The sequence below is a fragment of the Micromonospora sp. NPDC005205 genome (assembly GCF_040608275.1).
Classification (GTDB): domain Bacteria; phylum Actinomycetota; class Actinomycetes; order Mycobacteriales; family Micromonosporaceae; genus Micromonospora.
Map to the genome: position 1 here is coordinate 1 of NZ_JBEXHV010000010.1, position 109,926 is coordinate 109,926.

The following is a 109,926-nucleotide window of genomic DNA, read 5'->3' on the forward strand; positions in this document are numbered from 1 at the left end:
ACGGTGACTTCGTGGCCGGCGGCGGCGAGGGCGACGGAGAGGGCGTGCACGTGTCGGCCGAGGCCGCCGACGAGCACCGGCGGGTACTCCCAGGACAGCATGAGGATGCGACGGGTCTGCGGGGGCACCCCGGGGCCGGGCTGCGCCGGCACGACCGCGCCGGGCTGCGCGGACAGGCCGGACAGCGCGGGAAGACCGGGCTGGGTCGGGAGCTGGGGCCGGGAGGTCAGGGTGGGCCGGTGGGCCCGGTCCTTGGTGGCAGCGAGCTGCTCGTCGACCCGCAGGGTCGTCACATCAATCTCCGTCCGTGCATGGTGGTGCGCGCCGGCGTCGATGGCGGCGGAGCGAGAGGTGTAAGGGGTGGCCGAGGGCCTGGCGGGCACGCGCGAACGCTTGTCCCCGATCAAGGAAAGTCCATCCGGCCCGAGAACGCACCTCGAAAAGGGTCATCGTGACGGAGGACACCTGAGTGGTGTTGCACGCTCAGACGGGTGGTTTCCGGGCAGCGCCTGGAAGGATGGATTGGCGCGCCCGGGCCGGGGGCACTACCTGCTTGCGTGCGGGCGGTCTCGGCCGGTGCGCACATCACCATGGGTTGAAGGAGCGACATGCAGGTCTGGCCGGGCGAGCGGTATCCCCTTGGCGCCACCTACGACGGGATGGGCACCAACTTCGCCATCTTCTCCGAGGTGGCCGAGCGGATCGAGCTGTGCCTCTTCGACGAGTGGGACACCGGCGCGGAGCGCCGCGTCGAGCTGCGCGAGGTGGACGCGTACGTGTGGCACGCGTACCTGCCGGGCATCGAGCCGGGGCAGCGCTACGGCTACCGGGTGCACGGCCCGTACGACCCGGCGAACGGGCTGCGCTGCAACCCGCACAAGCTCCTGATCGACCCGTACGCCAAGGCCATCGACGGTGACGTCCAGTGGGACCCAGCGGTCTACGACTACGACATGGACTCCCCGGAGCGGATGTCGGAGACCGACTCGGCGCCGTTCATGCCGAAGTCGGTGGTGGTCAACCCGTACTTCGACTGGGGCAACGACAAGCCGCCGCGCACCCCTTACCACCACTCGGTGATCTACGAGGCGCACGTTCGCGGGCTGACCATGCGGCACCCGGACATCCCGGAGGAGCTGCGTGGCACGTACGCGGGCATCGCCTCCCCGCCGATGATCGACTACCTGACCCGGCTCGGGGTGACGGCGATCGAGCTGATGCCGGTGCACCAGTTCATCCACGACAACCGCCTCGACGACCTGGGGCTGCGCAACTACTGGGGTTACAACACCATCGGCTTCTTCGCCCCGCACCACGGCTACTCGGCGCTGGGCCGCCTCGGCCAGCAGGTGCAGGAGTTCCGGGGCATGGTCAAGGCGTTGCACGCGGCCGGCATCGAGGTCATCCTCGACGTGGTCTACAACCACACCGCCGAGGGCAACCACCTCGGGCCGACGTTGAGCTTCAAGGGCGTGGACGCGCCGAGCTACTACCGGCTCAGCGAGGAGGACCGGCGCTACTTCGTCGACTACACCGGCACCGGCAATAGCCTCAACGTGCGCAGCCCGCACTCGCTGCAACTGATCATGGATTCACTGCGCTACTGGGTGACCGAGATGCACGTCGACGGCTTCCGCTTCGACCTTGCCGCCACCCTGGCCCGCGAGTTCTACGAGGTGGACCGGCTCTCCACCTTCTTCGAGGTGGTCCAGCAGGACCCGGTGGTCAGCCAGGTGAAGCTCATCGCCGAACCGTGGGACGTCGGCCCCGGCGGCTACCAGGTGGGCAACTTCCCGCCACTGTGGACGGAGTGGAACGGCAAGTACCGCGACACCGTGCGGGACTTCTGGCGCGGTGAGCCGGCCACCCTCGCCGAGTTCGCGTCCCGCATCTCCGGCTCCGCCGACCTCTACCAGGACGACGGCCGCCGACCGTTCCACAGCATCAACTTCGTCACCGTGCACGACGGGTTCACCCTCAACGACCTGGTGTCGTACAACGACAAGCACAACGAGGCCAACGGCGAGGACAACCGGGACGGCGAGAGCCACAACCGTTCCTGGAACTGCGGGGTCGAGGGCGACACCGACGACGAGGCGGTCCTCGCGCTGCGGGCCAAGCAACGGCGCAACTTCCTGGCCACGGTGATGCTGTCGCAGGGCGTGCCCATGATCGGCCACGGTGACGAGTTGGGCCGCACCCAACACGGCAACAACAACGTCTACTGCCAGGACAGCGAGCTTTCCTGGGTCGACTGGGACAACGTCGACGAGCAGCTGCTGGAGTTCGTGCAGACGCTCACCGCGTTCCGGAAACGACACCAGGTGTTCCGGCGTCGCCGCTTCTTCACCGGCCTGCCGGTGAACGGGCGCGGCATCGACGAGCCGCTGCCCGACCTGGCCTGGCACACCCCGGACGGGCGCGAGATGACCGGCGAGGACTGGGGCAACGACTTCGGCCGTTCGGTGGCGCTCTTCGTCAACGGCGAGGGCATCCGCGAGCGCGGCCAGTACGGCCAGAAACACCACGACGCGTCGTTCCTGCTGTGCTTCAACGCCCACGACGCGCCACTGGACTTCACCATGCCCGGCAGTGAGTACGGCCAGAAGTGGGAACGGGTGATCAGCACCGCCGAACCCCAGCCGGACGACGCCACGGTGATCAGCGCGGGCGGCACCATCCGGGTGCCGGACCGGTCCCTCGTCGTGCTGGAGAGGATGATCTGACATGCCGGCCACCCCTCCCAAGGCCACCTACCGGATCCAGGTCCGCCCCGACTTCGACCTCGACGCCACCGCCGCGATCGTCGACTACCTGGACGACCTCGGCGTCAGCCACCTCTACAGCGCCCCGCTGCTGACCGCGACCCCCGGTTCGCAGCACGGCTACGACGTGGTCGACCACCGGGCGGTCAGCCCGGAGTTGGGCGGGGAGGCCGCCCGGCAGCGGCTGCTGGCCGCCCTGCGTGACAGAGGGCTCGGCCTGGTCGTCGACATCGTGCCCAACCACGCCGGGGTCGCCGTCCCGGCCGCCAACCCGGCCTGGTGGGACGTGCTGCGCCGGGGGCGCGACTCGTCGTACGCCGACTGGTTCGACATCGACTGGGACCGGGGCCGGCTGTTGCTGCCGGTGCTCGCCGACGACCCGGCCGCCCTGGACGACCTCAAGCTTGTCGACGGGGAGCTGCGCTACCACGAGCACCGCTTCCCGGTCGCCGACGGAACCGGCGACGGCGCCGCCCGGGAGGTCCACGACCGGCAGCACTACGAGCTGATCTCCTGGCGGCGCGGTGACGCCGAGCTGACGTACCGCCGGTTCTTCGCCATCGCGGGCCTGGCGGGCCTGCGCGTGGAGGACCCGGCGGTCTTCGCCGCCACCCACGAGCTGGTCCTGCGCTGGGCCGCCGCCGGGGAGGTCGACGGCATCCGCGTCGACCACCCCGACGGCCTGCGCGACCCGGCCGGGTACCTGGCCCGCCTGCGGGAGGCCGCGCCGGACGCCTGGCTCGTGGTGGAGAAGATCCTGGAGTACGGCGAGGAGCTGCCGGACTGGCCGGTGGACGGCACCACCGGCTACGACGCCCTGGCCATGGCCGGTGGGCTCTTCATCGACATCGACGCCGAGGGCGACTTCACAGTGCTGGACACTCACGTGACCGGCCGGCACACCTCCTGGGAGGACCTGACCCACGCCACCAAACTGGCCGCCGCCACCCGGCTGCTCGCCGCCGAGCTGACCCGGCTGGCCGCACTCGCCCCCGAGGTGCCGACCGAGCAGGCCCGCGCGGCGCTCGCCGAGCTGGCCGCCGCGTTCGCCGTCTACCGCGGCTACCCGCCGCACGGCGCCCGGCTGCTCGCCGCTGCCCGCTCCGAGGCCGGCCGCCGCCGCCCCGACCTGGCCGGCGCCCTCGACGCGGTCACCCGCCGGCTGCGCAACCCCGACGACGAGCTGGGCATGCGGTTCCCGCAGCTCACCGGGGCGGTGATGGCCAAGGGGGTGGAGGACACCGCCTTCTACCGGTGGACCCGGTTCGTGGCGCTCAACGAGGTCGGTGACAGCCCGGTCCGCTTCGGCGTGCCACCCGCGGAGTTCCACCGCTTCGCCACCGCCCAACAGGTCCGCTGGCCGGCCAGCATGACCACCCTCTCCACCCACGACACCAAACGTGGTGAGGACGTCCGCGCCCGCCTCGCCGTGCTCAGCGAACTGCCGGGCCGCTGGGCGGAGCAGGTCAAGAGCTGGATGGAGTACGCGCCGCTGCCCGACCCGGCGTTCGCCCACCTGCTCTGGCAGACCGCAGTGGGCGCGTGGCCGATCGAACGGGAGCGGCTGCACGCGTACGTCGAGAAGGCCGCCCGGGAGGCCGGGGCCTCGACCAGCTGGGCGGAACCGGACCCGGCCTTCGAGCAGGCGCTGCACGACGTCGTCGACAGGATGTACGACGACCCGAGCCTGCACGACGAGCTGACCGAACTCGCTGCCGCGATCACCCCGGCCGGCTGGTCCAACTCGTTGGGGCAGAAGCTCGTGCAGCTCACCATGCCCGGTGTGCCGGACACCTACCAGGGCACCGAGCTGTGGGACAACTCCCTGGTCGACCCCGACAACCGCCGCCCTGTCGACTTCGACGTACGCCGAGAGATGCTGGCACGCATCGACGGCGGCTGGCGCCCCCCGGTCGACACCGACGGAGCGGCGAAGCTGCTCGTCGTGTCGCGGACCCTGCGGTTGCGCCGCGCGCACCCGGAGCTGTTCACCACCTACCGGCCGCTCCCGGCGCAGGGGCCGGTGAGCCGGCACGCGGTGGCCTTCGACCGGGGCGGTGTGATCGCCGTGGCGACCCGACTGCCGCTCCGGTTGGCACGTGTCGGCGGGTGGTGTGACACAGCCCTGTCACTTCCCGTTCACGAGATGAAGGACCTGTTCACCGGGCGGGTCTACAGTGGCGGAGAGACGCCGCTGGACACCCTCCTGGCCGATTACCCCGTCGCTCTGCTGGCTCCTCCCACCGCTGCCGAGGAGGCCGTTTCATGACCGAATTCTCTGTCTGGGCTCCGGACGCCACCCGGGTGCGGCTGCGCCTGGCCGGCGACACCGACCACGAGATGCACACCGCCGCCGACGGCTGGTGGCAGGTCGACGTGCCCGACGCCGGCCCCGACTACTCCTTTCTGCTGAACGACGACGAAACCCCACTGCCCGACCCCCGGTCCCCGTGGCAACCTGCGGGAGTGCACGGGCCGAGCCGCCGCTACGACCACGCTGCCTACGCGTGGTCCGACAGCGCGTGGACGGGCCGGCAGCTGCCCGGCAGCATCCTCTACGAGCTGCACATCGGCACCTTCACCCCGGACGGCACCTTCGACGCGGCCATCGACCGCCTCGACCACCTCGTCTCCCTGGGCGTCGACCTGATCGAGCTGCTCCCGATCAACGCCTTCAACGGCGAACACAACTGGGGGTACGACGGCGTCTGCTGGTACGCCCCCCACGAGCCCTACGGCGGCCCCGACGGCCTGAAACGGTTCGTCGACGCCGCCCACGCTCGCGGGTTGGGGGTGATCCTCGACGTTGTCTACAACCATTTCGGGCCCTCCGGGGCCTACGCGCCGCAGTTCGGTCCGTACCTTGCCGAGCAGAGCAACAGTTGGGGCCGCTCGGTCAACCTGGACGGCCCGCACTCCGACGAGGTGCGCCGCTACATCATCGACAGCGTGCTCATGTGGCTGCGCGACTACCACGTCGACGGCCTACGCCTGGACGCCGTGCACGCGCTGCCGGACACCCGGGCGATCCCGCTGCTCGAAGAGCTGGCCATCGAGGTCGAGTCGCTGTCGACGCACCTCGGGCGACCGCTGTCGCTGATCGCCGAGTCGGACCTCAACGACCCGCGGCTGATCACGCCCCGGGAGGCGGGTGGGTTCGGCCTGCACGCCCAGTGGAACGACGACGCCCACCACGCGCTGCACACGTTGCTGACGGGGGAGCGGCAGGGCTACTACGGCGATTTTGGCGCTCTGGAGACGCTGTCGGACGTGCTGACGGGTGGGTTCTTTCACGCGGGGACCTGGTCGAGCTTCCGTAACCGGCACCACGGGCGGCCTGTTGATCCTCGGGTGCCTGGGCATCGGTTCGTGGCCTACCTACAGAACCACGACCAGATTGGGAACCGGGCTACCGGGGATCGGATCTCGGCTTCACTGTCGCCGTCGCTGCTGCGCGTTGGGGCTACGTTGCTGCTGACGGCGCCGTTCACCCCCATGTTGTTCATGGGGGAGGAGTGGGCTGCCTCTACGCCCTGGCAGTTCTTCACCTCACACCCGGAGCCGGAGTTGGCCACTGCGGTGCGGAACGGGCGGCGGCGGGAGTTCGCGTCGCACGGGTGGCCGGAAGGGGACGTGCCGGACCCGCAGGACCCGGAGACGTTCGTCCGGTCCCGGTTGGACTGGGCTGAGCTGGACAAGCCTGACCATGCGTCGATGCTGTCGTTCTATCAGCGGTTGATTGCTCTGCGGCGCTCGACTTCGGACCTGTCCGATCCTCGGATGCACGAGGTGTCCGTGCAGCACGGGGACCAGTTCCTGGTGATGCGGCGGGGGGACACGCTTGTGGTGGCGAACTTCGCTGGGCGGGGGCAGGGGGTGTCGCTGCCCGGGGTGGCTCGGCGAGTGCTGCTGGCCACCGGGGAGGGCGTCACGGTTATGCGGGACCGGATCCAGTTGCCGGCGGAGACGGCGGCGATCGTCGCGTTGTAGGCCGGGCGGGGGCGCCGACCGCCGCCGGCCCCGCCTCAGCCGGCCAGGTGCTCGGCGGCCAGGGCGGTTCCCTCGATCCGGGCGCGTACCTTGGCCCACGCCGTGTCCCGCGACGTGGACAGGTCGTCGGCGAACGGCGCGAACCCGCAGTCGTCGCACGTGCCCAGCCGGTCGGGCGAGATGTACTCAGCGGCTCGTAGTACGCGGTCGCGCACCTGGTCAGCGGTCTCCACCGCCGGGTCGACCGGGTCGGTCACGCCGACGAAGATCCGCTGGTGCGGTCGGGCGTGCTCAGCGATCGCCGCGAGCACCCGTTCCGGCTCGGATTCTCCGGCGAGCTGCACGTAGAAGACGCCGGCGTCGATCGCGAAGAGGCTCGGCAGCAGCTCGACGTAATCCACGTCGAGGCTGTGCGTGGAGTCCTGGTCGCCGCCGGGGCACGTGTGCACACCGATGCGCGCCCGCTCCTGCGGAGTGAACCGTTCGAGCACACGGTTGTTCAGGGCCACGAATGTCTCCAGCAGGCCCTTGGAGGGGTCGAGCTTGATCGAGAGACGGCCCTCGGTGAAGTCCAGCTGCACGGTCTGAGCGCCGGCGTCCAGCGCGCCGCGGATGTCGGCCTCCGCCTCGTCGACAAGGTCATCGAGGAACGCCTCTCGGGGGTACCCCTCGATGCCATGCTCGGGGTACAGCAGGCTGAGCGCGGACGGCGCGATGACCGCCTGCTTGACCGGCACTGTCGCGTGCTGTCGCGCGGCAATCAGGTACGCCTGCGATCGCGTCGCATAGCGGAACGGTCCCCTGGTGAGGCGGGGAAGCTGCCGCGTGTGGCCGTCGGCGAACGGGATGACAGCACCGTCGGGCGCCAGTGTGTCCAGACCCGACAGCGGGTACGTCGCGAAGCTCGACTTGCGCTGTTCGCCATCGGTGACCACGGGTGAGCCGAGCCGCTCAAGGGTGGCGATGGTGTCCCGTACAGCGGCGTCGTACTGCTCGTCCAGCGCGGCCTGCCCGACCCGTCCGGCGGCGTGATCGGCGATGGCGGCCAGCAGCGCCGGCGGCCGGGGAAAGCTTCCGATTGGCTCGCTCGGGAGAATCATGGCCGTCAAACTATTGATGGGCAACGGTTTCCGCAACCTCCGCCGTGCGCATTTCTCGCGGGCGTCGATGACTGACCGGACCCGTCGCGATGGTCGTCGAGGCAGTCGCCGCCGTCACGGGAACGCTCCGTCGGTGTACCGTCCGAACGTGCGGAGTGACAACGCGTGGCCGCTGCCATGCTCCTCTACCTGGAGGTTGGCGAAGGCATGGTGACGAAGCCGGAGACCATCGGAGCCAGGATCCGGTACTGGCGGATGCGCCGTGGCGGGATGACCCAGGCCGTCCTCGCGGGGCTCGCCGGCGTCACCCAGTCGTACGTGTCGCAGGTCGAGTCGGGGCGGAAGACCATCGACCGTCGTTCCACCCTGGTCGCACTCGCCGCTGCCCTCCAGGTCACCGTGGCCGACCTGCTCGGCCAGGGCACCGAGTCCGGCGACCCGGCCCGTGAGAGCGCCGCCGAGTGTGTGCCGGCCATCTGGTCAGCCCTGATCGAGATCGAGGACGGCGAACGCCGCCCGTCGACCTACACAGCGGAGCAACTGGCGGCCGAGATCGCCCGCGCCGATCAGCTCCGCAATTCGTGCAACTACCCGGCCATGGCTCGTATGCTGCCCAGTCTTCTACTTGAGGCCGCCGCTGTTGGCGGCACCGTGCTCGTCCAGGTGGCCTACCAAGCCGCCACCTGCCTGCGGAACCTCGGATACCGCCACCTTGCCCTCAACGCTGCCCGGCTCTCCGGGGCGGTCGCCGAACACGCCGAGGATCCAGCGTGGATCGCTGCATCTCGGTTCGCCTACGCGCAGAGCCTGCCGATCGAGTCGGCCGCTGTGGCGGCTCGCGCTGCTGACCGGTCTCTGACCGAACTTCAAGCCGACGCTGCCGACCCACGAGTCCGACAGATGCTCGGTCAGCTCCACCTCTCCGCTGCGTTGACCTCGGCAGTGAGTGGGCGACTGGACGTCACGCACGACCACCTCGCAGAGGCGGCCCGCGAGGCGGCAACCCTCGGAGACCCGACCGACGGCGCTGGCTTCAACGGCTGTGGGTTCGGACCAACGAACGTCGGACTGTGGGAGATGTCCATCGCCGCCGAGCAGGGCGATTCCGGCCGAGTTATCGAGCTGTCGAGGACGGTTCGACCGCAGGTGCTTGCAGCGTCGATCCGCCAGCAGTCCTACTGGCTCGACCTCGGCCGTGCCCTGGCGGACGGCGGTCGCCGTGACGTTGAGGCACTGGCTGCATTCGTGCAAGCCGAGCGGGCTGCGCCGATTCCGTTCGCCATCAACCCCCTCGCGCGAGATGCCGTAGTGACCCTGGCCCAGCGTGCCCAGCGGCGGGCCATCCCCGACGAGCTGCGCCTGCTCGCTGGCCGTATCGGCATCAACCTGGCCGCATAACTGCCAGTAATCATCGCATCACCAATCCACCCTACTGTCCGGTTTGGGACGTGACTACGTCCTGATGGTCCAGCGCGGCAACGGTCGACCCTGAGCTGCTGGGCCTAGACCGGAGGAGGCGGGGATGAGTGGTCGGGACGACAACGCTCCCGAGACCAACAGTGAGGCGGCCGAGCGGGAGGCTGCCAAACAGCGCCTCCTGGCACAGGCCGAGGCGGAGCGCGTACCCGTGGAGGACACGACCCGCGCGGTCGACACGACCCGCGCGGTCCCGGACCGGCGGTGGCGGCGTGACCAACGATGACCTCCCGATCGGTCGTCGGGTGGCCCGGTGGCGGGTGCGGCGGTCGATGACGCAGCAGATGCTCGCGGATCGGCTGCGCAGGTCGAAGAGTTGGGTGGACAAGATCGAGCGGGGTGCCCGCACCCTGGACCGGTACTCGGTGATCCAGGAGTTGGCCCACGTTCTGCGGGTCGACCCGGAGGTGCTGCTCGGCCAGCCGCGGAGCACTCCGGCAGGCACGCCGGACGGGGTGGACGAGATCCGGGCCGCGCTCGCCCGCTACGACATCCCGCAGGCTCCACCGCAGACGGACGAGCTGCGGAGGCAGGTAGGGCATGCCTGGTTGACCTACCAGCACGCGCACTACGGGCAGTTGACGCGGGTGGTGCCGGGTCTGCTCGACGCCGCCCAGGCTGCGCAGTCACGGGAGCTGCTGGTGCAGGCGTACCGGATCACCTCGTCGCTGCTGGTGAAGCTCGGCGAGGCCGACCTGGCCTGGCTGGCCGCCGACCGCGCGATGTCCACCGCCGGCGACGACCCGGCCCTCGCGGCAAGCGCAACCATCTCGGTAGCCCAGGCGCTCCGCGCGCAGAACCGCGACCGCCTTGCCCTGGCCGCGCTGCTCCCTGCCGCCAACCGCGTGCTCCCGCCGGCAACACAGCATGGTGATCAAGAAGTTTGCGGCGCTAGTGGAGATCAAAGTTGCCGCAAACCTCTTGATCACGGAGGCGGGAGCGGGGGCGAGGGGCAGGGCGAACACCGGGGGAGGGCGGTGGGTGGGACGTTGCTGGTTCAGGCGGCATTGGCCGCCGCTGGGTGCGGCGAGTACCGCCGCGCCGACGAGCTGACCCACCGGGCCGCAGGGATCGCCGGAAGCCTGAGGGGATACGACGACACGCACCGCACCAGCTTCGGGCAGGTCGCCGTCGAGCTGGCCCGGATTCTCGTGGCAACGCAACGGGGGGACGCTGCCGAGGCGTTACGAAGGCACTCGGCCGTGGTGCGACGGGAGGGGTGGCGGCGATTGCCGGCCGAGTACCGGGGTGCCTACCTGGTTGATGTCGCGCGGGCGTACCTGCAGATGGGTGACCTGCGCGGGGCGGCGCGGGCCCTGGTGGACGCGGACAGCGTCGCGCCGGCTGAGGTTCGGTGTCGGCCTCTGGCGCGTACCGTCATCGCCGATGTCGCCCGCGCGCAGCCGGCGTCGGCCGGCGTGGCGCGACTGGCCACGGTGGTCGGCCTCACCCGCTGACGGCCGCTCGACCCGGCATCGGCCTGGCGCCTCGGGTCAATGAAAGACGAGCTGGCAGCAGACCGTTGGGAGGGGCCTGGGACTACCGGGCTTTGCGCTGGCGACGCGCGCGCTCGAACTCGGCGGCATCCGACATCCACTGACCGTGCTGGTCGAGTGCGGCGCAGCCGCCCTGGACGAAGGCGCTCACCAGGTGCCGGTACCCACCCATCCCGTCGACCAGGCTGTACTCGACCTGGTACTGCGGATCCGACCCGGCTTCACCGGGCCGCACCGTCGTGATCCGGGCGATGCAGTCCGCGTAGAACTGCAGCTGGACCCCCTCGCCCATCTCCTCGTCCTCAATGGTGAACACCTCGTTGTCCCCGGCCGAGCGATCGGCGACGAACTCCCAGAACTCGGCGGACGCACCGCGGGGGCCGTCCCGTCGCCACTTCTTCTCGCCGCCCGTGTCGTCGGTGAAGGTCAGGGCCGCCTTCGTCGCACTCGCACCAGAGTCGTCGTCCTCCGGTGGCGTGCTCCTGGCGCGGTCCGCGGCCTCCGAGCACATCAGGAAGGTCACCGTCCGCACCGCGTCATCGACGAGCCCGGGGTACGCGCGGCGCACTGCTGCGTCGACGGTCGCCTCCATCCGCTTCCAGTCGCGCTTGTTAGTGGCCCGGTGTCCCCGCCGTGGGTCGAGACCGATCCGCATCCCGGCGCACGCCTGCTCGGCGGTGGCGATCACCCGCATGACCTGGGGCAGCAGCGCGGGGTCGACGGCATCGGGGTTCCGCCGGGGAATTGTCGCGCCGTGCAGGTACTGGCCCGTGTACTTCAGGGTCTGCGCGTCGAGTGGCCCGAGGACCGCTCCCCGCTCGGTGCGGCGGCGGTCCGCGTGATGCTCCTGGGCACGCTTCTCGTCCGCCGCCTCCGTCGCCGTGCGCATCGCCTCGCAGACCTGACCGCGCTCCAGGAGACGGATGGTGGCACCGTGGGCGACGAGCCGGCCCCGGTCCCAGGGGATGCGCCGAAACAGCGCGTCGACGTCTGCGGGCGGGGAGAGCAGGATCGGGTCCAAGAGTAAGACGGCAGCGTTTTCGTCGAGCTGGCCCCGGGTCCCGGCGGCCTCGCACAGCGGTAGGACCGCACTCCACAGCAGTAGGTGTCGGGCCAGGTCTTCCCGGATCACCGCGACATGAGCTTCGGAGATCGGAATCGTGAACGTGCGGGGCTCGTGGTTGGCGTCGGCTCCGGCGCCGAGCATCAGCTTCAGCTCGCCGTCCTCGCGGATGACGGTCGGGATCCAGCCGCTGCTCCGGGTGAAAACGATGTCTCTCATCTCGTCACGCCCACTGTTCAGATTCGGCGTCGAGGCGTGGGTCGGAGCGCACCCAGACTTCGCCCGCGGCAGCCTCGGCCGGGGCGTCGACCCGTTCGAGACCGAGGAACTCGATCAACTGGAGCAGTTCGGCTCGGTCGGCCCGATCATCGTCGATGTCCTTGGAGTCGAAGAAGATGTAGTAGCTGTCGGTCGGGTCGACGTAGCCGGAATCCGCCCAGATCCGGCCCACTTCTTCGATCGCCGCTGCCTCCGTCGTGATCGTGGCGGCGCGCGCGGCACCGCGCGCCTCCGGTGACGCGTCGAGGTCGGAGAGGTCGGCAAGCCACTGGCCGAAGTGGTCGAGGCCGGCGTACCCGTTCTCGAAGAACAGCATCGCGCTGGGCAGGTAGCGGTTGGGCCTGTCGACCCGGAGGTGTTCCGACCGAGGATGGTCCGCCTCCGTGATCCGGGAGATCACCCCCAGGCTGGGCATGAGCACCAGGCGCTGCCTCGCCGGCTCGTCGGTGATGGTGTACGTGTCGGACTCTCGGCCCCGGAAGAACGCGGAGAACGCCACGTACGCCTCCTGCGGGTCGCCCACCGAGACGTGGTGATCGTTGCCGTCACCGCCAGCGAAGACGAACTGCTTCGGGCCGGGCTGGTAGGGGCGGGCCATGAGTGTCCTTCGTTCAGGGGTGAAAGCTCCGCCAGCGTAGTGGGTCGGGGTGACATGCCCGCGGCCCTGATCGGGGCGGGGTTTCCGGCAACGTGAGATCCGGGCATGTATCTCGGCACTGCTGGAGGGGAGATACAGCAATGCTGGTAAGTGGTTATCTCGGCGCGGTGCTCATCGGCGCCCTCGTCGGCCTGCTCGGACGACTCATCCTGCCGGGGAGGCAGCGGATCGGCGTCTTCGCCACGTTCGTCATCGGCGTCGGCTCGGCGGTGCTGGGCACAGTGGTCGCCAGGGCGCTCAACATCGACGACGGGGCCAACGTGCAGGTGTGGGTGCTGCGCTGGGACTGGGTCGTGCTCGCGATCCAGGTCGGCCTTGCGATCATCGCCGTGGCGTTGGCGAACATGCTCACCTTCACCCGCCTCGCAGGCGGTGATGACACCCCCCGGCGCCGGACCCGTCGCAGCAAGGCCAAGCGGGAATCCTGATCGGCGGCAGCGTCAGTCGGCCGTACGACGGCCAGCGGCGGGACGAGGCTGTGGACAGTGGCGAGCTGTCGACGCTCAGCGGGTGCCCCGCGCGATCGCGGCCTCGACGCCGTCGAGGATCAGGTTGAGGCCGAAGACGAAGTCCTGCTCCTCTGGATCCTCGCCCGGTTCGCTCTCGAACGCGCCCGCCGCGAACAGTGGCGCGGCCTCGGGGAAGCGCTCCGGGTGGACGAGCGCGGCGAGGGCGAGGCCGTAGTTCTGCTCGACGTCCGACTGGCTGAGCCCGGTGCCGCTGCGGCCCGCCGCCATCTGCCGGCTCTGCAGGATCGCGTTGCGCACATAACCGCTGACGACGACGAGGATGCCTGCCTTCGTCCTCGGATCCAGACCAGTGTCGTGCAGGACCCGCAGGAACGTGTCCATCCAGCCGATGGCATTCGGCCCTCGGGGCGGGCCCGCGATCGGAACCTCCACGAGCCACGGGTGCTCGGCGTACCGGGTCCGGATCGCCGCTGCCCAGCGATGCACGCCGTCACGCCAGCCGTCCGCGTCCAACCTGGGGGCGGACCCGGTGGCGTGGTCGGCCATCAGTTCGACGAGTTCCTCCTTCGAGCCCACGTGCCGATACAGCGACATCTTGGTGAAGCCGAGAGTCTGCGCGACCTTCTGCAGGGTCACCCCGTCCAGGCCTTCGTGGTCCGCCAGGTCCACCGCGGCGCCGACGACCCGCTCGACGTCGAGTTCGGCGGGCCGGCCGCGGCGTGCGGACGTCGGCAGTCGCCAGAGACGCGCGAGGTCGGCAGGCACGTCGCCGGCCGTTGACGGCGCATTGTGTCCCATGGATAGTATCTCCCGTATATTAAATGCTGTCGTCGGCCCGGACGGAAGAAGAAGCATATGGACGTGTCAGCGGGCACCATCGGCGCCACGGCGAGCCGGGCACCCGCCGGCCAGCGCCTCCACGACATCGACGCGCTGCGGGGGTTCGCGCTGCTCGGGATCTTCGTCGTGAACATCACCTTCATGGCCTCCGGCTACCCGGGCAACCTGATCACGGACCCGGCGTTCTCGTCGGTCCTCGACGACGTGGCGCGGTGCCTGTCCGCGGTGTTCGTCGACATGAAGTTCTACATCCTCTTCTCGTTCCTGTTCGGGTACAGCTTCACGCTGCAGATGGAGGCGGCTGGGCGCGCGGGGGCCGCGTTCGGGCCGCGGATGCTGCGCCGGATCGCCGGCCTCTTCATCCTCGGTGCCCTGCACACCGCGCTCCTGTACGGCGGCGACATCCTGATGACCTACGCGGTGGTCTGCGTGGTCCTGCTCGGGATGCGCCGGGTCCGCGACCGGACGGCGTTGCGCGTCGCAAGCGTGCTCTACGGGATCGTGCTGCTGAGCCTGCTGGCCAGCGGGCTCCTCGCAGACTCCTCCGCGTTCCTGCCGACCCGAGCCGAGGCACTGGCCAACGCCGAGAAGGCGACGGCCGCGATGCTCGGCGGATGGGGTGACGTCATTGGCCACCACCTCTCCGGGCTTCCCTTCCTGGTGCTCCAGTCCGCGACGTTCCAGGGGCCGACGGCGCTGGCGATGTTCCTGCTCGGCATGGTCGCCGGCCGGCGGCGACTGCTCGCCGGTGTCAGCGGTCACGAGCCGGTGCTGCGGTGGATCCAGTGGGTCGGCTTCCCCGTGGGGATCGCGGGCGGTCTGGTGTACGCGCTCGGCGGCGGCAACGGCCAGCCGCTGGCCGTGGGCGTGAGCGCGGCGACCGCGCCGCTGCTGACGGCTGCGTACGTGGCCACGCTGCTGCGGATGATGCACAGCCAGCGGTTCGGGTTCGTGCGCTCGGCCCTGGCACCGGCGGGGCGGATCGCACTCACCAACTATCTGGGGCAATCGCTGCTGGGGCTGCTCATCTTCAGCGGGATCGGGCTTGGCCTGGCCGGGAGCGTGTCGCCGGTGGGGACGACCGGGCTCGCGCTGCTGATCTACGCGGCGCAGCTCGCGGTGAGCGCGTGGTGGCTGCGCCATAACCGGTACGGGCCGGCCGAGTGGGCGCTACGACGGGTGACGAACGGGAAGGCGCCAGAGACCGGCGCGATCTCCAGCGGGCGACATCGACGCTGATGAGCGACCCGCCCGGGTCCGGGGACGATGCCTCCTCCGCGCGGGGATCCGCCTGGCTGTCGACCTCGCGCGGTGTCAGCCTTCAGAACGTCGTCGTCGTTCTCTCAGCACGAAGCCGACGGCAATGAGAAGCAGGCCGGCCGCGATCAAAGCGCCACTCAGATACCGAAGCGCTGGTGATATCTCCGGCCAGGTGAATCTCGCCACCATGACCATCGCGAAGAACGCGAGTACGACCAGTGCAAGCGTTGCCTGTCGACGCAGCATCGTGTGTCCCCCCTCTTCTCCCTGTGCATTCCGCCGGCTGCGTCAATCCCGCTGTCGCCGCTGGCGCAGCAGGTGCGCGAGCAGGGCAATCATTGCCAGGATGATGATGCCGGCCGACGTGGCGACGAAGGCGTCCGGATGGCGCTCACCGATGGTGTCGGCGAGCACGAATCCGATGATGGTGCCGAGGATGACGAGGAGAATGCCGAGAGGCGGCTTCTTCACTGGGCTCACTCCTCTGTGGCACGTGGGCTTGACCTCTTCGGTAGTGCTCGAAGTTGTGCGCGGCCAAACCTCCGGCAGGTGTCCGTGTCGACAGTCGATCTCTCGGCACACCGGCCGGAAACGCGGAACCGCGGCGGGACCGGGAGAGGTCCCGCCGCGGCCGAAGAGCGTTGCCTAGACGAGGTCCCAGGTGAAGGCCTGGTTCTCTGACGTCGTGTAGCAGGTGAACTGCATCATGTCGGCGCCGTTCAACCTCGAGTTGGCCTCCACCGCCATGCACTTGCCGGTGCCCCGGTTCTTCAGCTGGTAGTAGTCAGCACCCCCGGAGGTGAAGAGCTTGATCGGCAGCCACTGGTCGTTGAGGCGGGCGTCGCCGCACACCTGCGTGACGATCTTCGCCCGCTCGGTGGTCACCGCGCCGCGGACGGCCATGCACCGTCCACCGTTGTTGTAGGAGATGCGGTAGTAGCCCGAGCTGGTCGTGGTGAAGGTCCAGTCGCGGTCCGGTCCGCTCTCGCAGAGATGCTGGTCGACGACCACATTGAGCCCCGACGAGTAGGCCTCGGGCGACAGGCAGAAGTCGTTCGTGAAGGGCTGGATCCGCCAGGGGCCGGAGGAGGCAGCCGCCGCCGGGCTGCTGGTGCCGACCAGCATCGCCGCGATCATGGTGAGCACCGCCATGAGGCCGGTCATCGTCTTGCGCTTCATCTAAAGCCCTTCATCGTCCACAGTGGAGAGACGCCAAGGCTAGACGACCATCATCGATGCACGCCAATCGGGACGGGACGGTCGGCGAAGGGCCGGGTCGTACGTTCGGATCATTCGAAGAACTTGATGCTGAACCCGGTGTCGGCCGTCGGGCCGGGTACGTTGGCGCGGCGGTAGGTGGTGTTGCCCCACCAGCAGAAGGTGCCGGTGTACCAGTGCCGGTTCGCCCAGGAGTACGCGGTGCCCTTGGGCACCCCGTGGTACATCAGCGGGAACCTCGGCCCGGCGGGCGGGCTCGTCGCGATGTCGCCGTTGAGCAGCACGAAGCTGTGGTGGCCAGGTCCGTTCACGTGCAGGGTGGGGTCCCAGCCGGCCATCATGGTGGCCCGGTTCGAGCCGAACAGGCAGCCGTTCGACTTGTACCAGTCCCACACGTACGTCGGGTCGCCGCCGGCGCGCAGCCGCAGGTCGGCGAGGCAGTACTGGTCGCTCCAACTGCCGTTGGCCGAGTAGACGATGTGCAGCTGCCCGTTGGGGTCCCGGATCGCCTCGGGGGACTCGTTGATGAAGGGGTTGCCGACGACGCGCTCCCAGCTCTCGCGCGGCTGGGAGATGACGTACCGGCCACCGGTCGGGGTGAGCGGGTCGCTCATCCGGCTGAGGTAGATGTTCTGCTCGACGTTGGTGTCCCCGGCCCAACCGGACCAGACGAACCACCGCTGCCCGTTGAAGGTGAACAGGCTGCCGTCGATGGCCCACCTGCCGTCGGGCAGTGCGAGCTGCCGTTCGGCCGTGTAGCCGCTGGCCGGTGACGCCGAGTGGATCGCGTACATCCGGTGGGCGGCGCCGCGCCCGGCCGAGAAGTAGATGTAGTAGCGCCCGCCATCGGTGACGATCTCCGGGGCCCAGACCTCACCGAGGTTGCGGCTGTCCGTCCAGACCTGCCGCGCGGACGCGGCGGCCAGCGCGTCGGGGGAGGCCGCCTGCCGCACGGCGATCCCGCCGTTGACCGACTGGACGGAGATGTAGGTGCCACCGACGCGGATCACGCTCGGGTCGGCAGCGCGCAGGCCGGTCTGCCCGGCCGCCGCCGGTGCGACGCCGACCAGGGACAGGCCGGTGGCGAGCACGACGGCCAGCAGGATGGAGAGGAATCGCGGAAGGGTTCGGCTATCGACGTTCACCATCGGAACACCTCTCCTCGAACGGAGCTGGCGGTAACAATCGACACCCATAGATTAGGGCAGGAGGGGCGCTGCCACAGTGTTCCCCGCGAGCCGGCTCGGCGCTCGCGGGCGCGGGTGCGCTAGCGTCTGGCCTCATGGAACCCGTGGACGTGGTCCTGGCCGTCGTGTGCGCCGCGGCCAACCTAGCCATGGCCACCGTGCTGCTCGTCAGAAGCCGCGGGGGCGTGGCCGTGCCCCGGATCTTCGGCCGCCAGCAGCCCCTGCCACGCCTGCGGGCCGCGATGCATGCCTGTCTGGGGCTGGGACTGGGCGTCGGCATGCTCGTCAAGGACGCCTTTCCGCCGGATTCCACCGGCGACGCGGTGGTGTTCCACGTGGTAAGGATCTTGCTGGTGGCTGGCTTGGTCACCGCCCTGCTGAGCGCCTTCCGGTACCCGCGATCCCTCTCTGGCAAGGCCGCCAGCTAGAGCCGATGTGCTCCCGGGTCAAACCTCCGACAGGTGTGGCGCGGACCGCGCGCTGAGCGCCGCGATCCGGGACGGAAGTCCGACGTTGTGTGTTCGCTCGTTCACTCAGGGTCCAATCTGGAAGCCGGCTCGCCGTGGGGGCAGTCGGTTCACAGTGGACAGTGGAGGTTCGGATGCTGATCATCGCGGAGGAGAAGGACGCCTACCCACCGAACGGTCAGATCCCCAACCTGGAGACCGACGAGAAGGCGTGCGTCGACATCCTGACCAGGATCCAACCGCTCATGCCCGCCGACCTGCGCGATGAGGTGGTCGGTGCGTTGATCAACTGGTCGGAGAGCGCGCTGAAGCCCGATCAGAGCTTCGGTACGTGGGCCGAAGCCGTCACTGCCGCGACCGGCTACGCGCAGCGCGATGCCGCGCGTGCCACCGAGGGCAGTCAGCGGCGTCGTGACCAGGCCACTGACGGGGTCGACCTGGTGAAGCTCAACGCGGCGGTGGGAAGTACGGGCAAGACCGGCGACCCGCAGATCGCGTTGCGCGACGAGAGCCGCAGGTGGGCCAACTGCGGAATGGCGGCGTTCCAGATTCGCGAGCAGTTGCGCACCGCGGGCGGCAAGCCGGCCCGACTGTCGCACGATACCTATGGGGCTGGAGGCGGCGAAGCGCTCAAGAAGGCGCTCCTCGCCACGCCGGCCAGCGACGCTACCGTCCTGCTGCTCGACTGCCAGTTTCCGCAGGTGCACAACTTCATCATCGAGGTGCACCGCGACGGGTCGCGCTACCTGGCCCAGGGCTACCAGGGCACCTACTTCGCCCACTGGTGGCTCGGAATCAACAACAGCTACTCCGCCGAGGAGGTCCCGGCCGAGATTCTCGCCCTCCGGGAGCGGTACGGGTTGGGTCGGGCGATCAGCCCGGAGGACTACACGACCCTGCTCGACGGCCTGGTCGCGACCATCTCAACCGACTGGCAGGAGACCGCGAAACAGTGGCCGACGTTGCCGTTCAACCCTGACCGGCAGGAGATCGACGGGATCCGCCGCCGGTCCGGATCGCCGACCCTCCTCGTCGAGGTGTTCGAGCTGAGCGAGCCCGCCGTGGCTCGGAAGGCGCTCGGCGACACTGGCGTCGCGTCGCTCAGCGAGCTGGCCGTCCGAGGAATGGCGACTGCCTGACGAGGGTGGTCCCGGTCGGCGTGCTGCCGGCCGAGAATACGAGGCCGCGGCGGGCCCGGAAGGTCCCGCCGCGGCCGAACGGTGCTGCCTCCGGGCAGCCAGGTGAGGCCCGGTTGTCGTGTCTATGCGCTCATGATGGCCTTGAGCGCGGTGTCGAGTGCCTGGTCCGCCGGGACGAGAGCGTCGGGGACCACTCCGACGCCCTCCCAGTTGGTGCCGGTGACGCTGTTGATGGTGCGGGCGGTCGGCACGGTCACGAGGATGTGTTCGGTGACCGGGTGGCGGGCTGTGGGATGCGCGCCGCCGCGTGTCGTCTCACCGACGACGACGGCCCGGCCGTGCGCCTGAAGGGTGTACGCCACGTCCTCGCCCCCGGAGAACGTCGTCGCGCTGGTCAGCACGTACACCGGGCGGTCGGCGTAGCGCGGCGCGGGAAGGTGCGCGGTGGTCCAGAACTGGCGGGTCGCGCCGGTGGACCGCTCGTAGAAGTCGTTGAGGTGCACCTGGTCGTCGCGGAAGAAGTAGCTGCACCACATCGCGGCTCCCTCCGGTGTTCCGCCGGAGCAGGCGCGCAGGTCCAGGATGAGCGCGGAGCTGAGGGCGACCAGTTGCATGGCCGCGCCGATCGCGGCAGCGCCCTCGTCGGCGTACGCGATGCGCCGCACGTCGATGAACCCGACGTTGCCGTCCAGGTGCTCGACCCTGCGGATGCCCTGGTTCTCCGCCCTGAGCAGCGCGAGGAAGGCCGCCCGTCCGCCGTCCTCGTCCGCTGGGTCAAGCGACTGCGGCTGCTCCGACCACAACAGCCGCAGATGCTTGTCCGGGCACACCTGCTGAAGATGAGCGGTGACCGTCTCGCAGAGCGCCGGCCCGTCCAGGCCGTCGTACTCGCCCGCCGCGAGACGACGTCGGATCGCGGCGTCGATGTCAGCGACCTTCTCGGGAAAGACATAGCCCGCCCCGATCCGATCCAGGGCCTGTCCAATGATCTGTTCGTGTGAGAGCACGACGGGCCACGTTAGACCGCGAACAGCGTCAAGACCAGCGAGTTCCGCGCAGCGGCTCAGGAGCGCGGCAGCATGCCCACGAGCGACGTGATGATGGCGACCCGCAGGGCTGTCCGGAGGTCGACGTGGTGGACCGCGAGCGCCGGCTCGGACTCGTAGACGGCGAGCAGGCTCGGCGGCGGTGTGGTGTAGGCGGACAGTGCGCCACCCATGATCAGGGTGTGCAGGCAGAACAGCTTGGCGTTGTCGCCGGCCTCGGGCAGGTGCCGCCGGACGAGGCCGGCCATCACCGCCAGCTTGCCCAGTGCGGCCCGCTTGTGCCGGCGGGCCACCTCGACCGAGACGTTGTGTTCGAGCACCCCGCCCTGCGCGCCGAACAGATCGCAGAGCACCGTCTGGGCGGCGAGCGATCGGCTGAGCACGTCGGCCGTCTGCTCCACCCGTTCCATCGCCGGCCGGCTCAGGTCGACACCGTCGGCCAGCTCCTGCTCCAGCTCGGCCAGCCAGGTCGCCGTCCGGTCGTCCAGCAGGTCGAGCAGGATCGCCTCGCGAGACTCGAAATAGCGCAGCACCGCCGTCTTGGCCAGGCCGACCCGCCGGCTCAGCTCGTTCAGGGTCACCTCGGCCACCGGCATCTCGTCGAGCATCGCCGAGGTCGTCTCCAGAATGGCCCGGCGTCGGACCTCACGCTGCTCCTCGCTGCGCGCCCGCTGGAACGTCATGACACCAACCCTAGCTTAGGTACCGGCGGTCCCTTGACAGCGTACCGGCGGTACCTTACCGTTCAGACGTAAGTTACCGGCGGTACCTAAGGAGCCTGACATGAAGTGGACCGAGCAGCAGATTCTGCGCCAGGACGGCCGGGTGGCCGTGGTCACCGGCGCCAACACCGGGCTGGGCTTCGAGACCGCCCGGCGGCTCGCCGAGCGCGGGGCGTCGGTCGTGCTGGCCGTACGCGACACAGGCAAGGGCAAACTGGCCGCCGCCCGCATCAACGGCGACGTCTCCGTACGGGAACTGGACCTGACCTCGCTGGAATCGGTGCGAGATGCCGCGGCGGGCCTGCGCGCCACCCACCCGCGGATCGACCTGCTGATCAACAACGCCGGCGTGATGTACACCCCGAAGCAGAGCACCCGCGACGGCTTCGAGATGCAGTTCGGCACCAACCACCTGGGTCACTTTGCGCTCACCGGCCTGGTGCTCGACCTGCTGCTGCCCGTGCCCGGCTCGCGAGTGGTCACGGTCAGCAGCGTCGGCCACCGCATCCGCGCCGCCATCCACTTCGACGACCTGCAGTGGGAGCGTTCGTACAGCCGGGTCGGCGCCTACGGCCAGTCGAAGCTCGCCAACCTGATGTTCACCTACGAGTTGCAGCGCCGGCTCGCCGCGCACGGCACCACGGTCGCGGTGGCCGCACACCCCGGCGTCTCCAACACCGAGCTGATGCGCAACTCCCCGCCGCTCGTCCGCGGACCGATCACCTGGCTCGCTCCGGCGATCACCCAGTCCCCGTCGGCCGGCGCGCTGCCCATCCTGCGGGCCGCCACCGACCCGTCAGTCCTCGGCGGGCAGTACTACGGCCCCGACGGCCTCGGCGAGGCGCGCGGTTACCCGAGGCTTGTCACTTCCAGCCCCGACTCCTACGACGTGAGCGTGCAGCAACGCCTCTGGGATGTCTCGGAGGACCTCACCGGCGTGCGATTCCCGCTGGGCCGGGCAGCCGTCGCGGCGTGACAGTGCCAAGCGTTGCGCCTACCCGGCAACCCTTTGCAGGCCACGAATATCCTCTCGGCCATGGCTGAATACCGCAACATCACCGGTGTCTCGGCGCTGCGGGCCGCACTGACGGCAGTCCTGTGCGGGATCCTGCTGACCGGTATCGGCGTCACCATCATCTGGAATGGTCGAGGTTGGCCGGGGGAGGTCTACGACACCGCCACGCTGATCAGCTCATCCGAGACGCCGTTGGGCGCGAAGCGCCAGGGGACGCACTACGACTTCCAGTACGCCGTACCCGGTGGACGGCAGGTCGTCCTCAGCGAGATGGTCACCCGCAGCGGCTCCGTCAATCGTGACGGTGACTCCGTCACGGTCCTCTACTCGCCGGATGCCCCGGAGGATGGCCGGCTGTGGGTGTCCCGAGACGGGGCGGAGTTCCTGCCCGCGCTCGGCGGGACAGCGCTCGCGTTCGCCGGGCTGTGGGGCGTCATCCACGAGCTTCTCCAACGGCGCCGCCGACGGCAGGTGACCGCCCGCGCGTAGTTCGGGCCGCCTCAGTCGCGGCCGACCCAGGTAGCGACGCACGCCTCGTTGCCTTCGGCGTCGGCCAGGACCCACCACATGGGCGCGTGCGCGTCGGACACCAGGCGGCCGCCGGCGGCCAGGGCAGCGGCGATGCGAGCCTCCGCCTGATCGTGCGGGACAGCTATGTCGAGGTGCATGCGGTTGCGATGTGGACGCGCCTCGGCCATGTGCTGCAACCCGAAGCCCGGGCCGCGACGTAACGGATCGAACAGGTATTCGTCGCCGATCTGGCGGTAGCCGAGCAGCGCCCGCCAGAACGGCAGAACGTCCGCGCTGGCGAGTGCGTCGAGGGTGATGTTGACGAGTTGGACGGCGGTTGGATCGGCGTGAATGTCCAGTTCCTTGGCTGCGGCCGAGATCCGCCGCGCCAACGCGATGTCGCGCCGAGCCAGGCTCACTGTCACGCCGGTGGCGCGCAGGTCGACGCTGAGGTACTGCTGCTGGGTTTCGTCGGTGAGCCGGCCGATCTCGTCGACGAGCGCGATGCCCTCGGCCAGTGAGCCGGTCGGGAAGTGGGCCGAGACCAGGTGGTAGAGGGAGCGCCAGTCCTCGACCCCGTCGGCCGCGTGGAAATGCGCGGCAGTGATCTGCGCAGTCATGTCGGCGAACCTAACATCGGCGGTGTTGCCTCCTGGCGTTCACAGCTGGGCGACGACCACCCGGGTGGCCCGGGCGATGAGCGCGTCGTCGGGGGTGGCGTCCTTCGTGTCGCGACTGGACAGCACCGCCAGCACGATCGGGGCCCGGTCGGGCGGCCAGATCACCGCTATGTCGTTGCGGGTGCCGTACCCGCCGGTCCCGGTCTTGTCCCCGACCACCCAGCCGGCCGGCACCCCGGCGCGGACCAGCGCCGTGCCGGTGGTGTTGCCCCGCAACCAGCCGCGCAGCACGTCGCGGTCCGCCGGTTCCAAAGCAACCCCCACTGTGTACGCCCGCAGGTCGCCGGCCAGGGCCCGCGCGGTGCTGGTGTCCCGCTCGTCGCCAGGTGTTCCCTCGTTCAGCGCGGTCTCGTAGCGGGCCGCCTCGGTGACCGTGTCGCCGAGCGCGCGCAGCTTCGCCTCGAACCCCGCCGGCCCGCCGAGGTGGCGCAGCAGCAGGTTGCCGGCGGTGTTGTCGCTGTAGCGCACGGCGGCGTCGGCCAGAGCGCGCAGGCTCATGCCCTCGCCGACGTGCTTCTCGGTGACAGGGGAGTGCGCCACCAGGTCCCGCGCCGGATACCGCACCACCCGGTCCAGTTGGGCGTCGGTGGTGCCGTCGAGCACCTGGGCGGCAGCGAGGGCCTTCCACGTCGAGGCGTACGCGAACCGCTCGTCGGCGCGGTACTCAACGGTGCGACCGGTGCCCGTGTCGACGGCGTAGATCCCCAGCCGCGCCCCGAACTGCTCCTCCAGCCGACGGAACTCCTGATCGGCGGCCGGCGACGGTGCGAGGGTCACCTCCGGGCTCGGCGTCGTCCGTGCCCCGGTGGAGTCGCGGTTGCCGCCGCCGCTGCACCCCGCCAGCGACACCACTGTCACCGCCGTGGCCACCACTGTGGCCAGACGCCGGGCCGGGAACGCCATGTCACTCCTCCTGCGGGTGCCGTCGGTCAGGGCAGGATCTCGACGTACCCGTCACTGCCGTGCACGCGGATCCGCTGCCCGTCGCGAATCAGCCGGGTGGCGTCGAGCACGCTGACGACAGCCGGCAGGCCATACTCCCTCGCGATCACCGCGCCGTGCGTCATCAACCCGCCGACCTCCGTGACCAGGCCGGCGATGCCGACGAACAGCGGCGTCCAGCTCGGGTCCGTGTGGGCCGTGACGAGGATGTCACCCGCTTCGAGGTCGGCCTGCGCCATGTCCAGGATGACGCGGGCACGTCCCTCGACAGTCCCGGCGGACACCGGCACACCGGCCAGGGCGCCGGCCGGCAGGTCGTCGCGTCGGTACGCGCCGGTGATGACCTCGCCGTCGGAGGTCAGCACCCGGGGCGGGGTGAGCGCCTGGTGCGCCCGGAACTCGTCGCGACGCTGCCGGATCAGCGCGGCGTCCACCCGGTGTGTGCGGACCACCTCGTGGAACTCCTGGAACGTGAGGTAGAAGACGTCCTCCTGCTCGGCGAGCACCCCGGCGTGCACCAGCCGCTCGGCCTCTGCCAGCAGTGCCTGCTTGTACAGGAAGTAGCGGCTGACGATGTCGTACTTCGGGTACTCCCGATAGCCGATGAAGGCCCGCACCCGGTCGATCATCCGCGCGGTCTCGTCGGCCTTCTGCTGCCCGTCCGGCAGCGTCCGCAGGCGCGTCAACACCTCTTGTGCCTGCTGCCGCGCCCGCTGTTGGCCCTGCTCGAAGCGCCGCCGGGCCGCGCCCGGCTCGAAGAGCCTGACGTTGTCGAGGAGTACGGGCACGAGCGTGGCGGGGCGTTCGCTCCACCGTGGCCTGGTGATGTCGATCTCGCCGACGCAGCGCATTCCGTACCGATCGAGGTACGCCTCGATGGCGGCGCGCGCCTCGGCCCCGCCCGTGACCTTCGGCAGATCGTCGAGGAAGTCGTCATGCGCGACGTCCTGAAGGAACGCCACCACCTCCGGATACGGACGGATCACGTCGGCGACGTCGAGCAGCGCCAGCCCCATCTCCGACGTGACGTTGCCGGGGGCGGAGAGGGTGAGGGTGTCCGCGGCGTTCTTCTCGCCCAGCCACTCGTGCAGCCGGTCGTTGAGCCACCAGGTGGCCTCCATGCCCGCCATGATCGCCTGCATGTTCAACGGATCACTGAGGACCCGCTTGTGCTCCTGGAACGCCTCATGCAGGAAGTCGAACAGCGCCGTACCGGTCACCGTCGCGATGTCGCGTCGCAGGGCGGCGATGGACACCTCGCTGCGCTCGATCAGCTCGGTCACGATCGCCGGGTCGGCCTCGCCCGAGGTGGACGGGCCGCCGGTCGTCGGCCCACCCGGACCGGCCTGGTCCGGCAGAGTCGGAACGAAGTCCCGGCGGTCGAGCAGGGTCTCCAACGCGTCGCGCATCAGCGGATCGTCGCGCCCCGCCATCTTGAGGAAGCCGGCGCGGCTGGTGGGGGAGGCCAACAGCCGGGTGGCGTCGACGAACAACCTCCCGCCGGCCGCCAACATCCGGGCCATGGCGGTCAGCTGCCACATGGAGAGGCCCAACGGCCGCATGGCGTCGGTCATCATCTGCTGGTGACCGACCGAGAGGTAGACGTGGTTCTCCTGGTCGTCGACCGCCGGGACGGGGAACAGCGTCGTGATCGGCCGGCTCTGCACGATCTGGAAGTCGTCGTCGACCAGGCACCATTCGATGTCCTGCGGGCGGCCGAAGTGCGCCTCGATCCGTCGCCCGAGCCGCACCAGCCGCAGCGCCTGAGCCTGCGTCAGCGCCGGCAGCTCCTGCCGCTGCGGGTCGATCGCCACTTCCCGCGTCCCGCCGCCGGGCAGCGCGGTGACGGCACGCTCCTTCGCGGCGACCGTGCTGGCGACCACCTCACCGTCGCGCACAGTGAAGACGTCCGGGTTCACCAGACCGGACACCAGGGCCTCGCCGAGGCCGAAGCTGGCGTCGACTGTCGCGACCTTCCGGTCGCCCGTCACCGGGTCCGCCGTGAACAGGATGCCGGAGGCATCCGGAAGAACCATCCGCTGTACGACGACAGCCATCTGGACGGTGCGGTGGTCGATGCCGTTGCGCAGGCGGTAGATGACGGCCCGCTCGGTGAACAGTGACGCCCAGCACCGGCTGACGTGCCGCAGAACCGCCTCCGGCCCCACCACGTTCAGGTAGGTGTCCTGCTGGCCGGCGAAGGACGCGGTGGGCGTGTCCTCCGCCGTCGCGCTGGACCGTACGGCGTAGGCGGCCTGCTCGCCGAACCGGGCGAGCGCGCCGGTGATCGCGGCGGCCAGGTCGCCCGGAAACGGTGTCTCCTCGACGCTGCGGCGGATCTCCGCGCTGAGCGTGCTGATCGCCTCCCGGTCGTCCGGGCTCAACCGCGACAGCTGATCGAGCCGATCGTCGATCGACGGCGTCTGCGCCATGACCTTCCGGAAGGCCGCCGTCGTCACGCAGAACCCCGCCGGCACCCGGATACCGTCGATCCGGTACAGCGCGCCCAGGTGCGCGGCCTTGCCGCCGACCACCGACACCTGCGTCTCGTCGACCTCTCGAAGATCCAACAGTGGTGCCCGGTCGCCGCGGTCCCCGTCCATCGACAACACACCCACGTCGCGCCCCCGTTACCTCGTTTGTGCTGGTCCGGCCGCCGATTCTGCGCCACGACCGGGGTCTTGCCGCAAGCCCCCAGGTGCGGTATACGTTAGAAGTGGCAGGGAGAGTGATCTCCTTGCCGTTGGTTCTTGGCGGGGCGGCCGCGCGGGCGATCAGGCCCCCGCTCAGTCGTAGGGAAGTCGGCGCTGCTCGATCTTCAGCCCTCGGCCGAGCTGCCAGGAGGCGGTGGGCCAGGCCGCTATGAATCCAGCTATCAGCCCGAGCTGACCGGCGAACCAGAACGTGGCGCTGTCGGGTCTCAGGGGTGGCTCCGGCAGGACCACCCGATGGGCGAGCGTCAGCCACGCGAACAGCGCCACCTCGAACACGGTGATGGTCAGCAGCTCGATCCTGCCGACCTTCGACAGCGCGTGCCAGACCTTTCCGAGGCTGCGACCCGGCCCGGCGAAGTACCGGAAGAGCACGGCGATCGTCACCGCCATCAGGTAGTCGCCGGCGTAGTCGACCCACAGCGGGTCCTCGGCCGGGTCGAATCTCACGGCGTACAGGGCGATCTCGGCGACGATGAACCCGAGAGCGCAGTGCGCGCCGCAGCGGGACACGTGGGTCACGACGATGCCCCGACGGGGCCGTCGCGGTTGCCCCTCCTGCCGCCGTCGAGAGAACGCCTCGGGCCTGCCCCAGTTCCAGTAGAGGCGGACGGCGGCCGGGCCGATGTAGAGGACGGTCACCAGCCAGACGATCTCCATGACCCGGACCGGCTGACGGTGCCCGCGCAGATAGGTGTCGGCCAGCACGACCGCGAAGCTGACGACGCCGACCGCGAGCGAAGCCCAGGAGAGCGCCACGAGCCAGGTTGATTGCATCCCCGCCCCTTCCGCCAGCCGGGCGAGTCTTTCATGTCGTACTCGTCCGGATTGGCGGTTCGGGCGTTCCCGGCCCTTGTGCCGGAGCGGTGCTGGCCCCGTCTGCTGCGGTCAGTCGCGCTCCAGGCCGGCGAAGACGACCGTGAGCGTTCGGGCTTGCAACTTCTGGTCCCACCCACCATGCAGAGCGCCCTGGCACAGGCTGCTGAGGAGCGCCATCGTCTCGGGTAGCCGTACCGAGTCGGCGACGGCTCCGGCGGCTCGCGCCTGCTCCAGCAGCCTGCCCACCGCCTCCTCCAGGTGACTCACCGCGTCGGGAAGCCGGATGTCCACCCCGGACCCGGCGAGCAGGTCGACGACGGTCTTCTTCGCGGCGGCCTGCGCCACCAGGTGGGTGAAGAACGTGAAGAGGTCATGTTTTCCGGCTTCCTCGACGAGTTGCGCGAGCAGTCGCTTCATGATCGCGGCGAGCAGGTCGTCCTTGGTGGGAAAGTGCCGAAAGACCGTACCGATGGCAACGCCGGCCCTGCGGGCCACCTCCTCGGTGGACGCACGGGTACCGAACTCGGCGAAGATCGCCTCGGCGGCGTCGAGGATGCGCGCCCGGTTGCGCTGCGCGTCGGCACGCAGCGGCGACCCCTCTATCAAAGTGAGTCTCCACTCATTATTCTCGTACGGATAAGTCGAGTCATGACTCATTATCCAGGAGGACGACGTGACACCAAGCGAGATCTTCGACAGCATGCGCGCCCGGTGGCTCGCGAACCTGCCCACCTACGAGGCCGACTCGCTCGCCGACGACGTGGTGCTCGAGACGCCGTTTGCCGCACCCGGCCGCCCTACCCGTATCGAAGGGAAGCAGCAGGTCCTTGAACACACGCAGGCCGGCAGGGCGATGTTCCCGGTCCGGTTCGACGACTGTCGCAACGTGCTCCTGCACGAGACCGCTGATCCCGAGGTGATCGTGGTCGAATACGAACTGGTCGGCACCCACACGGTGACCGGGCTGACCGCCTCAGCGCCATTCATCGGGGTGCTGCGGACCCGGGGCGGCAAACTGGCCCACTGGCGCGAGTACCAGCACACCCTCGCCATCGCTCAGGCCGTCGGTCAGGGATAGAAGAGGCATCTCCGCGCTGGCACACTCTCGGTCATGGTCGACTGGTACACGCGGGCCGAAACGGACGGCGACGTCGTCCGGGTCTCGGAACCGCACGTCAACGAACTGCTGTCGGCGAACTTCTGGTGGTTGCGGGGCAACGATCGGGACATCGTGATCGACGCCGGGCTCGGTGTCGTCGCTCTGCGGGAGGCGATTCCGAGCCTGTTCGAGCGTGATCCGATGGTCGTGCTCACCCACGCGCACCTGGATCACGTCGGTGGGGCGTCGGAGTTCGGGGACCGGGCCGCCCACCCGGCCGAGGCGGGGATCCTGGCAGCGGGCGTACCGGCGAGCCTGTACGGGGTGGAACTCTTCGACAAGCTGGGCATCGCCGGTGCCGGAGAAGACATCCCGGATCTCATGATCGATGTTCTGCCCGATCCCGATTACGACCCTGCTGCCTACCGCGTCGCACCGATGACCCTGCACCGTCTGCTCGACGACGGCGACCGCATCGACCTGGGCGGGCGGGTGCTGACAGTGCTGCACCTTCCCGGCCACACGCCCGGAAGCATCGCACTGCTGGAGGAACACACCGGGACGCTGTACTCGGGCGACATCATCTACGAGGGCGCCCTGATCGACAATCTGCCGAACTCCGACGTGGCCGCGTACCGCCGAAGCATGCAGGTCCTCGTCGACCTCGACGTGTCCCTCGTCCATCCCGGCCACGGGGACAGCTTCGACCGCACGCGCCTTCGCCAGTTGGCCGAGACCTACCTGCGCAGAACGGCGTAGGGCGCGACCTGCCGATCTCGAGGGCGGGTCACGCGGTTAGGGTGCTCGCCATGATCGAGGACGTCGTATGCCGTTGACGAATCCCTGGCTGTCGGAGCCCACACCAGCCAAGCGGCTCGATCGTGAACGGCTTGAGGAGCGCCTGCTCAACCTGTTGTCGTCGCAGAACATGTGCGTGCTCGCGACCGCAGGGCCGGACGGTCCGTTGGCCACCCCGGTGCGGTACTACCCGCTCGGCTTCGCGGTGCTCTTCACCGCCGCGCCACGGTCTCCGAAGATCCGCAATATCGCCGCCGACCCGCGCGTGTCCATCGGCATCTTCGCGCCGCTGGTCGGGTTGGCCAGCAGCCGCGGCGCCCAACTGTTCGGGACGGCCAGGGTGCTTGCACCGCAGCATCCGGACCGCGCGCACTACTGGGAAGCGGTTCGGTGGGAGAACGAGCACGCCGAGCAGGGGCGGGCGCTGTCCGAGCCACCCGAGAACACACTCGTGGTCGTCGAGGCGGAGCGGATCGTCTACACCGAGCACTGGCTGCGACGTGAAGGTTTTGCGCCACGCCAGTTCTGGCGTCGCTCCGTCAATGACGGAAGCTGATTTATTGCATAATTCGCTACGTGCCTCCCAAAAGGGAAACTTTACGGCTCACCCGTAGTCCGGGCCGGTTGCTGGCTTTCAGCGACGGTGTCTTCGCGATCGCCGTGACGCTCCTCGTGCTGGAGATCCAACCGCCCGACGACTTCGAGCGCCTTGTTCAGGGGCTCGGTGCGCTGTGGCCGTCGTACCTGGCCTACGCGTTGAGCTTCCTGCTCATCGGGCAGGTGTGGGTGAATCACCACGTCATGTTCGACCGTGTCCGGCACGTCGACCGAGGGGTCCTGTTCCTCAACACGTTGCTCCTTATGGTCATCGCGTTCCTGCCGTTCTCCACGTCACTGCTCGCCGACGCGTTGCGCGCGGAGCAGGGGCTGCGCGCGTCGGTCGTCGTCTACGGCGGCACACTGTGGACGGCGGCGGCTCTCTTCAACATCGTGTGGGCGCACCTTCGGCGGGCCGGACTGCTGGACCCCGGCCTCGGTCCCATCGGTGCGCGGGCCATCGGTCGCCGGTTCGCGCTCGCGCTGGTCTGGATCGGCTCCGGCATCCTCGTCGGCGCGTTCGTGCCGATCGCCGGCGTCGCCATCATCGCTGGGTTCCTGCCCGCCTACTACCTGCCCATCCGCGGCGAGTACGGCGAGGACGACACCGCTGGGCAACCGGCCGACTAACTAGAGTCGGTGCCATGCGGATCAGGATCGACGGCAGCGATCTCCCAGGTCAGCGTCCCGGTGCGGAGGCCGACGCGCTGCGGCGGGGCAACGTACACGTCGGGGTTCAGCGCAAGGCCGAGGTGGTCCATCAGGTCCCGGCCGACGCGGCCAGCGCCACCTGGTCCTTCGAGGTGTCCAGCCGTGAGGTCGACGGTGTGCTCGACGTCGGTGGCCCCTGGGTGCACGGCCGCCCCGGGGCGCGGTTTCTCTATCTGAGCTGGGGTGCGGTGACCCCTGACGGCTTCGCCATGTTCCGACGAGCGAAGTTGATGTTCACCGACGTGCCGACCGAGCTGCTGCGCGCCGCCCATGAGGGCAACGGGACGCTGGTCGGCCGGGTCGGGTTGACCGATGCCGCCGGTGAGCCCGTCTGCGCTCGGGTGCACCCGCCCGCGATCTCGTGGACGGTGGAGTGAGTAGCCGTCTAGCTGCCGAAGTCGACGCCGCTGAGGGAGACGGAGCGGTACGCCGCGAGGCGTTCGGCCTGCACGGTGATGGCCTTACGTGTGGCGTCCGACAACCGCTGCCACGGCTGGACGGCGACGGTGAACGTCCTGCCGGACTTGCGGGGCCGCCAGGTGCCCACCAGCTCGCCGTCGACCAGGACGGCGCCGGGGCGACCCAACACCGGCCACAGCTCCTTGGCGTGGGTGGCGTCCGGCACCAGCGTTGCCCGGTCCTTGGCCTGGAGGAACAGGTCGAACGGGCCGAGCAGTCGGGTGACAGTGCCGTCGGCGGACGCCAGCGCCTCCTCGTCGGCGGCCAGCAGTGAGCGCACCTCGCGGTCGACCGTCACCTCGATCACGTCGTCGGGCCAGTGCGCCTTCACGTCCTTCACGGGGGAGTCAAGGTAGTCGGCGACCTGTTTCGGGGTGGCCGGGCCGAGCAGGCGAAGATAGGCGCGGATGAGGTCGAAGCGGTCACCAGCGGTGCCTGCCTTCCTGAAGCCGGTGATGCGCCGCAGGACCGGTGGTGAGGTGTCGAGCTGCAGCTCCACTCCGGCCCGCACGGCGGCGAGCCGGAACGGCATCTCGTAGAGGTGCGTGGCGTCGCAGGGCCGGCAGAACCGCAGATAGGGCTCGGGCAGCATGGTGGCCAGGCGGCCGGAGACGTCCCCCTTGACGGTGGGCGTGCTGACGATGGCACGCATCCGGTCGGCGATCTCGTCCAGGGCCTCGAGGGTGTCGATGCCGGCGGCCTTCAACGGTTTCGCGGCGTCGTAGATGCGCTTGCCCGCGTCGGCCTCGGAGAAGGGTTCGACCGCCGCCGCCACCTTGGCAACGTCGGCCCGGCGGTAGAGGTGGGGAGCGCCCCGCACCGTCCACAGCAGGACCAGGTCGGTGTCGGACAGCGCGGTCACGTCGACCCCGCGTACCGCCAGTGCCCACCGTGCGCCGTCCGGACCGGTGTTCTGCACCCCGAGGTCCAGGACGGCGGTGTCGGCGATTGTGCCCTCGTCGCGGTCGAGCTGCTGGGCCCGGACCCGGAAGCTCATCACCTGGTGCCGATCGACCATGTCAGCACCCTAGTTGGGGCGGCGCGCCCGGTGGGTCCAGGCGCGCAGCGCCCATTCGACGGGGCCGTACCGGAACCGCCGTAGCCACCACGCACTGACCACCAGTTGCCCCGCGAAGATCACCAGTGCGATCAGCAGTGTCTGTGCCGGCGAGGTGCGGCCGACCAGGCCCCACCCGAGGCCGGTGAAGACGAGCACGCACACCAGCGACTGGGCCAGGTAGTTGGTCAGGGCCATCCGCCCGGCGGGCGCGAACGCGTCCGCGAGGCGCGGCCGCCGCGTGAACAGTCGCAGCAGGGTCGCGGCGTAGGCGGCGGCCAGGAACGGCGCGGTGACGATGCTGACCATCAGTCCGGTCAGGTTCGCGGTGGAACCACCGACCGCGAACACGGCGGCGCCGGCCAGGCCGATGGGGTACCCCACCTTCTCGCACCGGCGCAGCAGGTCCTCGTGGGCGGGCAGGGTGGCGAGGAGCCGCTGCTTGCCGGCGGCGAGACCGACCAGGAACGCCGCGAACGCCAGCGGCCCCTGCACGGCGAGGCCGCCGATCATCGCTGGCATCGACCGAAGATGCTCCAGGACGACATCGTCCAAGCCGCCGCCCAGAGCCAGCGTGGAACGCGCGCCGGCGCCGAGCGCGGCGGCCTCGTCCGGAACCAGTGTGGCGCCGAGGACCGCGGCGACCCCGACCACCACGGCGATGCCGCCGATGATGGTCGCCGCCGCGATCAGCGCGGTGCGGGGCTCGATCCGCCGGACCGCGAGGAGCACGAGACCGAGCAGCGCGTACGTGGTGAGGATGTCGCCGTGGAACAGCAGCACCGCGTGCAGTACGCCGAGAACGAACAACCCCGAGAGCCGGCGCAGGAACGCCGGGCGGAACGCCGCTCCGCGTCGAGCCGCGGAGTCGAGTTGCAGGGTGAAGCTGTAACCGAACAGGAAGGCGAACAGCAGGTAGGCCTTCATCGCGAAGAACAGCTCCACCGCGCCGGCGATCAGCACGTCCACCGCGCCGTGCGTCGGGTCCTCGACCAGGTGGAAGTCGTAGCCGGAGCTGAAGAACGCGATGTTCACCAGCAGGATGAGCAGCAGCGCGCAGCCGCGCAGTGCGTCCACGACGGTGATGCGGGCGCGGGTGTCCCCGGGCGAGGGCTGTGGGTGGCCGTCGCCCGGTGGGTCGAGCCTAGTCACATTCATGGTGTCCAGCCTCCGGAGCGCGGCCCGCTGCCGGGAAGTGCTTTCGTCACACGCACCGTTGTGACGAAAGGGCGCCATTCCTACGGCGGGGGAGACGAGTCCCTCCGCGCGGCGATCCGCTCGCCGCGCCGTTCGGCGACGGTGATCTCGGATGTGCCAACGCCCGCCGCTGATGGAGACGACGCCGTGACTCGAACACCGCACACGAATGCCATGCCCGCCCCGCCACCACCGCCGTCCTGGGCCCGCCGAGCCGGGCACGTGGCGTGGATGGCCCCCGTACTGGGCTTCATCCCGCTGCACGTGCCATGGATCCTCGGCATCCCGGTGTTCGCCCATCCCGGTCCGTTCCGCGAGTGGTACCACGGTCGTGGGCCCGGCGTGGGGGACCATCCGGTCGACGGCTTTCTGGGCCTGCCGCCCGGCGCGTTCTACCTGGGCCTGCTGTGCGTCCTCGCCGGGCTCGGCGGCGTACTGGCGCTGGGGCTCATCAAGGACTGGGGCGTGGTCTTCCCCCGGTGGGTGCCATGGCTGCGCGGACGTCGGGTGCCACAGTGGTTGCCGCTGACGCCAACGGTGCTGGGATCCGCCCTGATGATCGGCTACTCGGCGACCCTGCCCTGGCAGTTCGCGGCGGACCTGAGGGAGCCCGGCACGGAGGACATCTTCACCCCGACCGGCGTCCTGATCGGTCTCCCGCTCCTGTTGGCCTGGACGATCGCGTTGCCACTGGCCGGATGGTCCTACTACCGCCGTACCCGTCGGCCGCGACGCGACCGGCGGCGCTGGTCGGCGGCAGTGGATGACCGACCAGCGTCGCTGTCCGGGTGGCCCAGGATCGGGTGACGGTTTCAGGCGACCAGGGAAACCCGCCCGTTGTCCAGGTCGTAGCGGGCGCCCACCACCCGCAGCGCGCCCTCGTGCACCTTCTCCGCGATGATGGTGCTGCGTGCGCTGAGCGCCTCCACCTGGGCGGCGATGTTGGCGCGCACCCCGTTCTCCACGGGGTCGCCGGGCTGGTTCAGTACCGGCTCGACGATCGGGCGCAGGGCGTCCACGATGGTCCCGATGTGCCCGGGCGCCGTACCGCCGGTGTGGATGGCGTCGATGGTGGCGGTGATCGCGCCGCAGCGTTCGTGGCCGAGGACGACGACCAGCAGGCTGCCGAACTCCTCCACGGCGAACTCGACGCTGCCGAGCAGCAGGTCGTCGACGATGTTGCCGGCCACCCGGTTGTCGAACAGGTCACCCAGCCCTTGGTCGAAGAGCACCTCGGGGGCCACCCGGGAGTCCGCGCAGCCGACCGTGATGGCGAACGGGTGCTGGCCGGCGGCGAGCCGGTGCAGGTCGGACAGGCTCTGGTGCGGGTGCCGGCCGTGACCGGAGGTGAACCGCCGGTTGCCGGCCTGTAGCCGACGCAGCGCCTCCGTTGGCGTGTCGATCGGGCTTTCGGCTGGCGCGGCGGAGGCGGCGGACGGGCTGGCTGCGGCCGCGCCGAGGGCCACAGCGGCGGCGCCACCGGCGGTCAGCAGCGAACGACGGGACAGGTGCGAACGTGCCACGATCATCTCCCTGAGGTGAGGCAACTCGCCTCTTCCTACCAGCTCCCGTCCACATTGGTGGTTACCGTGCGGTGGCCAGTGGGCGACGGTGACATCGCCGCTGACAGCACGCGAAGTGGCCGATCGCCGAGCGAATTGATCAACGTTTGGACTTCGGATATCGTCCGCGTCCGTGAAATCTTCCCGTCTTGCCTCCGCCATGTTGATCCTTGCCGTTTCGACGACCCTCGCCGCCTGTGGCGACGCCGACAAGGCGACGACCGCCGGATCCACCACGCCCGCTGCCACCACCGCAGCCCCGTCCGCAGTGGCCACCTCCGCTGCCGCCACGCCGGCCTCGTCGCCTGCGGCGGGCGCCGCGAGCGACAAGGAGCTTTGCGAGTCGGCGAAGAAGGTCAGCGACGAGATGAAGGCCGAGCTGGTCAAGGTCGCCACGACCGGCGAGGCGTCGGCGGCGGATTACCAGAAGATCCTGAACGACCTGGACAAGAAGATCGCCGCGGTCGCCTCGACCGGCGACGGCAAGGTGGCCACTGCCCTGCGGGCGTTCGGCGCGGAGGCGGCCAAGGCCGCGGCTGCGGCGGACCCGGCGACCGCCGCCGACAACCCGGCCTTCGAGAAGGCCGGCAAGGACATCTCTGCCGCGTGCAAGGCGGCGGGATTCACGCTGGTCATCTGACCCTCGTGTCCCGGTCCCACCGGGTGCGGTGACGGACGGCCCCCACGCCGCAGCGTGGGGGCCGTCGCATCGCAGGCGGTGGTCAGCCGCCGGCGAACGTCGTGTCGACGCCGCACTTGGCGTTCTGGTTGAGGCAGGACTTCACCAGGTCGCCGAGACGCTCCGGTTCCCAGGCGTTCATGAAGTCGCCGTGCATGGATGACGGCTTGCCGGAGGAGAGGCTGAGGCCGTCACCCCCCAGCGACTCATAGTTGACCATGAAGGAGAGATCCGGAACGGCCACCGGGTACTTGCCGGTGCAGACGCCGTTCACCGGGTCGCCCATGTGCGACTTGTGATCGGGTGAGTCGATGTTCTTGCCGTCCCAGCAGTCCTTGAAGACGAGCTGGAAGATCAGGTTGCCGCCGGGGGCGCACTTCGGCCAGTTGCCGTCGGCGCTGCGGCCGATCTCCGCGCTACCCGCGCACCAGAACTGGTTACTACCGGCGTTCTTCGGGGTGTCCACCTGCCGCTTGGCGTCACCTTCGACCACCCTCAGACCCGGCGGGAAGGGCTTGACGGTCGACGGGTCCTTGACCCGCGAGCCGTAGTAGATGCGCATGCTCTTGATCGGCACCGCCTTGCCGTCCTTGCGCAGCTCCGGGGTCCAGTAGGCGCTCTTGTCACCGGGGGCGTTACAGGTGTTCGCCGCGTCGAACAGCGTCTCCGTCGTGGTGAAGGCGTCGATCTTCGGGCCGAAGAAGGTGTGCATGTGCGAGGCGCCAGCGAGACCAGGCAGGACGATCGGATCGTCCGGGGCCGAGTTCGCGACGCCGCAGTCGGTGTGGAATTCCGGCACCCGGGTGGTGCCCGGCGGCACCGCCTTCGGCTTCATGGCGTTGAAGGCCGCCAGTTCCCTGCTCCACTGTGCCTGGTCGACGGGCACCCAGCCGCCGGCCGGCGGGCTCGGCGGGACGGACGTCGACGGGGACGCGGACGCGGTGGAACTCGGCGTGGCCGAAGGGGCGGCCGATGTGCTCGGCGTGGCCGACGCGCTGGGAGACGTGCCCCTCGCGGGACCGAACGTGAACCAGTTCAGGTTCACGAAGTCCGACGGCGAGGCGCTCTTCATGACCGCGAAGACGGTCTGCGCGCCGGACGGCACGGCTGACGCCTTCGCGGTGACGGTCGTCCACTTCTGCCAACCACCGGTCTGGGCGATCGGGAAGCCGGCCAGCAGTGGACCGTCCTGCGCGCCGAGGCGCAACTCGACGGTGCCGCCGGCGGCGTTGTGGGAGGCGACCCGGGCGGTCAGGTCGGCGCCCGTCACCGACACATTGTCGAAGCGCAGCCAGTCGCCGCTGGCCAGCCAGCCAACGTTACGGCCGCCGTCGGCGTCGCCGGTGCCCTCGGTCTGCGCCCCGGACTGTGCCGCGAAGGCCTCTGCCTGCACCCGGCCGGGCACGGCGACCTCTTCGGCCTGAGCGCCGGCGATGTAGATGCCGCTGCCGGCCAGCGCGGCGGCAACCGCGGAGGCGAGCGTGATGCGAGTAAGGCGACGACGCTTTCGCGCCCGATCCGGCGGTGCGACGTGCGCGGGGGGAGTCCGCATTACCAGTGGTTTCCTTCGAGTCGACGGTGAAGCTCTGTCGGAACGAGTATGTGCACGTCAGAGGCCTGCATCAACTCGCGGGAAAAGAATTAAGGAGGCCGGTCGACAAGCGCCCTGGCAGCCGGCGCGACGGCTCCGGATGACAATTTTTCGCTCGTCCAGCCTTAAGTTTCCTTTAAGTCCTGCCGCCCGGTTACGGTGCGACGATTACGAATTTTCAGTAACGAATTGTCGGCGAATTCTCGGTCTCAGTCGCTGACCGGTTCGACGCGGATGGCCGGCGACAGCGCGCGCAGGAAGTCGGGCGCGTCGAACATCTCGCCGGCGGAGGCGACGCCGCTGGTCCTCGTCCGACCATCGAGCACGCGCCCGACCGCTTCCACGGCCAGTGGTGCGCTGACGGCGTAGATGTCCCGGCCGCTGGCCACGACACGGCGGCGCTCGTCGCCGCGACGCACTATGACGTCGACAGTGAACGTCTGCGCGGACCGGCCCCGCCCGTCGACCGCGACCGGTGCCGCCGCGGCGGTGAGGTCGCTGGCGGCGTCGACGGTCATGTAGGTGCGGACCTCGGGGATGACCAGGTGACGGGGGATGGTGACGACGTCGGCCATGCTGAACTCCCCGAGGACGCTGCGGCGACCCAGCGGCGCGGGGAAGTCCCAGTCCACCCTCGGCAGGTCCCCGCCGGACTGGTACTCCAACCGGCCGCCGGTGTAGCGGACCCGACGGCCGGCGCGGCGCTCGCGGGACACGACGCCCGCGGCGACCGTCCCGGCCGTCGGGTGCCAGCTACTCAGTCCGTACGCGACATGCGCCTCGTCGGCCGACGTCCAGTCGCCCATCGCCGTCGTCGCCAGCAGGTCACCGAGCCCGCCGAAGAAGGCCATCGCCGGGACCACCGCGACACCGGCGGCCCGGGCGCGCTCGGTGAAGTGGGTGAACGTGTCGAGGTTGGCTTCGATCTCGGCCGCCACGTCCACGTACGGGATCCCGGCGCGCAGCGCGGCCTCGATCACACCGGCGGCGGTCGACGCGAACGGACCCGCGCAGTTGATGACCGCGTCCACACCGGCCAGCGCCGCGTCGAGCGAGGCCGGATCGTCGGCCGACGCCACCCGGTAGCCGGGCCCGAACGCCGCCAGCCGGCGCGGGTCACGGCCCACCGGCAGCGCGCCGAACCCGCGCTCACGCAACTCCGCCATCACGAACCGTCCGGTGTGCCCGTACGCCCCGAACACCGCCACGCTGTAACCCATCGCTGCCCCCTTGGAAGATCGTCTGGGCCCAGCCTCCCGCAGCGTCCGGCGACCGACCAGTGTCGGGAACGCCATCCCTCGTACAGTTTCGGACATGGCCCTTGTCGCGATCGCCGCCACCGACGGGATGCTCCACTTCGAGCTGGCCCTTGCCTGCGAGGTCTTCGCCCACGACCCCTCCGGCCTGGCCGATCCCTGGTACGACGTGGCGATCTGCGGTCCCGGCCCGGTCCGGGTCGGCCGCTTCCTGCTGGCACCCGACGACGGGTTGGACCGCCTCGCCCGCGCCGACACCGTGATCATCCCGTCGGTCGAGGACGTCGACGGGGACGTACCCCCCGACCTGCTCGACGCGGTCCGCGCGGCCCACCTGGCGGGCGCCCGGATGGTCTCGCTGTGCACCGGCGCGTTCGTGCTGGCCGCCGCCGGGGTGCTCGACGGGCAGCGGGCCACCACCCACTGGGCCCACACCCAGGCGCTGGCCGCCCGCTATCCCCGGGTCCGCGTCGACCCGGACGTGCTCTACGTCGACAACGGCACCGTGCTCGCCTCCGCCGGCAAGGCCGCCGGGATCGACCTGTGCCTGCACCTGATCCGCCGCGACCACGGCTCGACGGTCGCCAACGCCGTCGCCCGCCGCCTGGTCGTGCCACCGCACCGCGCCGGTGGTCAGGCCCAGTACGTCACCACCCCGGTGCCCGCCCGTGACGACCACCCACTGGCCACCCTGTTTCCCTGGGCCCTGGCCCGCCTGGACCGGCCGCTGACCGTCGAGGACCTGGCTCGGCAGGCGAACATGAGCTCACGCAACCTGGCCCGCCACTTCCGTTCGGCCACCGGCACCACCCCACTGCTGTGGCTGTCGACGCAGCGCGTCCGCCGTGCCCAGGAGCTGCTGGAGAACACCGACGACAGCATCGACGCCGTCGCCGAGGCGGCCGGCATGGGCACCGCCGCGACACTGCGTCGACACTTCCACCGCACCGTCGGCGTGCCCCCGGACGCGTACCGGCGTACCTTCCGGGCCACCAGGTCCACCGTCGGCTGAATCCTGACCGGGGGTACGCGGGAAGGCGTCGCTCGCCGACGTCGGGCAGAATGCCAAGCTCCTGCTCTGCCGGTGCTCGGGGGGGATCCGATGGGCTACAACTTCGAGTACGCCGATCTGCCCGAGCCCGCCGCGATCGCGCGCGCCCAGGCTGAAGAGTGCATGGAGCTGAACGGTTCGTGCGGCAACTGGCCACAGTGCTACAACGAGTACTCGTCGCTCGCGGCCGCCTACCAGTTCGCGCTCAACATCGCCGGCATGGCGTTCTGTCGGGAGCGCATGCGGTCCGCCGGCATGACCTACCAGGCGACCCCACATCCCTTTCCGGACTGGCCGTTCGACAGTGTCGACGACTGGCGCACCAGCGACGAGCGCCGACGAACGGCCTACCGGGAGGCCGAACGGGCGGCATCCGCGCAGACCAGCCCCGGCAGGGTGGGGATCCCCGAGTTCAAGCTGACGAGCAACGGTCCCTGGGTGGTGGGCAGGACCGAGATCGAACAGGCGTTGGTCCTCTACGAGGCGTCGCCGACCACCCCGCGCGCCGAGTGGGAGACCGACGCGCTGTGGGTGGGCTGGCTCGGCTGGCTGCGCGAGACACGCGCCCACGGCGGCTTCACCGTCAACTGACCGGGCCGCCACCGCTGTCCGGGCGTTGCCGGGCGAACGCGTCGCGCTTGCCCCACCGGCCGGGGATGTCCAGCAGCGCGATCCGCCCGAACGCCGACGGCAGCGCCGGGTCCACGGCCAGGTGGTCGTCGTGCGGGTTGATCCCGAGCATGGTGCGGATCAGCAGCATGCAGGCCCCACTGGACCACGCCTGCGGGCTGCCCGCGGTCGGATACCGGATCGGAAACCGGGTGGTGTCCCGGTCGAACCCGCCGAACGCCTCGGGCAGACGACCCTCGAAGTAGGTGGCGGCGGAGAGGATGCCCTCGGCGATGCGGGCCGCCTCGTTGCCGAACCCGTAACGGCGCAGACCCCAGGCGATGAACGAGTTGTCGAACGGCCAGACCGTGCCGTTGTGGTAGCCGAGCGGGTTGTAGCGGCGTTGCCCCTCGGCGAACGTCCGCACCCCCCACCCGGAGAAGAGGGCCGGACCCATCAGGTGCTCGACCACCCGGGCAGCCCGCTCCGGTGGCACGATGCCGCTCCACAACAGGTGACCGATGTTGGACGACAGCCCGTCCACGGGAGTGCCGTCGTGGTCGAGCGCGAGGGCGTAGAAGCCGCGGTCCTCAAGCCAGAAGTCCCGGTTGAACCGGTCGTACAGGGCCGCCGCCTCGCTCTCCAGCCGCTCGGCGTAGGCAGTGTCGCCCCAGAAGGTGCGGGCCAGTCGTGCCCCCCGGATCTTCGCGTCGTAGGCGTACCCCTGGGTTTCGCAGGTGGCCCTCGGGAAGCCCGGCAGCCGGCCGTCGGCATAGGAGATGCTGTCCCAGGAGTCCTTCCAGCACTGGTTGTCCAGGCCGGTGACGCGGTTGCGTCGCTGGTACCAGACGTAGCCGGTGGAGGTGAGGTCCGCGTACCGATCGATCCAGGCCAGGGCCGCGCGGGCTTCCTGCTCCAACTCCATCACCAGCGCCGTGTCGCCGCTCCACCGCTCGTACTCGTCGAGCAGCACCACGAACAGCGGTGTGGCGTCCACAGTGCCGTAGTAGGGCGAGTGCGGCTGTTCCTCGAACGCGGCCGACTCCCCGTAGCGCAGCTCGTGCAGGATCCGGCCCGGGTCCTCCTCCAACACGTCGTCGGTCCGGACGCCCTGCAGCGACGCGAGGATGCGCAGCGTCGGTGGGGTCAGCGCCGGGGTGACGGGCAGGGTCTGCAGGCAGGTCAGCAGGCTGTCGCGGCCGAACAGGGTCATGAACCAGGGCAACCCGGCCGCGGGTACGCTCGCGCCGCTGAGCGAGAGCGGGGCGAAGCGCACCGCCGCCAGGTCCACCAGGCTGCGGTGGTAGACCTGCTGGAGGCCGACGCTGTCGGTGTCCAGGGTCGGGGCCGCCGCGACCCAGGACCGCACGCTCGCAGGCAGGGTGGATTCGTCCGGCCGTTGGGCGCGCAGGGCGGCGCGCAGGTCGACGCCGTCCGGACGCAACGCCAGCATGACGGCCTGCAACTGGGTCGACCACTGCTGCTCGGGGCGCAGCCGGACCGTGAACCGGAGGCCGCCCGGGTCGAACTCCGCGGGCTCACTCGCCGACACGACGACCTCACGGCGGTAGGTGCCGCGCCGGTAGCCCAGGCGCAACTCGTCCGGGCCGACGTGCGTGTAGTACGCGCCGCTCTTGGCGCCGGTGTCGAACTTGATCTCGAAGATGTCGGCGAAGTCGGCGGCCACCTCCAGACGTACGTCGAGCGTCATGTCCTGCTCGCCGTAATTGAAGATCGTCAGCGATTCGGTGAGGTCCGGGCCGATGCGCCTGCGCCGAATGGCCGACACGTCGGCCTCCACGTAGTCCACCGCCGCGCCCGGCACCGCGAAGAACGTGACCTCGAAGTACTGACTGTCGTCGACCGACAGCGCTGTCAAGCACTCGCCGTTGACGGTGAGCCTCCAGCGGGACAGGAAGCGTGTGTCGGCGGCGAAGAGGCCGACCGGGGTGCTCGGGGACGACTGCACGTCGCCGCTGGCGTCGGACACCATGAAGGTGTTGCCGTCGATGCACGCCACCGTGCCCGCGATGTCCCTCATCAGTCACGTCCCACTGTCGGGATCCTCGCGCCGAAGCCGCCCGGGCTCTCGCGGAAACAGTCGCCCGAGGCGCAACGCCAGGGCGAGATCGCCGTCGACCATGATCTCGCCCCGGGTGATCGCCGCCAGCCCGTTCACCTCGCCCCGCGCCATCGCGTCCGCGAGCTGCGTGGACACCCGGATCACAGTGGTGGCGGGGGCACCGCTTCGGGTCACCCGCATCCGGCCATGATCGATGTCCAGCAGCCACTGCTCCAGGTTGCCGTCGTCGCCGATGTCGAATCGCACGCTGCCACAGACCTTGCTGAACAGTGGATCCTGGCCAGCGACCGTCAACCGCTCGAAGAAGGCGCTTGTCTCCGACATCCCACCTCCCCGGACGCTGGTAAGAGCGGATGCCGGCTACCCGCTGCCGCGCACTCCTAACGCGGTGGTGCCCCGTTGTTCAGGGTGCGAGCGAGAAGCGGGTCCAGGTGGCCGCGTCGGTGGTGACGAGGACGTGGTCCGGCTCGCCCGTCGACCCGTCGTCACGCCCGAAGAGCCAGGCGTAGCCCGGCGCGACACTGACCGACCCGACGAGCCGACCGTACTCCCGGGCGACAGTGAAGTTTCGCCCATCGTCCCGGCTGACCAGCAGCCGCGCACGGCGGTCGGCTTCGCTGTCCCCACCGGCGGTGATCGCCAGCAGGGACCGGTCCGACCCCACCGTGAGGTCGTAGTGCAGCTGATCCGGCAGGTCGACGCCGGTGTCCGTCCAGGTCTTCGCGCCGTCGGTGGTCCGCAGCAGCCGCACCTCGCCACCCGCCGACGATTGGGTCAGCACGTACCCCTCCCGGTCGTCGAGCCCCACCGCCGTGATCACGTACGCGTCGTCGCCCACATCCCAGGTGGTCCAGGTCGCGCCTCGGTCGGCGCTGCGCGCGACTGTCGACTCCTGGCCGCCGTGGTACGTGGCCCAGATGCTGCCGTCCGCCGCCGGGTAGAGGCTGAACAGCGGAAGCAGGCTCGGCGCCGTGGCGGTGAGGCGGTACACCGTTCCGCTCGACGGGTCCACCGCGAGCGGCTCCACCACCGGCGCACAGCCGAACCCGCACAGGACCGGTCGGGCCGTCGCCGGGAACGTGGGAACGGCGACGATCGCTGAGTCCGCGTCCCGCCAGGTGCGGCCGTAGTCGGTGGAGAGGTGGGCCAGCCCGTCGTTGGTGACCAGATAGGACCGCTCGCCGAGCACGGAGAAGTCCATGCTGCTGCTCGGCGTCGCCGCGGCGGTGTCGGCCGCACATCGGGTGCCCTCGAAGCGCGCCGCGTCCCAGTCCGACCAGCTGCGGCCGGCGTCGCCGGTGTACGAGAAGCGCACGACGCAGCCGTCCTGCCGCACGTCGACCCCGGAGTCGGGCCCGGTCAGCGTGAACTCGCTGAACTGCGCACCTGACGGTGTCGGCGGGTCGGCCGGCGTGCCCCGGTCCGGCTCGACCACCAGCGGTACGACCGTCAGCCCGGCCAGGACGACCAGTGCGGTGGTCACCGTCGCGACCGACCGGCGCCGACGGGATCGGGCAGTGGTGCGCAGCTCGTCGAGGGGCGGCTGCGACACGGCCTCGGTGACGGTGTCGACGTCGAACCCGGAGAACTCACTACCGGACATCGATCCTCCCGGTTTCCGTGGTGTCGGTGTCGGCGAGCAAGGCCGCCAGAGCGACCCGGCCCCGCGACAGGCGGGACTTCACCGTCCCGGACGAGACGCCCAGCGTCGCGGCGACCTCGTCCACCGGCAGGTCGACGAGGTAGTGCAGGGCCAGCGCATGTCGCTGCCCCTCGGGCAGCACGCGCAGCGCGGAGAGCAGGGCGAGGTGCTCCGGAGAGTGGTCGGCGACGGCCGGCGGTGGACCGATGCGGCGCAGCAGCCCGTCGAGCACCCGACGGCGGCGGTACCGGCTGCGGGCCCAGTTCACCGCGACGCGACGCAACCAGGCCTCCGGGTTCTCCAGTTCGGCGAACCGCCCTGGCGCCATCAGTGCTCGCGTGAACGCCTCCTGGATCGCCTCCTGCGCCTCGGTCAGGTCACCGGTCACCGCGTACAGCTGAACGACGAGGCGTCGGAAACAGCTGGCGTAGAGCTCGGAGATCGGATCGCCGTCGGACACCGTCACCCCCCTTCTCCACCACTCCCACCCACGGGCCCGGGAGAAGGTTCCGGCGGCCGGCCAGAATCCGGGTCAGTCGAGGTTGAAGTCCACCACGACCGGCGCCCGGCGGACCCGCACGGGGGTCGCGGCGTCGAAGCCGGCTGCGTCGCGGTGCCACACCGGCGGGGCGTACGCACAGTCGCAGCGCAGCTTCACCCGCTGCCCGGGGAGCAGGCGCAGGGCGTAAGCGCTGCCCGCGTCCGCCACGCCGGCCAGGTCCCCGGTGGCCGCGTCGAACGCGATCACCTGGGCGTAGGTGGCCAGCTCGTCGACCACTACCGCTCCGCCCAGCGGTATGCCGGCGGGCAGCGCCTGGTTCAGGGTCGCCGTCTGGTGCGCGCGGACCCGCACCGGCCGTGCCTGCTGCCGACTGCCCACCCCACCGGACCACACGGTCGCCAGCCCGTAGGCGGCGAACTGCACCGGCCAGTGGTACGGCCCGAGGCCGGTGATCGTGTAGCGGCCGTCCTCGTCGGTGGTCGGGCCGTGGTCGTCGTACTTGGGATGTGGCACGTACGGCACGACCATGACCAGGGCGCGGTTGACCGGTGCGCCGGTCGCCGCGTCGGTCACCACTCCGACGATGGTGCCCGGCGGGTCGAGCCGGACGGTCGGCGCGTCGGTCACCGCGCCGGCCCGGACCTGGACCACCTGTGCCCGCTCACGGTCGCCGGTGCCGCCGTGCCGGCCCACCCACTGCCAGCCGTGCGTCGTCGTGTCGTAGGGGCGCACCAGCAGTCGGTACCTTCCCGGGGCGACGTTCGTGCTCACCAGCACGCCCAGCTCGTCGGCGCAGCCTCCGTACCGGCCGAGTTGGTCCTCGCCGAGGGTCACCGCCGCCAACGCCGCGGCGTCCACCGGGACGAGCGCGGCGCAGGCCCGGGGGACCGGCGCGCCGGTCGCCGCGTCGCGCACGACGGTGCGGACGCCGCCGGGCGCGGGCGATTCGGGGGTACGCGCGGCGGCCGGCGCGGCGGCTTCGACGACGAGCAGGGCGACGGCGATGGTGGCGGTCAGGTGGCGCAGGAGTGTGCGGCTCACTGGCGTGGTCCTTCCGGTGTCGCGGCGACGGTGAGCAGACGGTAACGGTCAGTGTTTGATCCATATCGGTCAATGTCACGATGCTGACTCACGGGTACCGCATAGCGTCACGGGGGCGGAACCACCGCCGCCCCCGCCAGCGGACCGGCGGCGACGCCCCACCGGAAGGGACCGGACATGAGTCGTGTCGACACTGTGCTCCTGCCGGAGCTGGACGGGCCGGTGCCGGCGACGCTGCCGAGCGCGCTCGGCCTGCTGAGCCTGGCCCTGGGAGTGGGCGCGCTCGTCGCGCCCGGACCCATTGCGCGACTGACCGGGGTGGACGACTCCCCGGCCGCGCGGTCCGTGCTGGCGGCCATTGGCCTGAGGGAGTTGGGCAGCGCCGCGGGCCTGCTCAGCGGCCGCCGCCCCGCCGGCTGGGCCTGGAGTCGGGTGGTCGGCGACGTCATGGACCTCACGCTGCTCGGGCGGGCCCTCGCCGACCGCGGCGGTGAACGCCGCCGCCGCGTCGCGCTGACCACCCTCGCCACCGCCGGCATCACCGCCGTCGACGCGCTCGCCGCCATCCGCATCGGCCAGGCGCGACGGGCCCGCGCGCGGGTGATCCGGATGGAGATCGCGGTGACGGTGAACCGGTCGCCCGCCGAGGCGTACCGGTTCTGGCGGGACATGGAGAACCTGCCCCGGTTCATGGCACACCTGGAGTCCGTCCGCGCCGACGACCTGCGCCGCTCGCACTGGATCGCCCGTGGTCCGGCCGGGCACCGCGTCGAGTGGGACGCCGAGATCATCGACGACCAGCCGAACAAGTCGATCACCTGGCGGTCGCTGCCGGGGACCCGGGTGCCCAACGCCGGCCGGGTCCGGTTCGTGCCCGCGCCCGGCGACCGGGGGACCGAGGTGCGGGTGGAGCTGCGCTACGCGCCACCGGCCGGCGCGCTCGGCCGAGCGGTGGCGAAGCTCTTCGGCGAGGAACCCGAGCAGCAGGTCCGCGACGACCTGCGCCGGTTCAAGCAGGTGCTGGAGACCGGCGAGGTCGTCCGCTCCGAGGGCAGCCCCAACGGCATCTCCGTACGCCAACAGGCCATGCAGCGACCCGCCCAGCCGCTGCTCGCATCCCGTCGCTGACCGCCCGAGCTCTGTCGAAAGGGACCGCTGATGAAGGCCACCGCCTGGATGGGCACCGACAGCGTCAAGGTCATCGACGTACCCGACCCGAAGATCATGAACGCTCGGGACGCGATCGTCCGGATCAGCACCACCGCGATCTGCGGCTCCGACCTGCACCTGTACCACGGCTACATCCCCGCGATGTGCAAGGGCGACATCCTCGGCCACGAGTTCATGGGCGAGGTGGTGGAGGTGGGCCCGCAGGTCCGCAACCTCGCCCCCGGCGACCGGGTGGTGGTGCCCTTCCCGATCGCCTGCGGGCACTGCTCGTCCTGCCAGCGCGGCCTCTACTCGGTCTGCGAGAACTCCAACCCGAACGCCGGCATCGCCGAGAAGATCATGGGGCACTCGCCGGCCGGCATCTTCGGCTACTCGCACCTGCTCGGCGGCTACGCCGGTGGCCAGGCCGAGTACGCCCGGGTGCCGTTCGCCGACGTCGGCCCGGTCAAGGTGCCCGACGAGATCAGCGACGACCAGGCGGTCATGCTGGCCGACGTGTTCCCGACCGGCTACATGGGCGCCGAGATGTGCGACATCAAACCCGGGCAGGTCATCGCCGTCTGGGGCGCCGGGCCGGTCGGGCTGCTCGCCGCGGCCAGCGCCCGGCTGCTCGGCGCGGAGCGGGTGATCGTCATCGACCGGTTCCCGTACCGGCTGCGGCTGGCCGAGGAGCACATCGACGCCGAGACGATCAACTACGAGGAAGTCGACGTCCTGGACACCCTCAACGAGATGACCGCCGGCCGGGGCCCCGACGCGTGCATCGACGCGGTGGGCCTGGAGGGCCACCACGGAAACGCCGCCATGTACGCGTACGACCGGGCCAAGCAGGCCGCGCGTGTCGAGACGGAACGACCGTTCGCGCTCCGGCAGGCGATCCTCGCCTGCCGCTCCGGCGGGGTGGTCTCGGTCGTCGGCGCGTACGGCGGTTTCGTCGACAAGTTCCCGATGGGCGCGTTCATGAACCGCTCGCTGATCATGCGGACCGGGCAGTGCCACGTCCAGCGCTACACCCGGCCGCTACTGGAGCGCATCCAGCGCGGCGAGATCGACCCGAGCTTCATCGTCAGCCACCGGATGCCGCTGCGTGACGCACCGAAGGGCTACAAGATCTTCCAGAAGAAGCAGGACGACTGCACGAAGGTGCTGCTCAAGGTCTGACCGGTGGCCAGGTCCGCCGGCGGGGGAGTTCTTCGCGCGCTGTCCTTTGGAGCTGATGTTGTAAACGATTCACGCCGGCTGGCGTGGCTGCCTCTGCCGGAGAGTCCGGCGACTGGGCCGGGTAAGGCTGGGCCGGGGTGGGCCGGGGGTGATGTCGTCAACGATTCAGCTCCAAAGCAGCCGACCCGAACCTCGGCTGTCAACGCCGGTCGCCCTGCGCGCACGGCGCAGAACCCGGCCTCGGCTCTGCGTAAGCTAGCGTGTCGCCATGGAAAGTGGCGATATGTCGATGTCTGTCTCGGCCGATCTCACTGTCCGGCTACGGCCGGTTGCCGAGCCCGACCTGGCGATGTTCCGGCGGTTCCGCACCGAGCCGGGCCTGATCGGTCTGGACTGGGCCGGCTTCAGCGACGCCGGGGCGCCGGCACGGCGGTTCGCCGTCGACGGCTACCTCGGCGAGGACGACGGACGGCTCGTCGTAAAGGTCGAGCAGGAGCAGGAGCAGGAGCAGGAGCAGGAGCAGGAGCAGGAGCAGGCCGCCGCCGGCATCGTCAGCTACACCGCCAGGCGTTACGCCGGACGGGCGTCGTACTGGGATATCGGCATCGTCCTGCTGCCGCAGTGGCGGGGGAGAGGCATCGGCTGGCGCGCCCAGGCGTTGCTCTGCGACTACCTCTTCCACCACACCCCGGCCCAACGCATCCAGGCCGGCACGCACCCGGAGAACGTCGCCGAGCAACGAGCGTTGGAGAAGGCCGGCTTCCAGCTCGAGGGCGTCGTGCGGGCCAGCGAGTTTCGGGCCGGCCAGTGGCGCGACGGCTATCTGTACAGCCGGTTGCGCGACGACCCGTCTCCCTGGGACCAGACGCCGCAGGTCTGAACCCTAGGCCTGGCGCGGACGAACCCCCGGCTCCACCGTCAGGGTCCCTGCTGCGGCGTCGATCGTGGCGTGCGAGCCCAGCGGAACGGTGAGCTGCCCGTTGCCGTGCCCCAGCCGTAGCCCGCCCAGGACCGGCACGCCAAGGTCGTACAGACGGTCCTTGAGCACCGCTGCCGCGTCCCACTCGCCCGGCTCGGCGACACTGTCGGTGATCTGGCCGATGACCACACCGGCGACCCTGCGCAGCACGCCCACCCGGCGCAGCTCGGTCAGCATGCTGTCGATGCTGTACGGAGCCTCGTCCACGTCCTCGAAGAAGAGGATCGCGCCGTCGAACTTCGGAGAGTCCTCCGCACCGAGCGAGGTGGAGATCAGCGTCAGGCAACCGCCGAGCAGCGGCCCCGATGCCCGCCCCGGCACCACAACGGAAGCGGCTGTCTCGGCCGGGTCCCGGGAGATGGTGACCGGTGCGGTCGTCATCACCGCCCTGCGGAGGGCCTCGGCCGACTCGGGGCCGGTGCGGGCGTCACTCCAGTTGACCATGGGACCGTAGAAGGTGACCAGGCCCGTCTCGCGCCAGAGCTTGCCGTGGATGCTGGTGATGTCGCTGAAACCGACGACCACCCGAGGGTCGCGGCGCAGAACGGACACGTCGATCTGGTCGACGATCCGCTGCGTGCCGTAACCACCGCGCGCGGCGAACACGGCCCGGATGCCCGGGTCGGTGAGCGCGGCGTTCAGGTCGGCCAGCCGCTGCGCGTCGGTGCCGGCCAGATAGCCGTACTTGGTGAAGACGTGCCTGCCCAGCTCGACCTCCAGGCCCCAGCTCCGCAGGATCTCGATGCCGCGAGCCATGTTCGTGGGGTCGGGCGTGCTGCCGGGCGAGACCACCCGGACCCGGTCACCGGGTGCCAGCGCCGGTGCCCGCACGACGCGCTTCGCACCGACCGGCGCGGCCTGCGCGGACGCGGCCTCCGCCGAGCCGACGAGCACCGCGCCACCGGCCGCCACCGCTCCCATCCGCAGCATGTGCCGACGGGACAGGGGCATACGCGCGGGCCCCTCGATCGTGGCTGGGTCTGTTTCAGAAGTGGCCACCGGCGTCCCCTCATCGTGATCAGACGATGTGTGCGAGCTGCCACAGCCTATGACAACCGTCGATCGACGTGGGGGTCCACAAGGGACAATGCGCGCTCAAGAGAACTCGCGGGGGAGCTGCGACCGAAGTGGCGTGACTGGCCTGTTTTGTGAGGCCGCGCCCGCCGATGGCGGGGAGTCCGGATCCGTCCGTGACCCCGTTTGTCGCCGGAGAGCCTGGGAACTCGCCCCGTTCGTCAACAGGCACGCCCGACGGCATGCCGACGAGACCGAAGGAGCGGGGCATGGAGTACGAGCAGATGATCGCCACGGTACGACAGCGCGCGGGCCTCGGTGAGAACGAGGCCGTGCGGTCCATCCAGGCCGTCCTGTCGGTGCTCGGTGAACGGCTCGCCGGACAGGAGGCGGACAACCTGGCGGCACAACTACCGGATCGGCTGGACACGTCGGTCACCCGTAACCCGCAGGGCCGCCGGTGGGACATTGGTGAGTTCCTGAAGCACGTCGGCGACCGCGAGCAGGTCGCGAACGCGGACCAGGTGCGTCAACACGCCCAGGCGGTGCTGCGTACCGTCGCCGAGGCGCTGAACGACGACGAGCGACACGACCTGCTCGCCCAGCTTCCCGGCGGCATCATCGACCTCTTCGGTGTGCCCACCCCGCGAGGCTGAGCCCCGCGCCGATCGGGCCACCCGTCCGGTGTGCTCACGGGATCGGCCACTCGTGCACCGGCCGGTTGCTGTGCATCAGGTCGACGTAGTGTCTGACCACCTCGCGCAGCGCCTCCGGCCGGTCCAGGTGGTCGGTCGACTCCAACCGGTGCAGCGTCTCCACCTGCCAGGTCGCGCCGTTGCGGCCAGTCAGGCAGCGCTGCTCGATGACGCCGAGCAACCGGTCACGCTCGGCCGGGTCGAGGCCCCACCGGTCCAGACCGTGGTGCGCCATCGGCAGCAACCGGCGCAACACCAACTCGCTGACGGGCAGGTAACCGAGACCGGGCCAGAAGACCTGCGCGTCGATGCCGTGCCGGGCGCAGCTGGTGAAGTTCTCCTCGGCGGCGCTGAACGACATCTGCGACCACAGTGGCCGGTCCGACTCGGCGAGGGCGCGCACCAACCCGAAGTAGAAGGCGCCGTTGGCGATGGTGTCCAGCACGGTCGGGCCGGCCGGCAGCACCCGATTTTCCACCCGCAGGTGCGGCCGGCCCCGCGACACGTCGTACACCGGGCGGTTCCACCGGTACACGGTGCCGTTGTGCAGGCGCAGCTCGGCCAGATTGGGCACCTCACCGGCCGCGAGGGCCTGCGCCGGGTCCTCCGGGTCGCAGACCGGCAGTAGCGCCGGGAAGTAGCGCACGTTCTCCTCGAACAGGTCGAACACGCTGGTGATCCAGCGTTCGCCGAACCAGACCCGGGGGCGTACCCCCTGGGCTTTGATCTCCTCCGACCGGGTGTCGGTGGCCTGCTGGAACAGCGGGATGCGGGTCTCGCGCCACAGCTCCCGGCCGAAGAACAGCGGCGAGTTCGCGCCGACCGCGACCTGGATGCCGGCCACCGCCTGGGCGGCGTTCCAGTAGTCGGCGAACTGGGCCGGGCTGACCTGGAGATGGAACTGGGTGCTGGTGCAGGCCGCCTCCGGGGTGATCGTGTCGGCGGTGACCGCCAACCGTTCCACCCCGCTGATGGCGATCGGCAGATCCTCACCGCGGGCCGCGAAGATCTGCTCGTTGAGCAACTTGTAGCGGGGGTTGGCCGACAGCGTCTCGGCGGTCAGGTGCTCGGGGCGCAGCGTCGGCAGGATGCCGATCATGACCATGTGCGCGCCGATCGCCCGGGCCTTCACCTCGGCGGCGTTGAGGCTGGCCCGCACGTACTCCTCGAAGTCGGCGGTGCCGGTGCCGGTCAGCCGGCGCGGCGGCACGTTGATCTCGACGTTGAACTGGCCCAGCTCGGTCTGGAAGCTCTCATCGGCGATGGCCGCCAGCACGTCGGCGTTGCGCATCGTCGGATTCGACGTCTCGTCGACCAGGTTCAGCTCGATCTCCACACCGGTCATCGGCCGGTCGAGGTCGAAGCGCGACTCGCGCAGCATCTCGGCGAAGACATCCAGGCAGCGGCGGACCTTGTCGCGGTATCGGGCTCGGTCCTCTCGACTGAAGGTTCGTACGCCGACGTCCTCGCCCATGGTCACCACCCTGTCACCGCTGGTCCCCCTAACCTCGCACGTTGTCGGCGGGCGGGGGAAGACCCGAGGACCCTTTCCTACCCAACTGCCAGCCCTGTTAGCCCAGCCAGAGCGGACCGATAGCATTGCGCCCCGAGAGGTGGTGGCGTGCGGATGCGCGAGAAGGTGACCCGGCTGTTCGTCGCGGCGGCGATCGCCGAGGCCTGCTCCTGGCTGGCCCTGCTGGTCGGCATGCTGGTCAAGTACGGTCCGCCGGACAACGAGCTGGGCGTCAAGATCTTCGGTCCGATCCACGGCGGCCTGTTCGTCGCGTACGTCCTGCTGGTGCTGGCAGTGGCCCGGCTGCACCGGTGGAGCCTGCTGGCCACGGCGGTGGCCCTGGCCAGCGCGGTGCCGCCGTTCGCCACCCTGGTCTTCGAGCGCTGGGCCCGCCGCCGGGGCATGCTCGGCGTCGACCGGCAACCGGCCCGCGAGCCCGCCCCGGTCGGCTGAGCCGCCGAACCGCCCGCACACCCCGCTGAACCGACCCGCCGACCCGCCGGGGGCCGGTCAGGTCAGCGCGGAGCAGGCCGCTATGCCGGCCAGCAGCAGCGTGCCCAGGAACGCCTGCAACAGCAGTGGCGGCCCGAGATGCGACCAGAGCGTCGCCGTACGCGGGGTCAGCAACTGCCCGGTGGTGAGGTTGACGATCCGCTCGATCCGGGGCGGCAACTCCGGGTCGCGTTGTGGGCGCAGGGTGAGCTGCACCTGGTCGGCCGGGTGCAGGGCGCTCTGCGGCAGGTGCCCGTGCAGCTCCACCTCGCAGAGCTGGCCGGCGGCGTTGCGTAGCCGCACCGGCGTGACCAGGTATTCCGGGCCCTGCTTCAGCTCCTTCCAGCGACGGCGGGTGCCACCACCACCGAACGAGAAGAGCGAGCGCAGCAGCAGCGCGGGCAGCCGGGCGAACGCCGCCGCGGCGAGCACCGCCACCAGCACCGGCTGACCGACGCGTACCTCACGGGTGTAGCCGTCGAGCAGGCGGATCAGCCGCCCGGTGACGATTCGTTCCGTCGGGTGCACGATCCGTCGCGTGTCGAGTCCGCTGTCCATTTCCACCACCGAGAGTCCGCATGTGTTCACAGATCGTATCGACGTCCTGGGTTGAACGACGTGAATGAAACCTGGTCACGGGCTCACGGCCGCGAGGTGACATCCCCCGCGACCCGGGTAAGCGGGGGGCCGAGCTGGAAAGGGGTCGAGCATGCAGCTGTCCTTCCTGCGCCCGCTCTACGACCGTCCCGGGCCGTGGTGCTCGGTGTATCTGGACGCCTCCGCGGACACGGAGGACGCCAAACCCGCACTGGATCTGCGCTGGCGTGCCCTGGAACGCAGCCTGGCCGAACAGGGGGCGGACGAGGCGAACATCGCCGCGCTGGACCGGGTGGTCCGAGGTCACGATCCGATGGTCGGGGACTACGGGCTGGCGGTCTTCGCCAGTCACGGCCAGGTGGTGCTCTCCGAGTACCTGTCCGCGCCGCCACTGCGGGACCTGGCCCACGTCGGCCCGTTGCCACACGTGATGCCGCTGCTCGCGCAACGCGGCGAGCAGGTGGCCTGGGTACGTGTGGTCGCCGACCGGCTCGGCGCCGACGCGATGGCGGTCAGCGCCGGCGGGGTACCCCGCCGAGCGCACGTCGCCGGCCGGGACGAGTATCCGCTGCGACGGGCGAAGCCCGGCGGCTGGTCCCAGTCGCGCTACCAGCGGGCGGCCATGGAGGCGTGGCACCAGAACGCCGGCGACGTCACCGCGGCGACCGTGCAGCTGGCCGACCGGGTCGGCGCGGACGTGGTGGTGGTCGCCGGTGACGTCCGGGCCACCGGGATGATCGCCGCCCAGATGCCGGAACGCTGGCAGGACCTGGTGGTCCGCACCGATGCCGGTTCGCGGGCCGGCGGCGCCGACCAGACGATGCTGGACGACCTCACTGTGCAGACCATCGCGGAGATCGCCGACCAGCGGATCAGCGCCGCGCTGGACAAGTTCGGCGTGCAGGAGGACGTGGGCGGCGGGCTCGACGCGGTCGTCTCGGCCCTGCAACGCAACCAGGTCGACATGATGATCATCGTGGACGACCCGTCGGCCAACGGTGAGTTGTGGATCGGCGCGGAACCCACCGAGATCGCCGTCGACCCGGGGCAGCTGGCCGCCATGTCGGTGGCCGACCCGCAGCGGGTACGCGCCGACGCGGCGCTGGTCCGGGCGCTCGTCGGCACCGACGCGGCACTGACAGTGCTCGGCGCCGACGAGGCGCCCGACCTCACCGACGGCGTCGGCGCGGTACTGCGCTACGTCGACCCCGGCACACCGGGGCGCGGCAATGGTTGACCGAACGGTTGCGGACGTCGTGGTGGAGCGGCTGCTGGCCTGGCGGGTACCCCGCGCCTTCGGGTACCCGGGCGAGGCGATCGCTCCACTGGTCAACGCGCTGGACCGCACCGGCGGCGAGCCGGCGTTCATCCCGGCCCGGCACGAGGAGACCGCCTCGTTCATGGCCACCGGGCACGCCAAGTTCACCGGCGGCATCGGGGTCTGCCTCGCCACTCAGGGCCCCAGCGCCGTCCAGCTGCTCAACGGCCTCTACGACGCCAAGCTGGACAGCAAACCGGTGGTGGCCATCGTCGGGGAGGACATCTCCGGGCCGCTCGGCGGCGCGCACCAGGAGATCGGGCTGAGCCGGCTCTTCGGTGACGTGTGCAACCAGTTCGTCCGGTACGGCCGCAGCCCCGACGAGGTGGGGGCGCTGCTGGACCAGGCGTTCCGGACGGCGGCGGCGACCCGCAGCCCGACGTGCGTGGTGCTGCCCCGACAGTTGCAGGAGGCGCTGGTACCCGACCTCCAGTCGTACAGCGCCGGGGTGATCACGGCGACCCCTGGCGAGCCGCTGGCCCGGGTCCTGCCGCACGAGGCGGACCTGGACGCCGCCGCGCAGCTGCTCGGCGGCGGCCAGCGGACCGCGATCCTGGTGGGCCAGGGTGGTCGGGACGCGGCTGCCGAGATCATCGAGATCGCCGACCGACTGGGCGCCGGGGTGGCCACCTCGCTGCTCGGCAAGCCGGTGCTCGACGAGCGGTTGCCGTTCCACACCGGGGTGCTCGGCGAGGTCGGCACCCCGGCGGCGGCCGAGCTGATGGGTGGTTGCGACACGCTGCTGATGGTGGGCACCAACGACCCGTGGACCGACTACTTCCCGATGCCCGAGCAGGCGCGTACGGTGCAGATCGACATCGACGGCCGCCGGATCGGCACCCGGTACCCGGCCGACGTTCCGCTGGTCGGCGATGCCGCCGAGACGCTGCGGGCGCTGCTGAGCCGGTTGCGCGGCCGCTCCGAACAGCGGTGGCGCGCCACAGTGGAAAGTTCGGTGGACCGCTGGCGGGAGGTCGCGGCCGAGCGGGCCGCCGCCGCCGCGAACCCGGTCAATCCGCAGCTCGTCCTGCAGGAGCTGTCCGCCCGGATGCCCGGCACCGGCGCGGTCGCCGTCGACATCGGCTCGGTCCTCTACTGGTACGCCCGCCACCTCACCCTGCCACCGGGGGTCAACGCGCAGCTGTGCGGAACCCTCGGCTCGATGGGCTGCGCGCTGCCGTACGCGGTGGCGGCCAAGCTCGCCGCGCCCGACCAACCGGTGGTCGCGCTGGTGGGTGACGGGGCGATGCAGCTCAACGGGCTCGCCGAACTGATCACCGTCTCGCACCTCTGGCAGCAGTGGCGCGACCCGCGACTGGTCGTGCTGGTGCTCAACAACCGGGACCAGAACGGCATGGGTGGCGGGCGACAACCGTCGTCCGACCCCACCCACCGCCGCCCCGACGTGCCGTACGCCGGGTGGGCTCGGCTGCTGGGGCTGCACGGGGTGCGGGTGGACCGCCCGGAGCTGGTCGGCGCGGCCTGGGACGAGGCCCTCGCCGCGGACCGTCCCTGCGTACTGGAGGCGGTCGTCGACCCGGCGGTGTCGCTGGCACCGCCGGAGCCCGCCTTCGCCGACCTGCGCGGCCTGTACGCCGAGGGCGCTCCGGCCCGGAAGGTCCGTGAGCAGGTGGAGGTCACCGCGAGCGCGGACGATCTCGTTTAGCCACCCCGGACCAGGGCATGAGTAGCGGCCCGATGACGCTGGAGGTCCCATGTCCGAGCCCGCCGACCGCCGCTACGGTCCCGCGACAGTGCCGAGGGCACGCGGCCCGCTCTCCGCAGCGGTAGTGGAGGCTCTGCGGCACCCGCCGCACGACCTGCCGGCCAATCTCGGCGTCGACCTCCACCTGGCGGACCCGATCACCGACGAGGACCTGCAGCTGACCCTGTTCCTCTGCTACGAGCTGCACTACCGGGGCTGGCTCGGGGTGGACGAGTCGTGGGAGTGGCAGCCGACGCTGCTGGCGCTGCGTGGCCGCTGCGAACGGGTCTTCGAGGCGGCGCTGCGTCGGCTGGTCGGCACGCCGTCGGTGCCCGCCGCCGGGGTGGCGGCCGGCCTGGCCGAGGTGGTCGCCGCCGACGACGGTCCGGCGTTGGCCGCGACGCTGCAACGCCACGCCGACCTCACCCAGTTCCGCGAGTTCGTCGCCCACCGCTCTGTCTACCACCTGCGGGAGGCGGACCCGCACAGCTGGGCACTGCCCCGCCTCGGTGGCCCGGCCAAGGCCGCGCTCGTGGAGATCCAGACCGACGAGTACGGCAACGGGCGGTTGGACCGGATGCACGCCGAGCTGTTCCGGAGCACCCTCGACCGACTGGGCCTGGACACGGCCTACGGCGCGCACATCGACGTGGCACCGGCGGTGACGTTGGCGACCAACAACCTGATGTCGCTGTTCGGGCTGCACCGGCGGTTGCGCGGCGCGCTGCTCGGGCACCTGGCCGCGTTCGAGATGACCTCCTCGCTGCCCAACCGTCGTTACGGCAACGGGTTGCGCCGGCTCGGCTTCGACGAGGTGGCCACCCGCTTCTACGACGAGCACGTCGAGGCCGACGCGGTGCACGAGCAGATCGCCGCGCACGACATGTGCGGCGGACTGGTCCGCGTCGAGCCGGCCCTCGCCCGCGACGTGCTGTTCGGCGCGGCGGCCGGGCTCGCTGTGGACCGGCTGTTCGCCGGGCACCTGCTGGACAGCTGGGCCGCCGGCCGCAGCTCGCTGCGGACACCCGCCCCGCCGGCCGTGCCGCCCACGGTCTCGCTCGTCGCGTCGCCCGAGGTGGCCCCGCCCGCGTTCGTCTGATCCGAGGGCTTCTCGCCGGGTTGGGGCGTGTCGCCCCCGGGTTGGGGCGTGTCGCCCCCGGGTTGGGGCGTGCCGCCCCGGGTTGGGGCGTGCCGCCCCGGGTTGGGGCGTGCCGCCCCGGGTCCGCCCTTTGCTCTGCACCCGCCCATGCGCCGCACACGGTCCGTGACTGGCGCATGGGCGGGTGCAGAGCAAAGGGGGACGTGCCTCTGGTGCGGCCCTCCGCGCCCTCTCGCTGGGTGACGCGGGGATGTGGCGTCAGCCCTCGCGGGTGGTGCCGGCGCGGAAGTTGATCGCCTTGTGGGTGCCGTCGCAGAACGGCTTGAGCGCCGACTTGCCACACCGGCACAACGCCACAGTGCCCCGCCGTGCGTCGATGCGCTCACCGTTCGGGGTGACCAACGCGAAGTCGCCGCGGACCAGCAGCGGTCCGTCCTCGTACGGGGTGATCGTGGCGGCGGCTGGCTCGCTGGTGTCGTCGGTGCGCATGGCCCCGGAAGTGCCCGTCCTGGCCCTGGCGAAACCCGAGCCGCCGAACGCCGGTGATGACCGGGGCACCCCGCCGACCAGCGGAATGTGCCGCCGGGTGGGTGATGCCCCGTTTGAACCCCATCGGGACGGGAAGCCGGGCCGCGTGGTGAGCGAACGAGGCAAGGTGGGGCCGGTGCACAAGGTGCACAAGGGGCTCACGGCTGATGGCGCCGGTCTCGCCGGCGACCGGGTCGTGGCCGCGGGCAGCTCCGCCCGGGTGCTGGTCGCCGCCACCGCCCGGGCACTGCGCGGGGTCGACTGCGCCGACCTCGGGCACACCGGGCCGACGTCGCGGTTCCCCGGCGCCCCCGAACCGGTACGCCGTGCCGCGGTCACCCGCGCCGCCGGCCGGGTCGCGCTCACCGTGGCCCAGATCGACGAGGTGGACGCCGCGAGGGTGGCCCGCTGGTTTGTCGACCAGTACCCCCGCCGCCGTTACCCGGGGGTGCTCATCGGCTCTCCGCACGGGGCTGCCGCGCACCTCGCGGTGGCCCTCGGGGTGCCGTGGCTGCCGGCGGGCTTCGAGATGACCGTGCACTGGTCCAACGGCGCGGTGGACCGCCCTGCGGACGCCGCGGAGCATGGCGCGGCACTCTCCGCCCGGTTGCTCGTCGGCAACGCCGACCTGCACCTGCGCCAGGTGCACTGCCCGGCCAGCCGTGGCGCGCTGACCGGGGCGACCGTGTCGCTGACCGCCACGTGGAGGGCCCTACCGGCCGCGTACGCGCGGTTCCTGGCCGACCGGCTGGTGCCGGGTGCCCCCGTGCTGCTGGTCCGCGACGCACGCACCTGGCCGGTGCTGGAGCGCGGACCGGGGCACAGCTTCCAAATCGGCTGCCCGGGCAGTGGGCTGGACCCGGTGGACTTCCACCCGGACAGCCACGCGTTGCGGCAGGTGCTGCGCTCCGTCGGCGGGGACGCGACCCGATGGGAGCCGCCGGAGGTGTCCGTGCCGTCGGCGTACGCCGAGCACGGCGTCGACTCGGGCTTCGAGCTGGCCGCGCGGGACTGGTCCACCCGGCACCAGCATCCGCTGCACCGGGTGTTGGTGCCCCGGCCGGCGGCACTGAGCGCGGGCGTGGCCGACCTGTACCGGCGGTGGCTGCGGCGCGCCGGCAAGACCGGTGACCGGTTGGTGGTGGAGTGCGGTCGACTGCTCGACCCGTGGCAGGTGGTGCGGGCGGGGCTGGTGCCGTACTGGTGTGAGAACGCCACCCGCCGCAGCGTCGACGAGGCCGAGTGGTGGCTGGCCGGCAGCGAGCCCTTCAGCTCGGTGGACGTGTTGCCCGAGCCGCCCGGGGTGCGCTCACCCGCGCTGGCCGGGCTGCCGCAGTGGCTGGCCGTCGCCGGGTTCGGCCGGCGGCGTCGGGCGCTGGACCGCACCACCGCCCGCGGGTACCCGGTCACCTCGGTGCCCACCCGCCGGGCCACCGAGGTGCTGCGCGCCCAGCCGTACGACCTGCCGGCGCCGCCCCCGCTGGGGGTCGCCGAGGCGCTGGCCGTGCTCCGCGACAGCGGCGGCCACCAGGGGTTGTTGGTCTCCTGAGACGGAGGACGCCGAAACTTCCTCGCGAACCCGGGGTCCCGTGATTGAGTACCTACGGAGCGGGAACATCGCTGGCTGCGATGGCCTGATTGCGCTGCGTAGAGGTGTTGTCGCCCGCTGGCATCCCAGTCACTGACCCACTTTCCGGCCCGGTGCGTGGCTCGACCACGCGCACGACCGGTTTCCCGATCCGGGCGGGGGACCTTCCTGAGGGAGGCGCGGATGTTCGGACAGACGAGCACGACCACGACCACGACCCCACCACCGCCCAACGATCGGGGTCTGGAGGACCTCGACGCGGCGGCGATGGCGTACGCGGCCCGGATCGCCGGGCTGCCGCCGGAGCGGCGGGGGGAGGCCCGGGACGACCTGGTGCGCTTCGCGCTGCCGTTCGCCGGCCGGCTGGCCCGCCGGTACCGGGGGCGGGGGGAGCCGCTGGAGGACCTGGAGCAGGTGGCCCGGCTGGGCCTGGTCAACGCCGTCGACCGCTATGACCCCGAACGGGGCTCCTTCACCGCGTACGCCGCGATCACCATCGTGGGCGAGATCAAACGGCACTTCCGGGACCGTACCTGGGGCGTGCACGTGCCCCGCCGGCTGCGGGACCTGATCCTCGAGGTGGGGCAGGCCACCGCCGCGCTCACCAGCGAACTGTCCCGGGCCCCGTCCGTGGCCGAGCTGTCGGCCCGGTTGGAGACACCGGAGGAGGAGATCCTCGCCGCCCTGGAATCGGCGGCCGGATACAGCCCGGCCTCGCTGAACGCCCCGGTGGGCGGGGAGAGCTCCGCCGAGTTCGGAGACCTGGTCGGCGAGTCCGACAACGCGTTGGAGTCGGTCGACGACCGGGTGACGGTCAGTGGTCTGCTGCACCGACTGCCCTGGCGTGAGCGACGGATCCTCGCGATGCGCTTCTACGGCAACCAGACCCAGGCCGAGATCGCCGCCCGGTTCGGCATCTCGCAGATGCACGTGTCCCGGTTGCTGTCGCGGGCGCTCACCTGGCTGCGTCAGGCGATGCTCGCCGACGCGCCGCCGCCATGGCAGAACGGCGCCGCCGAACCCGACCCGGGCAAGACCCGGATCTCGGTCAAGCAGAACGGCGACTCGGTGGTGGTCGAGGTCGGCGGCGAGATCGACCGCGACGGCGCGGACCAGCTGCGCCGGGCCATGCTGGAGGCGGTCACCGGCCAGCCCAGCGAGGTGGTCGTCGACCTCGTCGGCGCGGGTGGCTTCGACGCCGGCGGGATCGCCGCGCTGATGGCCGGTCGGGACGCGGCGGAGCGGACCGGGGTGCCGCTGCGGCTGACCCGGGTCCAGCCCGCGGTACGCCGTTCGCTCACCGCCGCCGGCCTGGCGCCGGCCCGGGACTGACAAACACGGACAGGCGAAGGGCCGACACCCCACTGGGTGTCGGCCCTTTCGCGCGTACCCCTGGTCAGCGCTCTTCGGTGTTGCCGTCGCCGTGCGGGTGGCGCCAGCGCTCGTGCGGCTTCGGCGCGTCCTCGGCGTCCTGCGGCGGGTCGGACTGCTCGAAGCTCGGCCGGCGGACGCCCTCGGGCTCCGGCACGTCCACCGGCCGGGCCCCGGAGCGCGGCGCGGGCTGGTAGTCGACAGCGTCGCGCGCGCCGTGCGCGCCCTCGGCGGCCGGCGACTCCGGGGTGTGGTGCTCCAGCCGGAACTCCTCGGCGAACTGCTGCGGCGGCTTGGTGGTGCGCTGCGGCAGGTCGCGCCCCAGATCGGCGACGAGCGGGCCGTACTTCAGGTCGAAGGCGGGGCGCTCGGAGCGGATCCGGGGCATCCGGTCGAAGTTGCGCAGCGGCGGCGGGCAACTCGTGGCCCACTCAAGGGAGTTGCCGAAGCCCCACGGGTCGTCCACCGTCACCATCGCCCCGTACCGCCAGGACTTCCAGGCGTTGTAGATGAAGAACAGGGTGGACAGGCCGAGGATGAACGAGAAGATCGTGGAGATGGTGTTCAGGGTGGTGAAGCCGTCGGTGGGCAGATAGTCGGCGTACCGGCGCGGCATGCCCTCGGCGCCCAGCCAGTGGTGCACCAGGAAGGTGCCGTGGAAGCCGATGAACATGGTCCAGAAGTGCGCCTTGCCGAGCCGCTCGTCGAGCAACCGCCCGGTCATCTTCGGCCACCAGAAGTAGTAGCCGCCGAACAGGGCGAAGACCACGGTGCCGAACACCACGTAGTGGAAGTGCGCCACCACGAAGTAGCTGTCGTGGGTGTGCCAGTCGACCGGCGGGCTGGCCAGCAGGACTCCGGTGAGGCCACCGAGCAGGAAGGTGACCAGAAAGCCGATGGCGAACAGCATCGGCGTCTCGAAGGTGAGCTGACCCTTCCACATGGTGCCGATCCAGTTGAAGAACTTCACACCGGTGGGCACCGCGATCAGGTAGCTCAGGATGCTGAAGAACGGCAGCAGCACCTGGCCGGTGGCGAACATGTGGTGCGCCCAGACCGTCATCGACAGCACGGTGATGGCGATGGTGGCCAGCACGATCCCGGTGTAGCCGAAGAGCGGCTTGCGGGAGAAGACCGGGATGATCTCGGTGATGATGCCGAAGAACGGCAACGCGATGATGTAGACCTCGGGGTGGCCGAAGAACCAGAACAGGTGCTGCCAGAGCATGGGGCCGCCGGTGGCCGCGTCGTACACGTGCGCGTTGAGCAACCGGTCGGCCGAGAGCGCCAGCAGCGCGGCGGCCAGCAGCGGGAAGACGAGGATCACCAGCACGCTGGTGAACAGCATGTTCCAGGTGAAGATCGGCATTCGGAACATGGTCATGCCGGGGGCGCGCAGGGTCAGGATCGTGGTGATCAGGTTGACCGCGCCGAGGATGGTGCCGAGCCCGGAGACGACCAGGCCGAGCACCCACATGTTCGCGCCCACCCCGGGGCTGTTCTCGACACTGCTCAGTGGGGTGTACGCGGTCCAGCCGAAGTCCGCCGACCCCTGCGGGGTGAGGAAGCCGCCGACCACCATCAGCCCGCCGAAGAGGTAGAGCCAGTAGGCGAGTGCGTTGAGGCGGGGGAACGACACGTCCGGCGCGCCGATCTGGATCGGCACGATGTAGTTGGCGAACCCGAACGCCGCGGGCGTGGCGAAGAGCAGCAGCATCACCGCGCCGTGCGAGGTGAAGAGCTGGTTGTACTGCTCCGGGGACAGGATCTGCATCCCCGGGCGGGCCAGTTCGGCCCGCATCACCATCGCCTCCAGGCCGGCCAACAGGAAGAAGCCGAAGGAGGTCAGCAGATACAGCAGGCCGATCTGCTTGTGGTCGGTCGTGGCCAGGAACTTGATCAACGAGCTGCCGGGAACCGGTGCGCGTACCGGTCCCGGGAAGCCCCCGAAGCGGGCCGGTGCCAGGATCGCCGGGCCCCGATCTCGACCGGGTTCTGTGGTTACCCGCTTGGGCATGGCTGCTCACCCCGTCGTGACGGCAGAAAGGACGGGCGTGCTCTACCCACCCTCACACCATGTAACCAGCCAATGACGGTAATTTCGGGCAGATCGCCAGGACCGCTGCAAGCACCTCGAACGCTCAGGTTGCCGGCAGCATCGCCCAGACGGCCTTGCCCTGACCGGCCGGCACGCTGCCCCACCGCTGGGTCAGCTCCCGGACCAGCATCAACCCTCGCCCACCCTCGGCGTGCAGGTCCGTCCCACCCGCACGGGCCTCGGCGCTGCTGCCGTCCACCACGGCCAGGTGCAGGTACGGCCGGCGCAGGGTCACCGTCACCTGCATCGGCGTGCCGGCGTGGCGCACCACGTTGCCGACCAGCTCGCTGAGCACCAGCGCGGCCGGGCCGGACGCGTCGGGCAGATTCCACCGCGCGCACGCCTCGGTGACCAGCTCCCGGGCCCGCCGGCAGGCACCGGCCACCGGCTCCAGCCGGGCCCGCATCCGCAACGGGGACGTCGTGCCGGCCAACCGGGTCGCCTCCGCGCAGTCCGCGGAGACCGGAAGCACCCGGCAGGCGGTCGACTCGGCCAGCCATCGGGCGGCGATCGGCGACGGGGAGCAGAGCAGCACCGGCACCGCCGGCCACTCCTCGGCCCGGCGGGCTGTCGCGGCGAACACCGACAGCGCCAACCGGTCCTCCACGCGCACCCCGGCCATGTCGACCACCAGCGCCTCCGGCTGGTCGACCAACGCGTCGCTGAGCGCCCGGTGCACCGAGCGCATCGTGCCCAGGTGCAGGGGGCCGGTGAGCCGGACGACCGCCACCGGTGCGGTGGTACGCACCTCGCAGGTGATCCCGCTCGACATCGGCGCCTCAATTCGCTGCTCACTGGGTCGGGATCTGCCAACTACCCGAGGCCGCTCCCAATCAAACCGGACCGACAGCGGGGCGAGGCAGGTCACGTCGCCGCAACCCCAGGTCAGCGACGAGGCCGGCCGGTCAGGACGCCCAGGGCGATCATGCCGACGCCGAGCCCCAGATGCAGCCAGCCGTCGGCGTCGTTGACCGGCAGCACGTTCGCCCCGGTGTCGTGGTCCACCGCCAGCCCGTAGAGCCAGAGCACCAGATAGACCGCGCCGCCGCCGATCAGGAACGCCCGAGCACCGGTGACCGTCCGGGCCAGCAGCAGACCCACCACCCCGTCCGCCAGGTGCACCAGGTTGTGCAGCACCGACACCTGGAAGACGCCGAACAGGTACGCGCCCGAGTCGTGGCCGGCGAAGCGCAGCGCGTCCATGCCGGTGGTGATCCCCGGCACGAAACCGAGCACACCGACCAGCAGGAACAGCACGCCCACCGTCGCCGCGGCGCGACGGACCGGCGGTTTGCCGTCGGCCGGGTTGGGTCGGGCCCGGGAGTGCGCCATCGGTCCGACCATTCCCGGCTCCTCGTCGCGCGGCGGGCATGAGCGCTGCCGGCTACCCGCCGGTGCGGCCGGCAAACCGGCTGGCGCCGCCCCCGGTCAGGCCGGCAGCAACCTCGGGGCGCTCGCCGACTGCCGGACCCGCTCGTACAGCTCGACGTAACGCTGCGCCATCACCGCAGGCGTGAAGCGCTGCGCGGCCACCCGCCGGCACTCGTCGGGGTCGAGCAACTCGGCGGCGAGGACGAGGTCACCCAACTCCTCCTCGTCGGTGGTGAGCAGCCCGGTACGGCCGTGCTCGATCAGCTCCGGCAGGCAACCCCGGGAGGTGGCCACCACCGGCGTACCCAGGGCGAGCGACTCGACGACAGCAGTGCCGCCCGGCTCCTCCCATCGCAGCGGGAACAGCGACGCGCGGGCGCTGGCGAGCAGGTCGTCGCGCTCCTGGCCGGCCACGGTGCCGACCCAGCGGACCAGGTCACCGTCGACGTGCGGTGCCACCTCGTCGAGGAAGAACCGCACGTCCGGGTTCTGCCGGGCCTCGTCGCCGGCAGCGGCCAGGTCGGCTGGCCGGTGGTACGGGCCGACGGGGCCGGCCAGCACCAGCGGAATACCGACCCGGTGCGCGAGGCGGGCACCCACGTCCTGCCCCTTGCCCGGGTTGATCCGGCCCAGGATGAGCAGGTGCTCGCCCTTGTCCGGTCGGGGCCGCCGGTCGGCGTCGACGGCGAGCGGCGTGGACAGGTGCACGTGCCCCACCGAGTGCTCTCGCAGCGCCAGCGGAGCGCGGGCCAGCTGCGACGCGGAGACGCCGTTGACCCGGACCCGGTCGCCGCCGTCCAGGCTGCCGTAGAGCGCCGGGTGCTTGGCCAGGTCCCAGTGCAGCGTGTGCAGGGTCGGCGGCCCGGACGGCCCCATCGCGGCGAGGGTGGCCAGCCCGACCGCCTCGACGTGATCGTGCACCAGGTCGATGTCGTCGCGGGAGTGCAGCTCGCGGACCACCCCGGCCAGGTGCGCCTGGGCGATTCCGCAGACCTGGTTGTACGGCCGCTGCAACGCGGCGAACTGGCCGTCGGCGAAGACCGAGATCTGCTCGTCCACCGGCAGGGTGCTGCTGCCCACCGAGGCGAGCACCACCCGTACGCCCAGTCGCCGCAGCTCCGGCACCAACGTGGCGATGACGTTCTCGATGCCGCCGTAACCGGGCGGTGGCACCGACAGCCACGGCCCGGCGTTCATCAGCACGGTGAGGCTCCTGGCGCTCACGCGGCGGCCACCCGGCGGCGGGGCACCCGGTGGCGCAGTTCGGCCAACGGCGGGCGTTCCTCGATGGACACGTCGCTGACCACGATCTCGCGGTCCAGGTTCGGCAGGGTGTCGGAACCACCGCGACGGAACTGGGTCAGCAACGACTCCGGCGCGAACCCGGGGGTCGCCCAGCCGCGCCGTTGCAGCCGGGTCCAGGCCGTCAGCATGATCTGCGCGGACATCCGGCCCAGGGCGGCGGTGTCCTGGTGGCGGTGCTTGCGCTCACCGAGGTCGACCTGCGCGAGCGCGTCCAGGCCGACCAGGTCGAGCAGGTCGATCATCATGGCCGTCTCCACCCCGTACCCGGAGACGAACGGCACCTGGGCCAGCACGTCCCGGCGGCCCGCGTACTCGCCGGCGAGCGGCTGCACGAAGCCGGCCAGCTCGGGCCAGAAGAGATTCAGCAGCGGTCGGGCCATCAACTCGGTCACCCGGCCCCCGCCGTCCTGCTCCACGCTGGCGGTGCCCACCAGAGGGCGGTGGTAGAAGCCCTTCACGAAGTCGACAGACGGGTCGGTCAACAGCGGCCCGAGCAGCCCGCTCACGAAGTGCGGCCGGAACTCCCGCAGGTCGGCGTCGATGAACGCCACCACGTCTCCCTCGGCGGCGGCCAGCCCTGCCCAGAGCGCGTCGCCCTTGCCGGTCAGCCGGGGCAACCCCCGGGTCATCGCGTCCTGGCTGACCACCTCCGCGCCGGCGGCACGGGCCACCTGCGCGGTCCGGTCCGTCGAGCGGGAATCCACCACGATCAGCTCGTCGACCAGTGCGACCCGATCCATCAGGTGCTCCCGGATCGTCGACACGATCGCGCCGACGGTGGCCTCCTCGTTGCGCGCCGGCAGCACCACGCTGACCCGGGTCTCGCCCTTGGCGCGCATCAGCCGACGGGTCGGCCAGTCGGCCGCCGCCGTCGTCCGGTACGTAGCCCACGCCTCGACCACAGGCGACACAGTCGATGTCATATCCCGCACGGGCACCCCCTCCGTTCGTGCGTGGAAAAACCAAATTTGGTTGTTCCCATTCCTCATCACCCACTAACCGCATTCTCGGCAACAGCTTGATCACAGAGGTGACGACAATTCGTTCCCGGGCGATGAACGTTTGATTGCGCACAGCTCAGGGGACTGCTCCCATCGCAGATGAAATGTCTTCGAAGGGGTGTGGGGATGCGGAACTGTCGGGTGGGGCTGGTCGGTGCCGGCGGCGTGGCACAGCGTCATGCGCGGGTGCTGGCCGGGTTCGACGACGTCGAGCTGGTCGGGGTCACCGACGTGGCGCCGGAGGCGGCGTCCGCGCTGGCCGCCCAGCACGGCGGGCGGGCCTTCGCCGACGTCGCCGCGCTGCTGGCGACCGGTCTGGACGCCGTGTACGTCTGCGTGCCACCGTTCGCGCACGGTCCCGCCGAGGAGGCGGTCATCGAGGCCGGGGTGCCGATGTTCGTGGAGAAGCCCGTCGCGGTGGACCTGAGCACCGCCGAGCGGATCGCCGACCTGGTCGCGCGGCGGGGGCTGCGCACCGCCGTCGGCCACCACTGGCGCTACCTGAGCGTGCTCGACCAGGCCCGCGACCTGCTCGCCGACCGTCCGGTGCGAATGGTCAGCGGCGCCTGGCTGGACAAGGTGCCCCCGGTGGCGTGGTGGTCGCGGCGGGACCGCTCCGGCGGGCCGGTGGTCGAGCAGGCCGCCCACGTGCTCGACCTGATCCGCGTGCTGGCTGGCGAGGTCACCGAGGTCACCGCGTACGGCAACGGCACCCCACCGCCGGTCGACGGCGCCGACATCGACTCGGTGACCACCGCCGCGCTGCGCTTCGCCGACGGCGCGGTCGGCACGCTCAGCGCCGCCTGCGTCCTCGGCTGGAAGCACCGTGCCGGCCTGGAGATCCTCGCCGACGGGCTGGCCCTCGCGATCACCGAGGAGGGGCTGTCGATCCGCGACGCCGACGGCGAACGACACGTTCCCGCCGACCCGGAAGCCGCCCGGGTGGCGGTGGACCGTGCCTTCGTCGACGCCGTCCGTGGCATCGGCGACGACGTGCGCGTGCCGTACGCCGAGGCCCTCGCCACCCAGCGCCTGGCCCTCGCGGTCGCCGACTCGGCCCGTACCGGCACCACGGTGCGGCTCGCCACCGCGACCGCGCCGGCAGTGCTCACCACCGGGGTGTCAGTCGATGCGTGACAAGGTCGTGGTGGTCACCGGCCCCGGCCGGGTCGACCTGGTCGAGCAGGACGCCGCCCCGCTGCGCCCCGGCACGTTCCGGGTCGAGACGCTGTTCAGCGGTGTCTCCGCCGGCACGGAGCTGAGCTACGTCAAGGGCACGAACCCCTACCTGAACGTCACCTGGAACCCCGACCTGGGCCTGTTCCAGCCGGGCGCGGCCAGCACCCCCTACCCGGTGACCCGACTCGGCTACATGCAGGTCGGCCGGGTGGTGGAGAGCGAGACGCCGGCCGTCGCGGTGGGCACTGTCGGCGCGATGACGTACGGGCACCGCACCGGCTGGCTGGCCGACCCGGTCGCCGAACGGTTCGTGGCGCTGCCCGACGACCTGGACCCTCTGCTCGGCGTCTACGTCGCGCACATGGGCCCGATCTGCGCCAACGGTCTGCTGCACGCCGCCGCCGACCTGCACGGCACCGACGTCCGCGCGCTCGGCGACGGGGTACGCGGCCGGCGGGTCGCCGTCGTCGGCTCCGGTGTCGTGGCGCTGCTGACGGCCTTGTTCGCCCGACGCAACGGCGCCGCGTCGGTGGTGGTGCTCGACCCCACCCCGCACCGCCGCCAGGTCGCCGAGGCGCTCGGTCTGGAAACCCTCGACCCCGACGCGGACGACCCGGCGGTGGTGCTCAAGACCCGTTGGGCGCACGCCGCCGGCGACCGGGGTGCCGATGTGGTGTTCCAGTGCCGGGGGCAGGCGTGGGCGCTGCACCTCGCCCTGCGGCTGCTGCGGCCCCAGGGCACCGTCATCGACCTCGCCTTCTACCAGGGCGGCGCGGACGCGGTCCGTCTCGGTGAGGAGTTCCACCACAACGGGCTGTCGCTGCGCTGCGCCCAGATCGGCCGGGTGCCTCGCGGGCTCGCGCCCACCTGGGACCGCGAACGGCTCTCCGCCGAGACCGTTGACCTGCTCCGGACGTACGGCGACGCGATCCGTAAGCACCTCGTCTCGGCGGTGGTGCCGTTCGACGAGGCGCCCGCCCTCCTCACCGACCTGGCCGCCCGTCGCCGCCAGGAGCTTCAGGTGGTCCTCGCCGCCTGACCCGCCGTCGCCGCGTGCCGGGGGCGGCTACCGTTCGCGACATGAGCACCGTGCAGGAACGGCCGGTTCCCGGCGACACCTCGACCGACCGGCCGGCCGACGGCAGCCCCGTGGGCCGGTCGGTCGGCCTGGCCGCGTTGCTGCCGTACCTGCGGGAGCACCGCGGCACCCTGGTGGTGGTGGGCGCGCTGTCGCTGATCGGCTCGGCGGCGTCGCTGGCGCAGCCGCTGCTCACCCGGTCGGTGCTCGAGCGGATCGGCGCCGAGCAGGGCGTGTCCCGGCTGGTGGCGGTGCTGGTGGCCCTCGTGGTGCTCGGCGCGGCGATCGGCGGGCTGCGGGACTACCTGCTGCAACGCACCGCCGAAGGAGTGGTGCTGGGCACCCGGCGCCGGCTCGCCGGCCACCTGCTGCGGCTGCCCATCGCCGAGTACGACCGCCGCCGCACTGGCGACCTGCTCTCCCGGGTCGGCTCGGACACCACACTGCTGCGCGCCGTCGTCACCTCCGGGCTGTTCGAGACGGTCACCGGGGCGGTGACGGTGGTCGGCGCCGGCACGGCAATGGTGCTGCTCGACCCGCTGCTGTTCGGCGTCACCCTGCTCGGGGTGGCGCTGGGGCTGATCTTCGCCGCCACCTTCGCCCGCCGGGTCCGGGCGCTTGCCCGGCTCGCCCAGGAGCGGATCGGCGAGATGACCTCGGCGGTGGAGCGGGCCATCTCGGCGGCCCGGACCATCCGGGCCAGCCGCGCCGAGACCCGGGAGACGCAGACCGTCACCGGCAGCGCGCGCGAGGCGTACGCGGCGGGGCTGCGGGTGGCCCGGGTGCAGGCTGTGGTCGGCCCGATCGGCTCGGTCACCGTGCAGGGCGCGTTCCTGCTGGTGCTCGGCATCGGCGGGGCGCGGGTCGCGGCCGGGGCGATCTCGGTCGGTGACCTGGTCGCGTTCGTCATGTACCTGTTCCTGCTGGCGCTGCCGTTGGGGCAGGTGCTGCGGGCGTACACCCAGTTGCAGTCCGGCCTGGGCGCTCTCCAGCGGATCGAGGAGATCCTTGCCGTCCCCGCGGAGGGCGCGGACGACCGGCCGGCGCCCGGCAGCGCGACGGCGACCCCGCGCCGCCCGACCCCGATGATCGAGTTCGACCGGGTCGGCTTCGGCTACCCGGGCGGCGAGCCGGTGCTGCACGAGGTCAGCTTCGCCGTCGCCGCCGGCACCCGGACCGCCCTGGTCGGTCCGTCCGGCGCCGGCAAGTCCACACTGCTGGCCCTGGTCGAGCGCTTCTACGAGGTGAGCGCCGGCGCGGTCCGCCTCGACGGCACCGACGTACGGGACCTGCCCCGCGACGCGCTGCGGGCCCGACTCGGCTACGTCGAGCAGGAGGCTCCGGTGCTGGCCGGCACGCTGCGGGAGAACCTTCTGATCACCACACCGGACGCCAGCGACGACCGGTTGCGCGACGTCCTGGACGAGGTCAACCTGGGCCACCTGACGCAGCGCACCCCGCTCGGCCTCGACGTGCAGGTGGGCGAGGGCGGAGTGCTGCTCTCCGGAGGTGAGCGGCAGCGGCTGGCCATCGCCCGCGCGCTGCTCGCCGGCCCGCCGGTGCTGCTGCTCGACGAGCCGACCAGCAACCTCGACTCCCGCAACGAGGTCGCGCTGCGCCGCGCCATCGACGCCGTGGCCGTCCGCCGGACCCTGTTGATCGTGGCGCACCGGCTCGCCACCGTGGTCGACGCCGACCAGATCGTCGTCCTCGACGGCGGCCGGGTCGTGGCAGTGGGCACCCACGCCGAACTGACCGCCACCGACCCGCTGTACCGGGAACTCGCCAGTCACCAACTGCTGGTCGGGTGACCGACGCCCGGCCGCGGCGAACTTGCCGGGCGACCGGGCCGCGCACGCCGGCCAGAATCGCGTACCGTTGCCGCTCATGGGTGTGTCGCAACGGTTCAAGAGCAAGTTCCGGCGGTTCCTCCAGCGCCCCGGCTCGACCGTGGATCTTGCTCCGCTGGAGAAACTGCTGCCGGCGATCGAGGCGCGCGAGGCTGAGCTCACCGCGCTCGACGACGCCGAGCTGACGGCGGCAGCGGGTGCCGCCGCCGGTTACGAGGAGATCTGCGCCGTCGGCCGTGAGGCCGCCCGCCGCGGCCTCGACCAGCGGCCGTACGACGTGCAGCTGCTCGGCGCGATGTCGCTGCTCTCCGGCAAGGTCGCCGAGATGGCCACCGGTGAGGGCAAGACACTGACCGCGACGATCGCCGCGTACGGGCACGTCCGGCTCGGCAACGGCCCGGTGCACGTGCTCACCATCAACGACTATCTGGCCCGCCGCGACGCCCAGTGGATGGAGCCGGTCTACACCCTGCTCGGCCTCACCGTCGGCTGGGTCAACGAGGCCTCCACCCCGCAGGAGCGGCGTGACGCGTACGCCTGCGACGTCACCTACGTCTCGGTCAGCGAGGCGGGCTTCGACTACCTGCGCGACCAGCTGGTCACCGACGTGGCAGACCGGGTGCAGCCCGCGCTGACCACCGCCATCGTCGACGAAGCCGACTCGATCATGATCGACGAGGCCCGGGTGCCGATGGTCCTGGCCGGCGCGGTGCCGGGCGAGCAGGACCCGGTGCACGCCGCCGCCGCGCTCGTCCGTGGCCTGCGCAAGGACAAGCACTACACGGTCGCTGAGGACGGGCGCAGCGTGGCGTTCACCTCCGCCGGCCTGGCCGCCATGGAGGCCAAGCTCGGCATCGACCTGTACGACGAGGAGCACGTCGAGCAGCTCTCCGCGGTCAACGTGGCGCTGCACGCGCACGCCCTGCTGCACCGTGACGTGGACTACATCGTCCGGGACGGCTCCGTCGAGCTGGTCGACGAGATGCGCGGCCGGGTGGCCCAGCGCCGCCGCTGGCCGGACGGTCTCCAGGCCGCTGTCGAGGCCAAGGAGGGGCTGGACGCCACCGCCGAGGGCGAGGTGCTCGGCACCATCGCCATGCAGGCGTACATCGCGCTCTACCCGAAGGTGTGCGGGATGACCGCCACCGCGGTGCTCGTCGGCGACCAACTGCGGGAGTTCTTCAGCCTCGAGGTCGCGGTGATCCCGCCGAACACCCCGTGCATCCGCGAGGACGAGCCGGACCGCATCTACGCCACCCGGGCGGAGAAGGACGAGGCGCTCGTCGACGAGATCCAGCGCGCGCACGCCAAGGGGCGGCCGGTGCTGATCGGCACCCTGGACGTCAAGGAGTCCGAGGGGCTCGCCGCCGGGCTGAACGCCGCCGGGGTGCCGTGCGTCGTGCTGAACGCCAAGAACGACGACGAAGAGGCCACGATCATCGCCGAGGCCGGCGCGTACGGCGCGGTCACCGTCTCCACCCAGATGGCCGGCCGTGGCGTCGACATCCGCCTCGGCGGCAGCGACCAGACCGACCAGGAGCGGGTCGCCGAGCTGGGCGGGCTCTACGTGATCGGCAGCGGCCGGCACGACAGCCGCCGGGTGGACGACCAGTTGCGTGGTCGGGCCGGCCGGCAGGGCGACCCGGGTGGCTCGGTCTTCTTCGTCAGCCTGGAGGACGACCTCGTCGTCCGGCACGCCGCCGACTCGGTGCCGGCGTCACCGCGGATGAACGCCGACGGTCTGGTGACCGACGAGCAGGTCGACTACGCGGTGGAGCACGCCCAGCGGGTCGCCGAGGGCGTCAACCACGAGATCCACCGCAACACCTGGCGCTACAGCGTGGTGATCGAGCAGCAGCGCAAGGCCCTTGCCGCGCGCCGGGAGCGGCTGCTGACCAGCGACGTGGCCGCGGTGATGCTGCTGGAGAAGGAGCCCGAGAAGGCCGGCGAGATGGACGAGGACCTGCTCGCCCGTGCCGCCCGGTCGATCGCGCTCTACCACCTGGACCGTCTCTGGGCCGAGCACCTGGCCGAGCTGTCCGAGGTCCGCGAGGGCGTGCACCTGCGCGCACTGGGCCGGCTCGACCCGCTGGACGAGTTCCACCGGGCTGCGGTACCGGCGTTCAACGACCTGATCCCGGAGATCGAGGCCCGCACCATCGCCACCTTCACCGAGACCGAATTCGATGAGGACTGGCAGGCCGACGACGGCACCCTGGTCCGGCCCACCGCGACCTGGACGTACCTGGTGCACGACAACCCGTTCGGGTCCGAGCTCGACCGTCTGATCGCGTCGATCGGGCGGCGGCTCGGCGGCGGCTCGCGCTGACGTTTCGACGCTCGGGGCCCCGGCCGCGCTTCCGCGCGCGACCGGGGCCCCGATTTACGCCGTTTCGACCCAGGTTTCCCAGGGTAGTAGGGCTGGTCGGTCGAGTCGGGAGAGAGCAGACGATGACACAGGTGACGAAGCGTACCGGTCAGGCGCGAGACGGCACGGAGGCTGCGAACCGGTGAACCTCGACACGCGGGAACCGGTGGTGCACACCCTTGGTGTGCTCGAAGCAGCCGCACTGTTGCGGGAGCTGACTGCCGGGCTGATCGCCCTGACCGACTTTGATGAGGCGCTGCTGGCCCTGGTCCGCGTCACGCGGGACGCCGTCGCCGGGGTGCGCTGGTGCGGGTTCACCGCCCTGCGGGCCGGCGAGCCGGCCGGGGTGGCCGCCTCCGACGAGGGGCTGGCCGGGCTGGACGACCTGCGACACGGGCCGGACACGCCGGCGATGAGCGCGATCCACCTCCGCGAGATGATCCTCGCCGCCGACCTGACCGGTGAGCCCCGCTGGCCGGCCTGGACGGCGCACGCCCGCGACCTCGGCGTACGCGGGGTGATCTCCGCACCGGTCGACATCGACGACCAGGTCATCGGGGCGATCAACCTGTACGCCGCCGCGCCGGACCTGCTGACCCCGCAACACCAGTTGACCGCGATGCTGCTCGCCGAACACGCCGGTCTGCTGCTCGCCGCCGTCCGTGACCGCAACCGACAGCTCACCCTCGCAGGTGTTCGGGACGCCTCACTCCTGCACGACGGGGTGGTGGGCCAGGCCGTCGGCGTCATCATGACGCAGCGCGGGTGCCCTCCGGCCGAGGCCCTCGACGTGCTGCGGACCGCCGCCTCGTCGCTCGACATCCCGCTGCGCGAGGTGGCCGAGCGCCTGGTCCGGACGGTCTCCCGCCAACGCGACAACTGACCCCGGCCGGCATCTCCACCGTGGCGCCGCCCGTGATCGACGCGAAGTCCTTGAACCCGCGGTGTCACAGTCGCGCGGACGCCCCGACTTCCGGGAACCCGAGTTGATCAGCGCTGGTCACGCTGCGGCTTCGGTGCCCGTTCTTTCTGCTGCCGGCGAGTCGGGCGGCATCGTTTCGTCGCGACCGCCCTCGGGTAGCACTCTGGTCAGGTGAGCTGCGCCGACCCGGGGGAGGACCGATGCAGAGCCGGCTGCGGGTGCAGGGGCACCCGATCCAACCAATGCTCGTGACGTTCCCGCTCGGGCTCTTCGTCAGCGCCACCGTTTTCGACCTCACCGACGTCGTCGGCGGGCCCACGTTCCTCGGCGAGGTCGGCTACTGGACTGGCGTCGCCGCGCTCGTCGCCGCCGCCCTGACCGCCGTGGCCGGCATGGTCGACCTGTGGGACGTGCCGGGCGACCGTACCCGCCGCACCGCTGTCGCCTTCAACCTGGTGAACGCGCTGATGGCAGCCATGTTCCTGCTCACCTGCCTGGTCCGGTCACACTCCCCGCAACGCGGCGCGTCGGTCACGATCCTGGCCACCGAGCTGGTCGCGTTGGCCGTCGGCGCGGTCGGCGTGCACCTGGGCGCACGGCTGATGCGTCAGTTCGACAGCGGACGTACCGAGACCGGCGGCCTGGACGCGCTCGCCGGCATCCGTACGGCTGGTCGGCCCACGATCCGCTGACACCTTCGCTCCCGAAGATCTCGCGCCTGCCACCTGGGCACCGCACGGCGCCGCTTACACCGCGCCTCGCCAGCTCGCGGGCCTTCCCCCGGGCGGACCTGGCCGAGCCGCACGACACGGGCCCCGAAGGCGCTCGGATCCTCCAGTCCGCGCGTGAGGAGCAGAGGCTCACGGGCACCCTCGGCCTGGCGGCGGCAATTGGGTTGCCGGCCGGGTGACCGGCCGCGAGGCTGACCGCCATGACCGCTGAGCGTGACGCCGAGGACTTGATCGCAGAGGCAGCCGCCGCGCCCGTCGATGGTTGGGGCTTCGACTGGCTGGCCGGCCGGGCCACCGAGGAGCGTCCACCCTGGGGGTACGCCCGGCTGGTCGCCGACCGGATGGCGCGGGCCGACGCGGCGCTGGACGTGGACACCGGCGGCGGGGAGGTGCTCGCCGAAGTGCCGCGTCCCCCAAAATTGCTGACGGCGACCGAGGCGTGGCCGCCGAACGTTGAGGTCGCCCGCCGGACCCTGCGTCGGGTCGGCGCGACGGTGGTCGCGGTCGCCCCGGACGGGCCGCTGCCGTTTCGCGACGCCTCGTTCGACCTGGTGGTCAGCCGGCATCCGGTGCGTACCGACTGGGTTCAGACGGCACGGGTGCTGCGGCCCGGAGGGACGTTCCTGTCCCAGCAGATCGGCGCCGGCACCATGCGGGAGCTGAGTGAGGCGATCCTCGGGCCGTTGCCACCGCCGACCCAGCGGCACCCCGAACACGCGGTCGCCGCCGCCGAGGCCGCTGGCCTGCGGGTGGTCGACCTGCGGTGGGCCACGCTGCGGGCGACGTTCGCCGACATCGGCGCGGTGGTCTGGTTCCTGCGCAAGGTGATCTGGACCGTGCCCGGGTTCACTGTCGACCGCTACCGCGCACCTCTGCGCGACCTCCACCACCGCATCGCCGAAGAGGGCCCTTTCGTCGCCCACGCCCAACGCTTCCTCATCGAGGCCACCCACCCCTGAACCACCCCACCCCGCACCCCCCCACCCCCCGCACGCGTCGATCTTGCACTTTCTGTCCCGGCAAAAGCCGTCCAGAAGGGCAATCCGACCACCGAAACTGCAAGATCGACGAGGGCGGGGCCGGGCGGGGCGGGGCGAGGCGGGGCGGGGCGGGGCGAGGGCCGGGTGGGGTTAGTGGGGGTGGGTTTGGTGGTGGGTTGCCAGGACGTCGGCGCCGAAGTCGCTGGCGGGACGGCGCAGCACGGTGTGCGCGTGGTTGCCGTCCGCTGTGGTGTTGTCGTACTCGATCAGCAGGTCGTCACCCTGCACCCGGTAGTAGTGCCGCCGCCCGGGGTGGGTCGGGCCGGCCCAGGCGAAGTGCAACGGACCGGAGTCCAGTCGGGTCGCTTCCCGGATGGCCAGCTCAGGCGGCAACCGGTCGAGGTAGAGGGCGACCACCTGGTCGAGCAGGGCGCGGCCGGTCGGTCCCAGCCGCTGTGCCGGTACGCCGAGGGGCTCCAGCGGCGCGTCGACCCGCCCGCGGGTGGCGCTGATGATGTCCGCCGGCGCCTCGTCGGCGATGATCGCGGCGGCCCGCTCGGCGGGGCCCAGCGCGTCGAGCAGGGCGCGGGCCAGGTCCTCTTCGACACCGAGTGGGCGGGAGACCGGCCGGCCGGCGTAGCGGACCGCGGCCGGGTTGGCGCCGAAGAAGATCGGCGCGGGGGAGACCTGACCGTCCACCACTGTCATGTTCACCGACAGGTGGTGCCCTTCGAGTCGCCACGCCCAACGGTCGTCGCGTGCGGGGTCACCGAACACGGCCACCCAGTAGTCGGCGCTGTGCCGCCCGCGCTGCCAGCCCTCGGCCCGGTCCAGCACCTCCTCCAGCGAGATGATCGCCATCGCCTGTGCGTACGCCGAGGGGCTGAGCGCGGTGGCCAGCAACCGGTGCGCGGCCTTGCGGGCGGTGACGTCGAGTTCGCCGAGGCAGACGCCCGGTCGGGGTCGGGGCCGGTATTCCAGCCAGCGTCGGGCCGCCTCGTCGTCGAACGAGTGCACGGCGCTCTCGCGGGCGGCGGGGTCGAGCGCGGTCAGCAGCGCGGTCGCGGCCGTCCGCATCTGCTCCGGCAGGGGATCTTCCACCGACCCTGTATACCGGCCGGCCGTGCCGGTGTCAGCCGACGCGCAGCAGCTCTGTCATCTCCGGCAGGTCGAAGAAGCGCGCCGTCTCGATGGCCGACGGGTTGCCGTGTGCCGGATCCGCGCCGGCGGCGAGGAGTGCGCGGACCGCTTCGGCGCTGCTGCGGAAGACCGCCGCTGCCAACGCGGTCTGACCTCGGTCGTTGGCTCGGGTGTGGTCGGCGCCGCGGCTGAGCAGGGCGGCCACCGTGTCCGGGTGGGAGTGGTACGCGGCCAGGATGAGCAGCGTGTCGCCCTTGTCGTTGGTGAGGTTGACCGGCAGGCCGGCGTCGATCTGCGCCGCCAGTTCGTCGGTGGCGCCAGCGCGGGCCAGGTCGAACATCCGGTGCGCGAACGCCAGCGTCTCGGCGTCGAGGTTCTCGGTCACCGGTCCAGGTTAGCCACACCGGTCCTGATAGGTTGCTCGGCCGGCGCGCAGGGTGAGGGGTCCGATGGGTGAGACGGTGTACGTGGGCAACGCGGGCGTCGACGGCGCCACCAACGCTGGTTGGTTGCTCGGGCACTTCGCGCCGCCGGGGGAGATCCGGCACAGCACCGACGTCGAGGTGAAGTGGGGTGTGCATCCGCCCGGGCAGGCCCGGGCGCGGTGGGCGACCGGCGAGGTGCGCACCACTCTGCTCGTACTCATCGAGGGGTGTTTCCGGGTGGAGCTGCCGGACCGGACGGTACGGCTGGCCGCTCCGGGCGACTACGTGGTGTGGGCCCGTGGGGTGGACCATTCCTGGTTCGCCGAGCGCGCGTCGGTGGTGTTGACAGTGCGCTGGCCCTCGTTGCCGGGCTACCGCACGGACCCGCCGGTGCTGCGCTGATTCACCCGAGCGGATGACCTGCGTCCCATCAGACGGAATTACCTACTATACCTATAGGCTTTGCCGTCTAGAGTACGAGAGCACCCCGCCGAACGACCCGCGAGGAACCGCCATGACGCACCACCGTCCGGAGCCCGACCTGCTCACCGTTGCCGCCGGGTGGGCCGACCCGGCCGGCTGGCCGGTCGCGCTGCGCTTCGATCCAGCCGAGCGCTGGTACGCCCGCCTCGCCGCCGGCGACGAACACGAGGTGTGGGCGCTGAGCTGGCTGCCCGGGCAGGGCACCGACCTGCACGACCACGGCGGCTCCTCCGGAGCGTTCCGGGTGGTCAGCGGCGTGCTCACCGAGGAGACGGTCAGCGCCGGCCGACTGCGCCCCCGACTGTTGCCGGCAGGTGCGGGCCGCCGCTTCGGCCCCCGGCACGTGCACCAGGTGACCAACCGGGGCGTCGAACCGGCGGTCAGCGTGCACGTCTACCGGCCGGCGCTGCTGCGGATGACCCGCTATCACCTCCTCGACGGGCGGCTGCGGGTCGCCGAGGTCGCCGAGGCCGGTCGGTCCTGGTAGTCGCGCGCCCCGAGAACCCCCCTGTCACCGGAAGGAATCCGAGAATGCAGACAACCGCCGAGCACTGTCCCGCCCCCGTGCCGCCGCCACCGGGCTCCCGGGGCATCGACGAGATCCTGGCCGCCGCGCGGGCCCGGCTGCGCCGGCTGGACCCGGAGCGGGCGCACCTCGCGTACCGGAGCGGAGCGCTGCTCGTCGACATCCGCCCGGCGGCGCAGCGGGCCGCGCACGGCGTGGTGCCGGGCTCTCTCATCGTCGAACGCAACGTGCTGGAGTGGCGCTTCGACCCACGCTGCGCGGCCCGGCTGCCGCAGGCCGTCGACTACGACGTGCCGGTGGTGATCGTCTGTCAGGAGGGCTACACCTCGTCGCTCGCCGCCGCCGCGTTGCAGGACGTCGGCCTGCACCGGGCCACCGATGTGGTCGGTGGGTTCGCGGCCTGGCGCATCGCCGGCCTACCGGCCCTCGGCCCGACCCCACTGCACCACCCTTCACCCCTCGCGTCCCCGGTCAACGCCGGGTGGGCGCGCCGCTGACCGTCACGCCACACCCGGCGTGGCGCGCGTACCGCCACTCAGGAGGCACCATGTCCGTCGTCGCCATCCCCACGCGCCGTCACCCCGGCGTGCGCCCGTCGGCCCGTCCGCGCACCAGCCCGACCCTGACCATCACCCTCGACCTCGTCCCCGGGCCGCTGAGCCCCCGGCTGGCCCGGCTCGTGCAACTGCTCGGCGAGCTGGCCGAATCGGGGGAGGGTCAACTGCGTGCCGTGGAGGAGCCCGCGTCGGGGCCGCGACCGGCCCCGCGCCCCGCCGCGCCGGATCACGTCCGCATCCTGGCCGGCTCGCGGATGGTCCGCCAGGGTGACCGGGCCATCGCGTTGACCCGCATCGAGTACGAGCTGCTGCTGTTCCTGGCCGAGCGGCCCCGCCGGGTGTTCACCCGCCTGCAACTGCTCTCCAGCGTCTGGGGCTACGAGCACGCGGTGGCCCGGACGGTGGACGTGCACGTCCGCCGGCTGCGCGCCAAGCTGGCCGGCTCGGAGGTGGTCACCACCGTCTACGGCGTCGGCTACCGGCTGGCCGACGAGGCCCTGATCAGCGTGGATCACAGCAGCTGAGCCCTGGTCCAGAGGCGATGTGACCGCCTGGTGAACCGGTCGGGGACCCCCGTAACGGGGCATGTCGACGACTCTGCTGTAATCATCAGGACTCGTACGCAGAGCGAGCATCCGGCTCCGATGCGTTCGTCAATTGTCACATTCATGCAACGCAGCCGCCTCTTGACCCTCGCCCAGGCGCCGGGAAGCATCGATGAAGCGGCGTCCCGGGCCGTGGGGAGATACCCGGACCAGCCCAAGGAGGACCATGTCGGTCAGCCCCGCCTCGTCGCGTGCCGGATGGCATACGTCCCAACCCGCGGTGCCCGGTCGACCTCCCGGCGGCCAGCGTCGCCCGGCGAACACCGCCGCGCCCGTGCTCACTGTGACGCTGTCCATCCCGCTGGCCTGTGAGGAGTCGCTGACCCCGGCGGCACGCCGGCTGTTGGAGGCCGCTCGCGAGATGCTGGAGCGGGGCGAAGGCGTGATTATCGGCTCGGTCCCGACCGAACGCCGCCCCGACCAGGCGCCCGCCAACCGGTCGCCGGCCCGCCCGATCAGCCCGACCATCCCCGCCCTGCACATCCTCGCCTCGTCGCGCTCGGTGCTGCGCGACGAGGAGCCGCTGCCGCTGACCCGGCTGGAGTTCGACCTGCTGCTGCACCTGGTCGCCCACCCGCGCCGGGTGTTCACCCGCCTGCAACTGCTCAACGCTGTCTGGGGCTACGAGCACGCCGGCGTGCGCACCGTCGACGTGCACGTGCGTCGGCTTCGCGGCAAGGTCGGCGTCGACGTCCCACTGGTCACCACCGTCTACGGCGTGGGTTACCGGCTGGCCGACGACGCCCGGGTCACCATCGACCGCAGCGGCTGACCGGCGACACCCGCGTAGCCGGCGCGGGGCAGGATGGTTCGGTGCGCATCCGCCCCATCTCGCCCGACCTGCTCGTCACCGAGCTGACCGGCCGGCTGGCCGACGCGGCGACCCGCGCCGCGAGCGCCGCCGCCGGGCCCGCGCGGCTGCGGGTGGCAGTGGACGGCGCCCCCGCCGCCGGCGCCGACGAGCTGGCCGCGGCGCTGGTCGACCCGCTGCGCGCGCAGGGCCACCCGGTGCTGCACGTCCGCGCCACCGACTTCCTGCGCCCCGCGTCGCTGCGCTTCGAGCTGGGGCGCACCAACCCGGACTCCTTCTACGAGGCCTGGGTCGACGAGGCCGGGCTGCGCCGGGAGGTGCTCGACCCGGCCGCTGCGGGCGGCAGCGGCCGGCTGCTCCCGTCGCTCTGGGACGCCGACGCCGACCGGGCCAGCCGTGCCCGCTACGTCGACCTGGCACCCGGCGGTGTCGTCCTGGTCAGCGGCTCACTGCTGCTCGGCGGCGGCCTGCCGTTCGACGTGACCGTCCACCTGGAGTTGTCCCCGGCGGCGCTTCGCCGACGCACCGAAGCGGCCCAGCAGTGGGCGCTGCCGGCCTTCGACCGGTACGCCGAGGAGGTCGTCCCGGCGAGCTTCGCCGACGTCGTGGTACGCGCCGACGACCCCCGCCGACCGGCGCTCGTGGAGCCCGGCGAGAACGACTGACAACAACCGAGAATTTGTCGGTTTGCCCGGCTGGTCCGGCGGGTACTCGCCCGGCTCACAGAGCACGGGTGATCGCCCGCGCACCGAACGCGACCGTGACCGGGGCCCCGCGCCGCCGGCACCCGGTTCACCTTGTGCCACAGGCCCAGGAAAGGCAGGCAGCGATGCTCGTCCACGACACGGTCGGTACGGCCCGGTCCCAGACGGAGATCGACCAGATCCGACAGTCGCTCCAGGCACGCTACGACGAGCTGACCGCGGAGTACGACCACGCGGTGCTCCAGAGCCAGGTGCTGCGGCTGGTGGAGGTCGGCGACACCGCCGGGGACGACCAGGCCGACAGCGGCACCAAGACGGCCGAGCGGGACACCGCCCAGTCCCTGTTGCGCACCATCCTCGACCGCCGCGCCCAGTACGAGCACGCCCTCGGCCGGCTCGAGGAGGGCACCTACGGCTGGTGCGAGGGCTGCTCGGCGGCGATCCCGGTGGAGCGGCTGGAGATTTTCCCGTCCGCCACCACCTGTGTGACGTGCAAGCAGACTCGCGAGCGGCGGGCGGCCTGAGCCACCTCAGCGGTTGCCGGTCGGTCCGGGACGCGATGGACTTCAGCCATGGGTGACATCCTCGTGGGCACCGCGTCCTGGACCGACCGCACACTGCTGGACTCGGGGTGGTATCCGCAGACCGCCGACACCCCGGAGAAGCGGCTGGCCTACTACGCCAAGCAGTTCCCGCTGGTCGAAGTGGACGCCACCTACTACTCGCCGCCCGCCGAGGCGACCGCGCGGCTGTGGGCCGAACGCACCCCGGCCGGCTTCACCTTCAACGTCAAGGCGTTCAGCCTGCTGACCGGGCACCCCACCCGGGTCAGCGCGCTCTACAAGGACCTGCGCCCGGAGACGGACAAGAAGAACGTCTACCCCGACGACCTGCCCGCGCAGTCGTACGAGGAGGTGTGGACGCGTTTCCTGAGCGCGCTGGACCCACTGGTCGAGGCCGACAAGCTGGGCGCGCTGCTGTTCCAGTTCCCACCCTGGTTCACCATCAAGCGGGCCAACAAGCAGTACCTGCTGGAGGTGGCGAAGCGCTGCGCGCCGCTGCGCCCGGTGTACGAGTTCCGGCACGCCTCCTGGTTCGACGGCGACAACGCCGACGAGACCCTGGCCTTTCTGCGCGAGCACAAACTGCCGTACGTCTGCGTGGACATGCCGCAGGGCCACCGTTCGTCGCTGCCCCCGGTGCTGGCCGCCACCGCGGACCTCGCGGTCATGCGCTTCCACGGGCACAGCGACAAGTGGACCAGCAAGGACATCCACGAGAAGTTCGGCTACCACTACTCCAGGCGCGAGTTGGCCGACTGGGCGCCGAAGCTGCGCGAGCTGGCCGACGAGGCAGGCCAGACCCACGTGCTCATGAACAACTGCTACCGCGACTACGCGCAGACCAACGCCACGACCCTCGCGGCTCTCCTCGACGTCGACTGACCTCACCCGATCAGGGTGGGGACGACTCACCCCACCCACAGGCAGGGTGGACGCGGTGGGTACGGCCGTCCACGGGCGGCCGACGCCGGAGACGACACGGAGGTGACGGGGATGACGGTTCGAGTGGTGACGGATCGACGGCGTGGTGCCGTCCTGCACGTGGTCGGCACGGCCGACAACGCCCGGCGCGCACCACAGGGCAGCCCGGTGCGGGCCCGCCGTGGCCCGGTGGGGCCGCCGCGTCGCGCCGACGACCGACGGTGGGACACCACGGAACGGGGGTCGACCGATGGCTGACTCGATGATCTCGGCGTTCGAGTCCTCGCTGGACAAGACGAACCTCATTCTCAAGGACATCGAGAACGCGTACGGCTGGCCGAAGGAACGGCGCAACCAGTCGTACGCGGCCCTGCGCACGGTGCTGCACCTGCTGCGCGACCGGCTGCCGGTGAACGAGAGCGTGGAGTTCGCCCAGCAGTTGCCGGTGCTGGTACGCGGCATCTACTTCGATGGCTGGGTGCCGTCCGACGTGCCGATCAAGCTCAACCGTGACGACTTCCTCTACGAGGTTCGGCAGGGCTTCCCGTACGACGCGGAGGGTGGCGCGGAGCGGGTGACGCAGGTGGTGCTGGACACCCTGCGCCGCCACGTCACCCAGGGTGAGTGGCAGGACGTGAAGGACACCATGCCCAAGGACCTCGCCACGATGATGCCGTGACGGTCTGACACACCGCGAGCCCGCCCGACCGCTGTCGGGCGGGCTCAGTCGTCCGCGGCGGGCACCCGCGACACCGGGTGCCCGGCCCGGCGGGCTGTTGGCCGCCAAGCCCAACGGCTAGCCAGGGACGAGCGCTGGAACCACTTCCACCGATGAGCGTGATGTCTGTGAGTCATCGTCATGACTCACAGACATCACGCTCATCGGAGTGAAGCCCGCCAGGCCATGCGCTCGGCGGGTCAGGGGTCCGTTGCGGCGGCCGGTGAGGGTGGGATAGACGCGTTCTCCTGACCTCGACCGTGGCGAAGCCGGCTGCGAAGTGCTCCAACCAGAGCCGCTGCGGCAGCCCCTGCGGATAGAAGCGCCCGCGCCAGTCCCGGTACTGCCAGCCGGACGTGTCCACCAGGATCACCCACCCATCCTGGCACTCTCCGCTGCCGCTCGCGAACTGCCCGTGTCGCCCCGGTTCGGCGTCTACGGTGAGGGTTAGAGAAGATCGCGCGTGGGGTACCACCCGCAACACGACGGACCCCGGCGTACGGCGGGGCGGCACACCCGAGGGAGTACCGATGGCACTCAACGATGACGACATGCAGACCACCGGCGGCGGCGGCGCGGAGGGTCCGGCCGACGGCGGCGCGACGCCCGGTCAGCACGACGGTGGCGCCGATGGCGGCGCGGAAGGCCCCGCCGATGGTGGTGCCACCCCGGGTCAGCACGACGGTGGCGCCGATGGCAGCGCGGAGGGTCCCGCCGATGGTGGTGCCACTCCCGGTCAGCACGACGGTGGCGCCGATGGCGGCGCGGAGGGTCCCGCCGATGGTGGTGCCACCCCGGGCCAGCAGGACGGTGGCGCTGACGGCAGCGCCCGGTAGCGGCTCGCCATGACCTACCTCGACCCGCCGGGCGGCCACCACGGCCGCCCGGCGGTTGCGTCCGCCGAGGCCACCGCGGCGCTGGCCCGCTGTGTCTCGGTCGAACCGGCCAAGTTCGCCGCCGCGCACTGGGGGCACACCCCGCTGCTGTCCCGAGCCGCCGAACTGCCCGACCCGGCCGGCTTCACCGACCTGCTCAGCCCCGCCGACGCCGACGACTTGCTGAGCCGGCGCGGTCTGCGTACCCCGTTCCTGCGCGTCGCCAAGGACGGCCAGCTGGTCGCGGCTTCGCGCTGGACCGGCGGCGGCGGCGCGGGCGCCGAGATCGGCGACCAGGTGCTCGACGAGCGGGTCCTGGAGCAGTACGCGTCCGGGGCCACCCTCGTGTTGCAGGGGTTGCACCGGATCTGGCCGCCGCTCATCGACTTCGCCCGCGACCTGGGCCTCGCGCTCAACCAGCCGCTGCAGATCAACGCTTACCTGACACCGGCCGGCAGCCAGGGCTTCGCCACCCACTACGACACCCACGACGTGTTCGTGCTCCAGGTCGATGGCCGCAAGCACTGGCGGATCCACCCGCCGGTCCTGCCCGACCCGTTGGAGAAGCAGCCGTGGGGTGGACGCGCCGACGAGGTCGGCGCCACCGCGCAGGGTCCGGCCGCGCTGGACGTGGTGCTCGCCCCCGGTGACGCCCTCTACCTGCCCCGGGGTTGGCTGCACAGCGCGCAGGCACAGGACGCCAGCTCGCTGCACCTGACCGTGGGCATTCGCGCGCTCACCCGCTACGCCCTGGTCGAGGAGTTGCTGGCGCTGTCCGCCGAGGACCAGCGACTGCGGGCCAGCCTGCCGTTCGGCACCGACGTCGCCGACCCGGACGACATCGAGCCGGAGCTGACCGAGACCGTGGAGGCGTTGCGGGACTGGCTGCTGCGCGCCGACCCGAGCGCCGTCGCCGCGCGGTTGCGCCAGCGCGCCTGGCCGGCCGCCCGCCCGGCGCCGATCCGGCCGCTCGCCCAGGCCGAAGCGTTGGCCACACTGGACGCCGACTCCCGGCTCACAGTGCGGCCGGGCCTGCGTTGGCAGCTCGTGCCGCACGGGTCGGACAGCGTGGCGCTGCGGCTCTTCGACCGCACCATCACCCTTCCGGCGAACTGCGAGCCGGCCGCCCGAGCGCTGCTCAGCGGAGTGGTCACCCGGGTCGGCGACCTGCCCGGCCTGCCCGACGACGCCGACCGGGTCACCCTGGCCCGCCGCCTGCTCCGCGAGGCGGTACTCGTCCCGGCCTGACCGGCCGGTCGGCGATGATCGACCGTCCCGGCCGGACGGACTCGTCGGCCGTGATCGACTCGGTTCTCGGAAAGTCGCGGTGTCCGCCAGGCCGGAACAGCACGGTTCTCAGGAAGCCGAGTCGATCATCCCGCCGGAAGCGCGGGGCAACGGCGGCGGGGCTGCGCGCGGCGGAGGACCCTGCGAGGGCCAGACCGGCGGAGGCCGCGCCGCGCGGGGTCAGCGGCCGAGGGCCAGCAGCAGCCCGGTGGCGACCACCCCCGCACCGAGGACCACTGTGATCGGCCGGGGGCCGAGCACCGCGTGCCGGCGGTCGGCCAGCACCCGCGCCGGCACCAGACCGACCAGCGGCCCGAGCAGGGTCACCACCAGCGCCAGCACCGGCAACCCGACAGCCAGGTCTCCGCCGTACCCGATGCCGAGCGCGCGGGCGCCGGCCCCCAGCGCGTACGCCAGCACGGCACCGGCCACCCCGCAGAGCGCCAGCAGCGGGTTGACCGAGCCCGGCAGCTCGCCCGGCTGACCGGCCCGGTCGAGCAGGTCACGGGCCTTGGCGAGCAGCACCACCGGGTCGGTGGCCCCGACGCCGTTCGCCGGGGCGGGCGGGCCACCGAGACGGCGGGCACCGAGGCGCGAACGGACCTGCTGCCACAGGTGGGCCACCTCGGCGTCGACCCGTTCCTGCTGCTCACGGGCAGCGACCAGCTCCTCCTCGGCGCTCTGGAGCTGGTCGGCAGCCTCGGCGACGGCCCGCTCGGCGGCAACGCACTGCCGCTCGTGCCAGGTGTGCGCCTCGGCGCGCTGCTCGCGTACCCGCGCGCTGAGCTCGGCCAGCCGCCGTAGCTGCGCCGCGTACGTCTCGCTGGCCACCGGTTCGTTCATCGTGTCGGTCCATACGGGATGATCACCTGTCCGGTGCGGTGCACCGCCCGGTCGAAGAAGAGCCCCCGCCAGGGGCGGGGATACCAGTCCGGGCCGCCGGTGCCCGGATAGAGCGACGAGCCCAGCTCGCCGCCGTGCGCGTCCAGCGCCACCCAGGCGCCGATCTGGTCGGTGCGGGCGGCCGGCCCACCGAGATCGGCGCGCATCCGGGCGACACCCCGCCACCAGGCCAGCACGTGCGTGCGTCGTTCCGGCCCGTCGTGCATGATCCGGCGCAGCTGCTCCAGGCCGGTCCGCCGGCCCGCGCGGGCGGCCAACGCGCCCGCTGCCGCGTCGACGGCGAACAGCAGCAGGTAGTGCGGACTTCCCGGGCCGCTGAGCCCGTCGGCCGTCTCGGCCATCAGCTCCCCGACGGTCTCCTCGTCGTACCAGGCGGCGTCGTCGGCCAGGTCGTCGTAGAGGGCGCGGGCGATCGGGTCGGCGTCCGGGTCGAGGCAGGCGATGGAGAACCGGGCGGTGCCCGGCGGGTGCTGACGGGCCAGCGACCGGGCCGCCGCGTCGAGCACCGCGCACGCCTCGTCGACGCGGGTGCCGAGCACCGCGAGGTTGCGGCCCGGGGCGCGCGGCAGCCGCAGCGACGCCGAGCGGGACTGCACGTCGATGATCTCGCCGAGCAGCGCCACCGGGTTGCGCGGCGCGGTCCCGTCCGGCGGTACGGCGAGCGCCCGGAAGTCCGGGGCGTCCGCCAGCCGGGGGATCGCGTCGCCGTCGAAGAGCCGGGCCGGCGCCGCGTCGGGGGCGCGCATCCGCCACAGCCGGTGCTGCAACCCGCTCCAGGTCTCCCAGTCGCTGGCCGCCGGGATGCGGGCCACCTCGTTGCCCTCCACCATGCCCGACTCGGCGTTGACCACCGCGTGCCAGCGCGGCAGCGACTGCGCCGCGTCGTTGCGCTCGGCGAGGATGCGCAGCGCCTTGGGCAACGCGATGCGCAGGGCGAACTGGGCGACCAGCGCGGGGCGGCCCCACAGCGCCTCGATGCCCCGCACGTCCTGCGAGGCCAGGACCAGGTGGATGCCCTGGGACCGACCGCGGCGGGCCAGGTCCTCCAACAGGTCGGCCGCCTCCCGGGCGACCACGTCCCGGCCGGCCAGCAACATCTGGAACTCGTCCACCACGGCGACGATGCGTGGCCAGTGACCGGTCGGGTCGACCGCCCGCAGCTCGGCCAGCTTGGTCACCTCGTGTTTCTTGGCCGCGTCAGCGCGTCGGCGCAACTCCTCGGCGAGGAAGCGCAACAGCGCCAGCCCGAACTCCCGGTCGGTGTTGACGTTGATGCCGACCAGCCGCATGTGCGGCAGCCAACTCGGGTCACGCCGGCCCTGCGCGAACCGCGCGAAGGAGACCCCCTCCTTGAAGTCCAGCAGGTAGAACTCCAACTCGGCGGGGGAGTAGCGGGCCGCCAACGCGCCGATCCACGCGAAGATCAGGTTGGTCTTGCCGGTGCCGGACGGCCCGCCGATCAGCGCGTGCGGTGGGTAGTCGCCGAGCGTCAACCGCACCGGCCGGCCCTGTGGGCCCTCACCGATCGGCGCGGTCAGCCCGTCGGCGGAGTCCTCCCGCCACATCAGCTCGGGCGGGGGCAGCAGGTCGGTGAAGGGAGTCGGTGGCGGGCCCGCGTTCACCCGGGCGGCGACGTCCCGGCAGGTCTCGGTGACCAGCGCCGCCGGTGGCGGTGGGTCCAGCCGGACCGGCAGCCCGGCCGAGCCGCCGATCCGCGCGCCGGACACGCCGGCTACCACCCGCGTCACCGTCGGATCCTCCGGCAACGGCACACCGTGCACCACCAGGTGTACGCCGCAGGCGGCGCCCGCCCGCACCACCCGGTCCAGTTGCCCGCGCTCGTGCCGGTTCAGTTCCTCCCCGCCGAGCAGCACCGCCACCCGCCACGGTTCGGGCCGTCGGCCGGTCGCCGCAGCCAGTTCGCGCAGCGACGCGTACTCGCCGGCGAGGACCGTCTCGTTGATTCGGCGGATCTGCTCCACCAGGTCGTCGAGCAGCGGGCCCAGCCCGCCCGGGCCGACGAAGGTGAGCAGCCCCGCCGTGCCCAACGGGGCGAACCCGGCCAGGCCGCCGCCGAGCTGGTCCGGGTCGTACCCGACCAGTCGTACCACCCCGGGGTCGGCACGGCCGACGGCCCGCAGCAGCAACGCGGACACCACCGCGTCGCAGCCGGCGCGGTCGTCCCCGGAGAGGTGCACGTGCCCGGCGTCGAGCAACGGCACCAGCGCGGGCACCGGGTCGACGCCGTCGATCCGGACCGTGCCGACCCGAAGCGCGCCGGGCGGCTCGGCCCGGCGGGCGGGCGTCGGCGTCCACCCGGCCCAGTCGGCCCCCGCGCAGCCGGGCGCCTCCTGCCGGGCCGCGTCGGCGGCCCGCCGGGCCAGCTCCGCGATCCGGGTGGAGTAGCGGGCGTCGATCTCGGCGATGCGGCGGTCCCGTTGGGCGCCCACCCGCTCCGGTACGGCAGCCGCGGCCCGCTGGACCCGGGCCAGTCGTTCCCGTCCGGCGGTCAGGTCGGCCTGGGCGGCGGACAGTCGGGTGCGGCTGGCGCCCAACGCCTCGGCGAGGGTGTCCCGGACCCGGCTGGCCAGCTGACCGCGCCGGTCAGCCATCGGAGTCCCGACGCGTCGGCGCGTGCCGCCAGGGGCTGCCCGAGCGTGGGGGCGGCCCAGCGGGGCGTGGCGGCGGCGCATCCGAGCGCTGCGGCAGACCATCGGAGCGCTGCACCGCACCGCCGACGCGGGGAACTCCGCCCGTCGACCGCCCGGTCCCGCCCGGCTGCTGCGTGCCCGCCGGTTGCCCGGCCCGCGCCGGCTGCCCGACGTCGCCTCGCTGCCCCGCACCCGCCGGTTCTTTCGCGCCGCCGGCTGGCAGGTCCCGGCCGAGGCGGGCGAGCAGCAGCCCGGTCGCCACCCCGGCGGTCACCGCGGAGTCGGCGGCGTGCGGTGGTTCCCCCGAGGCGCGCGGCGGCGGCATCCGGCACACCCGGGTCAGCAACGTCTCCAGCACCGGCGGCGGCAACCCGGGCAGCAGGTCGCGCACGCGTCCGTCCAACTCGCCGCGCAGCCGCCCGAGATCGGTGGCGCGAGGTGGGTGCCCGAGCAACTCGCCGGCCAGCTCACGCAGCAGCGGCGGCGCCAGCGCCGCCATGCCCAGCCCCACGTCGGCCGGGGCTCGGCGCAGCTCCTTGCGGAGCCGGTCCCGGTCGCCGGAGCGGACACCACCCACCACTCGGCGCAGCAACTCCTGGGAGTCGGCGACCCGCTCGTCGGGTTCGTCGTCGGTGCCCTCGCGCCCGCCGGTCAGCTCGGCCACCCGCACCGACCACCAGCGGCGCATTCGCACCTGCTCGGCCGGCTCCGGCGCGACCGCGGCGGGCCCGGAAACCGGTGGCGTGTCGTGTCGGGGAGCGCGTTGCTGCTCAGGGCGGGGCGCCGGGGCGCCGTCCGCGCCGAGCCCGATCGCGGTCAGGTACGCCGACAGCTGTTCCTGGGCCACCCGCAGCGCGTAGCCGGCGCTCTCGGCGTGCTCGGTGGCGGCGGAGAGCTCGGGCACCCCCATCGGGTTGGCCGACTCCTGTCGTACCCAGCGCAGCCGCTCCGCGGCCAGGCCGAACTTCTCCAGCGCCTGCCCGAGCAGCGCCACTGGGAACTCCTCGGTGGCGGCACGGACCTGCCCGCCGACATCCTCGATGATGGACATGACGGCCTACAGAGTGGAGACGTAGAGCTGCGCCTGCTCCACCGCGACAAGTGTCGCGGCGAGACACTCCTCCAGCTCCTGGCTGGCCTGGGTCAGCGACGCCTGGGCCGCCTCCACCGTCTCGTGCCCGCTGCCCTCCAGCGCCCCGGCCAGGGTCTGCTGTGCCTCGGAGAGTTTTTCGCCGGCCGCGTGCACGGCTGTCTGCCCGTCTCCGATCTGTTGGAGGGCGACATCGATGGCAGCCTTCAGCTCGGCGACGCTCGCCACGGCGGAACCTCCTGGGGGCGGGGAGATCTCCATTAGAGCCTATCGCCGGTTCCGAAAGAACATCCGCCCTGTCGGTGTTCCTGCCCGCCTGTCCGGAAGGCCCTCGGAAGTGCCGGGAGTCCGATCTGTGGGAGTCCCAGTGCGAGAATTTCTCAGTTGCTGGTCGGGTTCTCGCGGAGCCAGCGCGGGCCGTACACCTCGGCGCCCAGCGCCGTCACCCGGCCGCGCAACTCCCGGTCGGCAGTGACCACCAGCCGCCGACGCCGCGGCGCGCCCTCCACCAGCTCGACCACCGTGTCGTCGCCGGAGCCGGCGGCGGAGACCACCCGCACGCCCTCGGTGCCCGGCACGCCCCGCGCGGCCCCCTCGACCACGAGGACCACCTCCACCGGGGCGGTCAGCCGGGCCGGCAACCCGATGGTCGCCACCGGGGCGAGCGAGTCGCGCAACCGGGCAGCGGCCCCGGCACGGTCACGCCACCACCCGTTCGGGCGCGAGCCCACCACGTTGGCGCCATCCACGATCAGCAGCGGGGTCTCATCCATCCGGTCAGCCTGCCACCACCGCCCGGCCCTGGCCCGACGCCACTCCCGGAATGCCGGTCCTCCGCCACCTGCGGCGTTTGTCGGGGCGCGCGCCGGGTAGCCCCTGCCGACCGTGCCGAGCCCTACTGCGGAGGACAGACATGATGGGACCCGGTGACATCGGCTCCGACCCGTGGGACGAATTCCTGGCCAGGTACTTCGGCCGGGGCGAGGGAGGGCGCCGACCGCCGCACCGGGTCGACATCACCCGACTGATGACGGCCGACGCCCGGGAGATGCTGGCCGACGCGGCCCGACGGGCCGCGCAACGGCAGAGCAGCGACCTGGACACCGACCACCTGCTCTGGGCGGCGCTGCAACGCGAACCGCTGCGTGACCTGGTACGCCGGGCCGGGGCCGACCCGGACACCCTGCTCAACGCCCTCGGCGGAAAGGGCGACGGCGCGCCACGCGGGGAGGTGCCGCCCAACCTCTCGTTGACCCCCGCCGCCAAGCGGGCGCTGCTCGACGCCCATCAGCTGTCCCGCGCGATGGGCGCCAACTACATCGGCCCCGAGCACATCCTGATGGCGCTGCCGCTCAACCCGGAGTCGCCGGCCGGGCGGATGCTGGCCGCCGGCCGGATCCAACCCGAGTCGTTGCAGGCCGCCAACGCCGAGCGAGGGCCGATGACCGGGCCGAAGCCGGACCGCGGCACCCCCACCCTGGACCAGTACGGGCAGGACCTCACCGACCTGGCCCGCAACGACCAGATCGACCCGGTGATCGGGCGGGCCGACGAGATCGAGCAGGCCGTGGAGATCCTGTCCCGGCGGACCAAGAACAACCCGGTGCTGATCGGCGAGGCGGGCGTCGGCAAGACCGCCATCGTCGAAGGGCTGGCCGAACGGATCTGCGACGGCGACGTACCGCAGACCCTGCTCGGCAAGCGGGTCGTCCAGCTCGACCTGGCCGGTCTGGTCGCCGGCACCCGTTACCGGGGTGACTTCGAGGAACGGCTGAAGAAGGTGATCGACGAGATCCGGGCGCACCGGGACGAGCTGATCATCTTCATGGACGAGATCCACACCCTGGTCGGGGCCGGTGGCGCCGGCAGCGAGGGCGGAATGGACGCGTCGAACATGCTCAAACCCGCCCTCGCCCGCGGCGAGCTGCGGGTGATCGGCGCGACGACGCTGGACGAGTACCGCAAGAGCATCGAGAAGGACGCCGCCCTGGCCCGGCGGTTCCAGCCGGTGCTGGTGCCCGAGCCCAGCGTCGACGACACCATCGCCATCCTGCGCGGGCTACGCGACCGGTACGAGGCCCACCACCAGGTGCGCTTCACCGACGAGGCGTTGGTCTCGGCCGCCGAGCTGTCCGACCGGTACGTCACCGACCGGTTCCTGCCGGACAAGGCGATCGACCTCATCGACCAGGCCGGCGCCCGGGTGCGGCTGCGGACCCGCACCCCCGCGTCCGACGTGCGCGAGCTGGAGCAGGAACTCGACGAGGTACGCCGGGACAAGGAACAGGCGGTCACCGACGAGCAGTACGAGCGGGCCTCCGCGCTGCGTGACCGGATCTCCGAGCTGGAGGAGGACATCCGACGCGCCAACGGCGAGGACGGCTCGTCCGGATCCCAGGTGCCCGAGGTGGGCCCCAAGGAGATCGCCGAGGTGGTCTCCCGGGCCACCGGCATTCCGGTCAGCCAGCTCACCGAGGAGGAACGCGACCGGCTGCTGCGCCTGGAGGGTCACCTGCACCAGAAGGTGGTCGGTCAGGACGACGCGGTCACCGCGGTCGCCGAGGCGGTGCGCCGCTCCCGGGCCGGGCTGGCCGACCCGGAGCGACCGATGGGCAGCTTCCTGTTCCTCGGCCCGACCGGTGTCGGCAAGACCGAGTTGGCGAGGGCCCTGGCCGAGGCGTTGTTCGGCGAGGCGGACCGGATGGTCCGGGTGGACATGAGCGAGTTCCAGGAGCGGCACACGGTCAGTCGGCTGGTCGGCGCGCCGCCCGGATACGTCGGCTACGAGGAGGCCGGTCAGCTCACCGAGGCGGTGCGTCGCCGCCCGTACGCGGTGGTGCTGCTCGACGAGATCGAGAAGGCCCACCCGGACGTCTTCAACATCCTGCTCCAGGTGCTCGACGACGGGCGGCTCACCGACAGTCAGGGTCGCACTGTGAACTTCAAGAACACCGTCCTGATCATGACGAGCAACCTCGGCTCCGAACTGATAACCGGCGCCCAGCGCTCGGTCGGCTTCGGCACCGGGGACGTGGGCAGCGAGCAGGAGAGCAACGAGTTGCGCGAGCGCCTCATGCGCCGCCTGCAGGAGAACTTCCGCCCGGAGTTCCTCAACCGCATCGACGAGGTCATCATCTTCCGCCGGCTCGAGGCCGAGCAGCTGCGCGACATCACCGCGCTGCTGCTGGAGGAGACCCGCCGCCGGATGCACGCCCAGGACCTCCAGGTGGAGTTCACCACCGCCGGCATCGACTGGCTCGCCGAGCACGGCTACCAGCCGGAGTTCGGCGCCCGCCCGCTGCGCCGGGTGATCCAGCGGGAGGTGGACAACCACCTGTCCCGGATGCTGCTGGAGTCGGCGATCTCGCCGGGGCAGAAGGTCACTGTGGACGTCCGCGACGGGGCGCTCACCTTCGACGTGACAGCGGGCGAGCGGGGGTACACCGCCGCCACGACCACACACCCGCGATGAGCGGGCCGGCGCGAAGGGACGAACACGAGGACCCGCACCAGCCCGCGGAGTCCGCGAAACCCCGGGACGAGGACGACCATCCCGACCCGATCCTGGCGTCGCCCACCGCGAACCCCCGCCGGACGCGGGTGCCCGCGGAGGGCCTGCATCCGAAGACCGACCAGGACGACCCGGAGACGTCCGGGCCGCCGCCCGGAGAGGAGACCTGATGGTACGCGAAGCGCGGCTCGACCCCGAGGTGGAAGTGCTCTGGGAGGACTTCCACGCCGAGGTCAACGTCCCGTCGGAGCAGCTGCGGACCTGGCTGCTGACCCGGGGTTCGGGGGAGGAGTCGTTCAGCCCGAACCCGAACCTCGACCTGCCCCAGCCCGGCCGGGAGATCCTCAAGGTGCTCAACAAGCGCAAGGTGGACCTCACCCCGGAGGACATCGAGGTGATGCGGGAGGCGGTCGAGCGGATCCGCGAGCTGATGGACGCCAAACCGTCGCGCGGCAACGCCGACGACAACTGGCGGCACTCCCTGCTGGACCTGGGTCACGACCCGCTCATTGAGCGCTGAGAGAGGTTCACCCGCGACGGTGCCGTCCCGAACCCGGGACGGCACCGTCGCGGCGCGCTACTGGCCCTGGTCGGGCTCCAGGCTGGCGATGGTCAGACCCGCCGCGTCGGCTGCGGCGTCCCGGTCGCCCCGGGTCTGGTCCTCCCGGGTGAGCAGATTCGCGTACTCGGTCACGTCGGCCGGGTCGGGCACCGTCGGCAGGCGGCGCAGGAACGCCTCCACCGCACGGGTGGCGGCGGTGTGCGCGGCAGCCGCCTGGCGCAGCAGTTCGCGGTCGTCGGCGGGCGGGTAGAGGTCGGTCATGTCCGCCAGATACCCGGCCCACGGCGGTTCGCACCGCCAGCGGCCCGGAATACCGGCAGCTCAGCCCGGCCGTACCCCGGTGGGGTGCCGGACGCCGAACCCCGGGTTGCGGGGCAGCCAGGCCAGGTACGCCGGGTGCGGCGTCAACGAGTCGACGTACGCCGCCTTCGCCGTTTCCAGCACCAGCTCCGCGCCCTGGGCAGCGGGGGAGTCCGGATGCCAGCCGAGCAGCAGTCGCCAGCGCAGCGGCGTCCCGGCGAGTTGACGGGTGACCAGACCACTCACCGGACGGAACGTCGCCTGGCACAGGGCCACCGCCACGCCGGCCTCCACCAGGTCGACGCAGCCGCGGATGTCGGTCTCGTACACCTTGCGGGGGGTGAAGCCGGCGCGGGCGCAGGCGGCGGCGAAGCAGTCGGCGAAGCAGCCGTCACCCGGCGCGGCGACCCACTGCTCGTGGCGCAGGTCGGCCAGGCGGACCTCCTCCTGTTCCGCGAGGGGATGGGTCTCCGGCAGCAGCACCAGCACCGGGTCGACGGCCACCTCCTGCCAGCTCAACCCGAACCCGGCCGACGGACTGGCGTCGCCGCACACGCCGGCCAGCGCGAAGTCCAGCCGACCGCCGGCCACCAACTGCGCCAACTCGTCCACCGACCAGGACGCGTACGTGGTGATCTGGGCGGGCGGCTGCTCGGCCGCCAACCGGTGCACCAGCCGACCCAGGATCGGGCTGTTCACTCCGCCGAACCGGTAGCACGGCGGCGTGTCTCCCGCCCCGGCCAGCCGGGCGGCCTCGTCCTGCAACCCCTTCATCGCCGGCAGCAGCACCCGGGCGCGGGCCAGCACCAACTCACCGAGCGCTGTGGGTCGAGCCCCGCGCCGGTCCCGATCGAACAGCGGGCCGCCCAGCGTCCGTTCGATGCGTTGGAGCTGGGCGGTGAGCGCCGGCTGGGCCAGGCCGAGCGCCGAGGCCGCCTTCGTCACACTTCCCGTCTCCGCGATCGCGCAGACCACCCGCAGGTGACGCAGCTCCAGGTTCATAGGGTGACGGTAGGACTAGGCGTCTGCTGGCGGAATAGCCTGAGCGGATCGGTGATAATGAATGCACTGCCGGCGGTTGCCGGTCACCGGTCGCGCGGCGGCTCCGGCAGGTCCGCCAGGTAGGTCGGCCGCCGGGTCACCGCGTCGAGGACCTTGTCCACGACCCCGACCGCCGGCTCCACGATCCGGTTCCACGGAGGGGTGGCCGGCGTGCCCGGGTGCGGTCGGGTCGGCGCGGCCTCCTCGGCGATCTCCAACCGGTTGCCCAGCCGGATCAGCTCCTCCTCGGTAGCGACGGCGCGCAGCTCGGTGACCAGCGCGCCCACGCCCTCCACATGCCGGCGGACCCGCTCGGCGACCTCGGTCAGCGCCTCCTCCGTCAGCCCCTTCAGGGCGCTCAGCAGGGCCGCGTCGGCGCTGATCTCCGCATCGACCCGCTCGGTGGCCGCCGGCAGCGCCGCGCGGACCGCCGGCAGCAGGTACTGCTCCTCGGCGGACAGGTGCCGCGACAGCGCGGCGGTGAGCACCGCCAACCCCTCCTGCGGCGTGGTGTCCGGGCCGGAGAGCTGGTCCAGCAGCGCCAGCAGTTGCCGGTGCTCCCCGTCGACGATGTCGGCGATGCTACGACCGGCGGGTCGGTAGCCCTCCTCGGGTGCGGGCGCGGGCGGCAGCGGCGGCAGGGGAACAGCGGACATGGTGCCCTCCTCGACTGGCGGGCGGAAGCTCCGGCAGGGACGTTCGGTCGTGGGCGGCAGTACCCGAACACGGCCGGCGCGAAACCGACCCGTCGATGCGTCCACCCGCGCCGGCCTGTCGAGCGGCCCGGGCTGGTATGAAGAGGCGATGACGAGCGACGCCGCCTCCGCCCTGCCCGACCCCACCGCAGAGGTCGTGGACCTCTGCCGCGACCTGCTGCGCATCGACACCACCAACACCGGTGACAACGACACCAGCGCCGGCGAGCGCCGCGCGGCCGAGTACGTGGCGGAGAAGCTCGCCGAGGTGGGCGTGGAGTCCGTCGTGCACGAGTCCGTGCCGGGCCGGGCGAACGTGGTGGCCCGCATCCCGGGCACCGACCCGAGCCGGGGCGCGCTGCTGGTGCACGGCCACCTGGACGTGGTGCCCGCCGACGCCGACGAGTGGTCGGTGGGCCCGTTCTCCGGCGAGCTTCGCGACGGCTACCTCTGGGGCCGGGGCGCCATCGACATGAAGGACTTCGACGCGATGGTGCTCGCCGTGGTGCGGCACTGGCAGCGCACCGGCGTACGCCCGCCGCGCGACATCGTGCTGGCCTACACCGCCGACGAGGAGGCCGGCGGCGAGTACGGCGCGCACTTCCTGGTGGACAACCACCGGGGCCTCTTCGACGGCTGCACCGAGGCGATCGGCGAGGTCGGCGGCTTCTCCTACTCGGTCAACGACAGTCAGCGGCTCTACCTCATCGAGACCGCCGAGAAGGGCATCGACTGGCTGCGGCTGCACGCCAAGGGCCGCCCCGGGCACGGCTCGATGATGCACGACGACAACGCGGTCACCGCGCTCGCCGAGGCGGTCGCCCGGATCGGCCGGCACCGCTTCCCGGTGGTCGTCACCGACACCGTGCGAGCCTTCCTCACCGAGGTCTCCGACCTGCTCGGCATCGAGCTGGACCCGGACGACCCGGAGACGGCCATCGCCAAGCTCGGCCCCATCGCCAACATCATCGGCGCGACCATCCGCAACACCGCCAACCCGACCCGGTTGAGCGCCGGATACAAGGACAACGTCATCCCCGGCCGGGCCACCGCCACCATCGACTGCCGCAGCCTCCCCGGCCAGTCCGAGCTGCTGGAGCGGCAACTGCGCGAGCTGGTCGGCCCGGACATCGCGATCGAGTACATCCAGCGGCAGCCGGCGCTGGAGACCACCTTCGACGGTGACCTGGTCGAGGCCATGTCGGCGGCCCTGCGCGCGGAGGACCCGGGGGCGCGGCCCGTCCCGTACATGCTCTCCGGGGGCACCGACGCCAAGGCGTTCTCGCAGCTCGGCATCCGCTGCTTCGGGTTCGCCCCGCTCCAACTGCCCGCCGACCTGAACTTCTCCGCGTTGTTCCACGGCATCGACGAGCGCGTTCCGGTCGACGGACTACAGTTCGGCGTGCGGGTTCTCGACCGGTTCCTCCGCACCTGCTAGTCGTGTCCGGCGGTGGCCGCCGGCGCGCAACCTCCCCATCGTGAAGGGACTGCCCCACATGACCGACCAGCATGGTGAGCTGGACGCCGCTCTCGAGCGGGTGATCGAAGCGGCCCGCCACCACCTGGCCGCCGTACGCGCCGCGCAGGGCCGCGTCGACGACGACGACGTCTGGCAGGCGTACGTGGCGTTGAACAACGCCTCCTTCGCGTACGACGAGCGACTGCTCGACGCCTTCGGCGAGGTGACGCCGTGGGATGTCGACTCGATCGACCCGGACGAGGCGGACGAGCGTTTCGGCGGCGGCGAGGGTGCCGAGGCCAGCGACCCGCACCCCCGGGTGATCTCGGTGCGTCAGCGTCGCGACTACCGGGTGCCGAGCGTCGCCGCGCTGCTGCGGGTGGCCGAGGCGGCCCGCCGCGAGGGCACCCCGGAGGACGACGAGCCGGCGCCGGTGGAAGGCGTCGGCGAGGCGGTGCTGGAGCTGCTGCAGAGTGGTGACGGCTCGCTCGGCGCGTTGGACGTCCCCGAGTTGGAGCCACTCGACGGGGTGGTCATGGTCAGCGAGGTGGGCACCCCGGTCGACCTGGAGTCGTTCGACGACGACGACGCGGTCGGCCCGTTCCAGCCGGCTGCCGACGACCGGCTGGTCGGTCGGCTCGACGAGCACCCGTTCCTGGAGCTCGACGACGACCACGACCACGCCGGGCACCAGCACTAGGCCGGGTGTCGCCCGGGGCCGACTCCGGCCTCGGGCGGCACCGCCCGGTCGTCAGTACGACAGACCCGGCTGCGGCTGGTTGACCCGCCGCCGACGTAGCACCACCTGCCGCGTGCCGTCCCGGTACAGCCGCACCCGGGCCAACTCCCATCCGGAGAACTCCGCCTGGATCGCCAACTGCGCCGCTGCGGTCAACCGGTCGACGTTCGGCGGCAGCCGCAGTGGCGCGTACTCGTAGTCCATGCCCTCCATGCTGCCCAGCCCAGCGGCCGTTTGCCACCCCCTCCAGGGTGACCAACAACGCCGCCCCACCGCCCCACGCCCGCCCAACCCCCTACCCGCGTCGATCTTGCACTTCCTGTGTCGGCAAAACAGTCAAGTCGCACCATAGCGGCAACAGAAACTGCAAGATCGAGCGCTGGACCCCCAAACCCCACCCCGCCGCGCGCGTCTTCCCGCAGACTCCCGTCGATCATGGAGTTGTGGTGGGTAACAAAAAGCTCGTTATTAAGCTCAATCGGGCACCACAACTCCATGATCGACGGGCTGGCCAGGCCCGTCCAGATCGACCAGACGGGGCGGGGCGGGCTGGATCGACCAGAATGTCTTGGGGCAGCCGCCGGCGGGTCAGCCGGCGGGCCGCTAGGAGGAACGCGTGACGTCAGGGGAGCGTGGCCGGCTCGGTCGGTTCACCGATGCGGTGCTCGGCGGCGCGCGGGCCGCCCGGGACAAGACCCGTGTGCTGCGCGACGAGTTCCGCACCAGCGACGAACCCGAACGCGCTCTCGTCGCGCCACTGCTGCCCGGGCAGGAGCTGCGCTATGTGGGGCTCGGCCCGGTTCGCGCCCCGCAGACCCACAAGGCCGGTCGGCAGCTCGCCGATGTGATGGCCGATGAGTTCGTCGACTCGCTCGATCCGAAGGTGCTGTTCGGGCTACTCAACATCGTCAACCCGGTGGTCTGGGTGGACGCGGTGCTGACGCCGGTCCGGCTGGCCGCGGGCGTGCTGCTGCTGCCGGGCAAGGCCGGCGCCATCGCCGCCGGTGTGCCGGAGGCAGCCGAACCGGAGCCGGCCCCACCACAGCAGCGGGTGCAGCGGGATCCCATCCCGCTCACCGAGGAGCAGGAGGCGTTCCGGGCGTTGTTCCGACTGAGCCAGTACCGGCCGCTGGCCGAGCAGCTCGCCGAGATCGCCCATCGCCGCCGGTACGTCTTCAGCGGCGACCTCGCCACCCTCGCCGGCAGCCTGCTGCTCTTCCTGGAGCGCTACAGCGGCACCCCGCTGGCGGTGACCGACACCCACCTGCACCTGCTGCGGATGGGCCCCCGCCCGGACGCCGACCGGCCCGACCGACGGCAGCCGCGGGTGCTGTGGAGTATGCGACGCGACCGGGTGGCCCGGGTCGACTCGGAGCGCGGCGCGACCGGGCTCGTGCAGCTGACGTCCACGATCGTCTTCAACGACGGCTCCTGGATCCGGCTCACCCAGCCCGCGCTCCGCGACGACCAGTCGCGCTTCCTGACCGCGATCCACGATCTCCCCGGGCAGCGCCCTCAAACGTGACCCGGCCGGCGGGGACGAGCCGTGACCCCGACCCAGGGGTCAGCCCTGACCCGGCGCGCGGGGCCGGCCCTGGCGCGGCCGCCCGCTCAGCCGTCGCGTTCGGGGTAGCCGACCGGCACCGCGGAGACGTCGTCCAGCGCGGTGGTGATCTCCTCGGGCAGGGTGATCCGCTCCACTGCGAGCGCGCCGAGCAACTGCCCGACCGTGCGCGCGCCGAGGATCGGCGCGGTCACGCCCGGCCGGTCCCGGATCCAGGCCAACGCCACCTCCAGCGGCGACACCCCCAGCCCACCGGCCGCGGTCGCCACCGCCTCCACGATGCTGGAGCAGCGCGGCTCCAGGTAGGTCGAGACGAACCGCTCGAAGTGCGGCGACGCGGCCCGGGAGTCGGCCGGACGGCCGTGCCGGTACTTGCCGGTGAGCACGCCCCGGCCCAGCGGCGACCAGGGCAGTACGCCGAGGCCGAGCGCGTCGCACGCGGGCAGCACCTCCCGCTCCACGCCCCGCTCCAGCAGCGAATACTCCACCTGGGACGCGACCACCGGTGCCCGCCCCGGCCAGGCGGTCTGCCAGGCGGCGGCCCGTGCGGTCTGCCAGCCGGAGAAGTTCGACACCCCGACGTAGCGGACCTTGCCGCTGGCCACCGCGTGATCCAGGGCGGCCAGGGTCTCTTCGAGGGGGGTGTCCGGGTCGTAGCCGTGCACCTGGAACAGGTCGACGTGGTCGGTGCCGAGCCGGCGCAGCGACGCGTCCAACGTGCGTAGCAGGTGCCCCCGGGAGCCGTCCCGGCGTCGGCCACTGCCGGGACGCAACCCCGCCTTGGTGGCGATCAGCAGATCCTCGCGGGGGACGAGGGAGCCCAGCAGCGAGCCGATCACCGACTCGGCGTCGCCGTCGCCGTACACGTCGGCGGTGTCGATCAGGTTGCCGCCCGCGTCCAGGTAACTCTTCAGCTGGGCGGCCGCATCGTCGGCGTCGGTGTCCCGGCCCCAGGTCATGGTGCCGAGCGCGAGCCGGGAAACCGCCAGCCCGCTTCGGCCGAGCGGTCGCTGTTGCATGGGTGAACCTTATTTCGAACCTGCCGTCAGAGATATCCTCGCTCCCGTATCTCTGCCGGTTCTGCCGGTTCCGCCGTCCAGGGCTGCCGTGATGGAGGGGGGATCAAAGGTGTCGAGCCGGTGATCGAGTCAGTTATCGGCATTGCGTAACCTGGTGCGACCTGTGCCACGGATGGGGGAGGACCAGTGCGACTCGGGCTCAGTCTCGGATACCAGACGGCGTGGAGCACACCGGCCGACCACCTGGCGTTGGCCCAGGAGGCCGACCGGCTGGGTTATTCGGTGGTGTGGGCGGCGGAGGCCTACGGCTCCGACTCGCCCAGCATGCTCGCCTGGATGGCCGGCCAGACCGAACGGATCGACGTCGGCGCAGCGGTGATGCAGATTCCCGCCCGTACGCCGGCGGCCACCGCCATGACCGCCGCCACTATCGACGCGCTCTCCGGCGGCCGGTTCCGCCTCGGCCTGGGCGTCTCCGGCCCGCAGGTCTCCGAGGGGTGGCACGGTGTGCGCTTCGCCAAGCCGCTGGCCCGGACCCGCGAGTTCGTCGACATCGTCAAGCTGGCCATCGCCCGTAAGGAGGTGGCGTACGACGGCGAGCACTACACGCTGCCGCTGCCGGACGGCCCGGGCAAGGCCCTGCGGCTGGGCTTCCACCCACCGCGCGAGCACATTCCGATCTACCTGGCGGCGGTCGGCCCGAAGAACCTGGAGCTGGCCGGCGAGATCGCCGACGGCTGGCTGGCCGTGTTCTACGCTCCGGAGTTCGCTGAGGAGCAGCTCGCCTCGGTGCGCGCCGGGCGGGCCAAGGTCGGCAAGGAGCTGGCCGGGTTCGACGTGGTGCCGTCGGTGCCCGTAGTGATCGGCGACGACGTGGCCTCCTGCGCCGAACTCGTCCGCTGGTACGCCGCGCTCTACGTGGGCGGTATGGGCAGCCGGCAGCAGAACTTCTACAATCAGCTCGCCACCCGGATGGGCTACGGCGACGCCGCCCGCGAGGTGCAGGACCTGTACCTGGCCAAGCGGCAGCGTGACGCTGCCGCCGCAGTGCCCATGGAATTCATCGACCGCACCTCGCTGCTCGGTCCGAAGGAGCGCATCGCCGAACGGATGCGGGAGTACGCTGCCGCCGGGGTCACCACGCTGTCGGTGACCCTCTTCGTGGCCGACCGGGACAGCGGTGTGCAGACTCTGCGTACCGTCGCCGAGGCTCTCGACCTCTCGGGAGTCGGCGAGTGACCTGGGTCGAGGCCATCGTCCTGGGCATCGTCCAGGGACTGACCGAGTTCCTTCCGGTCAGCTCGTCGGGGCATCTGCGGATCACCTCGGCGATCTTCTTCGACCGTGACGCCGGCGCGTCGTTCACAGCGGTCACCCAGCTCGGCACCGAAGCGGCAGTGCTGATCTACTTCGCCAAGGACATCTGGCGGATCACCCGCACCTGGCTGGTGGGCATCAGGGACAAGTCGGTCCGCTCCAGCCTCGACTACCGGATGGGCTGGTACGTGATCGTCGGCTCGATCCCGATCGGGCTCTTCGGTTTCCTGTTCAAGGACCAGATCAAGACGGCCGGGCGCAACCTGTGGGTGGTGGCGACCACGCTGATCGTGTTCGCGTTCGTGTTGGCGTTCGCGGAGTACTGGGGGCGGCAGACCCGCACCCTGCAGAACTTCCGGATGAAGGACGGCATCGTGATGGGCTTCGCCCAGGCGATGGCGCTGGTCCCCGGTGTGTCCCGGTCCGGCGGCACGCTCACCGCCGGCCTGCTGCTCAACCTGACCCGGGAGGCGGCGGCACGCTACTCGTTCCTGCTGGCCATCCCGGCGGTGGTGATGTCCGGCGTGTTCAGCCTCGGGGACGTCTTCGAACCGTCCGCCCCGGGCACGTCCGTGCCCACCGTGGCCCAGACGATCGTGGCCACCCTGATCGCGTTCGGCATCGGCTACGCGGCCATCGCCTGGCTGCTGCGCTATGTCGCCCACCACACCCTGTACGTCTTCGTGCTGTACCGGGTCGCGCTGGGCACCCTGGTCCTGGCCCTGCTGCTGACCGGCACGATCGACGCCACCTGACCGGTCTGCCGACGGCCCTCGTCTCCGCCCGCGGGTGGGGACGAGGGCCGCAGTCGTCAGGTCGCCGCCCGCGACGGCCCGGCCCGGGGGCCAGGTCATAGGGTGGTCCCGTGGCGACCCTTCTGCTTCTGCGACACGGCCGTACCACGGCGAACGCCGATGGCGGCCTGGCCGGCCGCCAGCCGGTCGAGTTGGACGACACCGGGCGCGCCCAGGCCGCCGCGGTCGGCGAGCGGCTGCGGCCGGTGCCGCTGGCCGCCGTGGTGACCAGCCCGCTCATCCGCTGCCGGCAGACCCTGGAGTTGGCGCTTCCGCAGGCCACCCCGGTGGTCGAGGACGGGCTGATCGAGTGCGACTACGGCAGCTGGGAGGGGCAGCCGCTGAAGAAGCTCGCCAAGGAGCCGCTCTGGCCGGTGGTCCAGCAGCACCCCAGCGCCGCGGTCTTCCCGGGTGGCGAGGCGATGGCGGCGATGGCGGCCCGTGCCGTCGCGGCGGTGCGTTCCTGGGACGCGCGGGTCACCGCCGAGCACGGGCCCGAGGCGGTCTGGTTGGCGTGCAGCCACGGCGATGTGATCAAGGCCATCGTGGCGGACGCGCTCGGCGTACACCTGGATGCCTTTCAGCGGATCGTGGCCGACCCGGCGTCGGTGACGGCGATCCGGTTCACGCCGCTGCGTCCGTTTCTGGTGCGACTCAACGACACCGGCGGCGACCTGGCGGCGCTGGTGCCGCCGCCAGCCAAGCGGCGTCGGCGCGCGAACCGCGTCGCCGACTCGGACGCGGCCGTCGGCGGTGGGGCGGGCGGGTCGCGGTGAGTTACGTCACGACACCGCCCCCGACCGGAGCGGCGCACGTCAGAAAGGCCGCCACGCCCGGGTTTAGCCCCTCGTACGCCGGGCGCGCCGCCGCTGCGGCGATTCACGTCGGTGGGGTGCGCGATGCCAAGGCGGGCCGGATAGGGTCGGGGGTATGACCCACCAGGTGCACGCCTTCGAACCGCCGGAGCGGTTCGTCGCCGGGACTGTCGGGCCGCCGGGGGAGCGCACGTTCTTCCTGCAGGCCCGCGGCGGCGGCAGGCTGGTCAGCGTCGCGCTGGAGAAGGTCCAGGTGACCTTGCTCGCCGAGAAGCTGGAGGAGCTGCTCACCGAGGCGCAGCGTCGCTTCGGGGTGGACCTGCCCGAGCTGGCACCAGTGATCGGCGACAACGAGCCGCTGGACACCCCGGTCGACGAGGAGTTCCGGGTCGGGACCCTCGGGCTGGCCTTCGACGTGGACACCGCGACCGTGGTGATCGAGGCGATCGCCGCGGGTGAGGTGGAGCCCGAGGTCGAGCTGGGCGACGAGGACGACGAGGACGAAGACGACGACGAGGACGAAGAGCCGGACGAGGACCTGGACCGGCTCCGGGTCCGGCTCACCCCGCAGGCGACCCGCCAGTTCATCGAGCGGGCCCGGCGAGTGGTCAACGCGGGCCGGCCGCCGTGCCCGCTCTGCGGCCAACCGTTGGACCCCGCCGGGCACCTCTGCCCGCGGCACAACGGTTATCACCGGTGACCTCGTCCGGCCTCCAGCCTCGCCAGGACGGCGACGCCGCGCTGCGGCTGCTGCGTGACGGCGTGCTCGACCTGGAAGGTCGGCTGGTCGACGCGTCGAACACGACGCTGCGCGGCATCCTGACCCTGGAGGGGGTCACCGCCCGGTGCGTCTACAAGCCGGTCCGTGGCGAGCGGCCCCTCTGGGACTTCCCCGACGGCACCCTGGCCGGTCGGGAGGTCTCGGCGTACCTGGTCTCCCGAGCCACCGGATGGGACCTGGTGCCGCCCACCGTCCTGCGCGACGGCCCGTTCGGCCCCGGCTCCTGCCAGCTGTGGATCGACGAGCCGGAGGACGCCGAACCGCTCGTCGGTTTCCTGCCCGCCGGGGAGTTGCCGCCACGCTGGATCCCGATCGCCGCGGCCCGGGACGACGACGGCGCCGCGTACGCCCTCGCCCACGCCGACGACCCGCGGCTGGCCCGGCTCGCGGTGCTCGACGCGGTGCTCAACAACGCCGACCGTAAGGGCGGTCACGTGCTCGTCGGTGCCGACGACCGGATCTACGGCGTGGACCACGGGGTGAGCTTCCACGTGGAGGACAAGCTGCGCACGGTGCTCTGGGGTTGGGCCGGTAAGCGCCTGCCCGCGGACGCCGTGGAGATGCTCGACGCGCTGGCCGGCCAGGTCGCCGGTGCGCTGGGCGCGGAGTTGGCCGACCATCTGACGATCAGCGAGGTGGCCGAGGTGGCCGCCCGGGTCGACCGGCTGCGCGAGACCGGCTGCTTCCCGCAGCCTCCGGAGGACTGGCCGGCGATGCCCTGGCCGCCCATGTGACCCGCTGTCATCTTGATCACCCGTGGGGCGCTCCGGCGTTGCCGGCGGGCTGGCTAGGCTGATCCCATGGAGTCTTGGGCGGGACACGAGGTGCCACGGCTGCCGGGCAGGGGCGAGCCACTGGCGTTGTACGACTCGGCGCGGCAGGGCGTCCACCCGAGCGAGCCGGCCGACGCGGGCAGCATGTACGTCTGCGGCATCACCCCGTACGACGCCACCCACCTCGGCCATGCCGCCACCATGATCACGTTCGACCTGGTGCAGCGGATGTGGCGTGACGCCGGCCGCCCGGTGCGCTACGTGCAGAACGTCACCGACATCGACGACCCGCTGCTGGAACGGGCCGCCCGCGACGGCGAGGACTGGGTGGTCCTGGCGATGCGCGAGACGGCGCTGTTCCGGGAGGACATGGAGGCGCTGCGGATCATCCCGCCGGCGCACTACGTGGGTGCCGTCGAGTCGATCCCGGACATCGCCGACAAGGTCGAGGTGCTGCTCAAGGACGGTGCCGCGTACCGGCTCGACGACGGCACGGGCGACGTCTACTTCGACATCTCCGCCACGCCCCGCTTCGGCTACGAGTCGAACCTGACCCGCGAGCAGATGCTGGAGATCTTCCCCGAGCGCGGCGGCGACCCCGACCGGGCCGGCAAGCGGGACCCACTGGACCCGCTGCTGTGGCGCGGCGCCCGCGAGGGCGAGCCGTCCTGGCCGGGCGGCGAGCTGGGCCCGGGCCGCCCCGGCTGGCACATCGAGTGCGCGGTGATCGCGCTCAACCTGCTCGGCGACCGGATCGACGTGCAGGGCGGCGGCAACGACCTGCTGTTCCCGCACCACGAGGCGTCCGCCGCGCACGCCGAGCGGCTCACCGGCCAGGCGCCGTTCGCCGAGCACTACGTCCACGCCGGCATGATCGGTCTGAACGGCGAGAAGATGTCCAAGTCCCGCGGCAACCTGGTCTTCGTGTCCCGGCTGCGCGCCGACAAGGTCGACCCGATGGCGATCCGGCTGGCGTTGATCTCCGGGCACTACCGCAGCGACCGCACCTGGACCGACGACCTGCTCACCGCCGCCCACGAGCGCCTGGACCGTTGGCGGCGGGCCGCCGCCGCGCCCGCCGGGCCGTCCGGGGCCGAGCTGCTGGCCGAGGTACGCGCACGCCTGGCCGACGACCTGGACACCCCCGGAGCGCTGGCCGCAGCCGACCGCTGGGCCGAGGCGACCCTCGCCGGCGCCACCGACGACCCGGAGGCCCCGGCTCTCTTCGCGACCACTGTCGACGCCCTCCTGGGCATCCGCCTCTAGTCCCCTCGCAAGCCGGGCCCCGCCCCGCTCGCGTCGATCATGGAGTTGTGGTGGGCGATAAGCGGTGCTGTGCCCCTTACGCGAGGCACCACAACTCCATGATCGGCAGAGGCTCTGTCGGCCGGGTCACGGAATGAACGCCACCTCGGGGAAGGACCGGCTCGGGCCGTTCAGGAGGTGGCCGCCCCGGTGCCGCAGGTGCAGGTCGAAGAACGCCAGCGGGTACGCCTGCCCGATGCGGACCGCGCGGGCGGGGTCGAGCGTGCCGACCCAACGCACGAGTTCCTCGTCGCTCATGCCGATGAGCTTCGCCAGTTGCGGCACGAGCCACTGGTTGTCGCCGTAGGACGAGTGGATCGCTTCGGCGGCCTGGACGTTGAGTCGCCATCCCCGTAGGTGCCTGAAGAACTCGGCGACGGCGGGCTCCGCGGCCCGGGTGTACTCCGCCGTCATCAGCATGAACGGCCGGTACAGGTCGGTGGTGGGCATCGGCTGCGACACCATCGGGGCGTCCAGGCTCAGCCCCGCCCGGACCCGTCGGTCGGTGCCCATGGTCAGGGCCGTCGCGGTGCCACCCTTCGACCAGCCGAACATGCCGATCCGACTCAGGTCGAGGGCGGCACCCAGCCCGGTCGGCAGTGGCGCGTGGTCGACGTCGGGGTTGCCCCCGGCGGCGAGGTCGAAGATCTGATCGAGGACGAATCGGACGTCGCTGGTGTAGGTCCACGGGGTGGAATCGACGTCTTCCTCCTGGACGGTGACCCTGCCGTCGGGGAATTCGCTGAACCCGTCGTACGTGTGGTCCACAGTGACCACCGCGTACCCGTGGCTGGCGAGTTCCTGCACCACGATGGTGGTGTCCGAACGGTGGCTGCCGGCGCCGTGTGAGTACAGCACCACCGGCAACCGCCGGCCCGGGTGCCGCACCGGGGCGCCCTCGTGCCCGGCCGTCAACGGCGCCAGCGCGGCGTGGGGGTCGAAGCCTGCGGATTCCAGCAGCACGCGCATCGAGGCGGCCGTCATCCACGGGGAGCGCGGGTAGCGCCGCTCGTTCCGGGCGGGGTACCAGACGCTGACCATCAGTTCCCGATACCGCCCCGGCCCGGCCAGCGGTTCCGGCCGCGACCGGTCGACCAGATGCAGCGGCACCACACCCACGCGGTACGGCCCGGTCGGCCGGGGGAGAGTGAGCCGGGCCGGGCCCGCATCGGCGGTTGCCGCCGTGGCGCGGCCAGCGATGCCCAGCGGTACGCCGGCCCCGACCGCCAGCGCGGCTCCAACAAGGCCACGGCGCGTGATCCCCCGTGCACCAACAGGTTTCACGGTTGGCATTGATCCTCCCCTGGGTTGCTCGACGCCGGAACCAGGCCGCCCGACCATCGATATACCCGCAGTATATATACCGAGTGTATAGATGCAACGACGGCGATGAGTTTCGACAACGGGTGAGCTCTCAGGGGTCGCCCAGGCGCGACCATCGCGCCGATCTTGCAGTTTCTGTCCCAGCAAAAAGTGCAGAACGGGCAAAAGTGCAACCGTAAGCGCAAGATCGCCGGGCCGGGCCGGCCGGGACGGGCCGGCAGGGCCGGGCCGGCAGGGCCGGGGCTGGGGCGGGCCGGCAGGGCCGGGGCTGGGGCGGGCCGGCAGGGCCGGGGCTGGGGCGGGGCCCGGGCAGGGCAGGGCGGGGCGGTGCTGGCTAGCCCAGGACCAGGCCGGGGTCGGGTTCCGGGTCGGGGGTTGGGCCGGGGATCTTGTACTCCTCGGTGAGCGTGGTCATCGGGCCGGGCCAGGTCGCCTGGGACACCTCGATCGGCTTGCGGTGCGCGTCGTACGCGACGTGCAGCAAATGCAGCACCGGGGTGTCCGGCCGGATCTGGAGGGTCTCGGCCTCCTCCCGGCTCGGCTGGCGGGCGCTGATCGTGTCGGTGGCCGAGACGTACCGCCGTCCGGTTGCTTCCTCGGCCTCCTGGTAGAGCGGCCGGCCGAACGCCTCGGTGCGCTCCAGCGAGGTTCCGGCGGTGTCGCGGGGCAGGAACCAGGAGGCGCCCACCTCGACGGGGGAGTCGTCGGTGCGGACGAGGTGCCGCCGGCAGAGCAGGTTGGTGCCGTCGGAGACGCCGAAGGCGTCGGCCACCTCGGCGGGGGCGGGGGCGTGCCCCACGGAGACGAGCTGTTGACGGTATCGGGCGGCCAGGTCGGTGTGGTAGCCGCGGAAGCCGCCGTACCGGCCTCGGGAGAGGCGGTTGAGGCGGCGGCGGGTGCCCCGGACGTACGTACCGGAGCCGGGTTTGGTGATCAGGATGCCCTCGACCCGCAGTTGGTCGACGGCGCGTTGCACGGTCTGCTTGGCGACGCCGAACATTTCGGCGATGGCCGGGATGGACGGCAGCCGCTCGCCCGGCCCCCAGTCCCCGCGCCGGACCTGGACCTTGAGCTGCGCGGCGATCTGTCGGTGCGGGAACTCGGCGGCCCCGGGATTGATCTGCACACCCGCCTCCTTGATCACATCTAGGTTCCTAGGATGCCCTAGGGGGTGTGACGGCGCCACCCCGGACACGCGAAAACGGGCCTTCGGACCACAAAAGGTCCGAAGGCCCGCAGCGAAAACGGTGCTACCAGGAGCCGGCGGTGGGGCCGGCCGAACCGCCCCGGCGGCGCAGGTACTTCTCGAACTCCTGGGCGATCTCGTCACCGGTCAACGGGGTGATCCCCTCGTCGCCGACCCGCTCTTCGAGCTCGCGGACGTACTCGCCCAGCTCGGCGTCCTGCTCGGCGGCGCTGCGTACCCGCTGCTCCCACTCGGCGGACTCCTCGGCCAGGTCGGCCATCGGCACCGGCAGGTCGACGACCTCCTCGACCCGGTGCAGCAGGGCGAGGGTGGCCTTCGGGCAGGGCGGGTTGTTGGCGTAGTGCGGCACGTGCACCCAGAACGAGACGGCGTCCACCTCGGCGCGGGTGCAGGCGTCGTGCAGCACGCCGACGATGCCGGTCGGCCCGTCGTACCGGGTGGGGGTGAGCTGGTAGCGCTCGGCGGCCTGCGCGTCGGAGGCGCTGCCGCTGATCGGTAGCGGCCGGGTGTACGGCACGTCGGCCAGCAACGCGCCGAGCAGCACCACCCGTTCCACCTCCAG

The 109,926-nt window shown here is 71.5% G+C and carries 112 protein-coding genes (1 of these 112 only partly in view); 62 read left to right on the forward strand and 50 right to left on the reverse strand.

Going from position 1 to position 109,926, the window contains the following annotated elements; genetic code table 11:
- The coding region (locus tag ABZU43_RS19025) for a glycogen/starch synthase (RefSeq protein ID WP_355007813.1) at positions 1–293 on the reverse strand (293 nt) is incomplete at its 3' end.
- 315 nt (positions 294–608) lie between these two features.
- Here ABZU43_RS19025 and glgX point away from each other — a divergent pair.
- The 3 genes from glgX to treZ are packed head-to-tail and all read left to right on the forward strand — an operon-like array spanning position 609 to position 6,755.
- Entirely contained in the window at positions 609–2,726 is a 2,118-nt protein-coding gene (gene glgX / locus ABZU43_RS19030; RefSeq protein WP_355007814.1) for a glycogen debranching protein GlgX, read from the forward strand.
- A gap of 1 nt (position 2,727) precedes the next feature.
- Complete coding sequence (gene treY, locus ABZU43_RS19035; protein WP_355007815.1) at positions 2,728–5,034, forward strand: malto-oligosyltrehalose synthase; 2,307 nt, start codon at positions 2,728–2,730, stop codon at positions 5,032–5,034.
- Positions 5,031–6,755, forward strand: a complete 1,725-nt coding sequence (gene treZ, locus ABZU43_RS19040; protein WP_355007816.1) for a malto-oligosyltrehalose trehalohydrolase — start codon at positions 5,031–5,033, stop codon at positions 6,753–6,755. Before treY ends, treZ begins: the two co-directional genes overlap by 4 nt.
- Positions 6,756–6,790: 35 nt before the next feature.
- Here the strand turns inward: treZ and ABZU43_RS19045 are convergent, their stop codons facing one another.
- The gene (locus tag ABZU43_RS19045) at positions 6,791–7,855 is read right to left on the reverse strand and encodes a cobalamin-independent methionine synthase II family protein (RefSeq protein ID WP_355007817.1); all 1,065 of its coding nucleotides are present in this window, start codon (positions 7,853–7,855) and stop codon (positions 6,791–6,793) included.
- Between the two features lie 207 nt (positions 7,856–8,062).
- On the opposite strand from ABZU43_RS19045, the gene ABZU43_RS19050 reads away from it, so the two are divergent.
- From ABZU43_RS19050 to ABZU43_RS19060, 3 genes are all read left to right on the forward strand, one after another.
- Positions 8,063–9,253, forward strand: coding sequence for a helix-turn-helix domain-containing protein (locus tag ABZU43_RS19050; RefSeq protein WP_355008025.1), 1,191 nt, complete (start codon positions 8,063–8,065; stop codon positions 9,251–9,253).
- 124 nt (positions 9,254–9,377) lie between these two features.
- A complete protein-coding gene (locus ABZU43_RS19055; protein ID WP_355007818.1) occupies positions 9,378–9,557 on the forward strand; it encodes a hypothetical protein in 180 nt (59 codons plus the stop codon).
- Positions 9,544–10,788 (forward strand): helix-turn-helix transcriptional regulator, encoded by a 1,245-nt coding sequence (locus ABZU43_RS19060; protein ID WP_355007819.1) that lies wholly within the window; start codon positions 9,544–9,546, stop codon positions 10,786–10,788. Before ABZU43_RS19055 ends, ABZU43_RS19060 begins: the two co-directional genes overlap by 14 nt.
- Before the next feature lie 82 nt (positions 10,789–10,870).
- Here the strand turns inward: ABZU43_RS19060 and ABZU43_RS19065 are convergent, their stop codons facing one another.
- Positions 10,871–12,109 (reverse strand): DUF6357 family protein, encoded by a 1,239-nt coding sequence (locus ABZU43_RS19065; RefSeq protein ID WP_355007820.1) that lies wholly within the window; start codon positions 12,107–12,109, stop codon positions 10,871–10,873.
- Between the two features lie 4 nt (positions 12,110–12,113).
- On the reverse strand, positions 12,114–12,767 hold the full coding sequence (locus tag ABZU43_RS19070; RefSeq protein WP_355007821.1) for a hypothetical protein: 654 nt from the start codon (positions 12,765–12,767) through the stop codon (positions 12,114–12,116).
- A 140-nt stretch (positions 12,768–12,907) separates the two neighbouring features.
- Between ABZU43_RS19070 and ABZU43_RS19075 the strand changes: the two genes are divergently transcribed.
- Positions 12,908–13,255, forward strand: coding sequence for a GlsB/YeaQ/YmgE family stress response membrane protein (locus ABZU43_RS19075; protein WP_355007822.1), 348 nt, complete (start codon positions 12,908–12,910; stop codon positions 13,253–13,255).
- 75 nt (positions 13,256–13,330) lie between these two features.
- On the opposite strand, the gene ABZU43_RS19080 is transcribed toward ABZU43_RS19075, so the two are convergent.
- The gene (locus ABZU43_RS19080; RefSeq protein ID WP_355007823.1) at positions 13,331–14,152 is read right to left on the reverse strand and encodes a TetR/AcrR family transcriptional regulator; all 822 of its coding nucleotides are present in this window, start codon (positions 14,150–14,152) and stop codon (positions 13,331–13,333) included.
- On the opposite strand from ABZU43_RS19080, the gene ABZU43_RS19085 reads away from it, so the two are divergent.
- Positions 14,153–15,376, forward strand: coding sequence for a DUF418 domain-containing protein (locus ABZU43_RS19085; protein WP_355007824.1), 1,224 nt, complete (start codon positions 14,153–14,155; stop codon positions 15,374–15,376).
- 75 nt (positions 15,377–15,451) lie between these two features.
- On the opposite strand, the gene ABZU43_RS19090 is transcribed toward ABZU43_RS19085, so the two are convergent.
- The 4 genes from ABZU43_RS19090 to ABZU43_RS19105 form a co-directional block, all read right to left on the reverse strand.
- A complete protein-coding gene (locus ABZU43_RS19090) occupies positions 15,452–15,643 on the reverse strand; it encodes a hypothetical protein (RefSeq protein WP_355007825.1) in 192 nt (63 codons plus the stop codon).
- Between the two features lie 42 nt (positions 15,644–15,685).
- Positions 15,686–15,868 (reverse strand): hypothetical protein, encoded by a 183-nt coding sequence (locus ABZU43_RS19095; RefSeq protein WP_355007826.1) that lies wholly within the window; start codon positions 15,866–15,868, stop codon positions 15,686–15,688.
- 174 nt (positions 15,869–16,042) lie between these two features.
- Entirely contained in the window at positions 16,043–16,576 is a 534-nt protein-coding gene (locus tag ABZU43_RS19100) for an RICIN domain-containing protein (RefSeq protein ID WP_355007827.1), read from the reverse strand.
- 110 nt (positions 16,577–16,686) lie between these two features.
- Positions 16,687–17,763, reverse strand: coding sequence for a glycoside hydrolase family 43 protein (locus ABZU43_RS19105; RefSeq protein WP_355007828.1), 1,077 nt, complete (start codon positions 17,761–17,763; stop codon positions 16,687–16,689).
- A gap of 134 nt (positions 17,764–17,897) precedes the next feature.
- On the opposite strand from ABZU43_RS19105, the gene ABZU43_RS19110 reads away from it, so the two are divergent.
- Entirely contained in the window at positions 17,898–18,230 is a 333-nt protein-coding gene (locus ABZU43_RS19110; protein ID WP_355007829.1) for a hypothetical protein, read from the forward strand.
- A gap of 173 nt (positions 18,231–18,403) precedes the next feature.
- Positions 18,404–19,408 (forward strand): hypothetical protein, encoded by a 1,005-nt coding sequence (locus ABZU43_RS19115; protein ID WP_355007830.1) that lies wholly within the window; start codon positions 18,404–18,406, stop codon positions 19,406–19,408.
- 122 nt (positions 19,409–19,530) lie between these two features.
- Here ABZU43_RS19115 and ABZU43_RS19120 read toward each other — a convergent pair whose 3' ends face one another.
- Both ABZU43_RS19120 and ABZU43_RS19125 read right to left on the reverse strand, forming a co-directional pair.
- Positions 19,531–20,415, reverse strand: coding sequence for a S41 family peptidase (locus tag ABZU43_RS19120; RefSeq protein ID WP_355007831.1), 885 nt, complete (start codon positions 20,413–20,415; stop codon positions 19,531–19,533).
- 56 nt (positions 20,416–20,471) lie between these two features.
- Complete coding sequence (locus tag ABZU43_RS19125) at positions 20,472–21,137, reverse strand: TetR family transcriptional regulator (RefSeq protein WP_355007832.1); 666 nt, start codon at positions 21,135–21,137, stop codon at positions 20,472–20,474.
- A gap of 100 nt (positions 21,138–21,237) precedes the next feature.
- Here ABZU43_RS19125 and ABZU43_RS19130 point away from each other — a divergent pair, with 100 nt between their 5' ends.
- Together ABZU43_RS19130 and ABZU43_RS19135 are read left to right on the forward strand one after the other, a co-directional pair.
- Complete coding sequence (locus ABZU43_RS19130) at positions 21,238–22,152, forward strand: SDR family NAD(P)-dependent oxidoreductase (protein ID WP_355007833.1); 915 nt, start codon at positions 21,238–21,240, stop codon at positions 22,150–22,152.
- 60 nt (positions 22,153–22,212) lie between these two features.
- Positions 22,213–22,680 (forward strand): DUF3592 domain-containing protein, encoded by a 468-nt coding sequence (locus tag ABZU43_RS19135; RefSeq protein WP_355007834.1) that lies wholly within the window; start codon positions 22,213–22,215, stop codon positions 22,678–22,680.
- Positions 22,681–22,691: 11 nt separating this feature from the next.
- Here ABZU43_RS19135 and ABZU43_RS19140 read toward each other — a convergent pair whose 3' ends face one another.
- The 5 genes from ABZU43_RS19140 to ABZU43_RS19160 all read right to left on the reverse strand — a co-directional run bounded on the left by ABZU43_RS19140 (position 22,692) and on the right by ABZU43_RS19160 (position 28,459).
- Positions 22,692–23,321, reverse strand: coding sequence for a VOC family protein (locus tag ABZU43_RS19140; RefSeq protein WP_355007835.1), 630 nt, complete (start codon positions 23,319–23,321; stop codon positions 22,692–22,694).
- Between the two features lie 39 nt (positions 23,322–23,360).
- Entirely contained in the window at positions 23,361–24,284 is a 924-nt protein-coding gene (gene bla / locus ABZU43_RS19145) for a class A beta-lactamase (protein WP_355007836.1), read from the reverse strand.
- Between the two features lie 26 nt (positions 24,285–24,310).
- Positions 24,311–26,926: a rifamycin-inactivating phosphotransferase gene (gene rph, locus ABZU43_RS19150; protein WP_355007837.1), complete on the reverse strand. Its 2,616-nt coding sequence runs from the start codon at positions 26,924–26,926 to the stop codon at positions 24,311–24,313.
- A 183-nt stretch (positions 26,927–27,109) separates the two neighbouring features.
- Positions 27,110–27,811 carry a DUF4396 domain-containing protein gene (locus ABZU43_RS19155; protein ID WP_355007838.1) on the reverse strand — a complete coding sequence of 234 codons (702 nt, stop codon included), beginning with the start codon at positions 27,809–27,811 and terminating at the stop codon, positions 27,110–27,112.
- A 111-nt stretch (positions 27,812–27,922) separates the two neighbouring features.
- Entirely contained in the window at positions 27,923–28,459 is a 537-nt protein-coding gene (locus ABZU43_RS19160) for a helix-turn-helix domain-containing protein (RefSeq protein WP_355007839.1), read from the reverse strand.
- Positions 28,460–28,526: 67 nt separating this feature from the next.
- Between ABZU43_RS19160 and ABZU43_RS19165 the strand changes: the two genes are divergently transcribed.
- From ABZU43_RS19165 to ABZU43_RS19185, 5 genes are all read left to right on the forward strand, one after another.
- Positions 28,527–28,931: a nuclear transport factor 2 family protein gene (locus ABZU43_RS19165; protein ID WP_355007840.1), complete on the forward strand. Its 405-nt coding sequence runs from the start codon at positions 28,527–28,529 to the stop codon at positions 28,929–28,931.
- A gap of 33 nt (positions 28,932–28,964) precedes the next feature.
- Positions 28,965–29,711: an MBL fold metallo-hydrolase gene (locus ABZU43_RS19170; protein ID WP_355007841.1), complete on the forward strand. Its 747-nt coding sequence runs from the start codon at positions 28,965–28,967 to the stop codon at positions 29,709–29,711.
- Positions 29,712–29,778: 67 nt separating this feature from the next.
- Positions 29,779–30,306, forward strand: coding sequence for a pyridoxamine 5'-phosphate oxidase family protein (locus ABZU43_RS19175; protein WP_355007842.1), 528 nt, complete (start codon positions 29,779–29,781; stop codon positions 30,304–30,306).
- A gap of 68 nt (positions 30,307–30,374) precedes the next feature.
- The gene (locus tag ABZU43_RS19180; protein ID WP_355007843.1) at positions 30,375–30,977 is read left to right on the forward strand and encodes a TMEM175 family protein; all 603 of its coding nucleotides are present in this window, start codon (positions 30,375–30,377) and stop codon (positions 30,975–30,977) included.
- A gap of 14 nt (positions 30,978–30,991) precedes the next feature.
- Positions 30,992–31,435, forward strand: a complete 444-nt coding sequence (locus ABZU43_RS19185) for a DUF5990 family protein (protein WP_355007844.1) — start codon at positions 30,992–30,994, stop codon at positions 31,433–31,435.
- Positions 31,436–31,443: 8 nt separating this feature from the next.
- On the opposite strand, the gene ABZU43_RS19190 is transcribed toward ABZU43_RS19185, so the two are convergent.
- Together ABZU43_RS19190 and ABZU43_RS19195 are read right to left on the reverse strand one after the other, a co-directional pair.
- Positions 31,444–32,535 carry a winged helix DNA-binding domain-containing protein gene (locus tag ABZU43_RS19190; protein WP_355007845.1) on the reverse strand — a complete coding sequence of 364 codons (1,092 nt, stop codon included), beginning with the start codon at positions 32,533–32,535 and terminating at the stop codon, positions 31,444–31,446.
- Positions 32,536–32,544: 9 nt separating this feature from the next.
- Entirely contained in the window at positions 32,545–33,732 is a 1,188-nt protein-coding gene (locus tag ABZU43_RS19195; RefSeq protein WP_355007846.1) for a DUF418 domain-containing protein, read from the reverse strand.
- Positions 33,733–33,918: 186 nt separating this feature from the next.
- On the opposite strand from ABZU43_RS19195, the gene ABZU43_RS19200 reads away from it, so the two are divergent.
- Positions 33,919–34,578, forward strand: a complete 660-nt coding sequence (locus tag ABZU43_RS19200) for a hypothetical protein (protein ID WP_355007847.1) — start codon at positions 33,919–33,921, stop codon at positions 34,576–34,578.
- A 5-nt stretch (positions 34,579–34,583) separates the two neighbouring features.
- Here ABZU43_RS19200 and ABZU43_RS19205 read toward each other — a convergent pair whose 3' ends face one another.
- A complete protein-coding gene (locus ABZU43_RS19205) occupies positions 34,584–35,294 on the reverse strand; it encodes a carbonic anhydrase (RefSeq protein WP_355007848.1) in 711 nt (236 codons plus the stop codon).
- A gap of 172 nt (positions 35,295–35,466) precedes the next feature.
- On the opposite strand from ABZU43_RS19205, the gene ABZU43_RS19210 reads away from it, so the two are divergent.
- Positions 35,467–35,973: a hypothetical protein gene (locus tag ABZU43_RS19210; RefSeq protein ID WP_355007849.1), complete on the forward strand. Its 507-nt coding sequence runs from the start codon at positions 35,467–35,469 to the stop codon at positions 35,971–35,973.
- A gap of 82 nt (positions 35,974–36,055) precedes the next feature.
- Here the strand turns inward: ABZU43_RS19210 and ABZU43_RS19215 are convergent, their stop codons facing one another.
- Positions 36,056–37,564 (reverse strand): DUF1996 domain-containing protein, encoded by a 1,509-nt coding sequence (locus ABZU43_RS19215; RefSeq protein ID WP_355007850.1) that lies wholly within the window; start codon positions 37,562–37,564, stop codon positions 36,056–36,058.
- A gap of 248 nt (positions 37,565–37,812) precedes the next feature.
- Complete coding sequence (locus ABZU43_RS19220) at positions 37,813–38,823, reverse strand: saccharopine dehydrogenase NADP-binding domain-containing protein (RefSeq protein WP_355007851.1); 1,011 nt, start codon at positions 38,821–38,823, stop codon at positions 37,813–37,815.
- Between the two features lie 94 nt (positions 38,824–38,917).
- Between ABZU43_RS19220 and ABZU43_RS19225 the strand changes: the two genes are divergently transcribed.
- Both ABZU43_RS19225 and ABZU43_RS19230 read left to right on the forward strand, forming a co-directional pair.
- Positions 38,918–39,871 (forward strand): helix-turn-helix domain-containing protein, encoded by a 954-nt coding sequence (locus tag ABZU43_RS19225; RefSeq protein WP_355007852.1) that lies wholly within the window; start codon positions 38,918–38,920, stop codon positions 39,869–39,871.
- Between the two features lie 90 nt (positions 39,872–39,961).
- On the forward strand, positions 39,962–40,501 hold the full coding sequence (locus ABZU43_RS19230; protein ID WP_355007853.1) for a hypothetical protein: 540 nt from the start codon (positions 39,962–39,964) through the stop codon (positions 40,499–40,501).
- On the opposite strand, the gene ABZU43_RS19235 is transcribed toward ABZU43_RS19230, so the two are convergent.
- From ABZU43_RS19235 to ABZU43_RS19255, 5 genes are all read right to left on the reverse strand, one after another.
- Positions 40,494–42,551, reverse strand: a complete 2,058-nt coding sequence (locus ABZU43_RS19235) for a glycogen debranching N-terminal domain-containing protein (RefSeq protein WP_355008026.1) — start codon at positions 42,549–42,551, stop codon at positions 40,494–40,496. The genes ABZU43_RS19230 and ABZU43_RS19235 overlap by 8 nt on opposite strands.
- Positions 42,552–42,563: 12 nt before the next feature.
- Positions 42,564–42,926: an SCP2 sterol-binding domain-containing protein gene (locus ABZU43_RS19240; RefSeq protein ID WP_355007854.1), complete on the reverse strand. Its 363-nt coding sequence runs from the start codon at positions 42,924–42,926 to the stop codon at positions 42,564–42,566.
- A gap of 79 nt (positions 42,927–43,005) precedes the next feature.
- Positions 43,006–44,205: a hypothetical protein gene (locus ABZU43_RS19245; protein ID WP_355007855.1), complete on the reverse strand. Its 1,200-nt coding sequence runs from the start codon at positions 44,203–44,205 to the stop codon at positions 43,006–43,008.
- On the reverse strand, positions 44,195–44,710 hold the full coding sequence (locus ABZU43_RS19250) for a sigma-70 family RNA polymerase sigma factor (protein WP_355007856.1): 516 nt from the start codon (positions 44,708–44,710) through the stop codon (positions 44,195–44,197). Before ABZU43_RS19250 ends, ABZU43_RS19245 begins: the two co-directional genes overlap by 11 nt.
- 66 nt (positions 44,711–44,776) lie before the next feature.
- Positions 44,777–45,787, reverse strand: a complete 1,011-nt coding sequence (locus ABZU43_RS19255) for a carboxypeptidase-like regulatory domain-containing protein (protein ID WP_355007857.1) — start codon at positions 45,785–45,787, stop codon at positions 44,777–44,779.
- A gap of 177 nt (positions 45,788–45,964) precedes the next feature.
- Between ABZU43_RS19255 and ABZU43_RS19260 the strand changes: the two genes are divergently transcribed.
- From ABZU43_RS19260 to ABZU43_RS19270, 3 genes are all read left to right on the forward strand, one after another.
- Positions 45,965–46,915, forward strand: a complete 951-nt coding sequence (locus ABZU43_RS19260; protein WP_355007858.1) for an SRPBCC family protein — start codon at positions 45,965–45,967, stop codon at positions 46,913–46,915.
- 30 nt (positions 46,916–46,945) lie between these two features.
- The gene (locus tag ABZU43_RS19265; protein ID WP_355007859.1) at positions 46,946–48,118 is read left to right on the forward strand and encodes a zinc-dependent alcohol dehydrogenase; all 1,173 of its coding nucleotides are present in this window, start codon (positions 46,946–46,948) and stop codon (positions 48,116–48,118) included.
- Between the two features lie 268 nt (positions 48,119–48,386).
- Positions 48,387–48,998, forward strand: coding sequence for a GNAT family protein (locus ABZU43_RS19270; RefSeq protein WP_355007860.1), 612 nt, complete (start codon positions 48,387–48,389; stop codon positions 48,996–48,998).
- A 3-nt stretch (positions 48,999–49,001) separates the two neighbouring features.
- Here ABZU43_RS19270 and ABZU43_RS19275 read toward each other — a convergent pair whose 3' ends face one another.
- On the reverse strand, positions 49,002–50,048 hold the full coding sequence (locus ABZU43_RS19275) for an LD-carboxypeptidase (protein WP_355007861.1): 1,047 nt from the start codon (positions 50,046–50,048) through the stop codon (positions 49,002–49,004).
- Positions 50,049–50,380: 332 nt separating this feature from the next.
- Between ABZU43_RS19275 and ABZU43_RS19280 the strand changes: the two genes are divergently transcribed.
- Positions 50,381–50,767, forward strand: coding sequence for a DUF2267 domain-containing protein (locus ABZU43_RS19280; RefSeq protein WP_355007862.1), 387 nt, complete (start codon positions 50,381–50,383; stop codon positions 50,765–50,767).
- A gap of 34 nt (positions 50,768–50,801) precedes the next feature.
- On the opposite strand, the gene ABZU43_RS19285 is transcribed toward ABZU43_RS19280, so the two are convergent.
- Positions 50,802–52,280: a glutamate--cysteine ligase gene (locus ABZU43_RS19285; RefSeq protein ID WP_355007863.1), complete on the reverse strand. Its 1,479-nt coding sequence runs from the start codon at positions 52,278–52,280 to the stop codon at positions 50,802–50,804.
- 153 nt (positions 52,281–52,433) lie between these two features.
- Between ABZU43_RS19285 and ABZU43_RS19290 the strand changes: the two genes are divergently transcribed.
- On the forward strand, positions 52,434–52,772 hold the full coding sequence (locus ABZU43_RS19290) for a DUF3817 domain-containing protein (protein ID WP_355008027.1): 339 nt from the start codon (positions 52,434–52,436) through the stop codon (positions 52,770–52,772).
- A 57-nt stretch (positions 52,773–52,829) separates the two neighbouring features.
- On the opposite strand, the gene ABZU43_RS19295 is transcribed toward ABZU43_RS19290, so the two are convergent.
- Positions 52,830–53,378: a hypothetical protein gene (locus tag ABZU43_RS19295; RefSeq protein WP_355007864.1), complete on the reverse strand. Its 549-nt coding sequence runs from the start codon at positions 53,376–53,378 to the stop codon at positions 52,830–52,832.
- A 142-nt stretch (positions 53,379–53,520) separates the two neighbouring features.
- On the opposite strand from ABZU43_RS19295, the gene ABZU43_RS19300 reads away from it, so the two are divergent.
- The 3 genes from ABZU43_RS19300 to ABZU43_RS19310 are packed head-to-tail and all read left to right on the forward strand — an operon-like array spanning position 53,521 to position 57,530.
- Entirely contained in the window at positions 53,521–54,645 is a 1,125-nt protein-coding gene (locus tag ABZU43_RS19300) for a Vms1/Ankzf1 family peptidyl-tRNA hydrolase (RefSeq protein WP_355007865.1), read from the forward strand.
- Positions 54,638–56,392 (forward strand): thiamine pyrophosphate-binding protein, encoded by a 1,755-nt coding sequence (locus ABZU43_RS19305; protein ID WP_355007866.1) that lies wholly within the window; start codon positions 54,638–54,640, stop codon positions 56,390–56,392. The genes ABZU43_RS19300 and ABZU43_RS19305 overlap by 8 nt, the downstream gene beginning before the upstream one ends.
- Before the next feature lie 49 nt (positions 56,393–56,441).
- Positions 56,442–57,530 (forward strand): iron-containing redox enzyme family protein, encoded by a 1,089-nt coding sequence (locus tag ABZU43_RS19310; protein WP_355007867.1) that lies wholly within the window; start codon positions 56,442–56,444, stop codon positions 57,528–57,530.
- Between the two features lie 258 nt (positions 57,531–57,788).
- Here ABZU43_RS19310 and ABZU43_RS19315 read toward each other — a convergent pair whose 3' ends face one another.
- Complete coding sequence (locus ABZU43_RS19315) at positions 57,789–58,019, reverse strand: CDGSH iron-sulfur domain-containing protein (RefSeq protein WP_355007868.1); 231 nt, start codon at positions 58,017–58,019, stop codon at positions 57,789–57,791.
- Between the two features lie 145 nt (positions 58,020–58,164).
- Between ABZU43_RS19315 and ABZU43_RS19320 the strand changes: the two genes are divergently transcribed.
- Entirely contained in the window at positions 58,165–59,607 is a 1,443-nt protein-coding gene (locus ABZU43_RS19320; RefSeq protein WP_355007869.1) for a hypothetical protein, read from the forward strand.
- Positions 59,608–59,829: 222 nt separating this feature from the next.
- Positions 59,830–60,978 (forward strand): SigB/SigF/SigG family RNA polymerase sigma factor, encoded by a 1,149-nt coding sequence (locus tag ABZU43_RS19325; RefSeq protein WP_091408326.1) that lies wholly within the window; start codon positions 59,830–59,832, stop codon positions 60,976–60,978.
- Positions 60,979–61,042: 64 nt separating this feature from the next.
- Here ABZU43_RS19325 and ctaD read toward each other — a convergent pair whose 3' ends face one another.
- The 5 genes from ctaD to ABZU43_RS19350 form a co-directional block, all read right to left on the reverse strand.
- Positions 61,043–63,034 carry a cytochrome c oxidase subunit I gene (gene ctaD, locus ABZU43_RS19330; protein WP_355007870.1) on the reverse strand — a complete coding sequence of 664 codons (1,992 nt, stop codon included), beginning with the start codon at positions 63,032–63,034 and terminating at the stop codon, positions 61,043–61,045.
- Positions 63,035–63,158: 124 nt separating this feature from the next.
- Positions 63,159–63,887, reverse strand: coding sequence for an ATP-binding protein (locus ABZU43_RS19335; protein ID WP_355007871.1), 729 nt, complete (start codon positions 63,885–63,887; stop codon positions 63,159–63,161).
- A gap of 113 nt (positions 63,888–64,000) precedes the next feature.
- Complete coding sequence (locus ABZU43_RS19340; RefSeq protein WP_355007872.1) at positions 64,001–64,459, reverse strand: DUF4383 domain-containing protein; 459 nt, start codon at positions 64,457–64,459, stop codon at positions 64,001–64,003.
- 84 nt (positions 64,460–64,543) lie between these two features.
- Positions 64,544–65,683: a glycosyltransferase gene (locus tag ABZU43_RS19345; RefSeq protein WP_355008028.1), complete on the reverse strand. Its 1,140-nt coding sequence runs from the start codon at positions 65,681–65,683 to the stop codon at positions 64,544–64,546.
- 23 nt (positions 65,684–65,706) lie between these two features.
- A complete protein-coding gene (locus tag ABZU43_RS19350; RefSeq protein WP_355007873.1) occupies positions 65,707–66,723 on the reverse strand; it encodes a glucosyl-3-phosphoglycerate synthase in 1,017 nt (338 codons plus the stop codon).
- 195 nt (positions 66,724–66,918) lie between these two features.
- Here ABZU43_RS19350 and ABZU43_RS19355 point away from each other — a divergent pair, with 195 nt between their 5' ends.
- From ABZU43_RS19355 to ABZU43_RS19385, 7 genes are all read left to right on the forward strand, one after another.
- Positions 66,919–67,929, forward strand: coding sequence for a Gfo/Idh/MocA family oxidoreductase (locus tag ABZU43_RS19355; protein ID WP_355007874.1), 1,011 nt, complete (start codon positions 66,919–66,921; stop codon positions 67,927–67,929).
- Positions 67,922–69,010 carry a zinc-binding alcohol dehydrogenase gene (locus ABZU43_RS19360; protein ID WP_355007875.1) on the forward strand — a complete coding sequence of 363 codons (1,089 nt, stop codon included), beginning with the start codon at positions 67,922–67,924 and terminating at the stop codon, positions 69,008–69,010. The genes ABZU43_RS19355 and ABZU43_RS19360 overlap by 8 nt, the downstream gene beginning before the upstream one ends.
- A 41-nt stretch (positions 69,011–69,051) precedes the next feature.
- Positions 69,052–70,860 carry an ABC transporter ATP-binding protein gene (locus ABZU43_RS19365; RefSeq protein ID WP_355007876.1) on the forward strand — a complete coding sequence of 603 codons (1,809 nt, stop codon included), beginning with the start codon at positions 69,052–69,054 and terminating at the stop codon, positions 70,858–70,860.
- Between the two features lie 76 nt (positions 70,861–70,936).
- Positions 70,937–73,228, forward strand: a complete 2,292-nt coding sequence (gene secA2 / locus ABZU43_RS19370) for an accessory Sec system translocase SecA2 (protein ID WP_355007877.1) — start codon at positions 70,937–70,939, stop codon at positions 73,226–73,228.
- Between the two features lie 181 nt (positions 73,229–73,409).
- Positions 73,410–74,150, forward strand: coding sequence for a GAF and ANTAR domain-containing protein (locus ABZU43_RS19375; protein ID WP_355007878.1), 741 nt, complete (start codon positions 73,410–73,412; stop codon positions 74,148–74,150).
- A gap of 239 nt (positions 74,151–74,389) precedes the next feature.
- Positions 74,390–74,881 carry a DUF2231 domain-containing protein gene (locus ABZU43_RS19380; RefSeq protein ID WP_355007879.1) on the forward strand — a complete coding sequence of 164 codons (492 nt, stop codon included), beginning with the start codon at positions 74,390–74,392 and terminating at the stop codon, positions 74,879–74,881.
- Positions 74,882–75,120: 239 nt separating this feature from the next.
- The gene (locus ABZU43_RS19385; RefSeq protein WP_355007880.1) at positions 75,121–75,879 is read left to right on the forward strand and encodes a class I SAM-dependent methyltransferase; all 759 of its coding nucleotides are present in this window, start codon (positions 75,121–75,123) and stop codon (positions 75,877–75,879) included.
- A 171-nt stretch (positions 75,880–76,050) separates the two neighbouring features.
- On the opposite strand, the gene ABZU43_RS19390 is transcribed toward ABZU43_RS19385, so the two are convergent.
- Both ABZU43_RS19390 and ABZU43_RS19395 read right to left on the reverse strand, forming a co-directional pair.
- A complete protein-coding gene (locus tag ABZU43_RS19390; protein WP_355007881.1) occupies positions 76,051–77,001 on the reverse strand; it encodes a DUF3500 domain-containing protein in 951 nt (316 codons plus the stop codon).
- Positions 77,002–77,032: 31 nt separating this feature from the next.
- The gene (locus ABZU43_RS19395; protein WP_355007882.1) at positions 77,033–77,425 is read right to left on the reverse strand and encodes an ankyrin repeat domain-containing protein; all 393 of its coding nucleotides are present in this window, start codon (positions 77,423–77,425) and stop codon (positions 77,033–77,035) included.
- A 64-nt stretch (positions 77,426–77,489) separates the two neighbouring features.
- On the opposite strand from ABZU43_RS19395, the gene ABZU43_RS19400 reads away from it, so the two are divergent.
- The 12 genes from ABZU43_RS19400 (at position 77,490) to ABZU43_RS19455 (ending at position 85,476) form a co-directional block, all read left to right on the forward strand.
- The gene (locus ABZU43_RS19400; protein ID WP_355007883.1) at positions 77,490–77,867 is read left to right on the forward strand and encodes a signal peptidase I; all 378 of its coding nucleotides are present in this window, start codon (positions 77,490–77,492) and stop codon (positions 77,865–77,867) included.
- A 112-nt stretch (positions 77,868–77,979) separates the two neighbouring features.
- Positions 77,980–78,435: a cysteine dioxygenase family protein gene (locus ABZU43_RS19405; protein WP_355007884.1), complete on the forward strand. Its 456-nt coding sequence runs from the start codon at positions 77,980–77,982 to the stop codon at positions 78,433–78,435.
- A 44-nt stretch (positions 78,436–78,479) separates the two neighbouring features.
- Positions 78,480–78,971 carry a rhodanese-like domain-containing protein gene (locus ABZU43_RS19410; protein ID WP_355007885.1) on the forward strand — a complete coding sequence of 164 codons (492 nt, stop codon included), beginning with the start codon at positions 78,480–78,482 and terminating at the stop codon, positions 78,969–78,971.
- Between the two features lie 50 nt (positions 78,972–79,021).
- The gene (locus ABZU43_RS19415; RefSeq protein ID WP_355007886.1) at positions 79,022–79,555 is read left to right on the forward strand and encodes a winged helix-turn-helix domain-containing protein; all 534 of its coding nucleotides are present in this window, start codon (positions 79,022–79,024) and stop codon (positions 79,553–79,555) included.
- Between the two features lie 247 nt (positions 79,556–79,802).
- Complete coding sequence (locus ABZU43_RS19420) at positions 79,803–80,408, forward strand: winged helix-turn-helix domain-containing protein (RefSeq protein WP_355007887.1); 606 nt, start codon at positions 79,803–79,805, stop codon at positions 80,406–80,408.
- Positions 80,409–80,449: 41 nt separating this feature from the next.
- The gene (locus ABZU43_RS19425; protein ID WP_355007888.1) at positions 80,450–81,112 is read left to right on the forward strand and encodes a uridine kinase; all 663 of its coding nucleotides are present in this window, start codon (positions 80,450–80,452) and stop codon (positions 81,110–81,112) included.
- A 164-nt stretch (positions 81,113–81,276) separates the two neighbouring features.
- The gene (locus tag ABZU43_RS19430; RefSeq protein WP_355007889.1) at positions 81,277–81,675 is read left to right on the forward strand and encodes a TraR/DksA C4-type zinc finger protein; all 399 of its coding nucleotides are present in this window, start codon (positions 81,277–81,279) and stop codon (positions 81,673–81,675) included.
- A gap of 48 nt (positions 81,676–81,723) precedes the next feature.
- The gene (locus ABZU43_RS19435; RefSeq protein WP_355007890.1) at positions 81,724–82,596 is read left to right on the forward strand and encodes a DUF72 domain-containing protein; all 873 of its coding nucleotides are present in this window, start codon (positions 81,724–81,726) and stop codon (positions 82,594–82,596) included.
- Positions 82,597–82,707: 111 nt separating this feature from the next.
- Positions 82,708–82,893, forward strand: a complete 186-nt coding sequence (locus ABZU43_RS19440; RefSeq protein WP_112676583.1) for a hypothetical protein — start codon at positions 82,708–82,710, stop codon at positions 82,891–82,893.
- The gene (locus ABZU43_RS19445) at positions 82,886–83,314 is read left to right on the forward strand and encodes a DUF2267 domain-containing protein (protein ID WP_091408397.1); all 429 of its coding nucleotides are present in this window, start codon (positions 82,886–82,888) and stop codon (positions 83,312–83,314) included. The genes ABZU43_RS19440 and ABZU43_RS19445 overlap by 8 nt, the downstream gene beginning before the upstream one ends.
- Before the next feature lie 569 nt (positions 83,315–83,883).
- Positions 83,884–84,189 (forward strand): hypothetical protein, encoded by a 306-nt coding sequence (locus tag ABZU43_RS19450; RefSeq protein WP_091408405.1) that lies wholly within the window; start codon positions 83,884–83,886, stop codon positions 84,187–84,189.
- Positions 84,190–84,198: 9 nt separating this feature from the next.
- Positions 84,199–85,476 (forward strand): cupin domain-containing protein, encoded by a 1,278-nt coding sequence (locus ABZU43_RS19455; protein ID WP_355007891.1) that lies wholly within the window; start codon positions 84,199–84,201, stop codon positions 85,474–85,476.
- A gap of 219 nt (positions 85,477–85,695) precedes the next feature.
- Here the strand turns inward: ABZU43_RS19455 and ABZU43_RS19460 are convergent, their stop codons facing one another.
- The 5 genes from ABZU43_RS19460 to ABZU43_RS19480 all read right to left on the reverse strand — a co-directional run bounded on the left by ABZU43_RS19460 (position 85,696) and on the right by ABZU43_RS19480 (position 90,932).
- The gene (locus ABZU43_RS19460) at positions 85,696–86,358 is read right to left on the reverse strand and encodes a hypothetical protein (protein ID WP_355007892.1); all 663 of its coding nucleotides are present in this window, start codon (positions 86,356–86,358) and stop codon (positions 85,696–85,698) included.
- The gene (locus tag ABZU43_RS19465) at positions 86,355–89,030 is read right to left on the reverse strand and encodes an FtsK/SpoIIIE domain-containing protein (protein ID WP_355007893.1); all 2,676 of its coding nucleotides are present in this window, start codon (positions 89,028–89,030) and stop codon (positions 86,355–86,357) included. Before ABZU43_RS19465 ends, ABZU43_RS19460 begins: the two co-directional genes overlap by 4 nt.
- Positions 89,023–90,120 (reverse strand): hypothetical protein, encoded by a 1,098-nt coding sequence (locus tag ABZU43_RS19470; protein WP_355007894.1) that lies wholly within the window; start codon positions 90,118–90,120, stop codon positions 89,023–89,025. The genes ABZU43_RS19465 and ABZU43_RS19470 overlap by 8 nt, the downstream gene beginning before the upstream one ends.
- Before the next feature lie 6 nt (positions 90,121–90,126).
- Positions 90,127–90,387, reverse strand: coding sequence for a hypothetical protein (locus ABZU43_RS19475; RefSeq protein WP_355007895.1), 261 nt, complete (start codon positions 90,385–90,387; stop codon positions 90,127–90,129).
- 152 nt (positions 90,388–90,539) lie between these two features.
- Entirely contained in the window at positions 90,540–90,932 is a 393-nt protein-coding gene (locus ABZU43_RS19480; protein WP_355007896.1) for a hypothetical protein, read from the reverse strand.
- Between the two features lie 140 nt (positions 90,933–91,072).
- On the opposite strand from ABZU43_RS19480, the gene ABZU43_RS19485 reads away from it, so the two are divergent.
- From ABZU43_RS19485 to ABZU43_RS19495, 3 genes are read left to right on the forward strand one after another with little or no spacing between them, the layout of a single operon-like run.
- A complete protein-coding gene (locus tag ABZU43_RS19485; protein WP_355007897.1) occupies positions 91,073–93,631 on the forward strand; it encodes an ATP-dependent Clp protease ATP-binding subunit in 2,559 nt (852 codons plus the stop codon).
- Positions 93,628–93,840, forward strand: a complete 213-nt coding sequence (locus tag ABZU43_RS19490) for a hypothetical protein (RefSeq protein WP_355007898.1) — start codon at positions 93,628–93,630, stop codon at positions 93,838–93,840. Before ABZU43_RS19485 ends, ABZU43_RS19490 begins: the two co-directional genes overlap by 4 nt.
- Positions 93,840–94,190: a DUF3140 domain-containing protein gene (locus tag ABZU43_RS19495; RefSeq protein WP_210794129.1), complete on the forward strand. Its 351-nt coding sequence runs from the start codon at positions 93,840–93,842 to the stop codon at positions 94,188–94,190. Before ABZU43_RS19490 ends, ABZU43_RS19495 begins: the two co-directional genes overlap by 1 nt.
- A 57-nt stretch (positions 94,191–94,247) precedes the next feature.
- On the opposite strand, the gene ABZU43_RS19500 is transcribed toward ABZU43_RS19495, so the two are convergent.
- The 3 genes from ABZU43_RS19500 to ABZU43_RS19510 all read right to left on the reverse strand — a co-directional run bounded on the left by ABZU43_RS19500 (position 94,248) and on the right by ABZU43_RS19510 (position 96,229).
- On the reverse strand, positions 94,248–94,493 hold the full coding sequence (locus ABZU43_RS19500; protein WP_210818733.1) for a hypothetical protein: 246 nt from the start codon (positions 94,491–94,493) through the stop codon (positions 94,248–94,250).
- 60 nt (positions 94,494–94,553) lie between these two features.
- Entirely contained in the window at positions 94,554–95,534 is a 981-nt protein-coding gene (locus ABZU43_RS19505) for a LysR family transcriptional regulator (protein WP_355007899.1), read from the reverse strand.
- An 83-nt stretch (positions 95,535–95,617) separates the two neighbouring features.
- Complete coding sequence (locus ABZU43_RS19510) at positions 95,618–96,229, reverse strand: hemerythrin domain-containing protein (RefSeq protein ID WP_355007900.1); 612 nt, start codon at positions 96,227–96,229, stop codon at positions 95,618–95,620.
- Between the two features lie 148 nt (positions 96,230–96,377).
- Here ABZU43_RS19510 and ABZU43_RS19515 point away from each other — a divergent pair, with 148 nt between their 5' ends.
- Positions 96,378–97,706, forward strand: a complete 1,329-nt coding sequence (locus ABZU43_RS19515; RefSeq protein WP_355007901.1) for a M20/M25/M40 family metallo-hydrolase — start codon at positions 96,378–96,380, stop codon at positions 97,704–97,706.
- A 58-nt stretch (positions 97,707–97,764) separates the two neighbouring features.
- Positions 97,765–98,427, forward strand: a complete 663-nt coding sequence (locus ABZU43_RS19520; RefSeq protein WP_091408864.1) for a hypothetical protein — start codon at positions 97,765–97,767, stop codon at positions 98,425–98,427.
- Between the two features lie 51 nt (positions 98,428–98,478).
- Here the strand turns inward: ABZU43_RS19520 and ABZU43_RS19525 are convergent, their stop codons facing one another.
- A complete protein-coding gene (locus ABZU43_RS19525; RefSeq protein ID WP_013734349.1) occupies positions 98,479–98,670 on the reverse strand; it encodes a DUF5703 family protein in 192 nt (63 codons plus the stop codon).
- A 412-nt stretch (positions 98,671–99,082) separates the two neighbouring features.
- Between ABZU43_RS19525 and ABZU43_RS19530 the strand changes: the two genes are divergently transcribed.
- The gene (locus tag ABZU43_RS19530; protein WP_355007902.1) at positions 99,083–99,991 is read left to right on the forward strand and encodes a hypothetical protein; all 909 of its coding nucleotides are present in this window, start codon (positions 99,083–99,085) and stop codon (positions 99,989–99,991) included.
- Between the two features lie 86 nt (positions 99,992–100,077).
- Here ABZU43_RS19530 and ABZU43_RS19535 read toward each other — a convergent pair whose 3' ends face one another.
- Positions 100,078–101,049 carry an aldo/keto reductase gene (locus ABZU43_RS19535; RefSeq protein ID WP_091408467.1) on the reverse strand — a complete coding sequence of 324 codons (972 nt, stop codon included), beginning with the start codon at positions 101,047–101,049 and terminating at the stop codon, positions 100,078–100,080.
- Positions 101,050–101,235: 186 nt separating this feature from the next.
- Between ABZU43_RS19535 and ABZU43_RS19540 the strand changes: the two genes are divergently transcribed.
- The 6 genes from ABZU43_RS19540 to mshC all read left to right on the forward strand — a co-directional run bounded on the left by ABZU43_RS19540 (position 101,236) and on the right by mshC (position 106,795).
- Positions 101,236–102,288, forward strand: a complete 1,053-nt coding sequence (locus ABZU43_RS19540; RefSeq protein WP_030332780.1) for an LLM class F420-dependent oxidoreductase — start codon at positions 101,236–101,238, stop codon at positions 102,286–102,288.
- Positions 102,285–103,121, forward strand: a complete 837-nt coding sequence (locus ABZU43_RS19545; RefSeq protein WP_355007903.1) for an undecaprenyl-diphosphate phosphatase — start codon at positions 102,285–102,287, stop codon at positions 103,119–103,121. The genes ABZU43_RS19540 and ABZU43_RS19545 overlap by 4 nt, the downstream gene beginning before the upstream one ends.
- Before the next feature lie 110 nt (positions 103,122–103,231).
- Complete coding sequence (locus tag ABZU43_RS19550; protein ID WP_355007904.1) at positions 103,232–103,936, forward strand: MSMEG_4193 family putative phosphomutase; 705 nt, start codon at positions 103,232–103,234, stop codon at positions 103,934–103,936.
- Between the two features lie 154 nt (positions 103,937–104,090).
- Positions 104,091–104,675 (forward strand): DUF3090 domain-containing protein, encoded by a 585-nt coding sequence (locus ABZU43_RS19555; protein WP_355007905.1) that lies wholly within the window; start codon positions 104,091–104,093, stop codon positions 104,673–104,675.
- On the forward strand, positions 104,672–105,490 hold the full coding sequence (locus ABZU43_RS19560; RefSeq protein WP_355007906.1) for an SCO1664 family protein: 819 nt from the start codon (positions 104,672–104,674) through the stop codon (positions 105,488–105,490). The genes ABZU43_RS19555 and ABZU43_RS19560 overlap by 4 nt, the downstream gene beginning before the upstream one ends.
- Positions 105,491–105,556: 66 nt before the next feature.
- Complete coding sequence (gene mshC, locus ABZU43_RS19565; RefSeq protein ID WP_355007907.1) at positions 105,557–106,795, forward strand: cysteine--1-D-myo-inosityl 2-amino-2-deoxy-alpha-D-glucopyranoside ligase; 1,239 nt, start codon at positions 105,557–105,559, stop codon at positions 106,793–106,795.
- Positions 106,796–106,921: 126 nt separating this feature from the next.
- Here mshC and ABZU43_RS19570 read toward each other — a convergent pair whose 3' ends face one another.
- From ABZU43_RS19570 to ABZU43_RS19580, 3 genes are all read right to left on the reverse strand, one after another.
- Positions 106,922–108,127, reverse strand: coding sequence for an acetylhydrolase (locus tag ABZU43_RS19570; protein ID WP_355007908.1), 1,206 nt, complete (start codon positions 108,125–108,127; stop codon positions 106,922–106,924).
- Between the two features lie 364 nt (positions 108,128–108,491).
- Complete coding sequence (locus tag ABZU43_RS19575) at positions 108,492–109,283, reverse strand: GntR family transcriptional regulator (RefSeq protein WP_355007909.1); 792 nt, start codon at positions 109,281–109,283, stop codon at positions 108,492–108,494.
- A 124-nt stretch (positions 109,284–109,407) separates the two neighbouring features.
- Positions 109,408–109,926, reverse strand: the 3' portion of a protein-coding gene (locus ABZU43_RS19580) for a PAC2 family protein (protein ID WP_030332815.1). Its footprint extends 351 nt past the window's final position; 519 of the gene's 870 nt are visible here — the last part of the coding sequence; its start codon lies off the right edge, out of view; its stop codon occupies positions 109,408–109,410.

What these genes read in the sequence shown, in the direction of transcription:
- ABZU43_RS19520 (WP_091408864.1), top strand. Translation starts at nt 97,765, where the DNA reads ATGACCGACCAGCATGGTGAGCTGGACGCCGCTCTCGAGCGGGTGATC.
- ABZU43_RS19335 (WP_355007871.1), bottom strand. Translation starts at nt 63,887, where the DNA reads ATGTCGAGCGGGATCACCTGCGAGGTGCGTACCACCGCACCGGTGGCG.
- treY (WP_355007815.1), top strand. Translation starts at nt 2,728, where the DNA reads ATGCCGGCCACCCCTCCCAAGGCCACCTACCGGATCCAGGTCCGCCCC.
- ABZU43_RS19290 (WP_355008027.1), top strand. Translation starts at nt 52,434, where the DNA reads ATGCGCGAGAAGGTGACCCGGCTGTTCGTCGCGGCGGCGATCGCCGAG.
- ABZU43_RS19470 (WP_355007894.1), bottom strand. Translation starts at nt 90,120, where the DNA reads ATGTCCATCATCGAGGATGTCGGCGGGCAGGTCCGTGCCGCCACCGAG.
- ABZU43_RS19455 (WP_355007891.1), top strand. Translation starts at nt 84,199, where the DNA reads ATGACCTACCTCGACCCGCCGGGCGGCCACCACGGCCGCCCGGCGGTT.
- mshC (WP_355007907.1), top strand. Translation starts at nt 105,557, where the DNA reads ATGGAGTCTTGGGCGGGACACGAGGTGCCACGGCTGCCGGGCAGGGGC.
- ABZU43_RS19480 (WP_355007896.1), bottom strand. Translation starts at nt 90,932, where the DNA reads ATGGATGAGACCCCGCTGCTGATCGTGGATGGCGCCAACGTGGTGGGC.
- ABZU43_RS19340 (WP_355007872.1), bottom strand. Translation starts at nt 64,459, where the DNA reads ATGGTCGGACCGATGGCGCACTCCCGGGCCCGACCCAACCCGGCCGAC.
- ABZU43_RS19245 (WP_355007855.1), bottom strand. Translation starts at nt 44,205, where the DNA reads ATGTCCGGTAGTGAGTTCTCCGGGTTCGACGTCGACACCGTCACCGAG.
- ABZU43_RS19305 (WP_355007866.1), top strand. Translation starts at nt 54,638, where the DNA reads ATGGTTGACCGAACGGTTGCGGACGTCGTGGTGGAGCGGCTGCTGGCC.
- bla (WP_355007836.1), bottom strand. Translation starts at nt 24,284, where the DNA reads ATGGCGTTCCCGGCCCGGCGTCTGGCCACAGTGGTGGCCACGGCGGTG.
- ABZU43_RS19420 (WP_355007887.1), top strand. Translation starts at nt 79,803, where the DNA reads ATGTCGGTCAGCCCCGCCTCGTCGCGTGCCGGATGGCATACGTCCCAA.
- ABZU43_RS19535 (WP_091408467.1), bottom strand. Translation starts at nt 101,049, where the DNA reads ATGCAACAGCGACCGCTCGGCCGAAGCGGGCTGGCGGTTTCCCGGCTC.
- ABZU43_RS19230 (WP_355007853.1), top strand. Translation starts at nt 39,962, where the DNA reads ATGGGCTACAACTTCGAGTACGCCGATCTGCCCGAGCCCGCCGCGATC.
- ABZU43_RS19135 (WP_355007834.1), top strand. Translation starts at nt 22,213, where the DNA reads ATGGCTGAATACCGCAACATCACCGGTGTCTCGGCGCTGCGGGCCGCA.
- ABZU43_RS19075 (WP_355007822.1), top strand. Translation starts at nt 12,908, where the DNA reads ATGCTGGTAAGTGGTTATCTCGGCGCGGTGCTCATCGGCGCCCTCGTC.
- ABZU43_RS19415 (WP_355007886.1), top strand. Translation starts at nt 79,022, where the DNA reads ATGTCCGTCGTCGCCATCCCCACGCGCCGTCACCCCGGCGTGCGCCCG.
- rph (WP_355007837.1), bottom strand. Translation starts at nt 26,926, where the DNA reads ATGGACGGGGACCGCGGCGACCGGGCACCACTGTTGGATCTTCGAGAG.
- ABZU43_RS19155 (WP_355007838.1), bottom strand. Translation starts at nt 27,811, where the DNA reads ATGCAATCAACCTGGCTCGTGGCGCTCTCCTGGGCTTCGCTCGCGGTC.
- ABZU43_RS19360 (WP_355007875.1), top strand. Translation starts at nt 67,922, where the DNA reads ATGCGTGACAAGGTCGTGGTGGTCACCGGCCCCGGCCGGGTCGACCTG.
- ABZU43_RS19445 (WP_091408397.1), top strand. Translation starts at nt 82,886, where the DNA reads ATGGCTGACTCGATGATCTCGGCGTTCGAGTCCTCGCTGGACAAGACG.
- ABZU43_RS19345 (WP_355008028.1), bottom strand. Translation starts at nt 65,683, where the DNA reads ATGAACGCCGGGCCGTGGCTGTCGGTGCCACCGCCCGGTTACGGCGGC.
- ABZU43_RS19215 (WP_355007850.1), bottom strand. Translation starts at nt 37,564, where the DNA reads ATGCGGACTCCCCCCGCGCACGTCGCACCGCCGGATCGGGCGCGAAAG.
- ABZU43_RS19085 (WP_355007824.1), top strand. Translation starts at nt 14,153, where the DNA reads ATGGACGTGTCAGCGGGCACCATCGGCGCCACGGCGAGCCGGGCACCC.
- ABZU43_RS19490 (WP_355007898.1), top strand. Translation starts at nt 93,628, where the DNA reads ATGAGCGGGCCGGCGCGAAGGGACGAACACGAGGACCCGCACCAGCCC.
- ABZU43_RS19485 (WP_355007897.1), top strand. Translation starts at nt 91,073, where the DNA reads ATGATGGGACCCGGTGACATCGGCTCCGACCCGTGGGACGAATTCCTG.
- ABZU43_RS19525 (WP_013734349.1), bottom strand. Translation starts at nt 98,670, where the DNA reads ATGGACTACGAGTACGCGCCACTGCGGCTGCCGCCGAACGTCGACCGG.
- ABZU43_RS19515 (WP_355007901.1), top strand. Translation starts at nt 96,378, where the DNA reads ATGACGAGCGACGCCGCCTCCGCCCTGCCCGACCCCACCGCAGAGGTC.
- ABZU43_RS19505 (WP_355007899.1), bottom strand. Translation starts at nt 95,534, where the DNA reads ATGAACCTGGAGCTGCGTCACCTGCGGGTGGTCTGCGCGATCGCGGAG.
- ctaD (WP_355007870.1), bottom strand. Translation starts at nt 63,034, where the DNA reads ATGCCCAAGCGGGTAACCACAGAACCCGGTCGAGATCGGGGCCCGGCG.
- ABZU43_RS19185 (WP_355007844.1), top strand. Translation starts at nt 30,992, where the DNA reads ATGCGGATCAGGATCGACGGCAGCGATCTCCCAGGTCAGCGTCCCGGT.
- secA2 (WP_355007877.1), top strand. Translation starts at nt 70,937, where the DNA reads ATGGGTGTGTCGCAACGGTTCAAGAGCAAGTTCCGGCGGTTCCTCCAG.
- ABZU43_RS19325 (WP_091408326.1), top strand. Translation starts at nt 59,830, where the DNA reads ATGTTCGGACAGACGAGCACGACCACGACCACGACCCCACCACCGCCC.
- ABZU43_RS19430 (WP_355007889.1), top strand. Translation starts at nt 81,277, where the DNA reads ATGCTCGTCCACGACACGGTCGGTACGGCCCGGTCCCAGACGGAGATC.
- ABZU43_RS19450 (WP_091408405.1), top strand. Translation starts at nt 83,884, where the DNA reads ATGGCACTCAACGATGACGACATGCAGACCACCGGCGGCGGCGGCGCG.
- ABZU43_RS19440 (WP_112676583.1), top strand. Translation starts at nt 82,708, where the DNA reads ATGACGGTTCGAGTGGTGACGGATCGACGGCGTGGTGCCGTCCTGCAC.
- ABZU43_RS19190 (WP_355007845.1), bottom strand. Translation starts at nt 32,535, where the DNA reads ATGGTCGATCGGCACCAGGTGATGAGCTTCCGGGTCCGGGCCCAGCAG.
- ABZU43_RS19570 (WP_355007908.1), bottom strand. Translation starts at nt 108,127, where the DNA reads ATGCCAACCGTGAAACCTGTTGGTGCACGGGGGATCACGCGCCGTGGC.
- ABZU43_RS19280 (WP_355007862.1), top strand. Translation starts at nt 50,381, where the DNA reads ATGGAGTACGAGCAGATGATCGCCACGGTACGACAGCGCGCGGGCCTC.
- ABZU43_RS19115 (WP_355007830.1), top strand. Translation starts at nt 18,404, where the DNA reads ATGCTGATCATCGCGGAGGAGAAGGACGCCTACCCACCGAACGGTCAG.
- ABZU43_RS19500 (WP_210818733.1), bottom strand. Translation starts at nt 94,493, where the DNA reads ATGACCGACCTCTACCCGCCCGCCGACGACCGCGAACTGCTGCGCCAG.
- treZ (WP_355007816.1), top strand. Translation starts at nt 5,031, where the DNA reads ATGACCGAATTCTCTGTCTGGGCTCCGGACGCCACCCGGGTGCGGCTG.
- ABZU43_RS19125 (WP_355007832.1), bottom strand. Translation starts at nt 21,137, where the DNA reads ATGACGTTCCAGCGGGCGCGCAGCGAGGAGCAGCGTGAGGTCCGACGC.
- ABZU43_RS19405 (WP_355007884.1), top strand. Translation starts at nt 77,980, where the DNA reads ATGACGCACCACCGTCCGGAGCCCGACCTGCTCACCGTTGCCGCCGGG.
- ABZU43_RS19400 (WP_355007883.1), top strand. Translation starts at nt 77,490, where the DNA reads ATGGGTGAGACGGTGTACGTGGGCAACGCGGGCGTCGACGGCGCCACC.
- ABZU43_RS19265 (WP_355007859.1), top strand. Translation starts at nt 46,946, where the DNA reads ATGAAGGCCACCGCCTGGATGGGCACCGACAGCGTCAAGGTCATCGAC.
- glgX (WP_355007814.1), top strand. Translation starts at nt 609, where the DNA reads ATGCAGGTCTGGCCGGGCGAGCGGTATCCCCTTGGCGCCACCTACGAC.
- ABZU43_RS19195 (WP_355007846.1), bottom strand. Translation starts at nt 33,732, where the DNA reads ATGAATGTGACTAGGCTCGACCCACCGGGCGACGGCCACCCACAGCCC.
- ABZU43_RS19270 (WP_355007860.1), top strand. Translation starts at nt 48,387, where the DNA reads ATGGAAAGTGGCGATATGTCGATGTCTGTCTCGGCCGATCTCACTGTC.
- ABZU43_RS19050 (WP_355008025.1), top strand. Translation starts at nt 8,063, where the DNA reads ATGGTGACGAAGCCGGAGACCATCGGAGCCAGGATCCGGTACTGGCGG.
- ABZU43_RS19080 (WP_355007823.1), bottom strand. Translation starts at nt 14,152, where the DNA reads ATGCTTCTTCTTCCGTCCGGGCCGACGACAGCATTTAATATACGGGAG.
- ABZU43_RS19170 (WP_355007841.1), top strand. Translation starts at nt 28,965, where the DNA reads ATGGTCGACTGGTACACGCGGGCCGAAACGGACGGCGACGTCGTCCGG.
- ABZU43_RS19410 (WP_355007885.1), top strand. Translation starts at nt 78,480, where the DNA reads ATGCAGACAACCGCCGAGCACTGTCCCGCCCCCGTGCCGCCGCCACCG.
- ABZU43_RS19510 (WP_355007900.1), bottom strand. Translation starts at nt 96,229, where the DNA reads ATGTCCGCTGTTCCCCTGCCGCCGCTGCCGCCCGCGCCCGCACCCGAG.
- ABZU43_RS19555 (WP_355007905.1), top strand. Translation starts at nt 104,091, where the DNA reads ATGACCCACCAGGTGCACGCCTTCGAACCGCCGGAGCGGTTCGTCGCC.
- ABZU43_RS19090 (WP_355007825.1), bottom strand. Translation starts at nt 15,643, where the DNA reads ATGCTGCGTCGACAGGCAACGCTTGCACTGGTCGTACTCGCGTTCTTC.
- ABZU43_RS19380 (WP_355007879.1), top strand. Translation starts at nt 74,390, where the DNA reads ATGCAGAGCCGGCTGCGGGTGCAGGGGCACCCGATCCAACCAATGCTC.
- ABZU43_RS19285 (WP_355007863.1), bottom strand. Translation starts at nt 52,280, where the DNA reads ATGGGCGAGGACGTCGGCGTACGAACCTTCAGTCGAGAGGACCGAGCC.
- ABZU43_RS19130 (WP_355007833.1), top strand. Translation starts at nt 21,238, where the DNA reads ATGAAGTGGACCGAGCAGCAGATTCTGCGCCAGGACGGCCGGGTGGCC.
- ABZU43_RS19140 (WP_355007835.1), bottom strand. Translation starts at nt 23,321, where the DNA reads ATGACTGCGCAGATCACTGCCGCGCATTTCCACGCGGCCGACGGGGTC.
- ABZU43_RS19045 (WP_355007817.1), bottom strand. Translation starts at nt 7,855, where the DNA reads ATGATTCTCCCGAGCGAGCCAATCGGAAGCTTTCCCCGGCCGCCGGCG.
- ABZU43_RS19175 (WP_355007842.1), top strand. Translation starts at nt 29,779, where the DNA reads ATGCCGTTGACGAATCCCTGGCTGTCGGAGCCCACACCAGCCAAGCGG.
- ABZU43_RS19465 (WP_355007893.1), bottom strand. Translation starts at nt 89,030, where the DNA reads ATGGCTGACCGGCGCGGTCAGCTGGCCAGCCGGGTCCGGGACACCCTC.
- ABZU43_RS19055 (WP_355007818.1), top strand. Translation starts at nt 9,378, where the DNA reads ATGAGTGGTCGGGACGACAACGCTCCCGAGACCAACAGTGAGGCGGCC.
- ABZU43_RS19065 (WP_355007820.1), bottom strand. Translation starts at nt 12,109, where the DNA reads ATGAGAGACATCGTTTTCACCCGGAGCAGCGGCTGGATCCCGACCGTC.
- ABZU43_RS19225 (WP_355007852.1), top strand. Translation starts at nt 38,918, where the DNA reads ATGGCCCTTGTCGCGATCGCCGCCACCGACGGGATGCTCCACTTCGAG.
- ABZU43_RS19105 (WP_355007828.1), bottom strand. Translation starts at nt 17,763, where the DNA reads ATGGTGAACGTCGATAGCCGAACCCTTCCGCGATTCCTCTCCATCCTG.
- ABZU43_RS19355 (WP_355007874.1), top strand. Translation starts at nt 66,919, where the DNA reads ATGCGGAACTGTCGGGTGGGGCTGGTCGGTGCCGGCGGCGTGGCACAG.
- ABZU43_RS19460 (WP_355007892.1), bottom strand. Translation starts at nt 86,358, where the DNA reads ATGAACGAACCGGTGGCCAGCGAGACGTACGCGGCGCAGCTACGGCGG.
- ABZU43_RS19385 (WP_355007880.1), top strand. Translation starts at nt 75,121, where the DNA reads ATGACCGCTGAGCGTGACGCCGAGGACTTGATCGCAGAGGCAGCCGCC.
- ABZU43_RS19070 (WP_355007821.1), bottom strand. Translation starts at nt 12,767, where the DNA reads ATGGCCCGCCCCTACCAGCCCGGCCCGAAGCAGTTCGTCTTCGCTGGC.
- ABZU43_RS19310 (WP_355007867.1), top strand. Translation starts at nt 56,442, where the DNA reads ATGTCCGAGCCCGCCGACCGCCGCTACGGTCCCGCGACAGTGCCGAGG.
- ABZU43_RS19240 (WP_355007854.1), bottom strand. Translation starts at nt 42,926, where the DNA reads ATGTCGGAGACAAGCGCCTTCTTCGAGCGGTTGACGGTCGCTGGCCAG.
- ABZU43_RS19275 (WP_355007861.1), bottom strand. Translation starts at nt 50,048, where the DNA reads ATGCCCCTGTCCCGTCGGCACATGCTGCGGATGGGAGCGGTGGCGGCC.
- ABZU43_RS19435 (WP_355007890.1), top strand. Translation starts at nt 81,724, where the DNA reads ATGGGTGACATCCTCGTGGGCACCGCGTCCTGGACCGACCGCACACTG.
- ABZU43_RS19220 (WP_355007851.1), bottom strand. Translation starts at nt 38,823, where the DNA reads ATGGGTTACAGCGTGGCGGTGTTCGGGGCGTACGGGCACACCGGACGG.
- ABZU43_RS19365 (WP_355007876.1), top strand. Translation starts at nt 69,052, where the DNA reads ATGAGCACCGTGCAGGAACGGCCGGTTCCCGGCGACACCTCGACCGAC.
- ABZU43_RS19315 (WP_355007868.1), bottom strand. Translation starts at nt 58,019, where the DNA reads ATGCGCACCGACGACACCAGCGAGCCAGCCGCCGCCACGATCACCCCG.
- ABZU43_RS19260 (WP_355007858.1), top strand. Translation starts at nt 45,965, where the DNA reads ATGAGTCGTGTCGACACTGTGCTCCTGCCGGAGCTGGACGGGCCGGTG.
- ABZU43_RS19100 (WP_355007827.1), bottom strand. Translation starts at nt 16,576, where the DNA reads ATGAAGCGCAAGACGATGACCGGCCTCATGGCGGTGCTCACCATGATC.
- ABZU43_RS19495 (WP_210794129.1), top strand. Translation starts at nt 93,840, where the DNA reads ATGGTACGCGAAGCGCGGCTCGACCCCGAGGTGGAAGTGCTCTGGGAG.
- ABZU43_RS19110 (WP_355007829.1), top strand. Translation starts at nt 17,898, where the DNA reads ATGGAACCCGTGGACGTGGTCCTGGCCGTCGTGTGCGCCGCGGCCAAC.
- ABZU43_RS19300 (WP_355007865.1), top strand. Translation starts at nt 53,521, where the DNA reads ATGCAGCTGTCCTTCCTGCGCCCGCTCTACGACCGTCCCGGGCCGTGG.